Genomic DNA, 104,564 nt, shown 5'->3' with positions numbered 1-104,564 from the left:
GGCATTCCTCTCGGGGATCTTGAAGCTTGAACTCTGCCCATGCAGAGTGCGCAGCGGATGTTTCCGAGAGGGCTCGCGTGTGTTTCGCGTCTGTTACCGGTTGTTCCCTATCCGAGCAGGGCGTCGACGAAGGCTGGCGGCTCGAACGGGGCAAGATCGTCGGGCCCCTCCCCGAGGCCAACAAGCTTCACCGGCACGCCGAGTTCACGCTGCACGTGAAAAACGATGCCGCCCTTGGCTGTTCCGTCAAGTTTGGTGAGCACCACACCGGTGATGTCCACCACGTCAGCGAACACGCGTGCCTGCGCCAAACCGTTCTGCCCAATGGTGGAGTCGAGAACCAGCAGCACCTCGTCCACCTCGGCCCGGCGCTCCACGACACGTTTGATCTTGCCGAGCTCATCCATGAGACCGGTCTTGGTGTGCAGTCGTCCGGCGGTGTCGACCACGACGACATCCGCGCCGTCCCGGATCCCAGCGTCGACGGCATCGAACGCGACCGACGCGGGATCGGCGCCCTCGGCACCGCGCACCACCTGGGCACCCACACGCTGCCCCCAGGCCTGCAGCTGATCGGCCGCAGCGGCACGGAAGGTGTCGGCGGCCCCGAGCACGACCCGGCGGCCGTCGGCGACCAGCACGCGGGCCAACTTGCCGACGGTGGTGGTCTTACCCGTGCCGTTCACCCCGACGATGAGCAGCACCGAAGGCTTGTCGTTGTGTGGCAGCGCCTTGATCGACCGGTCAAGGTCTGGCCGCAACTCGTCGATGAGCACCTCGCGCAGCAGTGCCCGTGCCTGCGACTCGGTGCGCACGCTGCGTGCCGCCATCTCGCTGCGCAGCCTGTCCACGATCGAGGTGGTGACTGCGGTGCCGAGGTCGGCGATCAGCAGGGTGTCCTCGACCTCTTCCCACGATTCCTCGTCGAGGTCTCCGGCACCCAGCAGCCCAAGCAGGCCCCTGCCCACAGCGTTCTGCGAGCTGGCCAGCCGTCCCCGCAACCGATCGAGTCGTCCCGCCACCGGTGCGATCTCATCGAGTACCGCCGCGGGCTCCGGTTCTGGCTCAGGCGCGGGTTCGGGTTCGGGTTCGGGCTCAGTGACCGGTTCCGGTTCGGATGCCGCGACCGGTTCGGGCTCGGGTTCCGGAGCTGGCTCCGGTAGCTCGACATTGGAAATAGTGCGCCGGGGTGCGTCCCGCGGAACTTCGGCATCATCGCCCACGCTGGGCACGGGGGTCGCTTGCGCACCGCCCTCGCTGAAGGTGATGGTGGAGCCGGCGGTGTACCCGCCGGAACGGTCGGTCGGTGTGGCGCCCTCGGTGATCCCGGTGTTTTTGTCGGAACGTGTCAGGCTGATACGACGGGAGCGGTAACGCACCAGTCCGAAGACCAATGCAGCAAAAACCACGACGGCGACGATCGCTATGGCGATCCACACTTCAAGAGGCACCAGGGCATTGTTACAGGAACGCAAGAAGCGCCACATTGACGCCTGCCTGAGCGATCCAGTGCAGTACGTCACCCGAACCACCGGCCTGGAACGACTCGACCTGCCGTATATGGCGTTGCCGAACTCCAATCTCGCCCGGGTTGACCTGTCCACCGAGTTCCTGGGCAAGCGATTGGCCGCGCCGGTCCTCATCGGCGCGATGACGGGCGGCGCGAAGCTTTCGGCCACCATCAATCGCAACCTTGCGGCCGCCGCCCAGGAGCTCGGCATCGGCATGATGCTCGGTTCTCAACGGGTGATGTTGGTAGATCCCGAGAGCGCCGGCACCTTCGCGGTGCGCGACGTGGCACCCGACATCTTGCTCATTGGAAACATCGGGCTCGCGCAGCTCGGCAACATCGCCGCTGCCGCGCAGCTCACTGACCTGGTGCGGCGGGTCGGAGCGAACGCGCTGGCGGTGCACACCAATCCGCTGCAAGAAGCCGTGCAGCCCGACGGCGATACCGATTTCACCGGTCAGGTGTACCGGCTCGCAGAGCTGACTCACGCGGTCGATTTCCCCGTGCTGCTCAAGGAGGTCGGTCACGGAATCAGCGGGGCCGCCGCGCGCCGCCTCGGTGGATGCCGACTCGCGGCCATCGATGTCGCGGGTGCTGGCGGCACATCCTGGGCCCGGGTCGAGCAGTTCGTTCGGTTCGGCGCCATTACCTCGCCCGAGCTCGCCGAATGGGGCATCCCGACGGCTGAGGCCCTCGTCGAGGTGCATGCCGAGCTGCCGCATCTGCCCCTGATTGGCTCGGGCGGAATCCGCACCGGCATGGATGCCGCCAAGGCAATCGCGCTGGGAGCGAGCGTCGTGTCCGTCGCGCTCCCACTCCTGGCACCAGCGGTGCAATCGCCGCAGGCCGTAATCGCCTGGCTCGAACACTTCCTCGACGAGCTGCGCATCGCCATGCACTGCGCCGACGTCAACACGATCGCGGATCTGAGTCGAATTTCACTGCGTCCCCGTCCAAGCCTCCGCTAAACGCAAGACACCCGTCATACACTGCGGGAGTCACATCTCGTCCCAGGAGGTTCTTGGCATGAATATCCAATTCGGGGGACGTAACAAGTTTCGGGCCCAGAAAGTTCGAGCCCAGAGGGCTCGGACACTGACGAGGACCTTTACGGTCGCCGTCGCAGTGTTGTTGATATCGACCGGCATCGTCCGGGCGCCAACGGCGCGCGCCGATTCCCTCCTCGATTTCACCGGTACCACCGTCTCGGGGGCACCCTTTAACGGGGCCAGCCTCAAAGGCAAGCCGGTCGTGCTGTGGTTCTGGGCTGCGTATTGCCCGTTCTGCAATGGCGAGGGACCGCATGTGAGTGCGGTATCGGCGGCTAACCCCCGCGTCACCTTCGTCGGCATCTCCGGCCGCGGTTCCGTCGGAGATATGGAGGGATTCATCTCGCGCTACAACCTCCACTTCACCAATCTCAATGACGCCGACGGTTCGTTGTGGCGGCAGTTCGGAGTGCCCTGGCAGCCGGCGTACTTGTTCATCAATTCCAACGGCACCTCGGACTTTGTGAACAACCCGACGTCATCGATGTCCGAGCAGGAGCTCAGCGACCGGGTGAAGGCACTCACCTGACATCTCTGGCCTTTGCGGCCGGGCTCATCGCCGCGCTCAACCCGTGCGGTTTTGCGTTGCTCCCGGTCTATCTCGCGCTCGTCGTGCGCGGACCCGGTGCCGATATCGGGAAGACGCGGGCTCTCGGCCGCGCCGTCATCGCCACCGTGGTGATGGCAGCGGGGTTCGTCGCGGTCTTTACCGTCTTCGGCTTGTTGACGGTGTCGGTCGCGTCCGTAGTGCAGCGTTACTTGCCTTTTGTGACAGTCGTTTTCGGAATCGGTCTGGTGATTCTGGGGCTGTGGCTGCTCTCGGGCCGCGACATCATCGCGCTCATGCCCAAGGTGCTCGATGCGAACGCTCCCACCACCCGGCTGGGTTCCATGTTCGGCTATGGCGTGGGATACGCGGTGGCCTCGCTGTCCTGCACCATCGGCCCATTCCTCGCGGTGACCAGCACGACCTTCGAGAGCGGCTCCTTGTTCGACGGTGTCATGGTCTACCTGGCCTACGCCGCCGGTATCACCCTCGTGGTGGGCACGCTGGCCGTATCCACCGCACTGGCAAGCACGGTGCTGTTGAACGGCATGCGCCGCGCGCTGCCCTACTTGAACCGGATCAGCGGTGGCATTCTGCTTGTGGTCGGCGCCTACGTGGGCTATTACGGCAGCTACGAGGTCAGGTTGTTCCACGCCAATGGCAACCCGGATGACCCGATCATCAACGCGGCCGGGAGGATTCAGCGTGCGATCTCTGGCTGGGTGTACCTGCACGGCGCCTGGCCGTGGTTGTTCATCCTCGGCTTAGCGGCGGTCGGTGCGGCGATCTGGTGGCGCAATACCGCCAAGGAATAGCACCCCGGGCGTAGGATATATGCATGACTAGCAATGAGACCGTCGCACCCGAGAAGGCAGGGTCTTGCGACAACCCGAACTGCACCTGCGCCGACTGTCAGTGTGGATCCAGCTGCTCCTGCGGTTCCGACAAGTAGTCCTCAGGGAATACCGGCCGCGGGTGAGCGTGTTCGCCGTGAGGTGACCACACCGGAGTTCACCCCGTACGGATTCTTCACTCACTACGAAACGGTGGACGCAGATCTTTTGCGGGCCATCGAGGACCTCGGTTTCGATACCGCATGGCTGGGCGGTTCGCCTCCGGCGGCTCTGCCATGGGTTGAACCTCTCCTTGCCGCCACCGAGCGCATCCGGATCGTGACCGCGATCGTCAACATCTGGTCCGCGCCCGCGCGGGAAGCCGGTCAATCGTGGCAGCGCATCGAGACGGCTCACCCCGGGCGATTCATTCTCGGTATCGGTGCCGGCCATCCCGAAATCGACAGCGGCGTTCCCTACAAGCCGTACTCCGGGCTGGTCGAGTATCTCGACGTACTCGACGAGGTAGGAGTTCCCGTGGAAGGTCGGGGTCTGGCAGCGCTCGCGGAGAAGTCGCTCAAGCTTGCCGCCGAGCGCTCGGCGCTCGCGCACCCGTATCTCACTCCGCCATCGCATACTCGCTGGGCTCGTGAGCTCCTGGGACCCGATGCGATCATCGTCCCCGAGCAGAAGGTGGTACTCACCACCGATGCCGATGAGGCCCGTGCGATCGGGCGCCAGGCGCTGGACATGTATCTCGGCCTGACCAACTACCTGACCATGCTGGAGCGGTTCGCGGGCAGTACGGAAGATTTGGCCAGGCCCGGCAGCGACAAGCTGGTGGATTCCCTTGTCGCGTACGGCACTCCGGAACAGATCGCCGCCCGACTGCAGGAGCATCGGGATGCCGGCGCCACCCAGGTGGCAATCCAGGTACTCGGTGATCCTGCCAAACGCGCTGAGGGGCTAGGTATTTTGAGCCGCGAGCTGGGTCTCTAGCCCACGCATCCGCTGCGAGACAACCTGCGTGATGCCATCGTCGCGCATGCTCACGCCGTAGAGCGCGTCGGCGACCTCCATGGTCGGCTTCTGGTGGGTAATGACGATGAGCTGCGACTTCTCTCGCAGCTGCTCGAACAGGCCGATCAGGCGCTGCAGGTTGACATCATCGAGGGCGGCTTCCACCTCGTCCATCACGTAGAAGGGTGAGGGCCGCGCACGGAAGATCGCCACCAGCATGGCAACCGCGGTCAGCGACTTCTCTCCGCCGGAGAGCAGTGACAAGCGCTTGACCTTCTTGCCGGGCGGGCGCGCCTCCACCTCGATACCGGTGGTGAGCATGTCATTGGGGTCGGTGAGCACCAACCGGCCTTCGCCACCGGGGAACAGTGAGGAAAACACTCCCTTGAACTCGCGCTCCACATCCGCATAGGCCTCGGTGAACACCTGCAGAATGCGCTCGTCTACGTCGGCAACCACATCGAGCAGATCCTTACGGGCGGCCTTAACGTCCTCCAGCTGTGTAGACAGGAAGTTGTAGCGCTCCTCCAGCGCCGCGAACTCTTCCAGGGCAAGGGGATTCACCTTGCCCAGCTCGCGCAGATCCTTCTCGGCACGCTTGGCGCGGCGCTCCTGGGTGTCCCTGTCGAACGGCATCGGCTGTGGGGCGCTCACCTGCTCCCCACGCTCACGAGCCTGCTCGTATTCGTCCATCTCCTGCTGCGTGGGCGGCAGCTCGGCATGCGGGCCGTACTCGGCGATCAGGTCGTCGGCGGCCATACCGAACTGTTCAAGCACCTGTTCCGAAAGCTGCTCGATACGCAGCGCCGCTTGGGCTTTGGCGACTTCGTCGCGATGCAGCGCATCGGTGAGACGAGCCTGAGCGGCAGTCAGTTCGCGGGCCTGGTCGCGCACGGCGCCGAGCGCCGATGTGTGCTGCGCGCGGGTGGCACCGAGTCGGTCCCGACGCGCGGACGCTGCGGCCACCACATGTTCAAGACGGGCGGCAACCAGCCGTCCGGACTCTGCCACGGCGGCCGCGACCGCGGCCGCCCGCATCCGGGCGGCGGCTGCCCGCTCGGACCGCGCTCGCGCCTCGCGTTCGGCCGTCGCGGCGCGGCGCAACGAATCAGCTTTACCGCGAACCGAATTCACTCGCTCTTCGGAGGTGCGTACCGCCAGCCGCGCCTCGATCTCGACCGAACGCGCCTCTTCCAGCTCGATGGCCATGTCGTCGCGATCAATGGGCTCATCGTCGAAAAGGTTGGGCGCCTCTTCGGCATTGCGCAGCCGCGACTCGACCTCGGCCAGCTCCTCCATGGTCTTGGCACGGCCGAGCTCGAGCTGATCGCGTTGCAGGGTGAGTTTCCTCACCTCGTCAGCGGCGACACGCGCGTCTTGCCCGACGCGGCCCAACTGCTCATACACCGCCGAGATGGCCGCATCGGACTCGTTGAGGGCGGCCAAGGCCTGCTCGGCGGTGTCCTGACGCGCCGTCTGCTCGGCGAGCGCACCGGACAACGCGGCGGAGATCTCGCCCACCTGAATCTCGGTGGCCCGCAGCTCTTCTCCCGCAGCCTCGATGGCGGCCTGGATCTCCAGGGTGCTCTGCTTCTTGTCAGATCCGCCGGCAACCCATCCGGCACCCACCCGGTCACCGTCGATGGTCACGGCGCGCAGCAGCGGGTTGGCCAGCACCACCTCGATCGCGGCGCCGAGCTCATCGACCACCACCACCGAGGCCAGCATCGCCGACACCGCCGTGGCGAGCCGCTCGGGTGCCTCGACCAAGTCGGCAGCCCAGTGCGCACCGGGAGGCAGACTGATCGCGGGGCGCACATGCGTGTGCGCGGGCCACTCGCCGAACACGATTGCCGCCCGCCCGCCATCGGAGGCCTTCAACGCGGCCACGGCCGCTTGCGCGGCGGCCGGATTCTCCGCGGCCACCGCGTCGGCGGCCGGTCCCATCGCCGTCGCGATGGCACCCTGGTATCCGGGCCGCACCTTGACCAGCTGTGCAATCGATCCGAAAATCCCAGCACCACTGCGATTCTCGGAGAGCCACGCCGAACCATCCTTGCGTTCCAGACCGATGGCCAGTGCGTCGATTCGCGCCTTGAGCGAAGCGATCTGCCGTTCCGCCTGGCGCTCGGCCGACAGCAATTCAGCGACGCGTTCATTGGCGATCGACAGCGCCGAGACCGAACGCTCGTGATGTTCGTCCAGCCCGACCTCACCCTGATCCAGCTCGGCCACACGCGCCTTGACGGTGTCGAACTCGCCCTGCGCGGCCTCGCCGCGCAGGGTCGCCTCCCTGATCGTCTCGGTGAGTCGCTGCGCCTGGCCGTCGATCGATTCCAGTCTGGTGCGCATGGTATCGACCTGGCCAGTGAGCCGGGCCAGACCCTCGCGGCGATCCGCCTCGGCGGCCACGGCGGCCATATGTTGCCGCTGCGCCTGGGCGACCGCGGCCTCCTTGGCGGCGAGCTCAGCCTTCGCCAAGGTCAGCTGCTCGGTGACCGTTTCCAACTGTGCGATCAGCAGTCGCTCCTGCTCGGCGACGCGCTCCGCCTGTGCCTCGAGCTCCTCCGGGTCCGGTCCTGTCGGCGCGGCCACCACCTCATCGAGGTGGCTGGCACGCTCGCCGGCGATCCGGACCGTGGCGCTGACGCGTTCGGCGAGCGCCGAGAGCCGGAACCAAGTCTGCTGAGCCAGTTCGGCCTGCGGCATCAGCTCGTTGAGTGCCGCCTCATGCTCGGCCAGCAGCGCGGTTGCCACGTCCAGCTTCTCGGTGATCTCCGAGTGTTGCTTGCGCAGCGCGGTCTCGGCATCGTTGGTTCCGTCGAAATCCGCCCGGCGGGTAACCAGATCATCGGCGGCCAGGCGCAGTCGCGCATCTCGCAGATCGGCCTGCACGGTGGCTGCGCGACGCGCGACCTCCGCTTGGCGGCCAAGGGGTTTGAGCTGGCGGCGCAATTCGGTGGTGAGGTCGGTGAGCCTGGCCAGATTGGCGGCCATCGACTCGAGCTTGCGGACCGCCTTTTCTTTGCGCTTGCGATGCTTGAGCACACCAGCGGCCTCTTCGATGAAGGCGCGGCGATCCTCCGGCCGAGACTCCAGGATCTGCGAGAGCCGCCCCTGCCCCACGATGACGTGCATTTCCCGGCCGATGCCCGAGTCGGACAGCAGCTCCTGGACGTCCATCAGCCGACAGCTCTGGCCGTTGATCTCGTACTCGCCCGCGCCGTCCCGGAACATCCGGCGGGTGATCGAGACCTCGGAGTACTCGATCGGCAGCGCATGGTCGGAGTTGTCGATCGTCAACGTGACTTCAGCGCGGCCCAGCGGGGCGCGAGTCGATGTACCCGCGAAGATGACGTCTTCCATCTTGCCGCCGCGCAGGGCCTTGGCGCCCTGTTCGCCCATCACCCAGGACAGGGCGTCCACGACATTGGACTTACCCGATCCGTTAGGGCCGACCACACAGGTAATACCGGGTTCCAGGCGCAGAGTCGTCGGCGAAGCAAAGGACTTGAAGCCCTTCAGCGTCAGACTCTTGAGGTGCACAGCGGGCCAGAATACCGGTCTTAGCGCTAACGCTCGGTAAACCCGGAGATGGGCTCGCCGGACTGCTGCCAGCTATCCACCACAAGATCTACGCGACCTGGCGTTTCACCGCTGTTCAACTTCGCAAGCAGCTGTTCACACGCGGCCTTGTCCCCCTGCGCGACGACATGCACCCGCCCGTCACGTGTGTTGGCCGCATATCCGGTCAGGCCGAGTTCAAGGGCGCGGGATCGCACCCACCAACGGAACCCGACCCCTTGGACGTGGCCGTGCACCCACGCGGACAAGCGGATGTCCGGCATCTGCTACCCGTCTTCGTGCGAGCGGTCGTCCACCGCGAAGTTCACCTCGGCTCCCGCCTTCAAGGTGCGTCCGACCGTGCATACCTGGTCGACGGCGCGTTCCACGACGGTGAGCACCCGTGCGCGTTCCTCGGGAGTAAGCGCACTCAGGTCGATGACCATCTTCTCGTCGAGAACCGGGTAGCGCTCTTGCTCCCGATCGGCGGGGCCGCTGACGTCGATGCGCACCTGATAGTCCTCACCTAGGCGGCGGGCGAGAGGCTGATCGCTGGACATTCCGCTACAGGCCGCAAGGGCGATCTTGAGGAGCTCCCCCGGGGTGAACACCCCGTCGACGGTCTCCGACCCAATCAGCACGTGCGCACCTCGGGAGCTGTGCCCCGTGTAGCGGCGATTGCCCGTACGCTCTACCCATAATGACGTCACGCCCGCAATGTTATGTAATTGCCGCCGCCATCATGGCCGCGGCGATTAGCGGTGCTTCATTTTTCTCGGCGCCAACCGCTGCGGCGGAGCCCGTAGTGACGCTAGAGTCGCTTCTGCTGCGTCCGTACAGCGAGGTGCGGGCGCAGTTGTTGTCTGGTTCCTGGGCTCCTCGCATCGAGGAGCTGGTGTATATCCCGCCCGGTGAGCCCAAGATCGTGCCGACATCGGCGATGCGCCAGACCTTCACGGTGGTCGACACCTGCTTCACCAAACGGATCACTCCGATGGGTATCTACCTTCTGCTGGCCTCACCGGAAACCGTGGAGAAGGTCGGCGCCGACAATTTCCGGGCCACCTACGGGCAGTTGGTGCCCAAGTACCGTCCGGGCTGCGATCCCGACGTTCAACAGATCGATCTGGGCCGCCCGCCCTTCTGACCTATCACTCCTGGAAGCGGTATCCCATACCCGCCTCGGTGAGCAGGTGTTTCGGATGAGCCGGATCGATCTCCAGCTTGCGTCGTAGCTGCGCCAGATACACACGTAGATAGTGAGTTTCGGAGCTGTACGCCGGGCCCCAGACCTCATGGAGCAGTTCCTTTTGCCCGACAAGTTTTCCGCGGTTACGCACCAGCACTGCCAGCATCGACCATTCGGTAGGCGTCAGATGCACTTCCCTGCCGTCGCGAATCACCTTGTGCGAGGACAGGTCCACGTCGAATGTCTCGGTATGGACCACCGGTTCGGCGCTATCTGGAGTGCCACGGCGCACCGCGGCCCGCAGCCGGGCCAGGAACTCATCCATGCCAAAGGGTTTGGTCACGTAATCGTCGGCACCCGCATCGAGGGCTTCGACCTTGTCCGCCGAATCGGTGCGCGCCGACAGCACGATCACCGGAACCTCAGTCCATCCGCGCAGCCCGGCCAGCACCTCGGTGCCATCCATATCGGGCAGCCCGAGGTCCAAGATCACCACCTCGGGCTGAGTCTCGGCGGCCGCGCGCAGGGCGCCCGCTCCTGATGAAGCGGTCACCACCTCGTAACCGCGCGCCGACAAGTTGATCCGCAGAGCGCGCAGAATCTGCGGCTCATCGTCGACCACCAGCACCCGTGTCACCGGATCCCCCCGATAGGGGAGAAACCAGCACTGGGCAGATCGACGATCATGGTCAGACCGCCGCCGGCCGTGTCGGTCGCATTCACCGTGCCCTCCATCGCTTCCACAAAACCCCTCACCACCGAAAGACCAAGCCCCACACCGACTGTGTTATCACGATCGCCGAGACGTTGGAAGGCATCAAACGCCGCACCGCGTTTTGACGCTTCCAGGCCCTTCCCGTGGTCGGCGACGATCACCAGCGTGCGACCCTCTACTTCCTCGTAATTGACCCGCACGTCTGCTTGTGAGTATCGCAGCGCATTGTCGACAAGGTTGGCCAAAACGCGTTCCAGCAGGCCCGGATCTGCCCGAACCACCGCACCGTTCAAGTCCAGGTGCACCCGTTTGCGATCGTTCTCGGTGGTACCCAACAGGGCCCGGTGCGCGATTTCCTCGACGTACACCGGCACGGCGCGGGGTTTGACGACCCCCGCTGCCAGTCGCGACGAGTCCAGCAGATTGCCCACCAGAGCGGTGAGTTGATCGGTCGACTCCTCCACGGTGGCAAGCAGTTCGGCGGTGTCCTCGGGTGAAAATTCAATATCGGGACTGCGCAGGCTCGATACAGCGGCCTTGACCGCGGCGAGCGGTGTACGCAGGTCATGACTCACCGCCGATAACAGCGCCCGGCGCAACCGATCGGCCTCGGCGAGGGCCGTGGCCTGCGACGCCTCCTCGGCCAGGCGAGCCGAACGAACCAGACCCACCGCCGTTCCGGCGACCACCTGCAGCACCCGCGCATCGGCGGACGGCACCGGGGGCCCGATGAGCGCCAATGCGTACGCACCATCGTCGACCCGGAACACTGAGTCGGCCTCCGATTCCCGCGTGGGGGGCTGCTCCCCCACGCTCGCGACAGCTGGTCCCTCCGCGCACAGCAGACTCACCGCCGTCTGGTTGTAGGTGGTGCGCACCCGCTCCAGCAGGGCCGAGAGGTCCGAATTGACCAGGACACCACCGGCGAAGAGCGCGAGTAGTTCCGCTTCACGGGCCGCCCGCCGTGCCTGCCGTGCGCGGGTGGCGGCCGCATCGACCAAGGCCGCGACGGCGACGGCAGTCACCATGATCATCAAGATGGTCAGTGCGTTATCGGTCTCACCGATGGTGAAGCTGTACCGGGGTGAGACGAACAGATAGTTGAGCAACAGACCTGAGATGATTGCGGATACCAATGCGGTCGATACACCACCGAGTAATGAAACGCCCAGTACCGCAATGAGAAACAGTGCGCTCTTGCTGCCCACCCCGAGCGCGGCATCGAAGAAGTGAATGAACAATGCGGTGGCCGCGGGCACCAGGATCGCCGCGAGCCAGTTGATGACGAGCCGCTTTCGCCCCTCGGCCGGTACCGTCCAGCTGCGCAGCGGAGCCGACCGGGTCTGTCCGTGCGTCACCATGTGCACGTCGATGGCTCCGGAATCGCGAATGACGGCCGCGGCAACGCCTTCGTCGAAGATGCGAGCCCATCGTGAGCGCCGGGAGGTGCCCATGACCAACTGGGTGGCATTGACGCCGCGGGCGAAGTCCAGCAGCGTCTGCGGCACGTCGTCCCCGGTGACGGTTTGCACCGAGGCGCCAATGTCGTTGGCCAGCCGCCGCACCTTGCCCATCACGGCTGTCGAGGCGCCCACCAGGCCGTCACCACGCACTACGTGGACAACCAGTAGTTCGGCACTCGACTTCGCGGCAATCCGGCTTGCCCGGCGTACCAGGGTCTCCGACTCGGGACCACCGGTGACCGCGACCACCACACGCTCGCGCGCCTCCCAGGTCTTGGTGATTCTGTTGTCCGAGCGGTATTTGGCGAGTGCGGCATCCACCTGGTCGGCGAGCCACAGCAGCGCGAGTTCACGCAAGGCCGTGAGGTTACCGGTACGAAAGTAGTTGCTCAGTGCCGAACCGACCTTCTCCGGTGCGTAGACGTTGCCATGAACCATTCTGCGCCGCAACGCCTCCGGCGTGATGTCAACAAGCTCTACCTGCTCGGCACGGCGCACCACCGCATCAGGCACGGTCTCACGCTGCACAATCCCGGTGATCTGCTCAACGACATCGTTCAGACTCTCCAGGTGTTGCACGTTGATCGTGGTGAGCACATCGATCCCGGCATCGAGAATCTCATCGATATCCTGCCAGCGCTTGGGATTCCGACTGCCCGGCACATTGGTGTGCGCCATCTCGTCGATGAGCACCAAAGCCGGCTGGCGCTCGATCACCGCGTCGACGTCCAGCTCGTACATGGCGGTTCCGCGATACGTCATCTCCTTGGGCGGGATGAGCTCCAAACCATCGAGCAATTGGGCAGTCTTGCTGCGGCCGTGGGTCTCCACGACCGCGGCCACCACATCGGTGCCCCGGCTAGCCCGGCGGTGTGCCTCGTTGAGCATGGCGTAGGTCTTGCCTACTCCTGGCGCGGCCCCCAGATAGATCCGCAGTGTCCCGCGCGGCAATGTCTCTCCTTCATCGGCAGGGCGGGCCGGTGAGGCCCAGTGCCACGTTCAGCGTGGGCACGTTAACCCGCGGCCCTCCCAGAATGCCCCATTGCCGTGACGACGTGTGCGCATCCACGAGCTCTTTCACCCGGGCCTGGCTCAGCCCGGTCGCCGCCGCGACCCGTGGTATCTGCAGCGCGGCGTACTCCGGGCTGATATCGGGGTCCAGACTCGACCCCGATCCGGTCACCGCGTCGGCGGGAATCCGTGTGGGATCGACGCTCTCGCGTGAGGCGATGGTCGCGCGACGCCCCTCGATATCTGTCTTCAGCTTCTCACTGTTGGGGCCCTGGTTCGAGGGCAACCCCGCTGCGGGATCGCCGCTGGTACGGGTATGAAAATAGGGGTCAGTAGCGCCCGGTGCCGCTTGCGGATCCACTCCGATGAGCGAAGATCCCACGACACAGCCGTTACGGTCCTCCAGTGGCGAGCCTTCGGCGGCCGCCGAGTCGATGCGGCCGAACACCCATACCGTGGCCGGGTAGGCGATACCCAGGACCACAGTCAGGCCCAGCAGCACGACCAGGCCCGCCACACTCTGACGCAGCCACGCGATCACAATCTTGTTCACGAGATCACCCAATTCCCGGTAGGAAACGCACGACCAGATCGATCAGCCAGATCCCCACAAAGGGAACGATCACGCCACCGAGGCCGTAAATCAACAGGTTTCGCCGCAGCAGCTCCCCGGCGCCCACCGGTCGATAGCGGACACCTTTGAGTGCCAAAGGAACCAACGCGATGATCACCAGGGCGTTGAAGATGACCGCCGAGAGAATCGCCGATTGCGGAGTGGCCAGCCGCATGATGTTCAGCGAATTCAGTTGCGGGTAGATGCCACTGAACAGCGCGGGCAGGATCGCGAAGTACTTCGCGAGGTCGTTGGCCAGCGAGAAGGTGGTCAACGCGCCCCGGGTGATCAGCAGCTGCTTGCCGATGGCCACCACGTCGATGAGCTTGGTGGGGTCGGAATCGAGGTCCACCATGTTCCCGGCTTCCTTGGCCGCCGATGTGCCGGTGTTCATGGCCACGCCCACGTCCGCTTGTGCCAGCGCTGGAGCGTCGTTGGTACCGTCACCGGTCATCGCGACGAGGCGTCCGGCCCTCTGTTCCTTACGCAGCAGCTCCAGCTTGTCTTCCGGGGTGGCCTCGGCGACGAAGTCGTCGACACCGGCCTCGGCGGCGATCTGCTTGGCGGTCAAGGGGTTATCACCGGTCACCATGATGGTGCGGATACCCATGGCTCGCATCTGGGCGAACCGTTCGGCCATACCGGGCTTCACCACATCGGAGAGCCGAATCACGCCCAGCAGGCGGGTGCCCGTGCTGTCATGGTCGGCGACCACCAGCGGCGTGCCGCCCTCACCGGCCACGTGGTCGGCGGACTTTCGGACCGCGACCACCACTGGGTCGTCTTCCTGGACGCCGGAAAGGCTGGCCACCCAGGTGAACACCGCATCGGAGGCACCCTTGCGGATCTGCCTGCCCTCGACGGTATCTAACCCACTCATCCTGGTGGCCGCGGTGAAGGCCACGAAATCGCCCTCAATCGAACCCTCACCACTTCGTTCCCCCGCCGCATCGCTCGCCCCGGCGGCCAGTTCCACAATGCTGCGGCCCTCGGGGGTCTCGTCGGCGAGACTGGACGCCCGCGCCGCCTGAGCCAGGGTGTCATGCGAAATACCTGGTGCGACAATGAATTCGGTAGCCTGACGATTACCGAAGGTGATGGTGCCCGTCTTGTCCATCAGGAGGACGTCGATATCGCCGGCGGCTTCCACCGCGCGGCCCGACTTGGCCAGGACGTTGTGTTGCACCAGCCGGTCCATGCCGGCGATGCCGATCGCCGACATCAGGGCGCCGATGGTGGTGGGAATCAGGCAGACGAGCAATGCGATGAGCTTGATCGGATCTTGTTGTTCCCCACCGTAGTTGCCCATCGGACCCAATGCGACGACCGCCAGCAGGAAGATGATGGTGAGCGAGGCCAGCAGGATGTTGAGCGCGATCTCGTTCGGAGTCTTCTGGCGCGAGGCGCCTTCGACCAGTGCGATCATCCGGTCGACGAAGGACTCACCCGGCGCCGCGGTGATCTGCACGATAACCCGGTCCGACAGCACCGTAGTGCCGCCGGTGACGGCACATCGGTCGCCACCGGATTCCCGTACCACGGGCGCTGACTCACCGGTGATGGCCGACTCGTCGACGGTGGCGATGCCTTCCACCACGTCGCCGTCGCCGGGGATGACCTGCCCGGCCTCGACCACGACCCGGTCCCCCGGTCGCAGCGAGCTGCCCGACACCTCCTCCTCGATCTCGTTACCGTTGCCGTCTCCCACCAACTTGCGGGCCACGGTGTCGCGCTTGACCTCTCGCAGGCTCGCCGCCTGCGCTTTCCCGCGCCCCTCGGCAACGGCCTCGGCCAGGTTCGCGAACACCACCGTGAACCACAGCCAGGCGGTGATGGCCCAAGCGAAGATCGACGGATGGAGGACGGCGAGCACGGTGGTGGCCACCGACCCGACGGACACCACGAACATCACCGGATTGCGGGCCATGTGCCGGGGATCGAGCTTGCGTACGGCAAGCGGTAGCGCCTTGACCAACTGGGTGGGGTCGAAGACTCCGGTGCTGACTACGGTCTTACTCACAGGACTGCCTCGGCGATCGGTCCCAGCGCCAGCGCCGGGAAGAAGGTGAGAGCGGCCACCAAGAGAACTGTGCCGGTGTGCAATCCGGCGAACATGGGGCCGTGGGTGTGCAGGGTTCCGGCCGATACCGGCGTCCTCTGCTGAGTGGCAAGCGATCCGGCCAGCGCCAGTGTGAAGATGATGGGCAGGAATCGGCCCAACAACATCGCCACACCGAGCGAGGCCTGGAACCAGTGGCTGGTCACCGTGAGGCCACCGAAGGCGCTACCGTTGTTGTTGGCGGCCGAGGCATAGGCATACAACACCTCGGAAAAGCCGTGAATGGACTGCGGGGTGCCCGGATCACCGCTGTTGCCTTGATATCCGGGCGTCGTCGACAGGGCCACCGAGATACCCGTGCCGATGAGCACGAGCGCCGGCATGACGAGCACGGACAGTGCGGCCATGGTGATCTGGCGTCGACCGATCTTCTTGCCCAGGAATTCCGGTGTGCGGCCTACCAACAGGCCACCGACGAACACCGCGATGATGGCCAGCACCAGGATGCCGTACAGGCCGGTTCCGACACCGCCGGGCGCGATCTCGCCAAACAGCATGTTCAGGATGAGGGCGCCACCGCCGGCGGCGGTGAAACTGTCGTGTGCGGCATCGACTGCACCCGTGGAGGTTCCGGTGGTCGCCACCGCGAACAAACTGCTGGTGGGGATGCCGAATCTGACTTCCTTGCCCTCCATCATGGCGCCGGCCGCCTGCGCCGCGATACCACGCGGGCTGGACTCCGCCCAGGTGACGAAGGCCAGCATGCCGCCGAAGAGGGTGGCCATCACCGACAGGACGGTCAGACCCTGGCGCTTGTCACCCACCATCGTCGAGTAGGTGCGGGTCAGGCAGACCGGGACAAGGAGGATGGCGAGGATCTCGACGATATTGCTCAGCGGTGTCGGGTTCTCGAAGGGGTGCGCGGAGTTGGCTGCCAGAATACCGCCACCATTGGTGCCGACCTCCTTGATGGCCTCCTGCGAGGCGACCGGAGCCAGGGCGATGTGCTGCGCGGTACCGTCCAGCCCGGTGGCGGTGAAGTGTGTGTACAGGGATTGAATGGTGCCCTGCGACAATAAGATCAGCGCGACAACGAAGGAAATCGGTAGCAGGATCCGCAGGCTTGCCCGCACCAGATCGACCCAGAAGTTGCCGAGCTCTCCCCCGGCCGATGTCCGCACGATGCCACGGATCAATGCGACCGCGACCGCGAGCCCCACCGCGGCGGACACGAAGTTCTGCACGGCAAGCCCGACCATCTGCGTCAGGTTGGTCATGGTGCTCTCGGGTGTGTACGACTGCCAGTTGGTGTTCGTGACGAACGAGACGGCGGTATTGAAGGCCACCGCTGGGCTCACCGCGCCCAGGTCACCCGAGAGGGGCAAGACCCCCTGGATGCGTTGCAGCAGATAGAGGAAGATCACGCTCGCGAACGAGAAGCCCAGCAGTGACAGGGTATAGCCCACCCAGGTCTGCTCGGTGTCCGGATCAACCCGTCCCGTGCGGTAGATGAGACGCTCGACGAGCGAGTGCTTGACGGTCGATGATCCGCTTGCGCGAAGAGAATGAGGACCTGTGAAGACGCGCGCCATGTAGTCCCCCAACGGGACATAACCGATGGCGAGCACCAAGATGACGAAACCGATCTGAAGACCGGCCGCCAGAGCGGAATTCACCGTTAGAACCTTTCCGGGTCGAGCAGTGCGACCACCAGATACACGACGAGTGCGGCCGACAAGACAATCAGCACAATGTTGGTAATGACATCAACGGTCATCGCGCCTGCAATCCACGTACGACGGCTACGCACAACGCGAAGCCCACGACCGTCAGGACCAGGTACCAGAAATCAACCACGCAGGAATCATGGTCCCCGATAAGGGCACTACCTGCGTTCTTTACGCGTCCCTGACGGGCCCGTCGGGGCTCTTGACGCGCTATTTACGGGCTTCAACCAGCCGTTGACAACTCGGGCAGAAGAACGACGACCGGTTCATGAAAGCCTCCCGGCGCATGGCTCGACCACAGCGGCGGCACGGCTCACCTTCGCGCCCGTATGCCTCCAAAGAGCGTTCGAAGTAACCGGATTCACCGTTCACATTCACGTATAGATCGTCGAACGACGTGCCTCCCTGCGCGAGCGCCAAACGCATGACGCCCGCCGCACTGTCGAGTACCTCGGTGAGCTTGGCGCGGGTCATGCCGTCGGTGAGGCGGCGGCCATGTACGCGCGCCTGCCAGAGTGCCTCGTCGGCGTAGATGTTCCCGACACCGGACACCACGGTCTGGTCCAGCAGCGCACGCTTGATCTCGGTGTGCTTACCGCGTAGCCGGGTAACCACAGCAGATACGTCGAACCGTTCATCGAGTGGGTCGCGCGCGATATGCGCGACCGGCTCAGGGAGTTCGTTCCCGTCCACGGTGACGACATCGGTCACCATCCAGCCGCCGAAGGTGCGCTGATCGACGAAGCTCAGCACCGATCCGTCGTCGAGCATCGCGGCGATGCGCAAATGCTGTGGCCTGGAGATGGGTCCGATGAGCATTTGGCCGCTCATCCCCAGATGGACCACCAGTGCCTGTCCCTCACCCAGCGTGAGCCACAGATACTTGCCCCGGCGACCGGTACCGCTGATCTGCTGTCCGGCAAGCAGTCCGGTCAATTCGACGGCACCTCCAGGCTGTCGGCGCACGGCCCGATCGTGGTGCACAGACGCCGAAGCGATAGTCTTGCCGACAAGGTGATGGTGCAGCCCGCGGCGGACCACCTCCACCTCGGGAAGCTCAGGCACTCTCCGCGCCCTCTGCTCTTCCCCTAAGAGGCTCATCGGCGCCCTCGGCGCTTCCCTCGAGAGGCTCATCGCTATTGATGCCGTTCCACGCCTCCGAGGCGGCCCGTTGTTCGGCCTCCTTCTTAGACCGGCCGACACCCACACCGTGCGCGGTCTCGTTGACCATCACGGTCGCGGTGAATTCCTTGTCATGGTCGGGTCCGGTCGAGGTGACCACATACGACGGTGCGCCCCAACCCTTTTCCGCGGTTAGTTCCTGCAGGCTGGTCTTCCAGTCCAGGCCGGCGCCAAGCTTGGGCGCGGCCTCCAGGAGCTGGCCGAATAACTGCAGTACGACCTTGCGGGCGATCTCCAACCCGTACTCCACGTAGACCGCACCGAGAATCGACTCCATGCCGTCGGCAAGAATGCTGGACTTGTCGCGACCGCCGGTGTTCTCCTCACCCTTACCGAGAAACAAATGCGCGCCCAGGCCGTCGTCGGTCAGGCCACGCGCCACTCCGGCGAGCGCCTGGGTGTTGACGATGCTGGCACGCAGCTTCGCCAAATCGCCCTCCGGGCGGTCCGGGTGGCTGTGGTAGAGCGTCTCGGTAATCGTCAGTCCAAGAACGGCATCCCCGAGGAACTCCAGCCTTTCGTTGGTGGGCAGGCCACCGTTCTCGTAGGCATAGCTTCGGTGCGTGAGCGCCAGAGTGAGTAGATCGTCACCGACCCGCACACCAATCGCGGCACGCAGATCGTCGTATCGATCTGCTGGGGCAGCACTCACTGGTCGTCACCGAAGTTGGCGAGCTTCGCCCACCGCGGGTCAATCTTGTCGTGATGATGGTCGGGTTCGGCTGTGACCAAAGCGATTCCGCAATCCGGGCACAGCCCGGGACAATCGGGCCGACACACCGGCGTCAGCTCCAGGTCGGGCACGATGGCATCGACGATGGTCTGTTCGAGGTCGACGAGTCCGTCGACGACCCGGTGTATGTCTTCTTCGTCGGTGGTCGCCTCGGTCTTGCTGTCCGGGTATGCGAACAGTTCGGTGAGGTACGCATCTGCATGGCCGGTCACCGGCCCCAGGCAGCGTGCACATTCTCCAGCGAGATCGCCGGCGATCGTTCCGGTGACGAGAACGCCCTCCGAAACCGACTCCACCCGCAGATCCATATCCACGTCCGCGCCCTCGGGAATCGCGATCAGGTCGTTGCCGATGCGCACCGGGCTCGCAACGGTGCGCTCGATCTCCTGCATCGACCCAGGGCGCCGCCCCAGCCCGAGGGCCAGGACGTCAAGAACAAAAGGTCCCGGCATAAACCTAATATTAACGCTGCACGTAGTCGTGCGTGCCAGCGCCGGTACGCAGCTGGTGACGCCCACGGCCCACCGAGCGCAGCGTGCCGTTGAGGTAGTCCTCGAACTCCGCCAGTTTGTTGTCGACGTAGATATCGCATTCACCACGCAACCGGTCGGCTTCGGCATGGGCCGCGTCGATCAGGCGAGTGGACTCGGCGTTGGCCGCCTGCACGACCTCGGTCTGAGCCACCAGGCGCTGCTGCTCCTTGATGCCCTCCTGCACGGCCTTGTCGTACGACGCATTACCGGAATCGACCAGGCGATCCGCCTCCGCCTTGGCGCGGGCGACAGTGCTCTCCTGTTCGCGCTTGGCGTTGGCCATCGTGCGGGCTGCCTCTTCGCGCGCCTCACCGACGGTCTGCTCGGCGTGATTGCGCGCCTCGGCAACCATGCGATCAGCCTGTGCCTTGGCGTCGGCCAGCAGCCGGTCGGCCTCGTTGCGGGCGTGGCTGAGCGTCTGCTCGGCATCGGCGTTCGACTTGCCGATCACCGTCTCGTGATGCTCCTTGGCCTCGCGCAGCAACGAATCGCGCGCGTCGAGGACGTCCTGCGCGTCATCGAGCTCGCCGGGAATGGCGTCCTTGATGTCGTCAATGAGTTCCAGGACGTCGCCGCGGGGCACGACGCATCCGGCGGTCATCGGAACGCCGCGCGCTTCTTCCACAATGGCGCCCAGTTCGTCGAGCGCTTCAAATACTCGGTACACGGCTACACCCTTCACGCGAGTTTCCACTGTTACCAGTGTGCCTGGTGTGACTGCTGTGACCGTGCTAGCTGACCGGTGTGTCGGCTATTTCTGCGCGGCCTCTTTTCTATTGTGCCTGGCCATGCAGTTTCCCGAGAAGTCGTTGATGAACAGCAGGGGGTAGCAACGCCGAGACATCTCCCCCGTACGTCGCCACCTCCTTGGCAAGCGAGGACGAGACGAACGAATATGCGGGGGCGGTAGCGACAAAGAAGGTGTCCACCCCCGCGATGTGCTTGTTCATCTGGGCCATCTGGAGCTCGTACTCGAAGTCGGTGCCGGTGCGCAGCCCCTTGACGATCGCATTGAAACCGCGCTCCCTGACGAAGTCCACCAGCAGACCCTGCCCCGACTCGACGCGCAGATTGGGCAGGTCGGCAGCGGCCTCGCGGATCATCTCGATGCGCTCGTCGATGGTGAACATGCCCGCTTTGTTGGGGTTGACCAATACCGCGACGATGACCTCATCGAACTGCGCCGCGGCTCGTTCGAAGACATCCAGATGCCCGAGGGTTACCGGATCGAACGAGCCGGGGCAGACAGCTCCCGTCATGCGGACGATTTAGTGGCCGAGCGAATGCCGATGCCGCTTCCGATTTGCAGCACACCGATCACGATGAGCCAGATACCGACGACGAGGGTAAGGGTGACGATCGAGCTGATCGGATAGACGATGAGCACGATGCCCGCGATCGTCGAGATGATCCCGCTGAAGATCTGCCAGCCACGCCCGGGGAGGTCCTTGTCGCCGATGGCCGTGATGGTGCCCGCGATGCCCTGGGCGATCCAGCCGACGCCGATCCAGATGGCCAGCAACAGAATCGAATTCAGCTCATCTTTGAAGCACAGCACGCCGAGGACGAACGAAATCGCACCGGTGAGAAACAACAGCACCCGCATGCCGGCGGATGACACCGGCAGCGTGAAGGCGAAGACGACCTGAGCGATACCGGATATCAATAGATAGGCGCCGAAGGCGTATGCGGCGACGAGCACAGTGACTTGGGGCCATATCAACACCACGGCCCCAACGATTACCGCCAAAACTCCTGATACCACCGCTGTTTTCCAGAGGTGCTTGACGAGGTCCTGCCCGACACTTGTAGTCATGTCCCAAGGGTATTTCCTCGGGAACGGCCGCGGGTACTTATCGGCGGCGATTCGTGCAGTGCGTTACAGACTCACCATGATTCTGTTATCTCCTGACCGGGCAGGTGAACTCAAGCTCGAAGGTCGCGGGCGTGCTCAGGCCGGCCGTTGCGGTGCCGACAATCTTGTAGGACTGCCCGGACTTGGTCACCGTCGGCTCGGTCGCACCATGCCCCGAGTTGTACATCACCGGGTGGCCATCGATGACGCCCAGGGTCAGACTCTTCAGCGTTGGACTATCGCCCGCTGCCAGCGTCGCGGCAATCGCCTCACTATCGCTACCGATATTCACGAAGGTCATATCGGCCGCGGTAACACACTCGACCCGATTTTCAACCGATCTCAGGACACCGTCGACGACAACACGTGGTCCGGCCGCTTGGACGCTTCTTGCTGTGGTCGACACCGGCGAGTCGTGCCGCAAGCCTCCGCCCGACGAACAGCCGACAAGACCTACGACGGCCGACAAGGCGCCACCCACCATCACTATGCTGCCGTAACGCATGCGCGTCTCCCGTCCACCCCAGCCGATGATCCGATCCAGACTAATTCGGCCACTGCACTAATCCCACCAAAACTTCCAGGTTCGCGCACCACTGATCTGCCGGGCATAGGCGCTCAGGGTGCCCGCGCCCTGATCGATGTTGTCGGGGCAAAACCCGTAGTGCTCGTAGCCAACCGGCACCGAAAGATCGGCGCCCGGCGGACGCGTCACCTCCACGTCGATGGCGTCGAAGTCCACCGTCGTCAGCACCGCCCCAAACCGGTCTTCCCACGACCGAAGAACGGCGGACAGCTCCGCCTCGGAAATGTCGTAATTCACACCGTGAGTCCAGCCCAGGGCATTGAGCGCGTCGGCCGGACGTGTCGTAGGCACCAACATCAGCAGCGAGCCCCGCTCCAGGTGATCGGCGGTCACCGGCAGCGCACGCTGGGGCGGCTGAGTGCGCTGCTCCAGCGTGATAGGCGCGACCGGCACATCCACGGCCGCAGCCTCAGGGTCGGAGTTGTCCGATGAGACCTCTTTGGCAAGAAAGGATTTCGCGTCGACGGCACCGACATCGACGGGGTCGGTGAGGTGCCGGAGGTCATCGGGATCCGACCATGGTCGACTCAGGTTTCCACTCAAACCACGAGATGCCAAGGGCCACAGCCCCGTACGATCGAAGCGGCCCGCCAACCGCAACCAGAGCGACTGGATGTCGACCACCGCGACATTGCTCACCCAGGCGAGCGAACGGCCCGTCGGGCTGACGATCAGATGTCCTTCGGGCAGCTTGATACCGTCCACGCTCCACTTAGCGGCGCTCTCGGGACGAGGCAGCTGACCCGCACGCTCGGCATGCACCGGCACCAGAAATTCGGCGTAGGCGGGCAGATCATGTGCGGGTTCGGGATTTCCCTCAATCGCACGCGTACTCCAATACGCCTGACCGAACAGGTACGACAGCCCGAGCACGAGGACGGCAACGATTGCGCTCAGTGATATCCACCCTTTTGACCCCACGCACCCAGATTAGCTGAGCGATAAACCGGCCGGTCGATCTACGGCCAGGGCCAAACCGTCGGCCCAGCAACCTTGCTAGCCGGAAGCCACCACCCCGCTGGCCTCATCTATTGATGCGTTTTCTCGCGCGGCACGGCGGGTTCGACTTTCCCGGAGTGCTTGCTGTGCGGACTCCAGAGTGATGTTGCGTGGATCGATACCTTCCCGCTCAAAACCTCTCACCGCGATTGGCAAGTAGAAAAACTTCAGCGGGAGCAGACGCTCAAGAACCGCGTAGAACCGCCGATACATGCCCATAAAGCGGCGCAGCATCTCCTCGTCCTCGGAAGTCCACTCCAAATGGAACAGCTCCCGCACATGAGGCGGATAACTACTGACAACAACTTGCCGCCGCCCCACCAGCCAGGGCCACACAAACTTCTTCATGACCGAAGGCCACCACCGCGGCGCCAGACGGCGCTCCATGAATTGCTCGAGCATGAGCTGAGTCACCTGTGAGCTCACCAAGTGGTTACGCTCGATGTTTTCTAGGTACCGCTCGAAATCGTCATACGTATTGGGCTGAGGGCTATCGTCCACCCCCCAGATGCTGTACCACTCCTTCGATTCCTCAAAGATCTGCTCTTTCACCGCCCGTGGCATCGCCCCATCGAAATGCAGCCGCTCGACAACCACTATCAAATGGTGATAAAAGAAGGTCACATGCGCGAAATAGAAGGTTTCCGCATTCAAAGCATGGAACGTACCGTTCTGCAGTGTGCCTTTGACGGACTTGTGCATATTCCGAGTCTTCAGTCCGTATTTCTTGGCCTCTTCCGGTGCGTCGTATACCGAGCCATAAATGTACTCGCGGGATCTCTGGCGCCGTTTCTTATATATCTCGGCGCGTGCGCCAAAAGAACTGTCACCGTTGAAAAGAACAGAACCCGCCGTCGCTCTCCCCATCTGCGGCCAGGCCCCCGCAATGGGACCCAACACCCCGCTGCCGAAATACATCACGTCAAGAGCTCCCCAGTATTTCCATATCAGGGAACCAGCAGGAATCGGATGCTGAAGAAGATCTTTCCGCGACAAACTGTTATCGCCGGTAAATTCTGTCACTCTGACGTCTTCCGGGATCACCAGCTCTGGATCAAACGTAGTCTGCATGATTTTCTTAAATGCCTTGATGCCCCGGACTACCACGTCAACTCCTTGCGTTGCCGATACCCGTTACCTGGTTAACCTCAGCCCCATCACACGGCCACCGCTATTTTGACTGTGACTCATTTCACATCAGAAAGCTGATGATGCTCCCGGCGCCACCCAAAATCAAGGGAAGTACGGATGGTTTCGGCGCAGACCGAATCAAGCGCCTCGATGAGGAATCAGAATGGTCGGCAATGGCGCGGATCGCGCCCCTGTTGGGATTGGGGTGCAGATTAGCTGAGCGACTAACTTCCCGGTTGATCGGCGGCCTGGGCCTGATCGTCCGGCGGAACAGTCGCGGGGCACTTGTCAGTGCCGACGGGGTGCTGGTTTTGCATCGATGCGAGCGTGCTCTCGGGGATGACGCCCGAGAACCTATCGGTGACGGACTTGAGCAGCGAACCGGATCCGCATATCTCGTTGACCGGCGATACCGGGCTGGTCGGTGAGAGCACGGGACCGTCAGCCGCCAGCGGACCACCCGCCGCGGTCAAGGGTCCGTTGGCCGATAGCGGGCCACTGGGAGATAGCAACGGCCCTTCCGCTGAGAGCGGACCACCCGGCGCCCCCAGGCCGGCGACCGGTGCCGGCAGCCCTGCCGAGAGCGCATCGCTGGCCACCGAAGGACCCACCGCCGTCTTCGCACCTCCCGGCAAGAGATTCGCCACGGGTGACGACGGCGCGGGAGGCGCCGGGGCATCCCCATCATCGGCCAGCGCGAGACCGGCAGCAGCAACCGACATCGCGCCAGAGGCCACGGCCAGCACTACCGCTTTACACCACATGACCAGCAGCCTAAGCCCCATTTAGCCGAGGTGCTGACTGAACCATGCGGTGAGGCGCTGCCAGGCATCCGCCGCCGCACCGGGGTTGTAGCGCGGGCCGCTGTCGTTGAAGAAAGCGTGGTCGGCCCCCGGTTCGACGACGATTTCGTGAACCAGCCCGGCCCGCTGCAACGCCGCCGCGGCCTGGTCCTTCGATGAGGTGACCCGCTTGTCGAGCTCACCGTAGAAAGCGAGGACCGCCGCCTTCGACCGCGAGAAGTCCGGATCGTCAGGAAGCGGACCGTAGAAGGGGGCAGCTGCTGTAAGCCTGGGCTCCCCCGACGCCAAGAGCTGCCAAATCAGGCCGCCCCCGAAGCAGAACCCCACCGCGCCGGCGGGCTTGTCGGGGACGCGCCGCAGCATCTCGTCCACACTGGACTTCAGATCTGCGACGAAGCGTTCCGGCGAGACCTTGCCCAGCGCCCCTGTCGCCTCGGCCGGGTCCTTGAACGTCGACGTGCCGCCCTCCTCCGACAGCAGGTCAATGGCAAGCGACGAATATCCGACGCCCGCAAGCCGTCCCGCGACGGAACCAACCCAATCATTGAGGCCCTTGTTCTCATGGATAACCAACACCGAGCCGCGCGGCTGGGCTGCCGGCGCCCATGCCCCCTGGAGCGTGCCGCGGGGCCCACTCCAGGTAATCGGCTCCGTCGCGACCGTCTTGTCCTTACCCGGGGGCGGCGGAGTGGACGCCGATGTCGAAGCGGTGACGGGCTTGTTGTCAGGTTTGTTGTCGCTGCCACAAGCCGCGATGAGCGCGCCGGCGGCGGCGGTGCCGACGCCCAGGAGCGCCAGCCGACGCATGGCCTCGCGGCGCGTCAGCAGTCCCTCGACATGGTCAGTAGCGATCTCTTCGGCGATATACCGCTGCAGCGGGGTCATGGGCAGAAGTGTGCGCCCGATAGGTGAACGCGCGCTGTGGATTACCTGGACGGTTACAGAGATCCCAGTTCTAACCGCGTTCCCCCGTACTTGCGGGAGGTCACCTCCCAGCCATCCGGCCACACCGCCTCGGGCCCCGACGCGTCACGCTCCAGCACCACAAAAGCCTCGTCGTTGACCCAATGATCGGTCAGGCGGGACAACAGCGCCGAAACCTCCTCGGCAGAAACCGAATACGGCGGATCAGCAAGGACCAGGTCGTAAGCACGGTTGGGCGATGTCCACAGGAAGTTCGATACCGGGGACTGCCGCAGCTCGGTGCCGGGCAGCCCCACCGTCGCGATATTGGCCGAGATCACCTTTGACGCGGCGGCGTTCGACTCCACGAACGTCACGTGTTCCGCACCGCGTGACAGCGCCTCCAGGCCCAGCGCGCCGGAGCCTGCGAACAGATCGAGGACCGCGATCCCGTCGAAGTCCAGGCGCGCCTCCAGCATGCTGAACAGCGCTTCCCGCACCCGATCCGTGGTGGGCCGGGTTCCCTTCGGCGGCACCGCGATCCGGCGTCCGCCCGCGGAGCCGGCGATGATCCGGGTCAGCTGATCACCACCAGCAGATCCCCACCCTCGACCTGAGAGGTCTCGGTCAACGCCACCCGTGCGACGGTTCCCGCCTTGGGCGCGGTGATGGAGGCCTCCATCTTCATGGCCTCGATGGTGCCAATGGTCTCCCCCGCCGTAACCTCCTGGCCCGACACCACATTGAGCGTCACCACACCCGCGAAGGGCGCAGGCACATGATCGGCGTTGCCCCGATCGGCCTTCTCAGCACTGGCCACCGCGCTGTCGATGCTCCGGTCACGCACCTGCACGGGGCGCAGCTGACCGTTGAGGATGCACATGACGGTCCGCATACCGCGCTCGTCGGCATCGGAGATCGCCTCGATCCCGATAAGCAGCTCGACGCCCTTCTCCAGCTTGACGCGGTGTTCCTCCCCGTACCGCAGACCATAGAAGAACTGGTTGGCCGAAAGCCGTGACGTGTCACCGTACTGCTCGCGGTGGGCCAGGAACTCCTTGGTCGGTCCGGGGAACAACAGCCGGTTCAACGCTGCCCGCCGGGTCGCGCTGTCGCCATCAAGTTGAGCGTCGTCAGCGGCCGTGAGTTCAACCTCCGCACGGGCGGGACCGCGACCTTCGAGTGCGCGGGTTCGGAACGGCTCGGGCCAGCCGCCGGGCGGATCGCCCAGCTCCCCACGCAGGAATCCAATCACCGACTCCGGAATATCGAAACGTCCAGGATCCGAGGCAAATTCGTCGGCACTCACACCGGTACCCACCAATGCCAGGGCCAGGTCGCCGACCACCTTCGAGGACGGGGTCACCTTGACCAGACGTCCGAGCATCCGGTCCGCGGCGGCGTATCGTGCCTCGATCTCCTCGAACTGATCCCCCAGGCCTAATGCGATGGCCTGCTGGCGCAGGTTCGACAGCTGACCACCGGGAATTTCGTGCGTGTACACCCGGCCTGTCGGTGACGGGAGCCCTGATTCGAAGGGGGCGTACACCTTTCGCAGCGCCTCCCAGTACGGCTCCAAATCGCACACCGCGGTCAGGGACACTCCGGTGTCGTATTCGCTGTGCGCGGCCGCTGCCACGATCGCCGACAACGACGGCTGGCTGGTGGTTCCCGCCATGGGTGCCGCAGCGCCGTCCACCGCATCGGCCCCGGCCTGCCAGGCCGCCAGATAGGTCGCCAGCTGACCACCCGCGGTGTCATGGGTGTGCACGTGCACCGGTAAGTCGAATCGAGACCGCAGCGCCGTCACCAGTGTCGCTGCCGCGGGCGGACGCAACAGACCCGCCATGTCCTTGATCGCCAGCACGTGTGCACCCGCATCGACGATCTGCTCGGCAAGCTTGAGGTAGTAGTCCAGGGTGTACAGGTTTTCGCCGGGGTTGGACAGGTCGCCGGTGTAGCACATGGCGACCTCGGCGATCGAACCGCCGACCTCACGCACGGCGTCGATGGCCGGGCGCATCGCCTCTATGTTGTTGAGCGCATCGAAGATTCGGTAGATGTCTACCCCGGTGGCGGTCGCCTCGCGAATAAATGCCTTGGTCACCGTCTCCGGATACGGTGTGTAGCCCACCGTGTTTCGGCCACGCAGCAACATCTGCAGGCAGATGTTCGGGACGGCCTCACGCAGTTCGGCAAGCCGCTCCCACGGGTCTTCCTTCAAGAAACGAAGCGCCACATCGTAAGTCGCGCCGCCCCACGCCTCGATCGAGAGCAGCTCGGGAGTAAGCCGCGCCACGTATGGCGCGACCGCGAGCAGGCCGGTGGTACGCACTCGGGTGGCCAACAGCGACTGGTGCGCGTCGCGGAAGGTGGTGTCGGTCAGACCGACTGCCTTCTGCTCCCGCAGCGCCTTCGCGAATCCCTCGGGCCCCAGGGCCAACAGCCGCTGGCGTGACCCGTCCGGCGGTGGTGCCGACAGATCGACCGACGGCAATTTGTCATGCGGGTACACCTTCGAGGGCTTGGCCCCGTGCGGCTTGTTGACCGTGACATCGGCCAGGTAGTTCAGGATCTTCGTGCCGCGATCCGCCGAGGATCGAGCCGTCAGCAGCTGCGGGCGTTCCTCGATGAATGAGGTCGTGACATGCCCCGACCGAAAGTCCGGGTCATCCAGAACCGCCTGGAGGAACGGGATATTCGTGGCGACACCACGAATGCGGAACTCCGCGACTGCGCGGCGGGCTCGCGCCACCGCGGTCTGGAAATCCCGCCCGCGGCAGGTGAGCTTCACCAGCATCGAATCGAAGTGGGCGCCCACCTCGGCACCCAGCGTCGTCCCGCCGTCCAGGCGAATACCCGCGCCCCCCGGGCTGCGGTAGGCGGTGATGCGGCCGGTATCGGGGCGGAAACCGTTGGCCGGGTCCTCGGTGGTGATCCGGCATTGCAGGGCGAACCCCCGCGGCGGCGCCAACGTGTCCTGGCGCAGGCCAAGATCGTCCAGTGTCTCGCCGGAGGCGATGCGCAGTTGGCTCGCCACCAGGTCCACATCGGTGATCTCCTCGGTCACCGTGTGCTCCACCTGGATCCGGGGATTCATCTCGATGAAGACGTGATTACCGCGCTCATCGAGTAGGAACTCGACGGTGCCTGCGCAGCTGTACCCGATGTGACGCGCGAAAGCGACAGCGTCCGAACAGATCTGCTCACGCAGCTCGGCCGGAAGATTGGGCGCGGGAGCTAGCTCGATAACCTTCTGGTGGCGCCGCTGCACACTACAGTCGCGCTCGTAGAGGTGGATGACGTTGCCCGCGGTGTCCGCGAGGATCTGCACCTCGATATGCCGTGGGTTGATGACGGCCTGCTCCAAAAAGACCGTTGGGTCTCCGAATGCCGACTCCGCCTCCCGACTGGCCGCCTCGATCGCCTCACGCAGCTGCTCGCGCTCGGCGACCCGGCGCATGCCGCGGCCACCGCCACCGGCGACCGCCTTGACGAACACCGGAAACTCCATCGACTCGGACGCTGTCAGCAGCTCCTCGACCGAGGCCGACGGCTGCGAGGACGCCAGCACCGGCAGCCCCGCCTCACGCGCAGCCGCGATCGCGCGGGCCTTGTTACCCGTCAGCTCCAGGACGTCAGCGGGCGGTCCCACAAAGGTGATGCCCGCCCTCGCGCATGCCGCGGCCAGGTCGGGATTCTCCGACAGGAATCCGTAACCGGGATAGATCGCATCGGCGCCGGCGTTCTTGGCCGCATTGACCACCTCGGAGACCGACAGGTAGGCGCGGACCGGATGCCCCTTCTCGCCAATCTGGTACGCCTCATCGGCCTTCAGCCGATGACCCGAGTTGCGATCTTCATACGGGTAGACAGCGACGGTCGCGGCACCTAGTTCGTAGGCGGCACGAAATGCCCGGATCGCGATTTCACCGCGATTGGCGACAAGAACCTTCGAGAACATAGTCACAGACCGTACCGTGAGGATTCAGCGAACGCGCGTCCGCTGAACTTCACAATTCGGCTCAGACGAGTGTGATCCAGTAATCCCAGAATCGCTCGACAATCGCCAGAATCACCGCGGCGTACCAGAAAGCCACCAGCGACCATCGCCATTGGTAGAGAACCCTCGCCCAGCGATGAGATCCCAATGGCCGCAAGGCAATCGACGCACTGACTACCAGCAGCGGAATCGTGACCGTCCACACCACCATGCAGTACGGGCACAGCGCACCGATCCGGTACAGACTCTGGAACATCAACCAGTGGACGAAGACCGCCCCCAGCAGGCTCCCGATGGCCAGACCGCCCCAGTACCAGCGCGGCAGCTCCACTTTGGCGACCGCTAGCACCCCCGTCACCAGCACCACCGTGAACGCCACGATGCCGATGAGCGAGTTGGGGAACCCGAAGGCCGAGGCCTGCTCGGTCGTCATCACCGAACCGCAGGAAATGATCGGGTTCAGGCTGCAGGACGGAACGTATGTCGGGTCGAGCAGGATCTCGATCTTCTCGATGGTCAGGGCCAGCGCCGCGGCCAGCCCCGCCACCCCGGCGACGAGGACGTACCAGGCGGTCGCGGGGCGGATCGTCACTGCAGGCCCGGAACAGGCCCGGTGATGTCCGTGACGGCCTTGACCAGATCGGCCGGGGTGGTGTCCCGCCCGAGTTCCCAGTCCTTGCCGTTGATCCGGATGGTCGGTGTGGCCTGGATATTGAGCTTCGGACCGAGCTCCTTGACCATGTTGATGTACTTCTTGTCCTTGATGCACTTGGACACCGCGTCGGACGCGCCCACTGCCTTGGCCTGATCGATCAACCACTTGTCGTCGTGCCAGGTCTTGGCGTTGACCTCATCGGGCTGCTTGTTCGGGTCATAGAGCACGGAGTGGAACTTGAGGAACAACTCGTCGGACTGGTCGGCCACGCAGTAGGCCGCCGCCGAAGCCCGCGACGAATAGTCGCGTTTGAGCCGGGGCACATCCAGGATCCCGACCATGTTGTAGTCGGCACGTACCGCGCCGGTATCAATGAGCTTCTTGACGGTGGGCCCGAATTCCTGCTCGAACATGGCGCACGCCGGGCAGATCGGATCCTCGATCAGAGTCAGCACGACCTTGGGGTCGGTGGTTCCCTCTTTTGTGATGAGCTTGGCCGGCCCCGGCGTGACCACCTCAATCGCCTTGACCTCGCCCGCGGGCGGTGCGGGGGGCCCCGGGTCTTTCTTGTTCTTGACGACGATGAAACCCACCAGCCCGGCGGCGAACAACACGACGATCGCCGTGAGCGCGATTTGGATCAGCTGGCTTCGGCGCTGCTCCGACTTCTTGAGGTCGTAGCTAGGGGGTTGCTTCGGTTTGGCCACGCGCACAGCCTACCGGGCAGAAATTAGCGAGACAGGTGTGCGCGCAGTGCCGAGGTCAGCTCGTCCACGGCCGCCGCCGGTGCACCGCGCAGCCGGGCCATGTTGTAGAAGCCGTGAATCAGCGAACCCTGTACCCGCAGGTCCACCGGCACTCCGGCGGCCCGCAGCTTCTCCGCATACTCGTTGCCCTCATCGCGCAGCGGGTCGAAGCCGGCGGTCGTGATGAGCGCCGGAGGCAATCCGGACAGGTCCGCGGCCAGAATCGGTGACACTTGGGGGTCGGACTTGTCGACATCGGACCCGCCGAGATAGTGACCTTCGAACATGTCCATGGCCGCCTTGGTGAGGAAGAAGCCCTCGGCGAAGAGATCGCGGGACGGCCGCCGCACGGTGAAGTCGACGGCCGGATAGATCAGGAACTGCAGAAGCGGCAGCTGTGCACCGGTGTCACGCGCCTGCTGAGAGACGACGGCGGCGAGGTTGCCGCCGGCGCTGTCTCCACCCACCGCGACCCTGTCGGGCGTGGCGCCGAGTTCACCGGCGTGCTCAACAGCCCAGAGATAGGCAGCCAGACAGTCCTCGGCCGCCGCGGGTGCCGGATGTTCAGGGGCCAGTCGATAGTCCACGGACAGCACCGGCACACCCGCATCACGGCAGGTCTGGCGGCAGGCCTGATCATGCGTCTCCAGATCGCCGATCACCCACCCACCGCCGTGGAAGAACACCAGCACGGCACCGGTGTTCTCGACCACCGGCCGGTAATGCCGGACCGGGATGGGCCCGGCGGGGCCGGGAATGGAGAAGTTGCGCACCTGCCCGACGGGGGTGCTGAACGACAGCAGCGCCGACTGCTTGCGGATGTTGGCGCGACTCTCCTCGACGTCCTCGCCCTTGGTGATCTCACCCTCCCCCATCAGCTCCATTCCGCGCAGCAGCAGCTGAGTCGACGGGTCGAGGATGTTGCCGTCGATGATCACCTGACGACCGGCCATGGCTCGTCGAATCGCGAGGGGAATGTGCGGTGTCGCGGCGGTGCTGACACGCAGGGCGAGGTCGCGTAGAAGGCTCACGCCGTAACCGTAGCGAGTACTCCTAGGCTGCCGGTATGGATATCGGCATTGCCCTGCCCTTCATGTGCCGGGAGTACACCCGCGAGTCGACGATCACCTGGGCCCGCCTCGCCGAGGAGGGAGGGTTCTCCACGATCTCCTCCGGTGAGCGGATTTCGTATCACAACCAGGAGATGTGGGTGACGCTCGCGGCAGCGGCGGCCGTCACCGAACGCATCCGAATACTCGCGAATGTCTCTGTGCTGCCGGCGCATCCGGTGCCTTTGGTCGCGAAACAAGCCGCGACGCTGGATGTACTGTCCGAGGGCCGGTTCACCCTGGGTGTGGGTGTGGGCGGCCGAGAACACGACTACCGATCGTTGGACGCGTCCTTCGACCGACGCCACCAGCGTCTCGATGACCAGGTGGCCGAGCTGCGGCGGCTCTGGCGGGGCGAGGCTCCGTTCGAGGGCGCCGACCCAGTGGGTCCCCCGCCGGTGCAGGCCGGCGGACCCCCCATCGTCGCCGCCGCGATCGGCCCGAAATCGCTGGCCCGCGCGGCACAATGGGCCGACGGCATCACCGGTTTCAGCGTTTCCGGGGCGCCCGCCGAGCTTGCCTACTCAGCCGCGGCCGCGCGTGCGGCATGGCAAGAGGCCGGCCATAGCGAGCCGCCGCTGCTCTCGAGCGGGTGCTTCTACACGCTGGGGATTCCCGCCGCGGAGTCCGAACTCAAGCAGTTCACCAGCGACTACCTTGCGATCTTCGGACCTCAGATAGCCGAGAACGTCCCGAAGACGTTGACCAACTTCGATGCCGACGCGCTGCGCCGGACCCTCGATGGAGCTGAGGAGGCCGGGCTCGATGAATTCATCCTCGTACCAGGGGCGTCCGATATCGCGGTGATCGAGGCGACGATCGAACTCATCCGGACGCGCTAACCGATTCTCTGGTGAGTTGAGCTCCCGCGCTCCGGGCGATTCCCCCCGCCGCACAATGGGTGGCGAGCCGGGCCACAGAGGCGAAAGCGCCTCGAGCAGGCGGTGATTCAGATGCAGCCTGAGGAACGTGTCCGCGAGGCATAGGACTTTTTCTGCGAAGTGTGCGGTGCAGCGAGGAACCCTCGCCATTGAGACAATGATGTATCATTTGAGTCGACTATGGCGCATGCGTGGGCGGGTCACGCCCGTTTAAGGAGTGGTTGTGGTGTCCAGGAGTTTTGACCGGAGATGCGGCGCTGTTGCCGGAGTGGTGATCTTGGCCGGGGGGGCTTTGATCGGGTGCTCCTCGCCTCAATCATCACCGGAGCGCACGCACATGAATTTTCAGGTGACTACGGATTCTCAGGGCACTTACGACGTGCCCTCCCGCTTGCCGGACGGCAATCGTGGCGATTTGATTGCCTCGGCCGACCAGGGCGCGGACGTGGGTTTGGGAGCGTCGAGTCGGACAACCCTTCTGTATCGCTCAGTGAATTCACGGGGGCAGGATGTTGTTGTCAGTGGAGTTTTGCTGATTCCACACGGAGAGGTACCCGCCGGAGGCTGGCCACTGATTTCCTGGGCGCACGGAACAGTGGGTATTGCGGACCGCTGCGCCCCCTCCCACTCCCCGACAATGGGTGGCGAATTTAACGGGGAGTACGTGAAGTCACTATTGAATGCAGGCTACGCGGTCGCGGCCACCGACTATATCGGTTTAGGCACCCCGGGCGATCACACGTACATGGGTGCCATCGACCAGGGTAATGCGGTGGCCGATATCGTCCCGTCCGTCCGCCAAATTAACCCCCATTTATCCGAGAATTGGTTCGTCATCGGACATTCGCAAGGTGGGGCGGCAGCACTGTCTGCCACACGTGCAGGCGCCAAGGGCCAGCGGCCCAGCGGTCTTAAGGCCGTCATCGCGATTGGTCCAGGCAACTCGGCAGAGAGTGCACTTCAGGCGGTGATCGACGGGACTGACACTGACCCATTCGCTCCAGCCCTGGACCTCTTTGTGTTAATCGGCGCTGCCGCTGCGGATCAAAACATACATCTGCAAGAGATTTTGTCGCCACAAGGACAGAAAATCGTGGACGAGGTGCGAAACAATACGTGCCTGGCGGACCTGCTGAATAACACAAGAAGCCTGCCTGGAGCTGACATCTTTCTCCATGATTCTCGAACAATTGCAGAACTAAGCCAACGCCTGAGAATATATGGAAACCCGGACAACGGACCTACTAATGGCCCTGTATTAATCATTACCGGGGACGCCGACACTATCGTCCCTACGGCTGGCACGCTCAAACTTATCGACAGTCTCCGCCAACAAGGATCAGAAATTGAGGACCTCGTCTTACCCGGACAGGGCCACATACAACCCCTCTACGATTCTTTCTGTGAACAACAACGGTTTCTCGCAGCCCATGGCGGTCTGCCGGCACCGCAAACCTGCCCACAACGCTAAACAGGGCGGCACAGCCAGTAACGCCCGCTGACGCCTCAGGGAGTGTCCACCCCATGCAGCATCAGACTGGCGATCATGTGGGAAAAGTCTCGGCGGGCAACCCTTCCCGTCTGAATAGCCCAGGCCGCGCCGGTGACCAGGCTGAAGAAGGCTTCGGTAAGCCACACCGCCGTCAAATCGGTACGGAACTGGCCGCTTTTTTGCCCTCGCGCGAACAACGCGGTGATCTGCCCCTCAACACCTGAAAAGCCTTCAAGAGTCTGCGGAAGGTCCAGATTCTGATACTGGGTATATATGAGAACGAGTTGGTCTGCTATCGGCTCACACGCCCCAACCAGCCGCGCCAGGGCATCGGTCGCCGAGTCCTCGGTCAACCGCGCTCCGGCCAACGCCGACTCCATATTGCTCACCGCCAGCATGGTCAGTGCTTCTATCAATGCGGCTCGGCCCACAAAATGTCGATGAAGCGTCGCGCGACTCACTCCCACCGCCGCCGCGATCTCGTCCATCGTCGCCGCCGGCTGTCTACCCAAGAAGACAGCCGCCGCATGCAACAAGCTGTCACGACTCACAGCCATTGGCCCTCCCGGTTGCTCCGCGAATAGCGGTATCTCATATGCGACATAATCGTCTCATATTCGGCAGGGTCGATTTGGTGCGCTGACGCGGAACTCAGCCACGACCGAACGACGAGGGAGCCGAGCTAGTCCGGGCTCGATGGGTTAATCGATCCTCGTACCAGTGGTGTCCGATATCGCGGTGATCGAGGCGACGATCGAACTCATCGAGATGCGCTGACCGATTCCGTGGGTGAGTTGATTTCCCGCGCGGCGAAGTCGGCGGCCTGGTTGGTCATCCCGTTGTCTCCGTACGAGCCGTGCGCGGTGTTGTCGTTGCCATCCGGGGAGCAAATCGGATCCTCCGGGTTGCACATATCGACCGTCTTGTCCGCGTAGAGGTGCCCGATGTTGATCGGCGGGGCCGTGTTGTCGATGCGTTGCAGGAATCCGGTGGACGGCTTGCCGAACAGCGCCACCGCCGCGACGTGGTCTGCCACCTCAGGTGGCATCGGCCCGGTGATCCCCTCCGGCAGCTCGAAGCCCGGGGGCACCGCGTCCGCGGTGGTATAGGCCACCACTGCCGCACCCTGCGAGAAACCACCCAGCACGATCTTGGTGTTGGGGCATCGCGCCGCAACATCCTTAACCCGGTTGCTGGCGTCGATGACGCCGTCAGCCGCGGTCGCAAAGGCTAGGGATGCGGGATATTCGACGGGATAGACCTCCACCGACTTGCCCTTGGTACGCGCACGCAGCGCGCTGACGAATGCCTCTCCGGTGCCGCCGACACCCGGAGGCTCGAAAGTGCCTCGCGCGAACACGATCTCCACATCGGGACATGCGGCAGCAGCTGCTGACGGTATGCCGACGGGCGAACTAATCAGGGCGCACATGACCACAATGGCAAGTAACCAGCCCCACCGAACTCTCTTCATTAACGACCACCACCTGTTCGGGCTTCCGTTCCTGTCTACCACAGATTCAACGGTTGTGGACAGGTCTGCGCCGCCTCACGGATGGTTTTAGCCGATCGCTCATCGAGCGAAAGATGGTATCCACGAACCACTTCCGCGAACTGCATGGAGTATTGGCACCAGAACGCCTTATTCGGCGGCATCCAGCCCGAGGGCCCCGCATCACCTTTGTCTTTGTTCGCTTGACCTTGCACGGCGATGAGATTCGCGGGGTCATTGGCAAAGCGCCAGCGCATTGACGGTTGCCATTCACGCGCGCCCATGTCCCATGCGTACGCCAGCGGAACGATGTGATCGATCTGGACCGCTTCGCCGCTGTTGGGCCCGCGAGTAAAGGCCACCAGCGCTCCCGTGTAGGGATCGTGCAGCATGCCGGCACCCACCGCACTAGGACATCTGCGCGTGAACACGAAGCTCTTGTCGGTCAGGTCGCGGTTCAGGATGTCGTTGCGGGTGTCGCAACCATTGCGTCCACCGGGAGCGTCGGTGTCGTCGGACCAGGCATCACCGAACTCGGCACGCTCGTAGTCCTTGCCTCGAACCCGTTTGGGTATCACCGTCACTCCGGCCAGCGGATCTTGACCAGGGGCGAGGGTCGGAATATTCGATTGCCCGGCAACGGCATTAGCACGTTGTAGCCGGTACCGAGCCGTTACCTGATACGCCACCACCACCGCGATCGCCGCGGCGATGGCGACGATGAGCACGGTGCGATTCCTCACGATTTATCCAGGTACTCGATCTGATCGGCGATCAGGAAACGTCGCGCCATACCCGCCAGCGCCGGTTGTCTCGTCAGCTCGGGGTCCTCGGCACACGCCCGCACCGCCATGTCCCGCGCGGTCTCGATCATGTCGCGGTGATCCATCAGCGAAAGCAGCCGTAGATTCACCGCGCGGCCGGACTGGTCGCGCCCCAGGACATCGCCCTCGCGCCGCTCCTCCAGGTCCAGCTCGGCCAGGGTGAACCCGTCCAGGGTGTCCTGCACCGCACGCAACCGCCGTCCCGCCGAACCCGCAGGGCTGCTGGGACTTACCAAGAGGCATAGACCCTTGTTGCCGCCGCGGCCCACGCGACCGCGCAGCTGGTGCAGCTGGCTGATGCCGAACCGGTCGGCATCCATGATCAGCATCACAGTGGCATTGGGAACGTCCACGCCCACTTCGATCACGGTGGTACACACCAGAACATCGATCTCACCCGCGTTGAACGCCGTCATCACGGCATCCTTCTGTTCCGAAGGGAGCCGGCCGTGCAGCAGTCCAATGCGCAGCCCCGGTAGCAGTGAACCGCGGATGGTTTCGTACAAGTCGGTGACGGGCACCGGCGGCGGGCGCTTCTCTTCTGCATCCTCAGGCCCGGAATCTTTGTCGTCCGGGTCGATCCGCGAGGCCACCACGTAGGCCTGCCTGCCCGCGGCCACCTCCTCGGCGATCCGCTCCCAACCGCGCGCGAGCCAGCCCGGCTTCTCGCGGGTGAACACCGCAGTAGTGGTGATGGGCTGGCGCCCACGCGGCAACTCCCGCAGTGTCGAAGTCTCCAGATCGCCGAACACCGTGAGCGCCACCGTGCGCGGGATCGGAGTGGCCGTCATCACCAGCAAGTGCGGCACAATGCCTTCGGGGGCCTTGGCCCGCAACCGATCCCGCTGCTCAACGCCGAACCGGTGCTGTTCATCGACGACCACCAGGCCGAGATTGTGGAAATCCACCGAGTCCTGCAACAACGCATGAGTCCCGATGACGATGCCGGCAAGTCCGGTCGCGACATCGGCCTTGACCTGTTTCTTAAGCGCCGGCGACATCGATCCGGTGAGCAGCGCGATGCTGGTCGCGTCGTCGGGAGCTCCCAGTTCGCCTGCGGTGGCCAAAGATCCAAGCATCGCGCGCAGCGAACGAGCGTGCTGAACGGCCAACACCTCGGTGGGAGCCAACAGTGCGCACTGATACCCGGCATCGATGGCCTGCATCATCGCGAGCAGCGCGACGACGGTCTTACCGGAACCCACCTCTCCTTGCAGCAGCCGGTTCATCGGCTTGACCCCGGCCAGGTCGTCCCCGATCTCGGCGACAACCTGCTGCTGGCCCTCGGTGAGCTCGAAGGGAAGCTGGCGCTGCAGATCCTCGCGCAGCTTTCCCGTGGTGAGCGGCATCGACGGACCCGCCGACCCGATGTCACTGCCGCGCCGTATGGCCAGCGCCAGCTGCAGACCCAGTGCCTCATCGAACGCCAGGCGCCTGCGCGCCTGCTGTTGTTCTGAGGCGTCCTCCGACATGTGGATCTTGCGCAGGGCTTCATCCAGGGACATCAGATCGTGCTCTGCCAGCACGGCTTCCGGTAGCGCCTCGGGCACGGGATCCAGCTGGGCGAGCACCTGGTCGATACACCGGTAGATGTCCCAGCTTTCCAGGTTCTTGGTTGCGGGGTAGATCGGAAAAACATTCCGCTCGAACGCCGAGATGGCCGTAGACGCATCGCGCGCCGTTCCGGCGATACCGCGCAGCGCCGTACTCCCCCGCGTCCCGGTGCTCTCGCCGAGTGCGGTTTCCAGCACCAGATAGTCGGGGTGGGTCAGTTGAGGCTTGCCCCGAAATTCTCCGACCGCGCCGGAGAGCATCACCCGGTTGCCTACCTGCAGATCGCGTTTCACCTTGTGCGGATGGAAGAACGTGGCCTGCACCGCATGCGGGGCACTTCCCAGCATGACTGAGAGAAACTGCCCCTTGCGGTTGCGCATGCTCTTCAGTTCCGCCGACGTGATGAATCCCACCAGTGTGGTGTGCTCACCAGGTTTGGCGCGGTCGCCGTCCTGCTCGTCGCGCAGACTGAAATCGGTGCTGTATCGGCGGGGGTAATGATGGAGCAGGTCTTCGACGGTCAGCAGACCGAACTCGGCGTCGAGAACGTCGGATGCCTTATGCCCCAATACATGATCGAGACGATCGGAAAGTTGCGCCATCTATCCCCTGCTAAGACCTGTCACTCGACGCCGATATGAACGACGTCGGAGTGTTGCCCAGTGCGGTAGATCATCACCTCGACACCGCCGTGGTGCGATCGAGTGTGCTCGATCAACGCGTCGGCAAGGGACTCATCCGCCTTGTCCGACAGCAGCACCGTCACGAGCTCTCCACCGGAGGACAACATGATGCTCACCAAAGCCTTTGTGGCATTGGCGACATCATGGTTCAGCACCAGCACCTCATCACCGATGATGCCCATCGCATCTCCCGGCTCGCACGTTCCAGACCAGGTCAGAGCGCGCTCGGTGGCCACCCGCACCAATCCAAACCGGGTAGCGCCCGCTGCCCGCGCCATGGTGTAGCTGTCGTCGACTGCCATTCGCTCCGGATCATGCACGGCCAGCGCCGCCAGCCCCTGTGCCATGGATGCCGAGGGCAGCGGAATGACCGTGATGCCCCATCCGCGCGCCGCCGCACAGACCGCCACCAGTTCCTCGGGCGACATCAATCCATTGGGCAGCACCATGATCTGGTGCGCACCGCTGTCGACTACCGCATCCAGGAGACGTTTCGCACTCGCAGGAGGTTCATCGACGCGCAACACCTGGGCACCCTCGCTGGAGAACAGTGTGGCCGCGCCATCGCCCTCCGCCAGCGCCAGCACCCGGCGGTGCCGGTGACGCCCATCGTGATGTCCCCCACCCACATCACCGCGTAGCGAGGAAATCTGGATCGATTGCGGAATACCGAACTTCATCCCGGCCTCGATGGCCGCTCCGGCATCGTTCACGTGCGCGTGTACGGAGTACCCCATATCGCCGTCTCCGGCGATGGCGATGGAATCGCCCATCCCGTCGAGTTGCGCTCGCAGATCCGCGATCTGTAGCTCATCACACCCGCACAACAGGTACATCACCTCGAACTCCGGCGGCAGCTCCCGTGGCGGATCCAGGTTCAGGCCGCCCGAACCGCGCCCGGGCCCAGCCACCCACACCTGTGAGGGCGCGTTCTTGGGTGGCGACGGGCTGTACTCACGGCGTGTGGGCAGCTCCCCGGCCACCACCAACACCAGCGCGTCGAGGATGACGACGAGACCGCGAGCACCGGCATCGACCACACCGTTATCGGCGAGGATGTCGAGCTGCTTGGGAGTCTTCTCCAGCGCCGCGACGGCGGCATCGGCGGCGGTGATGACAAGGCTAGGTAGATCGTCGGCGTGCGCACCATCGGTGGCGGCCCGGTCGGCTGCCTCGGCGGCAGCGGCTAGCACCGACACGATGGTGCCCTCGACTGGAGTGCTCATCGAAGCGATCACAAACTGCGAAGCCTGTCGAAGCGCCCGGCGCACCACCTCGGCCCCGATGTCGTCCTGGTCGGCGGCGGCGTCGGCGATCCCACGCACGATCTGCGACAGGATGACCCCCGAGTTCCCGCGGGCGCCATGGACTGCGCCCCGGGCCAGCGCCGCGGCGACCTGGGCGACCGTGGCGCCTTCCCCCAGTGCCTCGGCGGCGTTCACCGCCGAACGCATGGTGAACAGCATGTTGGTACCGGTATCGGCATCGGCGACCGGGAACACATTCAACCGGTTGATCTCGTCGCTGCGAGCGATCAGCCCGTCGACCGAGGCTCGCGCCCAATGGAGCAGCGCAGCGCTGTCCAACACCGAGAGCTGCATGTGAGGAAGCCTATCTACCGGAGCTGACAGAGTTGAATGGTCTCGCTGAAGCTGGGGATCCCCCGCTGGCGGGGGCCTCATTGACGCCTATTTTGGTGTTCACAGGCCGGTCAGGCTATTCTTGCAGGGTTGTGGGCCGCCCCGGCTCTGGCTTCGTGATAAGCGTTTGCGCGAAGAGCTGAGAAGGCGGCCGTAATCGCGAACTTGAGGAGTTTCACTATGGCTGCCGTCTGCGACGTGTGCGGCAAGGGACCCGGCTTCGGCAAGTCGGTTTCGCACTCGCACCGGCGTACCAACCGTCGCTGGAACCCGAACATCCAGACGGTGCACGCCGTCACCTCCCCCGGTGGCAACAAGCAGCGCGTTAACGCCTGCACTTCCTGCATCAAGGCCGGCAAGGTAGTTCGCGGCGCCTGACGGGTCGTGACCGCCGTGTCTTCCACGCAGTCTGCTGACTACGTCGCCGTTCACAACGGCGTTCTGCACATCACCATCGCCACCGCGGCGGCCGGGACCTCGCTGGACTTCACGGGAGTCGCCGCTGCGGTTCCTGTGCTGCAGGACTTACCCGCCGAGGTCGGTGCGATCCTGCTGACCAGCAGCGGGGCCAATTTCTGCGCGGGTGGCAATGTGCGCGATTTCGCCGCCGCCGAGGACCGGGCTGCCAAGCTCAACGACCTCGCCGGGCGCTTGCATGAGTTCGTGCGCGCGGTGAACGCCGCAGATCGTCCGGTAGTGGCCTCGGTGCACGGGTGGGCCGCAGGCGGTGGTCTGAGTCTGGTGCTGCTGGCCGATATCGCGATCGGCGGCGAGTCGACCAAACTACGCGCCGCTTACCCGGGAATCGGGTACTCCTCTGACGGTGGCATGTCCTGGGCACTGCCCCGCGTGGTCGGCAAGGCGCGTGCCGCGGACATCCTGCTGACGGATCGCGTCGTCGAGGCACCCGAGGCGCTCTCCATGGGACTGCTGAGCCGCGTGGTGGCCGACGACGAGGTACAGGCAACCGCTGTGGCGGCCGCCGAGAAGCTCGCGGCCGGCCCGCGTGAGGCGCAGAACCGCATCCGTCGTCTGCTGCGCCTGAGCGCGAACAACACCCTGGACGCACAGCTGGACCTGGAGCAGGCCAGCATCGCCGAGGCCTCAGTCAGCCCTACGGGTATCGAGGGTGTCGACGCCTTCGTCGGCAAGCGCAAGCCTGACTGGCCGTAGAGATCTAGCCGAGTCCGGCTGTCTTCACCCAGGCGCTCATCCCTGCAGCTTCTTCCGAATCCAGTTCACGACCCACGGGATCGCGAGCATATCCGCGGTGATGTGTTCACCGGGCAGGGCCCAGTAGTCCACGTCGGCACCATTGGCGCGCCAGGTATCGCGCAGCGCCAGGGCGCCTTCTTCGGGAATGAAGAGATCGCCGACCGCCTTGCTGCGCGAGCCGTGATACAGCAGCACCGGCATCGTCGGCGTGAGGTCACCGGGCCGGTTGGCGCGGATAACGTGTTGCCCCAGCTCCGATTCGAACGGTGCCTCGATCGCCGAGAGCAGGTCCAGGTCAAATCGCAGCAGACCCGCCGCCGCCAGCGGGGGCTGTGGAAAGTCCTTGGCCCGGATCGCGCCGTAGAGCGCGAATTCGCCGAAAATCGTTGCCAATTCCGGGAACTCGCGAGCCTGACCAATGACCGCAGCGGAAAAGAGCCCCGCCCCGAGACCGCGATTCATGCTGCCGTGCAGCAGGGTGTAATCGGTGGGGGTGCCTCCCGCGGCCGCGCCCGCGATGCGTAGCTCCGGCGCGTATGTCGGTTGCAGCTGCGCTGCCCATACCGTGGCGATGGCGCCACCGCTGTATCCGTGCATCACAATCGGCGAATCAGCGAGGTCCGGCCGCTCCGAAATCATTCCGCGCACCGAGTCCAGTACCGCATGTCCCGCCATCTTGCCGGCGGCATACGACATCCGGGGTCCTTCATGATCCGGAAACAGCACGGCGTAATTCTGGGCAGACAGGAACGGAAACATCGGCGGGTTGTCCCGGTACCAAAGGTGCGCCAGACGGTAAGACGGCGTGAACTTGAGTCCCAGGGAGTTGATCGCCTGATTGCGTACCACCACCGGACGCGAGCCGGGGCCATGCCATGGACGATCCGGTTCGATCAACGCCGCTGTCACAGGGACGGCATTGCCCGCGGTATCGGTGGAACGCACCATGATCCGCTGCATGGTCGCCTTGCGTAAGGGAAGCCGCGGCGTCACTCGATCAGCACGAATGACCTCGCCCGGCGCCAGCAGGCTCAGATCACCGGGATCACTGTAGAAGTCGTCGCCGCTGATGGGCGTCGGAAGGATCGCCGAGTACGGGTCGGCTCGCTGTTCGTCCGTGAGCCGGCGGGCCGCCCAAGCGTTGAGCCGGTCGACCACAGCCGGGGTGCGCAGCGCGGAGCCGCCGGTTGCCAAGGCCACCGTCAGACCGCCCACGGCGGTCAATGCGCCGGTCGACCAACGCATTACGGCAGCCGCCAATCGATCGGCCGGGCACCTAATCCGCCCAGCAGTTCGTTGGCCCTGCTAAATGGCTTGGAGCCGAAGAATCCGCGCGATGCGGACAGCGGCGACGGATGCACCGATTCGACAGTGGGCACGCCAGGCCCCAGCATCGGCTTGAGTGTCGCCGCGTCACGTCCCCACAGAATGGCGACCAAGGGTGCATCCCGCGCAACCAACGCCCGGATCGCACATTCGGTCACCGCCTCCCAGCCTTTCCCTCGATGCGAGGCCGGGTTGCCCGGCTGTACCGTCAGCACCCTGTTCAGGAGCATCACTCCCTGTTGTGACCAGGGCGTCAGATCGCCGTTGGCAGGCTTGGGCAGGCCCAGGTCGCTCTGATACTCGTCGAAGATGTTGGCCAGGCTGCGCGGCACCGGCCGCACCTCGGCGGCCACCGAGAAGCTCAAACCCATGGCGTGCCCGGGCGTCGGGTATGGATCTTGTCCGACGATGAGCACCCGGACATCGGCCAACGGATAGGTGAAGGCGCGCAGCACATTTGCCCCAGCGGGCAGGTATCCGCGACCCGAGGAGTTCTCCTCGCGCAGAAACTCCCCCATCCTGGTCACCTGCTCGGCAACGGGCTCCAGCGCGTCAGCCCAGCCGGGATCAATCAGCTCGGTGAGGGGTCGGGCAGTCACGAAGAGTCAACTTAGCTCACGGATGAGCCGCTTGCGCGAAGACATCGGGTCACGGATGAGCCGCTTGCGCGAAGACATCAAGCGAACGAATCCCATCCCATCCGTTGTGTCCACGCGTTGCCGTCGACCGTTACCCCCGGGTCTCCCGCGCGCACCTCACCGATCGCGACCCAGCCCGCCGGGACTGTCCCGGGAAACGTCGCGACCAGCGCGTGCTCCTCGCCGCCGGTCAAGATCCATTCCCAGGGATCGGCCCCGAGCAGTCCCGAAGCGCCCGCCACCGGCACCAGATACGGCTCCAGGCTCGGTGAGCTCAGGTCGATGCGGACCGCACTCGATTCGGCGATGTGCCCCAGATCGGCCAGCAGCCCGTCGGAGATATCCGTCATCGCCGTCGCACCAGCCAACGCGGCGACGCGTCCTTGTCCGTACGGCGGCGACGGCACCAGGTGTACCTGACGCAGCTCGGAGAACTGGTCAATCCCGTCCTGCCACAAGCGGAGGCCCGCCGCTGAGGTACCGAGCGCACCGCAGACGGCGACGATGTCTCCCACGGTGGCGCCGTCGCGAGTTACTGGAGCGCGCCCCTGCAGATCACCGAGCGCCGTCACCGAGACCACCAGTTCACGCGCGGCCACCAGATCTCCGCCGGCGATGGACGCCTGGACCCGCGCCGCTTCGGCCCAGATTCCCTCGTTGAGCTGATCCAGGAATGCGATATCGGTTTCCGCGGGCGCGCCCACCGCGACGACAAACGCCGTGACCCGTCCACCCATGGCCTCAATATCTGCGGCGTTCTGCGCCACCGCTTTTCGGCCGATATCCGTCGGCGACGACCACTCAAGCCGAAAATGCCTGTCCTGCACCAACATATCCGTCGACACCAGAACTCGATTATCCGGCGCACGGACCACCGCGGCGTCGTCACCCGGGCCGAGTTCAATATCGGCGCCGGGCACACGACCCGCTGTGAGCCGGCTGATCACGCCGAACTCGCCGGTATCGCCCAGATTTGGCACTCGGTTAGTGTAGGCCTGTGCAATCCGAAGACGGCCCGCCACGCAAGCTCCTCATCGGTATCGCGGTTTTCGGTGCGGTCGCGGCCCTCGCCGTGCTCTTCGGTGTCCTGAAGTTCGCACAGTTCCAGGACGACAAGAAGCCCATAGCGGTCACAAATATTCCTGCACCACAGGCTAATTCGCCGCTCTGCATCGATATGACCAGGGCATACCCGGGCAACATGGCTGGCGATTGGAAGCGAGCACAGATCGTCGAACCCAAGCCACCCGCTACCGCCGCGTGGCGCCGGGGCAAGGATTCCGTTGTCGCACGCTGTGGTGTCGACCGGCCGGCCGAGTTCGCCGTCGGGACCTCGGTAGAGCAAATCAACTCAGTGCAGTGGTTCCGAGTCACTGACGCCGCGATCGCGACCACCACGTGGTTCGCCGTGGACCGCGGCGTCTACATCGCGCTGACCATGCCCGATGGTCTGGGTTCGGAGCCACTGATCGAGATGTCTGACGCCATCGCCAAGGCGCTGCCCGCCGTCAAACCCGACCCGGTGCCACTACCCCGCTAGACGATCTTCGCGCGAGCGCTCATCGAAGCCCGGTGCCCCGTGCCAGGGCGGTACGCACCATCGCATCCAGCAGTGCCGGGTAGTCCACGCCCGTGGCCGCCCACATCCGGGGATACATAGAAATCGTGGTGAACCCGGGCATGGTGTTGATCTCGTTGATCAGCGGGCCGTCATCGGTGAGAAAGAAGTCCACCCGCGCCAGACCCTGGCCATCGATCGCCCGGAACGCCGCCACCGCCAGCTCACGGATCTGATCGCTCACGTCATCGTCAACCTTGGCCGGTACGTCCAGTTCGGCGGTGTCGTCCAGGTATTTGGTCTCAAAGTCATAAAAGGCGCCCGCAGCCGTCTCATCCTGGTGCACACCCTCGACCCGAATCTCGCCGAGCACGCTGGCCTGGATGTCCCCGTCGGGGAATTCCAGTACACCGCACTCCAGTTCCCGCCCGATGATGGCGGCCTCGATGATCACCTTCGGGTCGAACTGGCGCGCATGTGCGATGGCAGCCGGCAGTTCCTCCCATGCGGTGACCCGGGAAACGCCGAAGGACGAGCCCGCCCGAGCGGGCTTGACGAACACCGGCAGCCCCAGTTCCTCCCGCTGATCCAGCGTCAGCGTGGTGTCACGCGGGCGGATCACGGCGTATTTGCCGATCGGAAGCCCCTCGGCGGCCAGCAGCTTCTTGGTGAACTCCTTGTCCATGCCCGCCGCACTCGCGAGTACCCCGGCGCCGACATAGGGCACCCCCGCCAGCTCCAGCAGCCCCTGGATGGTGCCGTCCTCGCCGTACGGCCCGTGCAGCACCGGGAACACCACATCCACGGAGGCCAGCACTTGGCCGGCGGCACTCGAATCAACGTTCACCAATTGGCCGGCACGGCGCGGGTCGGTGGCGAGCACCAGCTCGGTACCGGAAGCGTCCGTGACCTGCGGCAGCGTGCGGTCGCTGATCGCCAGCTGCGCGGGGTCGCCGTCGGTGAGTACCCAGCCACCCTCTGGGGTGACCCCGACTGCGACCACCTCGTATGCGTCCTGGTCGAGATTGCGCAGAATGCTGCCGGCCGACACGCAGGAGATCGCGTGCTCACTACTCCGTCCACCGAAGACGAGCGCGACCTTGATCCGGGAGTCATTCACAGTGTCAGACCGTACCGGCTGCGAGCGCCGCCTCGATGTCGGCCAGCAGATCATCGGTGTCCTCGATGCCCAGGGAGATGCGCGCGAACCCCTCCGGGACGGCATCCCCCCAGCGCGCCCGGCGGTCCACCGAGGTATGTACACCGCCGAAACTCGTCGAGGCCGCCAACAACGTGCTCTTGCTCACCAGCGCGTGCACGGCGTCGGCGTTGGCCAACTCGATCGACACCAGTGAACCGAACCGGCTCATCTGGGCGGATGCCACGGGATGGGACGGATCGCTCGCCAACCCTGGGTAACGCACGGAAGCCACCGCGGGATGCTCGCGCAGCATCGTCGCCAGCGCGATCGCGTTCTGACATTGGCGCTCGAAGCGCAATCCGGCGGTGGCCAGGCTGCGTGCCCCCAGCCAGGCTTCGAACGGACCCACGATGGCCCCGGCCCGCGACCGTTCCTGCGCAACGGCCGACATGAGGTCCTCACGCGACCCCGCGACGTATCCAGCGATCAGATCGCTGTGACCTGAGAGCGCCTTCGTCGCGCTGGCGACCACCAGATCGGCGCCCAGCTCCAGAGGCAGCTGCCCCATCGGGGTGGCCGTGGTGTTGTCCACCACCAGCACACCCCCGTGCGCATGCGTCGCACGGGCCAGCAGAGCCAGGTCCACAACGTCGAGCCGCGGATTCGAGGGAGTCTCCGCCACCACCACATCGGCCTGCGCGGCAGCGGCCACGATCTGATTCGATCTGGCCGCGATCACGTTGATACCCAGCGCCGCAAGGTTTTCCGTAGCGTAACGCCGCGTCTGGTAGTACCCGTCCTCCGGGACCACCAGAGTCTGCCCGGGTCGAACCAATGCACGTAACGCCGAAGTGATCGCGCCCATACCCGAGCCGAACACCAGCACATTGTCCGCACGCTCGAGTGTCGCCAAGCCCGATTCCCATTGTCTCCACGTGGGATTGGACGCACGCCCGTAGGTGTCCAGCGAGTCATCCTCGGGCACCGGCAGATGATAGGCGGAGGCAAACACCGGCCCCGCCAGAAAGGGTTGCCCGGCAACAGGTTCAGCGGTGGCGGCCACAACTGCCCGGGTCGATATCCCTGGCTCTGGCATGTGCTTACTCCGGTTTGGTACTGCGCCCTAACAACTGGGCGACGGCATCGGTGACGCTCAGTCCGCGATGACAGACGCCATGAACAGCCTCCGTGAGCGGCATCTCGACGTCGTAGCTTGATGCCAACGCCAGGATGGACTCACAGGAGGTGACTCCCTCAGCGACCCTACCGCCGGCGGCGTTACGCGCCTCCTGCAGCGTCTCGCCGCTGCCCAGCCGCATGCCAAAGGTCCGGTTCCGCGAATGTGTCGAGGTGCAGGTGGCCACCAGGTCACCCACGCCCGCTAAACCGGCAAGCGTGGTGTGGCTGGCACCCAGGGCCAGCCCCAGCCGGGTGATCTCGGCCAGGCCACGGGTAATGATGGTGGCGATCGTGTTCTCCCCCAACCCGACTCCGGCGGCCATGCCGCAACTCAGGGCGATCACGTTCTTACACGCACCCCCCACCTCGCAGCCCACCACGTCGGAGTTGGTGTACGGACGGAAGTAGCGCGTGGAGAACGCGCGCTGCAGGGCGACGGCCCTGGTCGAGTCGGTGCACCCGATGACGGTGGCGGCGGGCTGGCCCGCGGCGATCTCGCTGGCCAGATTCGGACCGGTCAGCACCGCGACCCGGCTGGGATCGGTACCCAGCACCTGAGTGACGACCTGGCTCATCCGCATGAGCGTGCCCACCTCGATGCCCTTGGCCAGGCTCACCACCGACGACCCAGGTTCGATGAGGTCGGCCCAGGGGGTCAGGTTGGTGCGCAGAGACTGTGATGGCACCGCCAACAGCACCAGCTCGGCGCCCTGCAGGGCCTCTTCGGCCACCCCCGTGGCGACTATCGAGGCGGGCAGGTCCACATCACTGAGGTACACCGAGTTCCGATGCGTCGCGTTGATCTCATCGGCCAATTCCGATCGGCGTGCCCACAACCTGACGTCGTGACCCGCGTCGGCAAGCACCTTGCCCAACGCGGTCCCCCAGGAACCAGCACCCATCACCGCAGCCGTGGCCATGGCAGACACCCTAGCCGGGGCTGGCACCATGGAGAACGTGGGCAGACAGGCTGACGCAGACTTCGGCGTGATCATCGCGGTCAAAAACTTGGCGACCGCCAAGAGCCGCCTGGCGCCCTCGCTTTCCGCACCCCAGCGGGAACGGCTGGTACTGGGCATGCTGACGCACGCCATCGCCGTGGCCTTCACCGCCGCCCGAACCGTCGCGGTGATCAGTCCCGATCCTGCGGCCAAGGCAGCGGCGGGACAGGCCGGGGCACGATTCATCTTTGATGACACTCCCGCAGACCACCCCGATCCGCTGAACAACGCGCTACGCAGCGCCGCCGCACAGCTGAGCGCATCGTCACCCAATCTCGTTGTGTTGCAGGCCGACCTTCCCGCGGTGACGGGCGAGGAATTCTCGGCTGCGATGCATGCTGCGCGAAATCACTCACGCAGTTTCGTCGCGGACCGGCACGGCACCGGCACCGCGGCGCTATTCAGCACCGACGGCGATCTGAACCCGTTGTTCGGAGTCGATTCGGCACGGCGGCACCGGGATTCAGCGGCGGTCGAGCTCACCGGGAACTGGCCCGGATTGCGCTGCGACGTGGATACGCTGGAAGATCTGGCCGCGGCCCGCGAGCTGGGGGCCTCACTACCACTCTGAGCCGGTCCGGTAACTCTATGATCACAAGGGTGACCACACCCAGCGTTCCCCCGGCCGCAACCACGATCGCGTCGGCTGAGGAGCTACCCGAAGACCGGTACCTCAACCGGGAGCTCTCGTGGCTGGATTTCAACACGCGCGTGCTGGCCCTGGCCGCTGACGAATCCCTGCCCATCTTGGAGCGCGCCAAGTTCCTGGCGATCTTCGCGTCCAACCTGGACGAGTTCTACATGGTCCGCGTCGCCGGTCTGAAGCGCCGCGACGAGACAGGATTGTCCGTGCGTTCGGCCGACGGCTTGTCGCCACGAGAGCAGTTGAAACTGATTGGTGAGCGCACACAGGAGATCTCGGTCCAGCACGCCCGGGTATTCAGCGACTCAGTGCGGCCCGAGCTCGCCAAGAACGGGATCTTCGTCGTCACCTGGGCCGACCTATCGGAGAACGAGCGGAGTTATCTCTCCTCATATTTCACCGACCAGGTCTTCCCGGTACTGACCCCGCTGGCTGTCGACCCGGCGCATCCGTTCCCCTATATATCCGGCCTGAGCCTGAACCTGGCGATCACCGTCCAGGTCCCTGAGACGGGTGGCCAACATTTCGCCCGAATCAAGGTGCCTGACAACGTCGATCGATTCGTGAGGCTGCGTAGCCCCGACGGTGCCGAGTCCGCGCAGGCCGCCCACACCTCGCGCTTCCTGCCTATGGAAGAACTCATCGCCGCACACCTGTCGGCGCTGTTCCCGGGTCTGGAAGTCGTCGAACATCATGCGTTCCGCATCACCCGGAACGCGGATTTCGAGGTCGAGGAAGATCGGGACGAGGATCTGCTGCAGGCACTCGAACGGGAATTGGCCCGGCGGCGGTTCGGTTCACCGGTGCGGCTCGAGGTCGCCGACGATATGACCGAGCACATGCTCGAACTGCTGTTGCGCGAGCTCGACGTCCATCCGGGTGATGTGGTGCAGGTGCCGGGGCTGCTCGACCTGTCCTGCCTCTGGCAGGTCTACGGCGTGGATCGTCCCGCGCTCAAGGACCCGACCTTCGTCCCGGCGACCCATCCCGCGTTCGGCCAGGGCGAGACACCGAAGAGCATCTTCTCCACCTTGCGCGATGGTGACGTACTTGTGCATCACCCTTACGACTCGTTTTCCACCAGCGTGCAACGGTTTATCGAGCAGGCGGCCGCCGACCCGCAGGTGTTGGCCATCAAACAGACGCTGTACCGCACCTCCGGCGACTCCCCCATCGTCAACTCACTCATCGACGCCGCGGAAGCCGGCAAGCAGGTCGTGGCGCTGGTGGAGATCAAGGCGCGCTTCGACGAGCAGGCCAACATCAAGTGGGCGCGCGCATTGGAAGATGCGGGTGTACACGTGGTCTACGGTTTGATCGGCCTGAAGACCCACTGCAAAACGGCGCTCGTGGTGCGCCGGGAGGGGTCTGCAATCCGCCGGTACTGCCACATCGGGACGGGAAACTACAACCCGAAGACCGCCCGGCTCTATGAGGATGTCGGCTTGCTGACCAGCGCGCCGGAGATCGGCGCGGACCTCACTGACCTGTTCAACTCCCTCACCGGATACTCGCGGAAGGTCTCCTACCGCAACCTGTTAGTAGCGCCGCACGGAATTCGCGCCGGGATCATCGACCGCATAGACCGCGAGATCTCCGCACATCGGGCAGGACAAGACGCGCGAATCCGGCTGAAGATGAACGCGTTGGTCGACGAGCAGGTCATCGATGCGCTGTACCGGGCCTCCCAAGCCGGAGTCCCCGTCGAGGTGGTGGTGCGCGGGATTTGCGCGCTCCGACCCGGGGTTCCCGAGTACTCCGGCACCGTGACGGTGCGATCCATTCTCGGCCGGTTCCTTGAACATTCGCGCATCATTCACTTCAACGCCATCGACGAATTCTGGATCGGCAGCGCGGACATGATGCATCGTAATCTGGACAGACGAGTCGAGGTCCTTGCACGCGTCACCGATCCGAAGCTCACCGCACAGCTCGACGACATGTTCACCTCCGCGTTGGACTCCCGGACCCGGTGCTGGGAACTGCAGTCCGATGGCCAGTGGCTGGCTTCACCTGCGGACGGCGAGGAGGTGCGCGATCATCAGGTCGAAATGATGAAACGGCACCGCTCGCAGACGTGAGCTAGCCCACGTTCTTCCGGCTGAACACCTCTCCCCCGAAGGAGCTTTCGTGCCCGATCCGACCACCCGGACCGGTGCGGCGGTCCTTGCCGCCGGAGCCGCGCTCTGGCGGTATCAGGAAGACCAGGACGACACTGCCGGCTCCATAGAGGTAGCACTGGTGCACCGGCCACGGTACGACGATTGGTCATTACCCAAAGGGAAGCTGGACCCTGGTGAGACGGCGGCAATCGCCGCGGTCCGTGAGATCGCCGAAGAGACCGGATTCACCGCGCGGCTCGGTAGGCGATTGCCTTCGGTGAGTTATCCGGTGGCGCAGGGAACCAAACGCGTCAGGTACTGGGCGGCACAAGCTTTGGACGGGAAATTCGAGGCCAACCATGAAGTCGATGAGATTCGATGGCTACCGATAACGCGGGCGATCAAGACGGTCAGCTACGCCGTCGACCGGAAAGTGCTGCGAAACTTCGCAAAGCATGAAATTGACACTCGGACATTGATCATTGTGCGCCACGGAAAGGCGGGGCGAAAGGAACGCTATTCCGGGGATGACACCCTCCGGCCGCTGGACAAGAAAGGCCGGGCGCAAGCCGAGGCACTCACCAGTCAATTACTCGCATTCGGCGCCAGCGCCATTCACGCCGCAGATCGATTACGGTGCCGTCAGACGGTGGAACCGCTTGCCGAGGAACTGAACACGGTGATCTACAGCGAGCCCGCACTCAGTGAAGAGGCCTACTGGGCCGACCGAAAGCGCGCACATCGCAGAATTCTCGAAATCGCGGGGTCCGACGGCGTCCGGGTGGTATGCACTCAGGGACGGGTCATCCCGGATCTCATCAGTTGGTGGGCGGATCGCGACGGTATCCGCCCCGATAAGTCACGTAACCGCAAGGGCAGCATGTGGGTGCTGTCGATGCACGGCCAGAAGCTGCTGGCCGCAGATCATCTGGACAGCCCGCTGCCCGCCGGGAGCTGACGCGCGCGCTCCCCCCTGATGTGCAACAGCTGACTGCCGCACTACCCCTGAAATGCAACATCGGGTCCCACCCTGAGGTGGGACCCGATGTCAGCTGAAACTACTTGCGGCCCTTCTTGGCGGGAGCCTTCTTGGCAGGAGCCTTCTTGGCGGGAGCCTTGGTCGCGGCCTTCTTGGCGGGAGCCTTGGTCACGGCCTTCTTCACGGGAGCGGCCTTCTTGACCACTGCCTTCTTCACGGGAGCCTTCTTGGCGGGAGCGGCCTTCTTGACCACTGCCTTCTTGACCGGCGCCTTCTTGGCAGGAGCGGCAACCTTCTTGACCACTGCCTTCTTGACCGGAGCGGCCTTCTTGGCAGGAGCCTTCTTGGCCGGGGCGGCCTTCTTGGCGGCGGCACGCTTGGCCGGGGCGGCGGTGGAGCCACGCTTCACAGCGGGACCGTCGGCCGGAAGCTTCTGCGAGCCAGAGACAACCGCCTTGAACTGTGCACCGGGACGGAACGTCGGGACCGACGTCGGCTTCACCTTGACGGTCTCACCGGTGCGCGGGTTACGGGCGACGCGCGCGGCACGGCGGCGCTGCTCGAAAACACCAAATCCGGTGATGGTCACGCTCTCACCCTTATGCACGGTGCGAACGATGGTGTCGACGACGTGCTCCACCGCGGCGGTGGCTTGCCGGCGATCCGAGCCCAATTTCTGTGTCAGAACGTCGATGAGCTCTGCTTTGTTCATGTAAAACCCTCCGAAGCCAGTGGTCCACTTTGAACCGACTTCGAACACGGTAAACCCAACTGCACCTGATTTCCAAGTGCCACGCGTAATTTCGGCAAAATTCTCTGAGCTTTTTGACGGGCCATATGCCGACCAAAAGCAATGCCCTTGCCCCCCAAGGGCGCCCAATCAGCTACTCAGAAGGCTCCAAAGTACGGGGTTTGAACTTCGGCCGCGACGCCTCAAAAGCCGCAATTTCGTCGACTTTTCGCAGCGTAAGGCCTATATCGTCCAATCCTTCGAGCAGCCGCCACTGGGTGTAGTCGTCAATCTCAAACGGCACCACCACCGTTCCGGCAGTCACTGTCCGATCCTCAAGATTCACAGTGAGTTCCAAACCTGGATTCTGCTCGATCAGTTTCCACAGCAGCTCGATGTTGGACTGATCCACCAGTCCCGCAACCAGACCGGCCTTACCGGCGTTGCCCCGGAAGATGTCTCCGAAACGGGACGACAGTACTACTCGAAATCCGTAGTCCATCAACGCCCACACGGCGTGCTCGCGGGATGATCCGGTGCCGAAATCGGGCCCGGCGACAAGCACACTGCCCCGATTGAACGGTTCCAGATTGAGGATGAACGAGGGATCATTACGCCAGCCGGCGAAGAGCCCGTCCTCGAAACCCGTTCGGGTGACACGCTTGAGGTACACCGCCGGGATGATCTGATCGGTATCGACGTTGGAACGACGCAGCGGCACACCAATTCCGGTGTGAGTGTCGAATGCCTCCACTATTTCCTCTCCCTGCTGGTCTAGAGCGCGGATTTTGCCAAATCAGCTGGCGATGAGAGCTTTCCCCGCACCGCGGTGGCCGCTGCGACGGCCGGTGACACCAAGTGAGTACGGCCGCCCTTGCCCTGGCGTCCCTCGAAGTTCCGGTTCGACGTCGAGGCGCACCGCTGCCCTGGGGACAGCTGATCGGGATTCATGCCCAGACACATCGAGCAGCCTGCCTGACGCCATTGAGCGCCCGCAGCGGTGAATACCTGGCCCAGCCCCTCGGATTCGGCCTGCGCGCGCACCCGCATCGAGCCGGGAACGATGAGCATGGTGACCCCCTCGGCCACCTTCCGGTCCCGCAACACCTCGGCCACCGCCCGCAGATCCTCGATCCGCCCGTTGGTGCAGGACCCGACGAACACGGTGTCCACCGGGATCTCACGCATCGGGGTACCCGGCGTGAGATCCATATAAGTCAGCGCCTTCTCGGCCGCCAGCCGCTCCTCCTCGTCGACCATCTGCTCTGGATCGGGGACGGCGGCGCTCAGCGGAACTCCCTGGCCCGGGTTGGTACCCCAGGTGACGAAGGGCGCCAAAGTACTGGCATCGATGTGCACTTCGGCATCGAACTGAGCCCCATCGTCGGTGCGCAGCGAGTCCCATTCGGCCACAGCGGCATCCCACAGCTCACCCTTGGGCGCGTGCGGACGGTCCTTGAGGTAGGCATATGTTGTCTCGTCGGGAGCTACCATTCCTGCCCGCGCGCCCGCCTCAATAGACATATTGCACATAGTCATTCGGGCCTCCATCGACATCTCCTCGACAGCTTGCCCGCGGTACTCCAGGACGTACCCCTGGCCGCCACCGGTGCCGATCTTGGCGATGACCGCCAAAATGACATCCTTGCTGGTAACGCCGGTCGGCAGGGGGCCATCGATGTTGATGGACATGGTCCGAAATGGCCTCAGCGGCAAGGTCTGCGTGGCCATCACGTGCTCGACCTCGGAAGTCCCGATGCCCATGGCCAGCGCCCCGAAGGCTCCATGGGTGGAGGTGTGGCTGTCGCCGCACACCACCGTGGTGCCCGGCTGGGTCAAACCCAGCTGCGGACCGACCACGTGCACGATGCCCTGTTCGGCGTCGCCCATCGGGTGCAGGCGGATGCCGAATTCTTCGCAGTTGCGTCGCAGCGTCTCCACCTGAGTGCGTGAGACCGGATCGGCGATCGGCTTGTCGATATCAATGGTCGGCACATTGTGGTCCTCGGTCGCGATCGTCAGATCCGGCCGGCGCACCGGGCGCCCGGCGAGCCGCAGACCGTCGAAGGCCTGAGGGCTCGTCACCTCATGGACCAAATGGAGGTCGATATAGATGAGGTCAGGTTCGCGCGCCTCACCCTCACCGGTTCCGCGTACCACTACGTGGGAGTCCCAGACCTTCTCTGCCAGGGTCCGGGGCTGTTGGACACTAGTCATCATTGGCTCCGTGCTCATTGCGTCTCATTATTTGGAACGCTAGTATCGTTCCGTGAGACAGCATAGCGGTATCGGCGTTCTCGACAAAGCGGTGCAGGTCCTGACCGCCATAGGCGACTCCCCCTGCGGACTCGCTGAATTGTGCGAGCGCACGGGACTCCCCCGTGCCACCGCGCATCGGTTGGCGGCGGGGCTGGAGGTGCACCGACTCCTGTCCCGGGACGGTGCCGGACAGTGGCAGCTCGGCGCAGGGCTGACCGAACTCGCCGCGCATGTCAACGATCCGCTGCTGAGCGCCAGCGCGCAGGTGCTGCCCAAGCTGCGTGAGATCACCGGCGAGAGCGTGCAGCTCTACCGCCGAGAAGGCACGGTACGCATATGCGTGGCGGCGCTCGAACCACCAGCGGGGCTACGCGATACCGTGCCGGTCGGTTCACGCCTGCCCATGTCCGCCGGATCGGGCGCCAAAGTTCTGCTTGCCCACAGCGATACGGCCATTCAGGCCGCGGTACTCCCCGGCGCCACGTTCACCGACCGCGCCCTGGCCGACGTGCGCAAGCGGGGCTGGGCGCAGAGCGCGGCCGAGCGCGAGGCCGGAGTCGCCAGCGTATCGGCGCCCGTTCGCGATCGGCATGGCAATGTCGTTGCGGCGATATCGGTTTCCGGCCCTATCGATCGGATGGGCCGCCGGCCGGGAGCACGCTGGGCCGCCGATCTCGTTGCCGCCTCCGAGGCCATAACCGCTCGGCTTTAAGCTCCGATTATGGGAAGCAATCAGCGCTCGCAGATCGTCATGTCCGACGAAGAAATCACCGAGTTCATCAATAATTCGCGCACTACGACCATGGCGACCATCGGCGCCGATGGCCAGCCGCACCTGGTGGCCATGTGGTACGCCGTGATCGAGGGCGAGCTGTGGTTCGAAACCAAGGCCAAGTCGCAGAAGGTAGTGAACCTCAAGCGTGATCCGCGGATCACCTGCCTCATCGAAGACGGACTCACCTATGACACGCTGCGCGGGGTATCGATCGAAGGACAGGCCGAGATAGTCGAGGACGCGGACCAGCTGTTCCAGGTCGGCATCAGCGTCTTCGAGCGCTACACCGCGCCGTACACCGAAGAGATGAAACCCTTCGTCGAGCAGATGCTCAACAAACGCATCGCGGTCCGGGTGCGGCCGGCCCGCATCCGGTCCTGGGATCACCGCAAGCTGGGCCTGCCCGCGATGCCCCTCGGCGGGTCGACGGCGCCACAGCAGTAGGTACGGCGGTGGGCCAGCTCGCGCGCGATGCGTTCGACTCCTTCCGTGAGGGTCTGCGGCATAAGAAGATCAAGCGGCCATTGAGCGACGCGCTGGTCCACCACCTCGATACCGGCGAGACGGCCGGAGAGCACGGCGATCGGATCCGTGAGCTATGCGCCGAAACCCTCGATATCGAGGTGAATGTCAAGAAGACCGGCGCCCATCAGGCGCGCAAATTTGTGATCTGGACCCTGCGGGAGCGCCATCCCGAACTCACCGAGGAGGCGTTGCGCATGTTGGGCGACTATCGCGCCGAGAGCTGGCTATAGATTTCGCATTGAGAGCTGGTACCCCCGATGGGATTCGAACCCACGCTACCGCCGTGAGAGGGCGGCGTCCTAGGCCGCTAGACGACGGGGGCTAGAACATTCCGTGCGACGCGCGAGGCGCGCAGACTTGACAGTCTAGCTCACCGGCGTGCATCACACCAAATCACTTGTTGTGCAAATGATTTGCGCTGGGGTACCAGGACTCGAACCTAGAATGGCGGTACCAGAAACCGCTGTGTTGCCAATTACACCATACCCCATTGGCCTCGCAGAACCGCAGGTCAGCGCGCTGACTGCGGACTTTGGAGCCGACGAGCAGACTACCAAACCAACCGCGATTAACCCGAATCGGTTTGGCTCTCCACCTCATTTTCCCAGGTCCGCGCGTTTCGCAGCCGCTGCAAGGTGCGCTCGGAGCCCAGTAGTTCCATTGATTCGAACAGTGGCGGGCTCACCGTCGCTCCGGTGACCGCGACGCGCAGTGGCCCGAATGCCTTCCGGGGTTTGAGTTCGAGCCCCTCAATGAGCGCGCCTTTGAGCGCCTCCTCGATGGCCGGTGTAGTCCATGCGTCGACGGACTCCAGCGCACCTATCGCCGCATCCAGCACCGGCAGCGCGGCCTCCCCCAATTCCTTGCGGGCCGATCCCGGGTCGATGGCGTACACATCGTCGTTGAGGAACTTCAGCAGGCCCCAGGCATCGCCCAGCACCACGACCCGCGTCTGCACCAGGTCCGCCGCCACCGCGAAGGCGCTGTCGTCGAGCCCGAGCTCGTACCCGTGCCCGGCGAAGAAAGTCCGCAGCCGCGCCACGAACTCCTCCGGGGCCAGCAGCCGGATCTGCTCGGCATTGATGGCGTCGGCCTTCTTCTGGTCGAACCGCGCCGGATTCGAGTTGACGTCGGCCACATCGAACGCGGCGACCATTTCCTGCAGGCTGAAGATGTCGTGATCGTCGGCGATCGACCATCCGAGCAGCGCAAGGTAATTCAGCAGCCCCTCGGGAATGAATCCCCGGTCGCGATGCAGGAACAGATTGGACTGCGGATCGCGCTTGGACAGCTTCTTGGTGCCCTCTCCGAGCACCGACGGCAGATGGGCGAACATGGGTATCGAATCGGCCACCCCCACCCGGATCATGGCTTCGTATAGGGCGATCTGGCGCGGCGTCGACGGCAAGAGATCCTCGCCGCGCAACACATGGGTGATCTTCATCAGCGCGTCGTCGACGGGGTTCACCAACGTGTACAACGGATCTCCGTTGGCGCGGGTCAGTGCGAAATCGGGTACGACTCCCGCCGCGAAGGTGGTCTCCCCCCGCACCAGGTCGTTCCAGGTGATGTCGTGATCGGGCATCCGCAGACGGACAACAGGGCTACGCCCCTCTGCACGAAATGCGGCGAGCTGCTCATCGGTGAGGTCGCGGTCGTAGTTGTCGTACCCCAGTTTGGGGTTGCGCCCCGCGGCGAGGTGACGCGCCTCCACCTCTTCCGGCGTGGAGAACGCTTCGTAGGCATCCCCCGACTCAAGCAGCTTGCGCACCACGTCAAGGTGCAGCTCCTTGCGCTGCGACTGCCGATAGGGCACATACGGCCCGCCAACCTCGGGCCCCTCGTCCCAATCCAGGCCCAGCCAGCGCAACGCGTCCAGCAGCGCCAGATAGCTCTCCTCGCTGTCGCGGCCGGCATCGGTGTCCTCGATGCGGAAGACGAAGTCGCCTCCGCAGTGTCGCGCGTACGCCCAGTTGAACAACGCGGTCCGAATCAACCCGACATGCGGAGTGCCCGTCGGCGACGGACAGAAACGAACCCGGACCTTGTCAGATCCAGTGGTGTCACTCATTGTTACTTCGCCTTCCGCACAACAGGATTGGACAACGTGCCGATTCCTTCGATGGTGACACTGACGGTATCGCCGTCGACGATGGGTCCGACACCCTCGGGTGTCCCGGTAAGAATCACGTCACCCGGCAGCAGGGTCATGACAGCGGACACCCATTCAACGATCGCTCCGACGTCGTGCAACAGCAACGCGGTACTGCTGCTCTGCCTGACTTCGCCATTGACCTCGGTGCGGATGGCCAGGTCCGAAGGATCCAGGTCGGTGACGATCCACGGCCCCAGTGGGCAGAACGTGTCGTGCCCCTTGGCGCGGGTCCACTGGCCGTCGGCACGCTGGTGATCACGCGCCGACACGTCGTTGCCAATCGTGTATCCCAGGATGACCTCGGCGGCGCGGGAGGCGGGGACGTCCTTGCACGGCCGGCCGATCACAATGGCCAACTCGCCCTCGTGGTGTACCTCGGATGCGCTGGGCGGCAACTGGATCGGGAGGCCCGGGCCGATGATCGAGGTGTTGGGCTTGATGAAGATCACCGGCGACTCCGGCGGGGCACCACCCATTTCCGCGGCGTGGGCTGCGTAGTTCTTGCCCATGGCCACAACCTTGCTCGCCAGGATCGGCGCCAGCAGCCTGACATCGGCGAGTGGCCACTGCCGCCCCGTGAAGGTGGGCGTCCCAAAGGGATGCTCGGCGATCTCACGGGCGGTCTCGGAGCCGTCTTCTCCCTCGATACTGACGAAGGCGACACCGTCTGGGCTGGCAATACGTCCTAGGCGCATTCACATGAGCCTAGTTGCCGGGCTTCGTGGCTTCCTCGGCGTCCTCGCGTTGGTCCTCCCGGATGTTGGCGCGAGTGACCAACGCCACCAGGAAATCCTCCAACCGGTTATGGGTGATGTCGAGCTCGCCGCGAAACCAGCTGGTGACCAAGTCCAGCCCGCCGGACACCAGCGTGAACGTGGCAAGGTCCAGATCGGGGTCCAGCGCATCATCGGCGGGGAGCAGCACGCGCCCCTGATCGGCCATCACCTGGGCCAGGGTCTTGACCAGATCGCGGCGGCGCGCGGCCAGCCCTTCGGTGGCCTGCGATTCGACCAGAAGCCTGCCCCGGCGTGGGTCGGCGGTCAGGAACCGCAAGCCACTGCCGACGGCCGCACGCGTGCGCACCACCGGATCGGTGGACGTCGAACTCTTCGCGATGGCCTCGATAATGGCGGCCGAGCCCGCGAGCATCTGTTCGTCCAGCATCGCGAGTACCAACTCGTCGGTGCTGCGGAAGCTCTCGTAGAAGTACCGATCGTTGAGCCGGGCCTCGGCGCATACGCCGCGCACCGTCAGCCCCTTCACGCCGCTACCCGCGACCAGGTCCAGTGCGGCATCCAGAAGCGCCGCGCGTCGTCGTGCGCGTCGTTCACCGGATGTTGCACCGCCATAGGTCCGGGATGGCATCTGCCGATTGTCGCACTTTGGTCCTTGACCTCACGGGATTTTCTGGTGATGATTCTCACCAGATGGTGAGTCGTGTCACCAGATGGCCCATTCAACGAGGAAAGGACCTCATCCATGGCTTCGAGCTGGCAGAAGCTCCCCAACCCGCCGCAGCTTCGCGAGTTCCCGTTCAACGTGTTCACTCGCTTCCTGGCCGGACGGGATATCCGCGCGACCGCCGAGCAGCGAGAAGCCTTCCGCCAATACGCGCATGTCGGCGACCCGCTCGCTGACGCAGTGGTCGCGATGTTCGCGCGGTTCCCAGCAGGTCAGGGTCGCCGGATGTTCGAGATGGCCCTGGAGTCCGGCATCGAATCGGTCGACAATCCCCCCGAGGAACTCGTTGCGTTCTTCGCACAGGTCGATGCCCGGCCATATTGGCTCGACGAGGCGAAGCTTGAGCTGGCCGCGCGGGTCAGCATGCGCACCGGAGTCGTCGGCCTGGGCCTGGCACTTCCCGGCCTTGCCCTTACCGGGGGCTACCTCTCATCCCGTGCCGATAAACCCCTGGTCGGTACCGGCAACCTGAATCTGCAAGCCGCGGCTCCCCGTCGGCTGCACGAGACGGCGCAATGGCTCATCGACGTCACCTCTCCCGGTGGACTCGAGCGATTCGCCACCGGTTTCAAGGGAGTTTCTCGCGTCCGTCTGATGCATGCGCTGGTTCGTGGCGCCATGAACCGGCGCGATGACTGGGACTACGAGAACTGGGACACCCCGATCAACCAGATTCAGTTGGCGGGAACGCTGATGCTCTTCTCACTGGCCAACCTGGCGGGATGTCAGGCCATGGGCATGAGCTTCTCCGACGCAGAGCGCGAGGCAGTTTTCCATTTCTGGCGATATGTGGGACAGCTCATGGGAATTCACCCCGAACTTGTACCCACCAGCGAGGAGGACACCTGGCGGTTGTTCTGGCTGGAGGCCGATACCGAGTTCTTGCCCGACGAGGATTCGTACTCCCTGACGCAGGCGCTACACGCGTCCACACAGGACGAGCCGGCGTTCATGCGGCTTTCCCGTGCGTACCTGTCGTCCTACAGCCGCCTCATCCTCGGGAAGACGCATGCCGATCACTTGGGGCTTATCGACAGCAAGTCCATGCAGGCTGCGGTCCTCGGGACCTCGGTGGTCAACTGGTTCTTCGAGCGCCGCAATGTGCTGCCCGGCATGACTCGTATCAGTGAGGAATTCGGTCACTTTGCGCGACGTCAGATCGTCTCGCGCGGCATGGCACAGACCGGTGGCGATCGCACGTACCGGCAGCACGACAAGCTCGCGACCGCCAGTTAGGCAATCTCATATATTGAGACAATAGTTCAACAATTTGAGATGGATGTGGAACCATGACAGTCATGGTTCGTGTCGATGAGGTTGGTACAACACGCCGTTGGGCGATGCTGGCCATTGCCCTGGGGTCCACGGCGGGTGCGAATGTCTTCATCAACGGCGTGGCATTCCTCATACCGGCCCTGCATACCGAGCGCGGTCTCGACCTCGCCAACGCGGGGCTGCTATCGGCGATGCCCAGTTTCGGGATGGTGCTGACCCTCATCGCGTGGGGTGCGCTCATCGACAGGTTCGGAGAACGGATCGCGTTGGTGAGCGGTCTGGCGCTCACGGCCCTGGCCGCATTCGCGGCGGCCGAGGCACCGTCGCTGGTGATCACCGGCGTCTTCCTGCTGTTGGGAGGAGCCGCTGCCGCGGCATGCAACTCGGCCAGCGGACGCGTGGTGGTGGGGTGGTTCCCGCCGAACCAGCGAGGCACGGTGATGGGCATCCGCCAGATGGCCCAACCACTGGGGGTTGCCCTGGGCGCCCTGGTCATTCCCCGTATCGCCGAAGGCCACGGCGTGGCAACGGCATTGATCTTCCCGGCGGTCGTATGCGCGGTGTCCTCGGCGGTGTGCCTGGTGGGCATCATCGACCCGCCCCGCCCTCCTCGCGCCGAGGCGCCCGAGGAGCACCTGGCCAACCCCTATCGCGGATCACGGGTGCTGTGGCTCATCCACGGCGTGTCGGTACTGCTGGTGGTGCCGCAGGTGGTGGTGTGGACATTCACGCTGGTGTGGCTGGTGACCGATAGAGGCTGGAGCATCGGAGCCGCCAGCATCATGGTCACCGTCGCACAGGTCGTCGGCGCGCTCGGCCGGGTCGCAGCCGGAATGTGGTCCGACCGTTGGGGTTCGCGCATGTGGCCGATCCGTCTCATTGCCCTTGCCGCGTCGGCGACCATGGCGTTACTGGCTGTCACCAATCAGCTGGACTGGTCGATCAGCGTCGTCGTCATGCTCGCGGCTTCGGTGATCACCGTGTCGGATAACGGCCTGGCCTACACGTCGATCGCGGAGATCGCCGGACCGTTCTGGAGTGGCCGGGCCCTAGGCGCGCAGAACACCGGTCAGCTGCTGGCCGCCGCGGTCTCACCGCCGGTGTTCGGGGCGATCGCCACAGCAGCGGGATTCTCTGCGGCGTTCGCCGTGTGCGCGCTGTTCCCGCTGGCCGCAGTCGGTTTGGTGCCGGTGAAGCTGGAGAAACCCGCCCAATAACGCCGAATGCGAGCCTGACGCGATTTTCCGGCCGGATTTCCGCGTGAGGCTCGCACTCGATCAGGACTACAGGAAGCTGGCGATCCGATCACCAGTGGCCGAGGTGGACAGCTTCTCCGCGCCCCGGGTGGCCAGGTGCTGTTCGACCGCCTTCTCCACGCGGGCCGCAGCCTCGGTCTCGCCGAGGTGATCCAGCAGCAGTGAGACCGACACGACCGCAGCCGTAGGATCGGCGATCCCCTGGCCGGCGATATCGGGCGCACTGCCGTGCACGGGCTCGAACATGGACGGGTTCTTACCCGAACCGTCGATGTTTCCGCTTGCGGCCAAGCCGATTCCGCCGGTGACCGCGGCCGTCAGATCGGTGATGATGTCACCGAACAGGTTGTCGGTGACGATGACGTCGAACCGGCCCGGGTCGGTCACCATGTGGATGGTGGCGGCGTCAATATGCTGGTAGTACACCTGCACGTCCGGATGCTCGGCGGCGACCTCGTTGACCGTCCGCGTCCACAGCGAGCCGGCGTACTTGAGCACATTGTTCTTGTGGACCAGCGTCAGGTTCTTGCTGCGGGCCTCGGCACGCTGGAACGCGTTGCGCACCACACGCTCCACCCCGAAGCGGGTGTTGAGGCTGACCTCGGTAGCCACCTCGTGCGGGGTCTCGACCCGAATGGCTCCGCCGTTGCCGGTGTACGGCCCTTCAGTTCCCTCGCGCACCACGACAAGGTCGATGGCCGGGTTACCGGCCAATGGTCCCGTCACGCCCGGGTACAGCTTGGCCGGACGCAGATTGATGTGGTGATCGAGCGCGAATCTGGTGTGCAGCAGCAGACCGCGCTCCAGCACGCCACTTTGAACAGATGGATCGCCAATGGCGCCCAGCAGAATGGCGTCATGGCCACGGAGCTCGTCGAGCACCGAATCGGGCATCAGCTCGCCAGTGGCCAGGTACCTGCGGGCACCCAGGTCGTATTCGGTCTTGTCGACGCCGGGCAGTACCGCATCGAGGATCTTGACGGCCTCGCCGATGACCTCGGGTCCGATGCCGTCGCCGGCGATGATCGCGAGTTTCGTCATGAAAGATCAACCAGCTCAAGGGTTGTCGCTCCGACGGCGGCACGGATCTCGTCCAGCACGGCATCCGGGGCACTGCGATCGATACGCAGGATGATGGTGGCCGCCTGTCCGGAGGCGTCCTGGCTCAGCTGCGCGGCCTGGATGTTGACGTCGGCAGAACCCAGCACGGTGCCGATCTTGCCGAGGGCACCGGGCACGTCGGCGTAATTGATGACGAGGTTCTCGCCTTCAGCACGCAGATCGAAGTTACGGCCGTTGATCTGAACGATCTTCTGCACCTGCTGCGGGCCGGACAGGGTTCCGGCCACGTTGATCACGGAACCGTCCGCGTATACGGCGCGCACGTCGACCACGCTGCGGTGGTTGGGGCTCTCGGTGGCCGTGGTGATCTCGGCGCTCACGCCGCGCTCCTCAGCGATCGACGGAGCATTCACGAAGGTCACCTGGTCCTCGATCACCGAGGAGAAGAGCCCACGTAGCGCCGAAAGCTTCAGCACCGCAACATCTTCGGAAGCCAGCTCGCCGCGAACGTCGACCGACAGCGAGGTGGGCAGCTGCTCGGACACGGCACCGATGAGCACGCCGAGCTTGCGCACGACCTCCAGCCACGGCGCGACCTCTTCGCTAACCACTCCCCCGCCGACGTTGACCGCGTCGGGGACGAACTCGCCCGCCAGGGCCAGCTGCACGCTCGCGGCCACATCGGTGCCGGCGCGGTCCTGGGCCTCGCTGGTCGAGGCGCCCAGGTGCGGGGTCACCACAACCTGGTCGAGCTCGAAAAGCGGGCTGTCGGTGCACGGCTCAGTGGAGAACACGTCAAGCCCGGCGCCGCGGACGTGACCGCTGCGGATCGCGTCAGCCAGTGCGGCCTCGTCGATAAGCCCACCGCGTGCAGCGTTGACGATGATGACGCCCGGCTTGGTCTTGGCGAGCGCCTCCTTGCCGATGAGACCCGCGGTTTCCGGCGTCTTGGGCAAGTGCACCGAGATGAAATCTGCCCGACCCAAAAGTTCGTCGAGGGTCAGCAGCTCGATGCCGAGTTGGGCGGCGCGAGCGGCCGAGACGTAGGGGTCATAGGCAACGATGTGCGTCCCGAACGCGGCGAGGCGCTGCGCGAACAGCTGGCCGATGCGGCCCAGGCCCACCACACCGACGGTCTTGCCGAAAATCTCTGTGCCGTTGAACGACGAGCGCTTCCAGGCGTGCGCCTTGAGCGAGGCGTCGGCGGCCGGGATCTGCCGCGCGGTGGACAGCAGCAGGGTGACGGCGTGCTCGGCAGCGCTGTGGATGTTCGAGGTGGGTGCGTTGACCACCAGGACACCGCGGGCGGTGGCCGCCTTGACGTCGACATTGTCGAGTCCGACGCCGGCGCGCGCGACGATCTTGAGCTTGGTTCCCGCGGCCAGTACCTCGGCATCCACCGTGGTGGCCGAGCGCACCAACAGCGCATCGGCGTCGGGTACCGCGGCCAGCAGCGCGGGGCGATCGGGGCCGTCGACCCAGCGCACCTCCACACCATCACCAAGTGCTTCGACGGTCGACTGGGCAAGTTTGTCGGCAATCAGCACGACTGGACGTTCGCTCACGTCGTCATAGCCTAGTGTGCCGCCCGAAGCGGCGGACATCACAGTCGCCGACAGTCGGGGTCCTGCCCCGCCACATCGAGTAGCGCACTACTCACGCCCCAGGACGCGCGCCCGGATGACGCTGTGCGCATGACTGAAACACATGTACTGCCTGTCAGTGGCCAATACACGGTCCGCAGTGGTGACACGCTGTGGAAACTGTCCGAAATGTTCTATGGCGACGGACGTCGCTACCGGGTGATCGCGGTGATCAACGGCTTGTCCGATCCGGACCTCATCGAGGTCGGGCAGGAACTTGAAATCCCCTATGTCACGTACCGCTACCAGGTCAAAGCCGGTGACACCAAGGGGAAGATCGCAGAACACTTCTATGGCAGCTTTTCGATGAGCGGAGTGTTCGAGAGCCCCAGTGGCGTGTCGCAGCGCGACCTCATCGTCGGCGAATGGCTGCTGATGCCCGATCTCGCCAACGTGGGACATCACACCGTGGTGTCGGGTGAGACGCTGCAAGTGCTCGCGGACCGGTGGTACGGCGACTGGACACTCTGGATAGTGATTGCGATCGCGAACCAGCTGAGCGGAGATGACCCGGAACCCGGCGCCGTGCTGATCCAGCCTCGGCTCAACCGCCGCCACACCGTTGTCGCCGGCGACACGCTCTGGAAGCTGGCGGGCCAGAACTATGGCGACTACGGCGACGAGCGGACGCTGTTGGCGGTCGAGATGGTGGCCGCGGCCAACCTGATCGAAGACCCCGACCGCATCACGGCGGGACAGGTCATCTACTTCCCGTCGATCGATCTGGGTGGCTGATCACACCTCAGCCAGGTCTATCCCACGCGTCTCACGAACGGCCAGCAGTGCCACAAATGTCAGTACACCGGCGACGGACAGGTACACGCCCACCCAGCCGACGCCGAAGTCGTGCACCAACCACGTCGCGATGAAGGGCGCCATGGCGGCGCCGATGATGGACGCGAAGTTGTAGGCGATCCCCGACCCTGTGTAGCGCACATTCGTCGGAAACAGCTCGGGCAGCAGGGCACTCATCGGCCCAAAAGAGAAGCCCATCAATACCATTCCCAGACTCAGGAACACCAGCATTGTGGTCTTGTCCACCGTCGCCGGGTCGAGGAACCAGCCGAACGAGAGCCCGAACGCGATGATTCCGGCAGTGAACGTCAGCAGCACCGGCCTGCGGCCATACTTGTCCGCCAGCCGGCCGGATATCGGCACACACGCGGCGAGGAACAACACCGAAATCAGCTGCATCTGAAGGAAGTCGACGTAGCTGATCGCGAGTTTGACCCCGGATTTGTCGACCACCTTCCCCGTTCCGTACGACGCCGCCCAAGTCGTGACGACGTAAAAGATGGTGTACGTGGCCAGCATGACGAAGGTGCCGATCACCAGCTGACGCCACGAGGTCCGGACCACCTCGGCCAGCGGCGCACGCACCTTCTTGCCCTCGGCAACCGCCTGGGTGAACACGGGTGTCTCGGTGAGCTTGAGCCGCACGTACAGGCCGACGACCACGATGACGGCGCTGGCCAAGAACGGAACCCGCCAACCCCACGCCAAGAACGCATGGTTGGCCGCGGCCGACTTAGCGTCGAAGCCCATGACGAGCATCAACAACAGGAAGGTGCCGTTGGCGAAGAAAAAGCCGATCGGGGCGCCGAGCTGTGGCCACATCGCCGCCCAGCCCCGCTTGCCCTCCTCGGCGGTTTCGGTCGCCAGCAGCGCCGCACCCGACCACTCGCCTCCCAGTCCCAACCCCTGACAAAAGCGCAGCAGCGACAGCATGGCCGGAGCCCAGTAGCCCACAGTTTCGAAGGTGGGTAGCAGCCCGATCGCGAAGGTCGCGACTCCCATGGTCATCAGCGATCCAACAAGCGTGGCCTTGCGTCCGATCCGATCGCCGAAGTGTCCAAACAGCATGGATCCGACCGGCCGGGCGACGAAGGCCAACCCGAATGTCGCGAACGAGGACAGCAGCGCGGCGGTGTCATCTCCTTTGGGAAAGAACAACGTTGGGAATACCAGCACCGCTGCGGTGGCGTAGATATAGAAGTCGAAGAATTCGATGCTCGTGCCCACCATGGAGGCAACGACGATTCTGCTGCGCGGGACCACGGGCGCAGCGGGCACGGTCTCCGGTGTCAGGGCCACCGGCGGAGACTAACGCAGCGACTCGATTCTCGTGGCCAGCATGGCCGTCCATTCCGCGATGTAGTCCTCGTCGGCAATATCGAGGCCAGGCCGGCGGAACACCGCGTTGGTCGCACGCTTGCCCAGGAGCGCATTGACGCCAAGCACCCCAATCGATTCCGCGTCCTGCTTACTGACGCCGGGCGCCCAGCCCTGTACCCAATCGGTCAGTTCTCCGTACAGGCTGTCGAACAGCGCCGCGTAGGCGTCATCGAGCCGCGCGGGGCGGCCCGACGGCACACTGGAGACGATCTGCAACAACTGCGATTCCTCGTCCAGGATCGCCAGGATGTAGCGCCCCATCATGGTCAGTTCATTACGCAGGTCTCCGAGACCGCCGAAGAGTGCGCGGATATCGCGCATAGCGCTGCGCCGATCGAGCTGACGGTCGATACCGGCCTCAAGCAGCGCCTCCTTCGACTTGAAGTGGTGGTACAGGCCGCCCGAGCCCGGCGTCAGACCAGCAGCCTTCTCAATCTGCGCCACGCTGGTGGCCTTGTACCCCTGCTCTCCGAACAACCGCATGGCCTCGGTGACCAGGCGCTCCTTGGTGGAAATCTCACCCATTGACGCCTCCAAAGTAATCACTTAGTCTCACTCAGTGAGCACTTTAACAGCTGGGATGGGTCACCGGTAGGAGGCAGCCATGGCCGAAGAGCTAGTGCCTAGAGGCAGGGTCCGGCGCACCATGCCGCTGGCGGGCTTCACCGCCCGCGCCGCAGGCGGACGACTCGTCGCAGGACTCCGTGAAAAGGCCGGAGACACCGGAGCAGTCGACCGCTTCCACGAGAAGACCGCCGAGCGCTACGCCGAGCTCCTTGGACACTCCAAGGGCGTGCTCATGAAGGCCGGCCAGATCTTCTCGAGTATCGACATGGGGGGTTCCGGCGACAGCCGAATTTCGCCATACGAGCTGGCATTGACTCGACTTCAGACCCAATCCCCGCCTATGGAACCCGCGCTGGCACGTAGCGTCCTCGAAACAGAGCTCGGCATGCCCGTGAGCGAGGCATACGCCACGTTCACAGACGAACCGATCTCCGCAGCATCAATCGGGCAGGTTCACCGCGCGACGCTACATGACGGCCGTGATGTCGTCGTCAAGATCCAGTATCCCGGTGTGGCACAAGCAATCCAGGACGATCTGGCCAATACCGAACTTGTCACTACATTCCTGCGCGTCACCTTCGCACTCATGGACCGTAGATACGCGATCGATCTCTCCGCAACCGCACGCGACATCTCAGATCAAATCAGGGAAGAGCTCGACTACAACCAGGAAGCGGCGAACATATCCGCGTTTCACCAACTATTCCGTGGGCATCCATTCATCCGAGTGCCCGAAGCCGTACCCGAGCTGTCCACGGGGCGCGCCATCACGATGACGTATATCGACGGAATCGACTGGGCCCAAGCTCAGCACGCCGACCAAGAACTTAGAAATACCTGGGCGGAGGCACTTTGGCGATTCAGTCTCGCACCACTGCAACACGCCTCTGCCTTCTACACGGATCTACATCCCGGGAACTACCGGTTCGGGATGGACGGCAGTCTCGGGATCGTCGACTTCGGTTCGGTTAAGACCCTTCCGGAGAAAAACCGTCTCGCCTGGATTCGGATGGTCGCCGCAAGCATCGAGCAGCGCCCGACCGATCTCCACGCCACGATGAAGGAAGCCGGTTTCCTATCCGCTAAATCCACCATGACCGCGGAGGAAGCTCTGCGGTGGATGAATGAGATCAACACTGACGCAACACTGCCGCAGCCGGTCAGCTACACACCTCAATTGATAGACCGCAATCTCACGGCGCTCGACAGCCCCTTATCGCGCCGGATTTCCCTTCCCCCGGACCTTATCTACCTTGTTCGGTTTCCCCTTGGAGTCCGCTCCGCGATGTCGAAGCTCCGCGCCACCGTCAGCTCGCGATCCGCTGCCGCAGACATGATCGGAATCGCGGAACCCGAAACCCCCCTGGGTGTTCGGCATGTGGCCTGGGTCCGTGAACGTGGACTGCCCTTCGGACTAGACCCGCGAGAACAACCAAAGGTCGGTGCCCAGCTATGAGCGACAACCCCGGAGCCGCGAAGCCGCCGACATCCAGCCCGATCCCCCACGGACGAATCCGGCGCACCATGCCCCTGGCCGGCTTCACCGCCCGCGCCGCAGGCGGACGACTCGTCGCAGGCCTCCGCGAAAAAGCCGGAGACACCGGAGCCATCGACCGCTTCCACGAACGCACCGCCGAGCGCTACACAGAACTGCTCGGACACTCCAAAGGCGTCCTCATGAAAGCCGGCCAAATCTTCTCGGTCGCCGATATCGCGTCGCACGGGTACAGCCAGCTCTCGCCGTATCAGAACGCGCTGACCCGGCTACAGGCCGACGCACCGCCCATGCATCCGTTGTTGGCGCGCCAGGCCCTCGAAGAGGATCTCGGGCGATCGATCGAGGAACTGTTCTCCGAATTCAGCGACGAACCGATGGCGGCGGCATCGATCGGCCAGGTGCATCGCGCGACCCTTCACGACGGCCGTCCGGTTGCGGTCAAGATCCAGTATCCGGGTGTGGCACATGCCATCAGACACGACCTATCGAACGCGGAACTGATGGCCACCTTTCTGCGCTTCGCGACGGGGATCGCCGGACCGCGGCCACAGCTAGACCATCGCCTAATGGCCGACGAGGTGGCCGCGCGTATTTCCGAGGAGTTGGACTATCGGCACGAGGCCACCAACATTCAGACCTTCGCGGAGCTATACCGGGACCATCCGTTCATCCGGATACCCGAGGTGATCCCGGAAGCTTCCGGCAATCGGATACTCACCATGACGTACCTGGACGGATTGGACTGGACGGCGGCCCAGCTGGCCGATCAGGACCTCAAAAATGTTTGGGTGGAGACGATCTGGCGCTTCAGCGCTGGGTCATTTCGGCATGCCAATCTGTTTCATGCCGATCCACATCCGGGCAACTATCGATTCGGCATGGACGGGTCGGTCGGTTTCGTCGATTTCGGCTGCATCAAGGTGGTGCCCGAGATCTTGCGCTATCGGCTCGTGCAGATGATTCGCGCGGCCGCCGAGGAACGTCGGGGAGATTTGCGTCAGCTCATGGTCGACGCCGGCTACTTCGCGATCGATTCGCCGCTGTCCGAACAGGACATCTTCGAATGGCTCGGGGCGACCGTGCAAGACATCCGCGCCGCTCAACCCGTGACATTCACGCGTGAAGTGTCCAACAGTGGCACCCGATCCCTGCTCAATTTCCAAACGCTGCATCAGATGTCGATCCCCAGCGACCTGATTTTCCTGGCCCGGATCAATCTGAACATCAGCGCCCTGTCGGCAACGCTGAACGGGACTGCGCACACCCGCGCGCTACTCGACGACCTCGACGGTGTCGCCGAACCCGTTTCCCCACTAGGTAAACAGCATGTCGCATGGGTCCGTGACCGCGGCCTGCCCTTCGGATTGGATCACCATGACCACTGCTAAGCCCATCGCGCCGCGGATCCCCTGGGATTCAAGGGATCCCTACCTCTACTACGAGAGTCTCCGGGCCCGTGGCGACGTGGTCTGGGACGAAAACGCCGGCACCTGGGTGGTTCTCGGCTATCACCCGGCCCGCGAGGTGCTGGGCGGCACCGACTGGTCGAGTGATCCACTCGCCAGCCCCCAGATGCGCGCGGCAGCCCCCGAGTACCTCGATCTGTCGAGCTTCGGCAGAAACATGCTCTTCGCCGATGAACCAGACCACACCGAGCTCCGGGGTGCGGTCCGCGACGTGTTTACCCCTGGATTCATTGCCGGCCTACGCGACGGCGTGGAGTCCATCACCGCTCATGTCATCGAGTACCACTTGGCAGGAGAATCTTTCGATTTCATGACCGATATCGCCTTGCCGCTGCCGATCGCCATCATCGGTGAATGGCTTGGCCTGGATGACTCATCGTCCGCCGTCCTTCGCGAGGAATCTCCGATCATCATTCAGATGCTGGGCGCCTTCGCCGACGTCGAGACCGTCATGGCCGGCACGGCGGCCGGGGCCACCCTCGCTACCGAGCTGCTACCCCTGGCCGCGGATCGGCGCGCACACCCCGGTGACGACCTACTCAGCCTGATCGCATCCGATACCGACCTGTCTTTGGAAGACGTCGTCACCATGACATTCATGATCGCGATTGCGGGTCATGAGACGACGGCTAATCTCTTGGGGGCAAGCATGCTTCGGCTGCTCACCGCGCGCGCCGACGGAACCCGGCTTGCCGATCACGTCGACCCCGATGACCCCGCAGTCATCACTGAACTACTGCGACTCGACGGCCCGGTACAGGGCACCGCGCGCGTAGCGATCCGGGACCATAGCCTCGCCGGGAACACGATCCTGGAGGGCCAGACCGTACTCATCGCGATCGCGGCCGCAAACCGCGATCCGCAGGTGTTCACCAATCCCGCCGAATTCCGGCTAGACCGCAAGAACACCCCACCGCTGGCCTTCGGATACGGGGCGCATCACTGCTTGGGCTCAGCGCTGGCCAGGCTGGAGGCCGCGGTGGCCATTCGCGAGATCCTGGCACGCCGGCCGGTGATCATCGGTCCTGTCAGCTGGCGAGATACACCCGCCATCCGCGGACCACTCAGCATTCCCATGCGGTTCCATATCTAAGCACCGCAGCGCGATATTTCGCGGGTGTACCGAAAGGTATGGGCATATTGTGGTGAAATGCTCGTCAAAGCGGTCCGCAGCGGGTTGTAGGCCAGCGTGCTGCAACTCATGTTCACCTCGAATGACCTTGCTTTGACGCGGTTTTTGCCGATGCCCGCCCCTTTGTTAGAGATGAAGTTCGCGGCACGAGCGCTGCGGCACGGTATTCGTACACCGTGGGGCGAGCGGTGGCGTTGTCACGCGCTGGCGGCATTCCCCATATCGGCGGCACCGGGACGGGCACTGGTGAGCCACTTTTCGTGGTCATTGTCCCCCACGGTGCTGGGCGACAATTTCGATGAGGGCATGCAGTCTGTCCAGGAATTGACTCGGCAACAAGCGCATGCGGAATTGGCTGTCTTCGGGCGAGGCCCCACCGAAGGCACCGGTGCGCCGCACTATCTCCGGCACGCCATCGCAGGCAATCGCGAGGCCAACGTGGCGTTGGGGCGCACGACAAGAAGCGCCTACAGGGCGGTGCTGGAACCCTACTGGCCCAATATCCAGGCGAATCATCAGATTGAACTAGTCAGGCAGGGGCGCATGATGGCGCGCCAGGGCGTGCGGGCCACGCTCAGCAAGGTCATCCCCGGCGCACGATGGAATGGCGATTGCCTCGAGATCGACAGTCCACAGCGCCACACCATCGCCCTACGCGGCCGTGGACTCGTGCTGACACCAAGCGTCTTCTGGGCGGGGCCGCCGCTAGTCGGTGAGCTTGGCGACCGCCCGGTGGTCCTGGCATACCCAGCACCAATCGATCTCACCATGGGTATCGGCACCGAATCTGACTCGCTCGCAACGATACTCGGGGCAACCCGCGCGGCAGTATTGCGCGTGCTGAGTCAGGAGCACACCACCGGTGACATCGCCCGCGATCTCGGTATCAGCCCGGCGTCAGCCTCCGAGCACACATCGGCATTGCGGCAGGCACGGTTGGTACACAGCCGCCGCGATGGCAAAGCGGTCATTCACTGGGCCACCGCTTTGGGCCTGGACCTGATCGGGGCGAACCGCCCGTAGCTGGCGCCACCGGCGGAGATTGCAATGCAGCAGCCACTTCCATAACAGTTGCGCCCAACACTGTTGACAACTGACGTTGTTAACGTCTCCAATAGGAGGAAGCGAACCGCTCCCTGGGAGGCAACGATGCCAAGCACAGCTACACACGCCACGACACCATCCTCGGCGGGTATGCCGCCTCGAGGTGATGCCAAAGCCCGGATTTGGCGGCGCGGTGACGGGCCAACGCCCGCCGGTCAACGCACCGGACCCGACGGACACCCGGACTACGGTTACTTCGGCCCCGGCTCAGTGACCTGGAAGGTCTTTCTGCATCCCTCCGTGGCACCGATGATCGTCCTGGTGACGGCGCTCCTGGAGGGCAGTCATGAGGGATTGCAGGCCGTCGAGATCAACCACGATCCGGTGTTCACCAAGAGCAAGCGCAACCAGGTCGACTTCGATGACACCGTCAAACGCATTCAGCGCACGGCCGGAGTGCCGATACCGATCATCTTCGGCGACACCGCAAGCGCCGATGCCCTGGCCGCGCACCTGCGTCACTACCACCGCAACATGAAGGGTGTCATTCCCGGCACCGACCGGCCCTACGACGCGCAGGGGCCGGCACTGGTGCTCTTCGCGCACGTGACGATCATGCATGCGGCGCTACGTATCTACGAGAACACACCCGCACCGGGGCGTCTTATCCCCCGGCGCCTCCCCAAAGCCGAACGCGACCAATTCTTTTCAGAGGTTAAGACGTTCGCCGAGCTCATGGGGGCCGACCCGGACACCGTGCCGGTTACCTCCGAGGAGGTGGAGGCCTACTACGACTCCATCGAATCCGAGTACCGGATGGTGAAAGGATTTGTGCCCGGTGGCATGCGATTCGCCCTGTCGGTGATCAGAAACGCGCGCGGCTTCGGCGGACTGACTGCGGCGGCGGTGGCCGCGATTACCCTCGTCACCGCCGTGCCTTCTGTTGCCGTGGTGCCGCCAAAGGTGCGGCGCCATTTGGGAATTCCCCGGATCGCGGACCCGGTACTGGCGATGCTCCTGCGACTTGCGCAGCCTGCCTTTGTGCCCTTCACACTCGAGCCGCTGGCGCGCGAGATCTCGAGACTCTTCATCGGTGATGACGGCATTACGTTGGGAGAGAACGCCCGCGAGCTTATGGAACAGTCCGCCTAGGGCGTCACACTCGCAGTGCGGTGAATGGTGCGATCGGAATCAGCCTGATGGCGAACCAGGCCACGAACACCACCACGACGATCGCCGGCACCCATCCGCGCAGCCATGGCGGATTCCAGCCGGAGTCTCCTCGCCAGCGGCTACGCGTCCATGCGACAAAGCACACCGTGAGGAATCCCAGGGCCACCAGCGCAACCGCGTTGTAGTGCAACGCACCGAGTACATCGCCGTGCATCACCGAATAGACCATCCGCAAACCGCCACACGCGGGACAGTCGAGACCGGTCAGTGCCTTGAAAGGGCACACCGGGAGCACTCCCCCCGGCGTTGTCGGGTCACCGAACCAGATTGCCGCGCATCCCGCCGCCGTCACGCCCGCCACTACGGCGGGGCGGCGAGACGGGAAGCGACGGTGGACGGACTGGAGGTGGTCATCGGGTTCCAGTATCCACCGAACCTCGGCATGACTACAGTCGCATAATCGGCCGTCGACTTCACAACCTCAGATCCCTACCGCCTCGGTTGCGGGTCGTCCGTTGCATCGAGAAATTGCCTCTCATCGAAAGAGTCAACGGTCGCAGACAGGGATTGCACCTCGCTCACAAGTTCCGCCCACGAGAACGACGGGCTTTCTCCATCTTGTCCAATGAATCTCCGCAGGGCAGCGTCCAGATCCAGCTGCCAGAGATTCGCAACGCTCTCCGTTGCAGCGAGAATGTACCGGGTAGCGAACATCACGTTTCTCATCAACATAATTCGAGCGACCACGGTCTGCTTCTGCTCCGAAATAACCGTGATGGCCAGCCAGGCGGCGTTGCCGTGTGTTGGTCTGCTCAGCTCTTCGTAGCTGATAGCTCCCTCGCCAGGGAAGTACTTCTCGATCAGTTGGGTTGCGTTCCCAAACTTCTGCTTCGGCACGTCCTTGAATTCTGAATGAAACTCGGAACCCATTCGGGTTCTCCAAACCTTCCATTGGTTGATCAAGCCAGTTACACGAGCCACCGGTGAGGACTTGTACTCGCGCAACGAATCAGTAATCAGAAGATTGATCCTGAGCATCCTGGCCTGATACGAGATGCTCGGATCGGAGAGATACATGGACCGCGACGCATGCTCAGCGGCTGATCTCGCCAGCGCTGCAGCGCCAACGAAGTTGGGGTGATCGGTCGACAACAACGTCGACATCGAGTGGACACAGTCGCCAGCTGAAATCAAGTAGAACTTGGCGCTCCTGTGGGCGGTCAACAACGGGTCGTCCACGTCCTCTTCCGACCCCAACCGATCGTCGATATCCGTAATCGATTGCCCAGGTTCGCGATAGAGGCCTCCTGGTGGGTAAGCGACAGAAACCGCGATAAGAGCGACAAGGTTCGACAATCCCCTAACGTTATCGATGTAACTTGCCACCTTAGCGTTTGCTGCATCTCGCATTATTGGAGGATAGCTTCGTTGTCGCGCCTGCAAAATCTGTTTTTGACTCCCACGGGGGTGTCGGGAGCTAGTTGCCGATCCCCGCGCATTACCAGTTGATCACCCCTTGGCGCTCCGCTCCATGTGGATACTCAAGCCCTTCTGCCCCACAGAGATATTGGCCAAGTCCAGGTCGAGCCACCTCACCACGACCCCCATCAGCACGCACAGCACACCGACCACGGCAACCAGTGCGATGCATCCGAGAAGTAGTGAAATGCCCATGTACTCATCAAAGGACTTGAGCTGGACACGTCTCTGACCTGCGAAAAGCGTTGAAAATTTCTCTGAACTGCGCTTACGGTGGAATGTTTATGTGAGTGAAGTCCACAGGCTCAGAGTTATCCACAAGCAGAGAGCACGACCTCCACCTGCAGCCTTGTTGGTGCAAGTGACGGCTACCAGGACAAACGCACTACTTCGTACGTTCTGCATAACTACGGTGTGGGCGGCGACGGCCAGACTCCCCTGGTATCGAATAAATGTTCGATACCAGGGATTCCACGGGTGTTGGTCACCAGCGAGAGAGCTAGTGAGAAGGTGGTTCTGGGAGGCCAGGCGTCAAGTCCTGACCACGAGTCGACGGAGGGTGGTCCGGGGTGCCTGGAACGAGGCCTGAATCGAACAGGGTGATATTCGGGTTAGCGCGGGGCGCTCTAACCCTGTCCGAATTTCGAACCGTGATGGACGGTATCAATAACGTTTACGAGTTCTCGGCGATCGACATACTGCCCGGATATGAGTTGTATCCGATTACCAATCGGGTTGCGCCGCGCGTTCATTCGCGGCTCATTCCGGACGATGAGCTACGAATCACCACCCTGAACTACGGCTCCCCGCTGGACCTGGTATTGGGCGGAGATCCTGTTGTAACTGCGGCAGTCGCGGGTTCGCTCGCATGGGTAGGCAAAGAACTTCTGAAAGATGGGGCTAAAAACGCGATTGAGTTTCTCAGCTTTCCTGCAAGGCTTCGAGCCAGGCAAGCGGCACTGCAGGCGGAAGCAAGTGGTGCCCATCTTCAAGACGAACGCAATAGGAAGTCACTAGAGTCGCTTCGTGATAGCGAGCGCTCTCGTGGTGAATCAGATCCGGCTACAACTGCACGAAAGCGTTATCCAAACATCCCATGGGAGATCGAGACCCGCTCAAGAGAATCGTTTGAAATAAGCAACGGCCTGATACGGAAGGAAATTCATAAGGTGGTCCGTGTTGTCGGTCCGCCCACGTTCGTGGATGTCCCTCGGGATGCCTCCGAGGGGGTCGCCTTCGAAACGGAGGACTAGTCGATTCTCACCATTCCCATTGAACGTCGACCGCGGAAAACGCAAAGGCCCCCGACACTCCGAAGAGCGCGGGGGCCTTGCGTGCAGATAAACAGAGACTAGGCGGTTTCGGTGATCGGCCGATCGACCCAGCTCATGAGGTCGCGCAGCTTCTTGCCGGTGACCTCGATCGGGTGCTCGGCGTTCTCCTTGCGCAGGCCCTCGAGTTCCTTGTTGCCGCCCTCGACGTTGGCGACGAGGCGCTTGACGAAGGTGCCGTCCTGGATGTCCTTGAGGATGTCCTTCATCCGCTGCTTGGTGCCCGCGTCGATAACGCGCGGACCCGACAGGTAGCCACCGAACTCCGCGGTGTCGGACACCGAGTAATTCATGCGCGCGATGCCGCCCTCGTACATGAGGTCGACGATCAGCTTGAGCTCGTGCAGCACCTCGAAGTACGCCATTTCGGGGGCGTATCCGGCCTCGACCATGACGTCAAATCCAGTCTTGACCAATTCCTCGGTGCCACCGCAGAGCACGGCCTGCTCACCGAACAGGTCGGTCTCGGTCTCTTCCTTGAAGTCGGTCTTGATGACGCCGGCGCGGGTGCCGCCGATGCCCTTGGCATACGACAGCGCGAGGGCCTGGCCCTCACCCTTGGGGTCCTGGTGCACGGCGATAAGCGCGGGAACACCCTTGCCATCGACGAACTGACGACGCACCAGGTGGCCGGGGCCCTTCGGGGCGACCATGGCAACGGTGACGTTGGCCGGGGGCTTGATCAGACCGAAGTGGATGTTCAGGCCGTGACCGAAGAACAGCGCGTCGCCGTCCTTGAGGTGCGGCTCAATCTCATTCGTGAAGATCTGGGCCTGCGCGGTGTCGGGCGCCAGGATCATGATGACGTCGGCCCACTTGGCGACGGCTTCGGGGGTATCGACCTCGAGGCCCTGCTCGGTGACCTTCTCGCGCGACTTGGAGTCCTCGCGCAGACCGACCTTCACCTGGACGCCGGAGTCGCGCAGGCTCAGCGAGTGCGCGTGTCCCTGGCTGCCGTACCCGATGACGCCGACCTTGCGGCCCTGAATCAGGGTGAGGTCCGCATCATCGTCGTAGAACATCTCAACTGCCACAGTGCTTTTCCCTTCTTACTTCTTCTTCTGACGTCTTTATGACTGCTACTTCGCGGCGGCGATGGACCGCGGGCCACGGGACAGCGCGACCACGCCGGATTGCACGATCTCCCGAATACCGTACGGGTCGAGCATCCGCAGCAGAGCATCCAGCTTGGACTGGGTGCCCGTCGCCTCGATGGTCACCGACTCCGGCGACACATCCACGACCTTGGCGCGGAACAGGTTCACCACCTCGATGACCTGCGCGCGCACCGTCGCATCGGCCCGCACCTTGACGAGCATCAGCTCGCGGGCGACCGAATTCTCCTCGTCCTGTTCGACGATCTTGATCACGTTGATGAGCTTGTTGAGCTGCTTGGTGACCTGCTCGAGCGGAAAATCGTCGACGGTGACGACGATTGTCATACGCGAAATACCTTTGAGTTCGGTCGGGCCCACCGCCAGCGACGCGATGTTGAATCCGCGCCGCGAGAACAACGCCGAAACACGGGCGAGCACACCGGGACGGTCCTCGACCAGAACGCTCAGGGTGTGGGTGCTGGTCATCGTGACCCTTCCTGCTCCGCAGTTTCATCATCATCGAACAGCGGCCGGATGCCCCGGGCCGCCTGGATCTCGTCATTACTGGTGCCGGCCGCGACCATCGGCCACACCTGGGCGTCGGCACCGACGATGAAGTCGATGACCACCGGGCGATCGTTGATGGCCCGCGCCTCTTCGATCACCTTGGCCACGTCCTCTTCACGCTCGCAACGCAATCCGACGCAACCGAGCGCCTCGGCCAGCTTCACGAAGTCGGGGATGCGACGCGAGTGTGTCGCCAGGTCGGTCTGCGAGTAGCGCTGGTCGTAGAACAGGGTCTGCCACTGACGCACCATGCCCAGGTTGCCGTTGTTGATGAGCGCCACCTTGATGGGCACACCCTCGATGGCACAGGTGGCCAACTCCTGGTTGGTCATCTGGAAGCAGCCGTCACCATCGATCGCCCACACCTCGGCCTCGGGCCGCGCCATCTTGGCGCCCATGGCCGCGGGCACGGCGAAGCCCATCGTGCCCAGGCCACCGGAGTTGAGCCAGGTGCGCGGGTTCTCGTACTTGATGAACTGTGCGGCCCACATCTGGTGCTGCCCAACGCCCGCCACGTAGACCGCGTCGGGTCCGGCGATCTTGCCCAGGGTTTCGATGACGAACTCCGGGCCCAGGCTGCCGTCGTGTTGTGCGTCGTAGCCCAGCGGGTAGGTCGCGCGGATACCCGACAGGTACTCCCACCACTCGGACAGATCGGTGGTCGCACCGGTCGCGTGATCATTCCGGATGGCCTCGGTCAGCTCGGCGATGACGTTCTTCACGTCCCCGACAATCGGCACATCGGCGTGGCGGTTCTTACCGATCTCGGCGGGGTCGATATCGGCGTGAATCACCTTGGCATCCGGAGCGAACGAGTCCAGCTGCCCGGTGACGCGGTCATCGAAACGCGCGCCCAGGGTGATCAGCAGATCACTGCGCTGCAGTGCTGCCACCGCGCCGACGGTGCCGTGCATCCCGGGCATACCCATGTGCAGCTCGTGGCTGTCGGGGAATGCACCGCGCGCCATAAGGGTGGTGACGACGGGGATGCCGGTCAGTTCGGCCAATTCCTTGAGTTCCGGTGCCGCGTCCGCGCGGATGACACCGCCACCGACGTACAGCACCGGACGCTTGGCGGCGGCGATGAGCCGGACCGCCTCACGGACCTGCTTGCCATGCGGCTTGGTGACGGGCTTGTAGCCGGGCAGGTAGATCTGCGGCGGCCAGCTGAAGGTCGTCTGCGCCTGCAGGACGTCCTTGGGGATATCCACCAGGACCGCACCGGGTCGACCGCTCTGGGCGATGTAGAAGGCCTCGGCGATGATCCGTGGGATGTCCTCGGCGTTGTTCACCAGGAAGTTGTGCTTGGTGATCGGCATGGTGATGCCGGAGATATCGGCTTCCTGGAAGGCGTCGGTGCCGATGAGGCCCCGTCCCACCTGCCCGGTGATCGCGACCACGGGGATCGAGTCCATCTGCGCATCGGCCAACGGGGTGACCAAGTTGGTGGCACCCGGGCCGGAGGTGGCCATCATGACGCCGACCTTGCCGCTGGCATGTGCGTACCCACTGGCGGCGTGCCCGCCACCCTGCTCGTGCCGCACCAGGACATGCCGGACCTTGACCGAGTCGTACAGCGGGTCGTACACGGGCAGCACCGCACCACCGGGAATGCCGAAGATGACCTCGACGCCAAGCTCCTCAAGCGACCGCACTACCGACTGCGCGCCGGTGACGCGCTGGGGTGCGACGGTGTTCGATTCCGGAGCCGGCCCCGGGGCCGAAGCCGGCTTGGGCTTTGCAGGTGCGCTCATGGTGGTCTGTCCTCTTGTTGTGTCCGTACTGAAAACCTATGGCAACAAAAAACCCCCGCCAGCTGTCTGCTGTACGAGGGTTGCGCGTCGAGTGTGCGCGAGTTGCCTTGGACTCGGGCTACGCGTCGACGCGCATACCGATTACTACGAGCAAGGCGGGGTTGTTCACACCGCGTACGGTAGTCGTTTCTGGAGGTCCGAGTCAAATCCCTGCTAGGAGCGGCTTCGCCGAGCGTGAAGCCACCGCGAGTTCGAGGCCCGAATTCTCGCCATGACGTAGCTGTCGGCGACAATGGGTAGATGACCGAGGAGAAACGCACAGTGATCAGGACGTCGCCGATGGCGCATTTCATGTCCGGGTTTCTGGCGCTCGGCATCCTGACATTCGTCCTATATCTCCCGGTCCTCGCGCCCCTGCTGGTCATCCCCGCCGCCTTCTCCTATGCGGTCTTTCGGTACCAGACCGCGGTCGACACCCAGTCGGTGCAGGTACGAACACTGACGGCTACTCGCAAGCTCCCCTGGACGCAGGTCAAGGGGATCGGATTCGACAAGCACGCCTGGGCACGGGCCGAGCTGGTCGACGGCACCGCCCTGCGCCTGCCGGCAGTCACCTTCTCGACGCTGCCCATCCTGTCCGCGGCCAGTAACGGCCGGGTGCCGAATCCCTACCAGGGGCTCGAGCGGGGCTAGGCGACCGCGCGCTCCTGCATGCCCCACGGCGCGCCGAAGGTATTGAGCCGATCCAGGAACGGCAGGCTGTCGAAGGCCTCCGGCCCCAGCACACCCGTGCCGCTCCACGCACCCTCGGCGAGCAGCTCCAGGGCCACGACCGGGTTCACGGCCGTCTGCCACACCACACATTGCGCGCCGTCGCGGGCCATCGTCCATTCGTTGTCGACGACGTGGTGCAGATAGACCTCGCGTGGCTTGCCGTCCTTGCCGGTACCGGTCACCCACAGCCCCGCACACGTGGCCCCACGCATCAGGTGCCCCAGCCCGGCCGGATCCGGTAGGCACGCCGCCACCACGTCGCGAGGGCTAACGGCAGCATCGCCGCCCTGCGCGTGCACGCTCACCGGGTCGGTGCTGTCCAGCCCGACCAGACGCAGCGTGCGCAGCACATTGATGAACTCGGCACCGAGGCCGTACTTGAACGTCACCCGCCGGGCATTTACCCAGCGCGGCATGAGCACCACTTCCTCGTGCTCGACGTTGACGCATTCGACGGGGCCGATGCCTCCCGGGAAGTCGAAGACCTCGGGTTCGCTGAAGGGCTCGGTAGTGAAGAACCCTCTATGGCGTTCCCAGATCAAGGGGGGATTGAGGCACTCCTCGATGGTCGTCCAGATGGAGAACGACGGAGCGAACCGGTGCCCCTGGACCTCCAGGTTGGAGCCGTCCCGGGTGCCCAGCTCGTCGATCTCGGAGAACAGATGGTCGGCGGCATACCGCGCGAACACATCACTGAGGCCCGGCTCCACGCCGATGCCCACCAGCGCCAACAGCCCCTCGGACTCCCACTTTTCGGACATGGCGAACTGTTCGTCACCGAGCATCACCCCGGGCAGCTCGTAGGGCTTGTCCGGATGGCGATGCGACAGGCTCATCGCCATATCGAGGTAGGTGACCCCCGCCGCGAAACATCCCCCGAAGACGCTCATGACGAATCGAGGATCAACCGCGTTGAGCGCATGGGTGATTCGATGCTCGCGGCACAGCGCCGCGACATCCTCGGCCGAGGAGGCATCGATGCGGGCCGCCGTGAACCGTGGATCGCCGAGACGGTCCACCACCGCCTGCGCCCGCGCCATGTCGTAGTCCGCGATCACCAGCGCCTCGAAGAACTCTCGACGGGCCGCGATGAACGCGGCCGCGCTGCCCACTCCCCCGGCACCCACGATGAGGACTCTCATACCTATAACCGGGCCCAGGCCTCGGTGAGCACACCGCGCAGAATGTCCTCGATCGCGTCGAACTCCGGTTTCCCGGAAATCAGCGGTGGCGCAAGCTGAATCACCGGGTCACCACGGTCGTCGGCGCGGCAGTACAGACCCGCGTCCCACAACGCCGTGGACAGGAAGCCGCGGAGCAGCCGCTCGCTCTCCTCGCCGCTGAACGTCTCCTTGGTCGCTTTGTCTTTGACCAACTCGATCCCGTAGAAGTACCCCTCGCCGCGCACATCACCGACGATCGGCAGGTCGTGCAGTTTCTCCAGGGTGGCCCGGAACACCGGCGCGTTCTCCCGCACCCTGTCGTTGAGTCCCTCACGTTCGAAGATGTCGAGATTAGCAAGTGCCACCGCCGCCGAGACAGGGTGTCCACCAAAGGTATATCCGTGCGGAAAGGTGGTCTTGCCGTCGTTGAACGGCTCGAACAGGCGATCCGTGGCGATCATCGCCCCGATCGGCGAATACCCGGATGTCATGCCCTTGGCACAGGTGATGATGTCCGGCTGATACCCGAAATCCTCGCAGGCGAACATCGATCCGATGCGACCGAAGGCGCAGATCACCTCATCGGACACCAGCAGCACGTCGTACTCGTCGCAGATTTCGCGTACCCGTTCGAAGTAGCCCGGCGGCGGAGGGAAACAACCGCCCGCGTTCTGGACGGGTTCGAGGAACACCGCCGCGACGGTGTCGGGTCCCTCGAACTCGATCGCCTCGGCAATCCGGTCGGCGCAGTAACGCCCGAATGTCTTGGGATCATGCGCGTATGGCTCCGGCGCCCGATAGAAGTTGGTGTTCGGTGCGCGGAACCCGCCCGGGGTCAGGGGTTCGAAGGGCGCCTTGAACGCGGGCAGCCCGGTGATGGCCAATGCGCCCTGCGGGGTTCCGTGATACGCGATGGCCCGCGAAACAACCTTGTGCTTACCGGGTTTCCCGGTCAGCTTGAAGAACTGCTTGGCCAGCTTCCACGCGCTCTCCACCGCTTCGCCCCCACCGGTGGTGAAGAAGACACGGTTCAGGTCGCCCGGGGCGTATCCGGCGATGCGATCGGCCAGCTCGATCGCAGTCGGGGTGGCGTACGACCACAGCGGGAAGAAGGCAAGTTTCTCAGCTTGCCGGGCCGCCGCTTGCGCCAACTCGGCGCGACCGTGCCCGGCCTGTACGACGAACAGTCCGGAGAGGCCGTCGAGGTAACTCTTACCGCGGTCATCCCAGATCCTTACCCCCTCACCGCGCGTGATGATGGGCACAGAGATGCCCTCACCGTGCCGGGCGAAGTGACCCCACAGATGACGGGAAGCCTTCTGCTGCAGGTCGCCGGAAATATCGTGTGCTACATCGACGGTTGTCACCGAGTACCCCAATTATATTGCTGTTTCACTAATTTCAGATAGACCAGGGTTTCGGTGGAGGTCACCCCTGGCACCGCACGAATCTGCTTGTTCAGCAGATCCAGCAGGTCGTCATCGTCCTCACAGACCACTTCGACGATCGCGTCGAAGGTTCCGGCGGTCAGTACCACGTAGTCGACTGCGTCCAGTTCCGCCAGACGATCGGCCACTTCGGTGGTGTCACCGGAGCATTTGATGCCGATCATGGCTTGGCGCGCGAACCCCAGCTGCATGGGGTCGGTCACCGCCACGATCTGCATGACACCGGCGTCGATCATGCGTTGCACACGCTGCCGAACTGCCGCCTCCGAGAGCCCGACCGACTTGCCGATGGTCGCGTACGGGCGCCGCCCGTCCTGCTGAAGCTCCTCGACGATCGCCTTGGACGCATCATCGAGCTGGAATGCCGCGGAGCCGTTACCCGGATCAGCGACCCGCAACAAACGTCGTTTCGTGTTGGCCACGAGCTCGATTGTGCACGGATTCCATCGGTTCTTGCAATGTTTTACGACGAATTACCGCGAAGAGTGGACTATTGACGATGGAATCCGTGGATACAGGCACCGATTTTCGATACCGTGGCCAGGTGATCGTTCCCAGCAGCTGGATCAATGGCCGCCCCGTCACGACCAACGGCGAAGCGCACCGCGTCATCAACCCGGCGACCGGTACGACCGTCGCAGAGTTGAGCCTCGCCACCCCTGCCGATGTGGATGCGGCAGTGTTGGCGGCCAAGGCCGCGGGGCCCGCCTGGGCGTCCGCGACACCCGTCGACCGCGCGAATGTCCTGGCCAAACTCGCGGCCGTGATGGCTGCCAATGCCGACACGCTGGTGGCCGAAGAGGTCGCCCAGACCGGTAAACCCGTGCGGCTGGCCTCCGAGTTCGATGTACCCGGCAGCATCGACAATGTCGAGTTTTTCGCCGGTGCTGCAAGACATCTGGAGGGCAAGGCGACGGCCGAATACTCGGCCGACCACACCTCCAGCATCCGCCGGCAGGCTGCCGGGGTGGTCGCCACCATCACTCCCTGGAACTACCCACTGCAGATGGCGGTGTGGAAAGTGTTGCCGGCGCTGGCGGCCGGATGCACGGTGGTGATCAAACCGAGCGAACTGACACCACTGACCACGCTCACCCTGGCACGCCTGGCCGTCGAGGCCGGACTGCCTCCTGGCGTGCTCAACGTCGTCACCGGGCGCGGCGATGCCGCCGGTGGTGCACTCGCCGGCCATCCGGACGTAGATTTGGTCACCTTCACCGGGTCCACCGCCATCGGCCGAAAGGTGATGGCGGCAGCGGCGGTTCATGGCCACCGAACACAATTGGAGCTCGGCGGCAAGGCCCCCTTTGTAGTGTTCGACGATGCCGACTTGGATGCGGCGATCCAGGGCGCGGTTGCCGGAGCGCTCATCAACTCCGGCCAAGACTGCACGGCCGCGACGCGGGCCATCGTCGCCCGCGATCTGTATGACGACTTCGTCGCCGGGGTCGGTGAGGTGATGAGCAGGGTCGTCGTCGGCGACCCGATGGACCCCACCACCGATATCGGACCGCTGATCTCGGCCGCGCACCGCGCCAAGGTATCGAGCATCGTGGACCGCTCCCCCGCCCAGGGCGGCCGAATCGTCACCGGCGCAAGCTCCCCCGACCTACCGGGATGCTTCTACCGGCCCACGCTGATCGCCGATGTCGCGGAGGCCTCCGAGGTCTACCGCGACGAGATCTTCGGCCCGGTGCTCACCGTGCGCTCATTCACCGATGACGACGACGCTCTGCGGCAGGCCAATGACACCGCCTACGGTCTCGCCGCCTCGGCGTGGACACGCGATGTCTATCGCGCGCAGCGGGCATCGCGGGAAATCAAGGCGGGTTGCGTATGGATCAACGATCACATCCCCATCGTCAGCGAGATGCCGCACGGCGGATTCGGCGCATCCGGATTCGGCAAGGATATGTCCGACTACTCCCTTGAGGAGTACCTGACCATCAAACACGTCATGAGCGACATTACCGGAACCGCCGAAAAAGACTGGCACCGAATTATTTTCGCGAAACGCTAGGCCCGCGCGTCCACATTGTCGTTGATGAGCGCCGCGAGCCGGGTGAGGCTGGCGGTCATGGTACGGCGATCGGCACTGGTCAGTTCCGCGAAGACCCCGTGCTGTCGCGCCCGAAAGGCCGCTTGTGCCTTAATGACCTGCGAGCGCCCGGTGGAGGTCAGGCCCACCAGGACCAGGCGGTCATCCGATGACGATCGAGCGCGCTCGATCACCCCTCGCTCCTCCAGCTGCTTGAGCGCCCGGGTGGCCGTCGGCACTGCCACTCCTGCCGTCCCGGCGAGCTGACTCACGGACATCGAATCCCGATCGAGCAGCGGCGCCATCAGCTCAAGCTGCGAGCGACTCATACCCGCCTGAGTACCCGAGGGCGACGTTCGCCCCCGGCGCATCGCGAAGTACAGCGCATCCGTGGCCGCGACAAGCTCTTCGATCTCGCGCGCACTGTTTCCACTCGGTTGTCCTGGCACCCCGACAGTCTAAGGGTTAGCATGGCAATAGTTAGCATGCTAACTTTATTGACGAGGGCCAAGGAAAGGACGAACTCATGCGGGTAGCGATCATCGGCGCCGGAATTGGCGGGCTGACGGCAGCAGCTGCATTGCGCGCCAACGATATCGACGTCGCCGTCTATGAGAAGGCACACGAGCTGCGCGAGGTGGGCGCGGGTGTGGTCGTCGCGAGCAACGGTCTGCGCGCACTCGACGCAGTAGGCCTGGGCGAGCGGGTACGCGCCGTGGGCACCCCGATCGAACGCACGCGCTGGCACACGTGGCAGGGAGAAAGCGTGCCGGTGCCCCCGGCCTGGCCATCGGTGAGCCCAGATCGCCCGGTGACCTCCCTCCCCACGCACCGCGGCGAACTGCAGCAAGCGTTGTTGAGTGCACTGCCCGTAGGAACCGTTCACCTCGAACGCCCCTGCCGCGACATCGTCGAGACGGCCGACGAGGTGCGCATCCTTTTCGCCGACGGCTCCGAGGAGCGCGCCGATATCGCGGTGGGAGCCGACGGTATCCACTCGGTGGTGCAGCGCGTAGTGACCAACCCGGCTGAGCTGTCCAGTGAGGGCATCATGGCCTATCGCGGCCTGATCCCGGTGGAACGCCTCGGTGGCGCGATCGATCTGGACAGCATGCAGATGTGGCTCGGCCCCGGGCGCAGCTTCCTGATCTACCCGGTCTCTCAACGCCGGCTGCTCAACGTGGTGGCCTTCACCCCGAGCAATCTCGACGCCGAGGAATCCTGGACCGCCCCCGGCGACGTCACGGAACTGGCCGCCGAGTTCGCGGGGTGGGATCGGCCGGTGCAGCGTGTGGTGGAAGCGATGACGGAGACCTTCCGCTGGGGCCTATACGACCGAAAGCCATTGAGCCGGTGGACCACCGATCGCATCGCACTGCTGGGTGACGCCGCGCATCCGATGACTCCGCACCTCGGCCAGGGCGCGAACATGTCGATCGAGGACGCCGTCGTGCTGGCCACCGTGTTGGCAGGCGCCTCGGCCGCTGACGTCCCCCGGCGGCTGGCCTTGTACGAGTCGCTGCGGCGTGATCGCACCACCCGAGTTCAACAGAATGCCCGCCAGTCAGGGCACGTCTATCGCTCTGTTGACCTGACTGCACAGCAGCAAGCGGCACAGCTCATCGAAATCCTCACCGGCAACTGGATTCCCGATTACGACGCTGCAACTGCGGCTGGCACGGCGCTTGCCTCGCTCTAATCCCTGCTGAATTCCTCACCCGTCTGCGGATTCACCGCGACCTCCCCTTCCGGAAGATTGGACAGATCGCCGGCGATCACGGTCTGCTGCGCCTCCACCGCATCGGGCAGTCCGAAATGCGCGGTGGCCCCGGCAGGAGCAAGCACCAGGTCGGCACTGCGCCGTGGCAGCGTCGCCCCCTGGAAGAACGGCGGCGCCGCCACCCGCCACAGCAGCATCAGCACGACGCCGAGCACCAGCGCGCCGATACCGACCACCGCCACCGCACCGAATCCGAAGACGGTGACGTTGTTACCGGCGTCATCGATGAGCCAGTTGGGTTTGGCGTACTGAATCAGCCCGTAAGCGAAGATGACCGTCAGCGCGACTCCGCCGAGCAAGGGGATCGCACCACGCATCATGAAATTGCGCAGGCTCTGCGTGAGTGTCCGGCGGTAAAACCACACACACGCGAAACCGGTGAGCCCGTAGTAGAAGGCGATCATCAGGCCGACCGATCCGATCAGCGCCGTCAGCAGGTTGGTGCTGATGATCGTAAAGAGCACGTAGCACGCGATCGAGACCGCACCCATCGCCACGGTGGAGGTGGTGGGCGTCAGATACGTGCGGTGGATCGACGCGAACGAATCCGGCAGCGCCTTGTAGACACCCATCGACAGCGTGGTGCGGGCCGTGGGCAGGATCGTGGTCTGGGTGCAGGCCGAGGCCGACGTGAGGATGGAGGCCGACAACAGCAGCATCCCCACATGCCCAAGGAAGCTATCGCCGAACAGTTCGGGACCGATGGCCGCGAACACGTCGGCGGCATTCTCCTGATTGCCCAGGCCTATCCCCTCGGTGCCGACGCCCGCGAACGCCACGGCTGCCACGCTGACCAGCGCATAGGTGGCCAGCAGCAGGAACGTGGACAGCACCGCGGCGCGTCCGGGCGTGCGTCCCGGGTCATCCGACTCCTCGTTACAGGCCACCGCGGTATCCCAACCCCAGTAGATGAAGATCGTCGTCAGCACGGCGGGCGCGATGACGGTGCCGAAATCCATACCTCCGGGCCAGAACCAGGACAACGAGGGCAGCAGGGAGTAGGCCTCGGCGTTATGGGTATAGACCTTGATCAACGCGATGATCGACACGGCGACCAGGACCACCATCTCGACCAGTAAGAGCCCGTACTGCAGGCGCACCGAGACTTCGATACCGCGGTAACAGATGTAGGTCATGATCACGATCCAAAGAACGCCCGCCACTGTCGACCACAGCGTGCTGTCGGCCAGACTCGCCGCCGCGGTCCACCCCAGATCACCGACGAAGGTGAACGAATAGGCGCCCGCGATCTGGGCCAGGTTGGCCATCACGATGACGTCGGCGGCGATGATCCCCCAGCCGCCGAGCCATCCGACAATCGGCCCGAAGGTACGGGACGCCCAGGTGAAGGTGGTGCCGCAGTCCGGCTCGGCCTTGTTCAGCTCCTGATAGGCCACCGCGATCAGATAAATCGGGATGAACGAGATCAGCACGATGGCGGGCGCCTTGACCCCGGCGAGCAGGGCACCGCCGCTGGCGACGATCAAACCCAGGGTGGCAGCCAGGCTGTAGGCCGGTGCCGTCGAGGCGAGCCCAACGACGACGCTGGACAGCAGCCCCATCGCGCCGCCCTTGAGCCCCTTGCTCTCCACTGCACTGTCTGCGCTCATCGGCATCTCCCTGCTCGGCGGAATGCGAGCAGAATACGGTTTCCGTTGAGATTTCGCCCAACATGAGCGGAATTCGTTGGAATAACACCCTCAGACCCCGGATTCAGCAACGAGGCCGCCGTCGTGTCGGTGTACCGAACCGGCAGCGAAACTACGGTTTACGACGCATTTCTCGAGTCGCCGACGCACAATGCGGCGTGTCGGCGCGGGAGAGGTGCGGACTAAGCCAGTGGATTTGTTCCGTTGAGGAACACCCAGATGGCGGCCGCGGCACCCAGACCCAGCAGCACTGCGGCGAAGGACCCCACAAACGGCCTGCGGGCCCAGCCCCGTCCGGCGTCGAACCCGTACCGGCCAGGGCCGACGAGGATCACGGCGATGATCGCGACGATCATCAACAGCTCGAACTCGTGCCCATCGGGCCAGAAGATCGCGTAGCGGTTCGCCTTGTCGGACACCATGTCGGACAGCAGCACATTGGCCATGAAGGCCAGCGCGGCCGCACCGGCCAGTGGCGTGAGCAGGCCGAGAACCAGCAGCACCCCGGCGCCGAGCTCCGCCGTCACGCCGATATACGTAAGGATGTCGGCGTATTTGAAGCCCCGGTCACTCAGGGTTGCTTCGAATCCGTTGAGTCCGGTCCCGCCCCACCAGCCGAAAACCTTGCGCAGCCCGTGCGCGATGAGCACCGCGCCCACCCCGACACGCAGCAACAACAGTCCGAGATCTTGAGTGCCACGACGATCGCCCGTCGGGTCCTGGGTACCCCACGGCGCGGCATGTCGCGCCTGCACCGCCTCGGAGGATATTTGCGTGGTGGCAGGCTCGGCATAGGGCAGCGGCGCTGGATCGTACAACGGTCCAACCTCTTTCACATCGTGGGAGCTCGTCAGCTTCTCCGCCTGGTAATGCGGGATTGCCGTGGTCTCGAAATCGCCGCCATAGGTGGCCGACGGCACATCGTCTTCAGGGTCGACCAGCTCGGGCGGCTTACGCCACGCCTGCGGATCGTCCGAATGACCGGTCACGGGCTCAGCGTAAGTCCATTGGAGCCCCGAATGTGGCGAGCAACGCCGTAAGGTCCGTAATCTTGCGGGCATGCTCATTCGCTCCAGCCCCTCGACGGGACCGATCAATGAGCCATCGGGGAAAAGACTGCTTGTCGGTTCGATGGCGGCGTTGGCCGGAACGGTGACGCTGTTATCGGGATGTGTGCGGTTCGATCCGACCCAGGATCAGCCGTTTACCGAGGTTCCCCGGCGCGGGGTTGCCCAGACCACGACCACCCCGCCGCCGCCATTGCCGGGTAAACCGTTCCCCAAGCAGTGCCCCGCCGACGGTGTGATGCAGGGATGCCTGGAGGCCACCAGCGGACTCATCATGGGCAGCGACGGAAAGACCGCATTGGTCGCCGAGCGCGCGACGGGTGTCATCAAAGAGATCGCGACGAGCGCCGAACCGAAGGTGAAGACGACCATCCCCGTCGACCCGTCCGGGGACGGCGGACTGTCCGATATCGTGCTCTCCCCCTCTTACCAGCAGGACCGGCTGATGTACGCCTACATCAGCACCCCTACCGACAACCGGGTGATACGTGTCGCCGACGGCGACGTACCCAAGGACATCCTCACCGGTATCCCCAAGGGACCCAATGGCAATGCGGGATCGCTGGCGTTCATCAGCCCCACCACACTGGTGGTACAGACCGGCACCGGTGGCAACGCGGCAGCAGCCAATGATCCGAACTCTCTGGCCGGCAAGGTGATCCGCATCGAGCAGCCCACCACCATCGACCAGGCCGCGCCGACGACCGCGATCAGCGGCCTCGGTGACGGCGGTGCCATGTGTGTGGATGCCGCCAACGGCGCGCTATATGTCACCGACCGCGCACCCGCGGGCGATCGGCTGCAGAAGCTCACCAAGGACGGCAAGATCTCAACGGTCTGGACGTGGCCGGACAAGCCCGGGGTGGCCGGTTGCGCCGCATTGGACAGCTCGGTGATGGTCAATTTGGTGTTCAACCAGACCACCGTGGTGGTGCGCCAGAACCCCGAAACCGGTGCGGTCACCGGCGATCCCGAGGTGCTCCGCCAGAAGGAGCAGCACGGTCATGTGCGGGCGCTGAAGCTCTCGGCCGACGGAAACGTCTGGGGCGGTTCCATCAACAAGGACTTCGGCACCGCCACTCCCACCGAGGACGTGGTGTTCCCACTGTTCCCGAAGGGCGGCGGGTTCCCCCGGGCCAACGACGACCTGGACTAACTAGCCCTGGCCGCAGGCCTTGAGCACCAGGTCCTTGACCTGCGCGGCGTCGGCCTGGCCCTTGGTCGCCTTCATCACCGCGCCCACGATGGCACCCGCGGCTGCCACCTTGCCGTCGCGGATCTTCTGCGCGACATCTGGATTGGCAGCCAGTGCCTCATCGACGGCGGCCTGGATCAGCGAATCGTCGCGCATCACCACCAACCCACGAGCGGTCATCACCTGCTCGGGTTCACCCTCACCGGCGAGCACCCCGTCGATCACCTGTCGGGCCAGCTTGTTGGACAGCTTGCCGTCGTTGATCAACGTGACAACGGCGGCCACCTGAGTCGGCGTGATCGGAAGCTCGGACAGCTCGACCTCCCGTGAATTGGCCTGCTGCACCAGGTAGTTCCCCCACCACGAGCGTGCTTCTTCGCTGCTGGCTCCCTCGGCGACGGTGGCTTGTACGAGTTCGACCGCACCGTTGTTCACCAGGTCGCGCATTACCTCATCGGAGACGCCCCACTCCTGCTGAATGCGCCCCAGCCGCAGCCAGGGCAGCTCGGGAAGGGTGCCGCGCAGCCCCTCGATCAGCTCGACGCTCGGCGCGACGGGCTCCAGGTCCGGCTCCGGGAAGTACCGATAGTCCTCGGCGGTCTCCTTACGGCGCCCCGCACTGGTGGAGCCGTCCTGCTCCAGGAAGTGCCGCGTCTCCTGAATAACTTCCTCGCCCGCATCCAGAACAGCTGCCTGACGGCGCATCTCATAGCGGACCGCTACCTCGACGCTCTTGAGTGAGTTGACGTTCTTGGTCTCGGTACGGGTGCCGAACTCGCCGGCACCGGTCGGCATCAGCGACACATTCGCATCGCAGCGCATAGACCCGTGATCCATGCGCACATCGGAAACATCCAAGGCGCGCAACAGATCCCGCAGCGCCGTCACGTAGGCACGAGCGATCTCCGGGGCCCGTTCCCCGGTGCCCTCGATGGGCTTGGTCACGATCTCGACCAGCGGCACGCCGGCACGGTTGTAATCGAGCAGGGATTCGGTTGCCCCGGAGATGCGACCGGTCTCGCCGCCGATATGCGTCAGCTTGCCGGTGTCCTCTTCCATGTGGGCGCGCTCGATCTGCACCCGCCAGGTGGTGCCGTCGTCCAATGGAACGTCGAGGTAACCGTTGAACGCGATCGGCTCGTCGTACTGGGAGATCTGGTAATTCTTCGGCTGGTCCGGGTAGAAGTAGTTCTTGCGGGCGAACCGGCCCCACGGGGCGATCTCACAGTTCAGCGCCAGTCCGATACGGATGGCCGATTCGACGGCCTTCTCATTGACAACCGGCAGCGAGCCTGGCAGGCCGAGGCAGACCGGGCAGATCTGCGTGTTTGGCTCCGCGCCGAACACCGTCGGGCAGCCGCAGAACATCTTGGTGGCCGTGGACAGTTCGACGTGGACTTCCATACCGAGCACCGGCTCGTATCGGGTCAGCACGTCGTCGTAGTCCAGCAGTTCTGTCATGCTGCGATCCTAATGGGTCGGCATTGCCGGCCAAGCAGACGCGTGTTGCGGAGAAAACGCAGGTAGCGCCTGCCCCAGGCTGAGCTGGCCGTGCCCAGCAGGCCAATCCTTCGAGCGCATACCGCACGCCGGTGCATCGCAAGAATCATCGACACCGGGTATGCGCTCGGCGACTACACGGGCGACGTTCCTCAGCCGAAGAAGGCGGCCGCGTCCTCGTAACGATTCTTCGGGACCAGCTTGAGATGGCGGGTCGCCTCTGACAACGGCACTCTCCCAATGTCCTGGCCCCGCAGCGACACCATCACCCCGTACTCGCCGGCATGGGCGGCGTCCGCGGCATTCACACCGAACCGGGTAGCGAGCACCCTGTCGAACGGTGTCGGGGTGCCGCCGCGCTGCACATGGCCCAGCACCGTGGTGCGGACCTCCTTGTTGATGCGCTTCTCGATTTCGACGCCCAGCTGCTGAGCCACACCGGTGAACCGCTGATGCCCGAACTCGTCAATTCCCCCGTCGCGTAACTCCATTGAGCCCTCCGCTGGCTTGGCACCCTCGGCCACCACGCAGATGAAATGCGAATCCCCGCGCTGGAAGCGGCCTTTGATCAGGCGGCACACCTCTTCCACGTCATACGGTACTTCGGGGATCAGTGTCATATGGGCGCCGGAGGCCAGCCCGGCGTGTAGCGCGATCCACCCCGCATGCCTGCCCATCACCTCCACCAGCATGACGCGCTGGTGCGATTCGGCCGTGCTGTGCAGCCGGTCGATGGCGTCGGTGGCGATGGTCAGCGCCGTATCGAACCCGAAAGTGACATCGGTGCAATCGATATCGTTATCGATTGTCTTGGGCACCCCCACCACGGGCACGTTCTCGTCGGCGAGCCAGCTGGCCGCCGTCAGCGTGCCCTCCCCACCGATCGGGATGAGTACATCGATCCCGTTGTCATCGAGGGTCTGCTTGATCTGGTCCAGCCCGGCACGCAGCTTGTCGGGGTTGGTGCGCGCGGTGCCGAGCACCGTGCCGCCCTTGGTCAGCAGCCGGTCGTTGCGATCGTCATTGGCCAGCTGAATGCGCCGATTCTCCAGCAGCCCGCGCCAGCCATCCTGAAATCCGACCACCTGGGAGTCGTAGCGGTTGGCGCAGGTTCGAACCACCGCGCGGATGACCGCGTTGAGCCCTGGGCAGTCTCCTCCACCGGTAAGCACTCCGATACGCATAGCCCCATCATGCCCGGCAGCGGGTGAGACGGCAGCGCTACGGAGCCTTCGGGAGGCGACTCGGAACGCTCAGCCTGAACCCGGCCCACACCTCACGACGGTCGGCGCCCAGGTTCTGCTCGACACGTGTCGCACTGTCGAAGACCATTACAGGCCATTCCGGACCGCGGTACAACGGCCAGTCCTCACTGGGAACACCGTTGCGCGCGAAAGCTACCCAGCGTTGTTGCATGTCGTCAACCACACGTGAGGCATCGCGATGCGTAAGGCTGCCGGCCAACAGCGGCCCGGCAGGACCGCGATAACTGCCGAAGACCGCCAGCAGCTCGGTAGCGTGCGACCCTTTCAAACCAGCCGCCCGCACAGTCCAGGGCGCATAGTCGAATCGGTAGACGTACACCGGCGCGAACTGTTGATGCGCTCCGGCAATCCGCCACACCGAGGACGTGAAGAACATGTCCCCCGCGAGCCGCAACCGCGCTTCCTTCGACGGATATCCCGGATAGGCCGCGAGGATTCGTTCCCGATAACCGGAGCCCCCGCCCGCGAGAATTTCCCGCTGCTCGGGCTCGGACAACGGCATCGCCTTGATCACCTTCGTGAAGAGCCTGGCCTCATCGGCGTTACTGCCAACGATCAGCGGAACACGTTGCGCTTCACCGTGTTCCATCGCTTCTACGGGAGGCTTCGGCAGATAGTCGCCGTCGACCGAAGGACCGAACGGGAAGCTGCCCTCCGCGATCAACGTGCGCTGTGCGCGCAGCAGCCGCCGTGGCGAGGCATTCATGACAGTCGCCGCGGCGTTATCGGGTGCGGCGCCGAGCAGTTCAGCGAAACGCCGGGCGTCATGCGCGATCGCGTCGGCGTTGGCGGCCAGGCCGCTGGCGGTGCTCTGGATAATCGCGCGATGGAACAGCCCCGCGGCGGCCGGGGTGGCCATCAGAGTCTCGACAGCACTGCCGCCCGCGCTCTCCCCGAAGATGGTCACATTGTCCGGATCGCCCCCGAAGGCGCGAATGTTGTCACGGACCCACTGCAGAGCCAGCACGAGATCACGCAGGTACACGTTGCTTTCGATGACATGCTCGTCGTCGGACAGCGCGGACAGATCGAAGGCGCCCAGTGCACCCACGCGATAGTTCGCCGACACGTAGACGCATCCACGGCGCGCCAATATCGACCCCTCATAAGGCGGCGAGGCGCTGGCGCCGAGAAAGTATCCGCCGCCGTAGATGTAGAACATGACCGGCAGCGGACCATCCGGTAACTCTTCCGGCGTCACCACATTGAGCGAGAGGCAGTCCTCGCTGCGCCGCTTCTGTGGCGTGAACACCTTGGGCTGGTACGGCACCGCGCCAAATCTTGTGCAGCGCCGGACGCCCTCCCAGGGCTGTACGGGACGCGGCGCCCGCAGTCGCAGCGGCCCCACCGGCGGTTCGGCGTAGGGAATCCCGCGGAAACGGCGCATTCCGCGCCGGACAAAGCCTTCGACGACGCCACTGTTGACTCTTACCCGCTTCGGCGCCGCTGCCACGGATGCCAACCTAGCCCCCGGGGCGCGTCGTCATCGCCCGGGGCGCACCGTCGTGGGGCCCGGCCTGGTCGTCACGATGGTGGCAGACGGTGGAGCATTCCCGGGGTCGGGCGTCGACGACAGGTGACGGTCACCGGCAGGAAGACAGTCACGGTCCACCGGTCCCCCGCAATCCACGGGTTTCACCTGGACTGCCGCCTCGGGAGCCTCGGTGTGGCTCGTCCACACCGCACCGGCGAAAACCATCGCACACACACTGACCGCGCCAAGCAGACCTCTCGACGCTCTATGGATGCGCGTCACGGTCGCGGCAAGACGGTACTGGGGCGTGTTTTTGTCTGCGGGACGGTCGCCCGCGGCACCATATTGCCCGGGTTCGGTCGCGCGGTCAGGTGTGGATCGCCGGAGTAATCGCAGGTGGTGTCCGTCTGTACTGAACATCGGACCGGCACCTGCTGCGTTGCCGGGACGGCCTGTGACACCGCCACAACACCCGGTATCGCCGCCACCACACCGGCGGCGATCACCGTACCGCCACACCGAACTCTCATATGCATATATGCAAATATGACAGCTCTTACGGCTAGCGCCCGTACAGAACGCTGATAGTTACCTGTGAATCTCTAAAGCGCCGAGGGCAGCGGGCCGCGGGCTGTTTCGTAGGCCGCCCCCACCCGATACAGCCGGTCGTCGGCAAGTGCGGGAGCCATGATCTGCAGACCCACCGGAAGCCCGTCATCGGCAGACAGTCCGGACGGCACCGACATTCCGCAGTGCCCGGCCAGATTCAGCGGCAGCGTGCACAAATCGAACTGGTACATGGCCAGCGGGTCATCGACCTTCTCCCCCAACCGGAATGCGGTGGTGGGCGTCGCCGGGGTCACCAACACGTCCACCTGCTCATAGGCCTGCTCCAGATCGCGTTTGATCAGGGTGCGCACCTTCTGCGCCCGGCCGTAGTAGGCGTCGTAGTACCCCGCCGATAACGCATACGTGCCGATCATGATGCGCCGCTTCACCTCTGGGCCAAAGCCCGCGGCCCGGGTGAGCGCCATGACCTCCTCGGCGCTGTGTGTTCCGTCGTCGCCCACGCGCATGCCGTACCGCATGGCATCGAACCGAGCCAGATTGGAGGACACCTCGGACGGCAGAATCAAGTAGTACGCCGGAAGTGCGTATTCGAAGTGGGGACAGGACACCTCAACCACATCGGCGCCCAGCGCGGTCAGCTGTTCGACGGCCGCGTCGAACGATGCCATCACGCCCGGCTGATACCCATCGCCACGCAACTGCGAGACCACCCCGACGCGAACGCCTTTGAGGTCGCCAGCGGCACCGGCACGAGCGGCGGCCACGACATCGGGCACCGGCTCATCGACGGAGGTGGAGTCGCGCGGATCATGCCCCGCGATCACCTGGTGCAACAGCGCGGTATCCAGCACCGTGCGCGCGCAGGGCCCGCCCTGGTCCAGGGATGACGCGCAGGCCACCAGGCCATAACGCGACACCGTTCCGTAGGTGGGCTTGACCCCGACGGTCGCGGTAAGTGCCGCGGGCTGACGGATCGAGCCGCCGGTGTCGGTGCCGATGGCCAGGGGCGCCTGGAACGCGGCCAGAGCGGCCGCGCTACCGCCGCCCGAACCGCCCGGCACCCGCTCGATGTCCCACGGGTTACGGGTGGGTCCGTACGCGGAGTTCTCGGTGGAGGAACCCATCGCGAACTCGTCCATGTTCGTCTTGCCCAAGATCGGGATCCCGGCCGCGCGCAGCCGCGCGGTGACCGTCGCGTCATAGGGCGGAACCCAGTTCTCCAGGATCTTGGACCCGCAGGTGGTCGGCATATCGCTGGTGGTGAAGACGTCCTTGAGCGCCAGCGGAACGCCGGCAAGCGGTGACGCTACCGATCCGGCCGATATCGCGTCGTCGGCGTCCTTGGCAGCGGCGAGTGCCTGCTCTCCCGCCACATGCAGGAAGGCTCGATAGGTCTCGTCGGTACTGGCGATCTGATCCAGATGCGCGCGCGTCACCTCGACGGATGACACCTCGCCCGCATGAATCAGCGCGGCCAGAGAGGCGGCGTCTTGCCTGATCAGATCGGTCACTCTTCTTCCCCCAGAATCTGCGGCACCGCGAAGCGCCCCTCCGCCACCCGCGGAGCCTGCGCCAGCGCCTGATCGGGGGTCAGGCAGTCGGCAATCACATCGGGCCGTGTGACATTGACCGCATCGAGCGGAGAGCTCGTCGCGTCCACCTCGTCGAGCTCATCGGTGGAAACAGCACTGATCTGGCTGACGTGGCCGAGGATCGCGTCGAGTTGCCCGGCGTATCCGTCCAGCTCAGCGTCCGTCAGCGCAAGCCTGGCCAGTCTGGCCAGGTGCGCGACCTCGTCACGGGATATGGCGCTCACGGCTAGATAGCCTAGAGGGCGGCAGTGCCTGACCTGTGCCACAGTGTTGGACGTGCCGTCTTATCTGCTGCGCCTGCAGCTCGCCGACCGTCCCGGCAGTCTCGGATCGGTCGCCGTCGCGCTCGGCACGGTGGGCGCAGACATCCTGTCCCTCGACGTCGTCGAGCGCGGCCCGGGCTATGCCATCGACGATCTGGTCATCGACCTGCCGCCGGGGGCCATGCCCGATTCGTTGCTCACTGCCGCGGAGGCGCTGAACGGGGTGCATGTGCATTCCATCCGCCCGCACACGGGCCTGTTGGAGGCGCATCGCGAGCTGGAACTCATCGACAGGGTGGCCGCCGCCGCGGCATCCGCCCGTCTGGAGGTACTCGCCCAGGAAGCCCCCCATGTGCTGCGCGCCAATTGGTGCACCGTGGTGCGGCAGGACGGCAGCGGCTTCATTCGAGTGGCCGGGAGTTCCGGCGCTCCGGAGACCCAGGCGACCTCAGCCCCGTGGTTACCGCTGGACGGAGCGCAGGTCCTCGACACCGCCGCCGACTGGGTGCCGCAGCTGTGGAAAGACATGGACACCACCTTGGCGGCCGCACCGCTGGGCTCGGGTGACACCGCCGTCGTGCTGGGTCGTCCCGGCGGCCCGGAGTTTCGGCCCTCGGAGGTCGCCCGTCTGGGCTACCTGGCGGGCATCGTCGCAACCTTGGTGCGGTAGCGGCCGCTTCACAGGAACGGTACAGCCGTCTCCCGGAATCGCCCGGCACACTCACTGGCGTGACTGATATCGACGCGTCCATGAGCAGGACTCGTGAACGACTCATCTTCGCCGCCATTCTGCTGACGATCACCGTGGTGTATCTCTGGGACATCAGCCATAACGGCTGGTCCAACGCCTTCTACGCGGCGGCCGTCCAATCGGGCAGCGAGAGCTGGAAGGCCTGGTTCTTCGGCAGCTTCGATCCGCAGAACTACGTGACGGTGGACAAGCCCGCCGGTGGTCTCTGGCTGATGGGGTTGTCCGCCAGAATCTTCGGCTTCTCCAGCGCCAGCATGCTGATTCCGCAGGCCGTACTGGCGATCGTCAGCGCCGCCCTGATTCGCGCCACGGTCCGGCGCCAGGCCGGTCCGAGCGCAGGCCTGCTCGCGGCGGCCCTGTTCGCGCTGATCCCCGTCGTCTCGGTGATGTTCCGGCACTCCAACCCCGACGCACCGATGGTGTTCGGCATGGTGGTGGCCGCGTACTTCACCACGCGCGCAATCGACTCCGAGCGCTCTCGCAACGCGGCCGGGTGGCTGGCGCTGGCCGGCGTGGGTATCGGTTTCGCATTCCTGTGCAAAACGCTGGAAGGGCTACTGGTGGCTCCCGCGCTGCTCCTCGCCTATCTGGTGTGCGCGAAATGGCCCTGGAAAACAACGCTCGTGCATCTGCTCGGCGCCGGCGCGGCGCTGCTGGTCTCGTCGGGATGGTGGATGGCCGCGGTCGCACTGACCCCGGCGGCCAGCCGTCCGTACGTCGACAACTCCACCGACAACAGCGAATGGACCCTGGCAGTCGGCTACAACGGACTGGACCGCCTGCTCGGCGACGATTCGAATGGAATGGGCGAAGGCGGCCGCGGCAGCGGACCCTCGTTCTCTGGTACCCCAGGCATCTTCCGCCTGTTCCAGGACACCCAGGCCGACCACATCGCGTGGCTGTTGCCCACCGCGCTCATCGCACTGATCCTCGGACTCGCCATCGTCAGCAGGACCCCGCAGACCGAGGGCTGGCTGGGCCGCCTGCGTGCGATCACCACCAATCCCGCTGGGGCAGGGCTCATTCTGTGGGGCACCTGGATGGTGTCCAATTACGTGATCCTGAGCTACATGGCCAAGCAGTTCCATCCCTACTACACCTCGGCCATGGCCCCCGCTATCGCCGGTTCCCTGGCCATCGGCACGGTCCTGTTATGGCGGCATCGATCCGAGCGAATCGGCAAGCTGGGGCTCAGTGCGCTCACGCTCAGCGCCACCATCATGGCGTTCGTCCTGCTCCGGCGCATACCGGCCTGGCTGCCGTGGCTGCGCTGGGTCCTGCTGATCGGCGGCATCGCCGCGGCCATTGCCCTGACACTTGGCGCGCTCGAGCGCAACGCCCGGCTGCGCTACGCCATTGCCACACTGGCCCTTGCGGTTTCGCTGGGCGGGTCGATCGCCTTCACCATCGCGAACGTCACCACGCCCAAGGTCGGTGGGCTGTCCACCTCCGGCCCGGTGATGCCCGACGACGACAAGTTCGGTGGGCGGGAGCCCAAGCCGCTCGATCCCGCACTGGCGGCGCTGATCAGGGATTCCGATGCCCGGTGGCCGGTGGCGACCACCAATACCCGCACGGCCGCTCCCATTCAGCTGGAGACCAACGCGCCCGTGATGGCGATCGGCGGGTTCTCCGGACGCGACAACCCCATCACCCTGCAGCAGTTCATCGACTACACGCAGGATGGCACCGTCGAGTTCTATGCCGAGTCCGTCAAGGACAAAGACAAGCAAGAGGAGCAGCCGCAGAAGGACGGCGACACCAAGCGGGTGACCGACGAGGTCCAGAAGTGGGTCGAAACCCACTTCTCCTCAAAGGATTACGGAGATCTTCGGGTGTTCGACCTGTCGGTGCCGCCGAAACCCTAGAAACGCCGAGTGTGAAGCTGTGGCGAGATTCCGGGCGATTTCTCGCCACAGCTTCACACTCGGCATCGGACTTGTCGGCGCTAGGCGGGCGGCCCGTCGGCCAGCAGTGCCCGGAAGCCGTCCTCGTCGAGGATCGTCACCCCCAGCTCAACGGCCTTGTCGTACTTGGACCCCGGCGCGTCGCCGACGACGACAAATGCCGTCTTCTTGGACACCGAGCTCGCAGACTTGCCACCCCGCGCGATGATGGCCTCCTTGGCCTCATCACGCGAAAACCCTGGGAGTGAACCGGTAACGACGATCGACAGGCCTTCCAGATTGCGCGGTATGGACTCGTCGCGCTCATCGGCCATCCGCACGCCCGCGGCGCGCCACTTGTCGACGATGGCGCGATGCCAGTCAACGCTGAACCAATCCACCACGGCCGCGGCGATCGTGGTTCCCACACCCTCGACGGCGGCCAGTTGTTCGACGGAGGCGCCCTCGATGGCTTCCAGTTCACCGAACTCGGTGGCCAGGGCGCGTGCCGCGGTCGGGCCCACGTGGCGGATCGACAGCGCCACCAATACACGCCACAGCTGCTGTTGTTTCGCCTTATCCAGGTTGTCCAGCAATCGGCTTCCGTTGGCGGACAACGATCCGTTCTTGGTCGTGAACAGATCGGTGCGCAGCAGATCATCGGCGGTGAGGCTGAACAGGTCGCCCTCGTCCTCGATGACCCCGGCCGAGAGCAGCGCGATCGCCGCCTCATAACCGAGCGCCTCGATATCGAAGGCGCCACGCCCCGCCACATGGAAAACCCGCTCACGCAGCTGCGCCGGGCAGCTGCGTGAGTTGGGGCAGCGAATATCGGCGTCGCCCTCCTTCTCGTGGGCCAACGTGGTCCCGCATTCCGGACATGTTGTAGGCATGACGAATTCGCGTTCGGATCCGTTGCGTAGATCGGCGACCGGCCCCAGCACCTCCGGGATGACGTCCCCGGCCTTGCGGATCACCACGGTGTCACCGATCAGCACTCCCTTGCGCGTGACCTCGGAGGCGTTGTGCAGGGTGGCCAGGGACACCGTGGACCCGGCCACCTTGACCGGGGTCATGTACGCGAAGGGCGTGACCCGGCCGGTACGGCCCACGCTCACCCGGATGTCGAGTAGTTCGGTCGTGGCTTCCTCGGGCGGATATTTGTACGCGATGGCCCAGCGCGGCGCCCGCGAGGTGCTACCGAGGCGACGCTGCAGCGATACCGTATCTACCTTCACGACAAGGCCGTCGATCTCGTGTTCCACATCGTGACGATGCTCGGCCCAGTAGTTGACGCGCTCCTGGACCTTCGCGATACCGCGCACCTTGGTGGTGTGAGTAGATACGGGTAACCCCCACTGCCCCAACGCCAAATAGGCGTCATGCAGGCTTTCGGGCGCGAAGCCCTCGGCACGGCCAAGTCCGTGACAGATCATCCGCAGCCGGCGTCTGGCGGTGATGGCCGGGTTCTTCTGCCGCAAGCTGCCCGCGGCGCTGTTGCGCGGATTGGCGAACGGCGGCTTGCCCTCCTCCACCAGCGAGGCATTGAGCACCTCGAAGTCCTCCAGCCGGAAAAACACCTCGCCACGCACCTCCAAGAGCGCGGGTATCGGGTATTCCTTTGACCCCGTGAGCCTTTCCGGCACATCCTCAATGGTCCGGGCATTCAGGGTGACGTCCTCACCGCTACGTCCGTCCCCGCGGGTGGCCCCGCGCACCAACACGCCGTTCTCGTAGACCAGCGCGAGTGCCACACCGTCGATCTTCAGCTCACACAGGTACTCGGGTTCTTCACCGATATCGCCGCGCACCCGCGCGTCCCAGGCCACCAGCTCCTCGGAGCTGAATGCGTTGTCCAGGCTCAGCATTCGCTCCACGTGATCGACCGATCTGAACTCGGTGACGAAACCGGCTCCACCTACCAGCTGCGTCGGCGAATCCGGAGTGCGCAGCTCCGGGTACTGCTCTTCCAGCGCCGTCAGCCTCGTCAGCAGCTCGTCGAACTGGCCATCGGAAATGACGGGGGCGTCCTTGACGTAGTAGCGGAACTGGTGACCGCGCACCTCTTCGGCCAGCTCACCCCATTGGCGCTGGATGTCGGGATCCATACCGGCAGGCTAACGGACCCGCCCGACAGCACCGGAACCCTACGATGTGCCCATGGGCACACACCCGATTATGTTCACCGAGGACGATCCGGGTCTGGCCGAACTACGCGAGCTGGCTCTCGCACTGCCCGAGGCCACCGAACAGATCTCCTGGGGCAGACCCGTCTTCAAGGCCGGAAAGATCTTCGCGATGTTCGGCGGGAACGCCAAGGGCACAACCCGGGGCGAGATGACCGCCTACCCCTACTCGGTGCTGGTCAAGGTGGACGATTCGGAGCGCCCCGCTCTCTTGCAGGACGAACGCTTCTATTACCCGGCCTACATGGGGCCCTTTGGCTGGCTCGGCCTGGATGTCAGCACCACCGACGTGGACTGGGACGAGGTTGCCGAGCTTCTCGATGCGTCCTATCGATTGATCGCCACCAAGAGGCTGATCAAGCTGCTCGATCAGCGCGACTGATCCCCGGACAATCCCTACACTCAGTTTCACGCTTTGCCTACCACTCAGAGAGACAGGCTGGGATGCAAATTGTCTGTTGCTAGCAGATTGTGCGGTGCTCTCGGCGCAGCCGCGCTGACCGCAGTCGCCATGGCGCCCCCGGCCCTGGCCGATGGGCCCCTCGTGTTTCCCGGGATGGAGATCATCCAGGGAACGCAGAGTTGCACGCTGGGCTTCGTCGATCCCGATGTACGTTTCGGCCTCACTGCGGGCCATTGCGCCATGGATACCG

Annotated in this window: 97 protein-coding genes, 2 tRNA genes and 2 pseudogenes; 33 read left to right on the top strand and 68 right to left on the bottom strand. The window is 64.4% G+C overall.

The genetic code is table 11. The features are described from left to right. Nucleotides 1-107: 107 nt before the first annotated feature. The gene (gene ftsY, locus B4394_RS11540; RefSeq protein ID WP_502688522.1) at nt 108-1,487 is read right to left on the bottom strand and encodes a signal recognition particle-docking protein FtsY; all 1,380 of its coding nucleotides are present in this window, start codon (nt 1,485-1,487) and stop codon (nt 108-110) included. A gap of 22 nt (nt 1,488-1,509) precedes the next feature. Here ftsY and fni point away from each other — a divergent pair, with 22 nt between their 5' ends. From fni to B4394_RS11520, 4 genes are all read left to right on the top strand, one after another. Continuing rightward, on the top strand, nt 1,510-2,478 hold the full coding sequence (fni, locus tag B4394_RS11535; protein ID WP_286142040.1) for a type 2 isopentenyl-diphosphate Delta-isomerase: 969 nt from the start codon (nt 1,510-1,512) through the stop codon (nt 2,476-2,478). A gap of 58 nt (nt 2,479-2,536) precedes the next feature. Continuing rightward, complete coding sequence (locus tag B4394_RS11530) at nt 2,537-3,088, top strand: protein disulfide oxidoreductase (RefSeq protein WP_078308970.1); 552 nt, start codon at nt 2,537-2,539, stop codon at nt 3,086-3,088. Beyond that, nucleotides 3,085-3,921 (top strand): cytochrome c biogenesis CcdA family protein, encoded by an 837-nt coding sequence (locus tag B4394_RS11525; RefSeq protein WP_212566632.1) that lies wholly within the window; start codon nt 3,085-3,087, stop codon nt 3,919-3,921. Before B4394_RS11530 ends, B4394_RS11525 begins: the two co-directional genes overlap by 4 nt. A gap of 180 nt (nt 3,922-4,101) precedes the next feature. Continuing rightward, nucleotides 4,102-4,938, top strand: coding sequence for a TIGR03620 family F420-dependent LLM class oxidoreductase (locus B4394_RS11520; RefSeq protein WP_078315097.1), 837 nt, complete (start codon nt 4,102-4,104; stop codon nt 4,936-4,938). Here the strand turns inward: B4394_RS11520 and smc are convergent. From smc to B4394_RS11505, 3 genes are read right to left on the bottom strand one after another with little or no spacing between them, the layout of a single operon-like run. Next, nucleotides 4,906-8,505 carry a chromosome segregation protein SMC gene (gene smc / locus B4394_RS11515; RefSeq protein WP_078315096.1) on the bottom strand — a complete coding sequence of 1,200 codons (3,600 nt, stop codon included), beginning with the start codon at nt 8,503-8,505 and terminating at the stop codon, nt 4,906-4,908. The genes B4394_RS11520 and smc overlap by 33 nt on opposite strands. A gap of 26 nt (nt 8,506-8,531) precedes the next feature. Beyond that, nucleotides 8,532-8,807: an acylphosphatase gene (locus B4394_RS11510; RefSeq protein ID WP_078308967.1), complete on the bottom strand. Its 276-nt coding sequence runs from the start codon at nt 8,805-8,807 to the stop codon at nt 8,532-8,534. Nucleotides 8,808-8,810: 3 nt separating this feature from the next. Continuing rightward, complete coding sequence (locus B4394_RS11505; protein ID WP_078308966.1) at nt 8,811-9,233, bottom strand: OsmC family protein; 423 nt, start codon at nt 9,231-9,233, stop codon at nt 8,811-8,813. Between B4394_RS11505 and B4394_RS11500 the strand changes: the two genes are divergently transcribed. Further along, nucleotides 9,224-9,670 carry a hypothetical protein gene (locus tag B4394_RS11500; protein WP_078308965.1) on the top strand — a complete coding sequence of 149 codons (447 nt, stop codon included), beginning with the start codon at nt 9,224-9,226 and terminating at the stop codon, nt 9,668-9,670. The two genes, B4394_RS11505 and B4394_RS11500, sit on opposite strands and share 10 nt — an antisense overlap. A gap of 4 nt (nt 9,671-9,674) precedes the next feature. Here B4394_RS11500 and B4394_RS11495 read toward each other — a convergent pair whose 3' ends face one another. The 22 genes from B4394_RS11495 to B4394_RS11390 all read right to left on the bottom strand — a co-directional run bounded on the left by B4394_RS11495 (nt 9,675) and on the right by B4394_RS11390 (nt 32,460). Beyond that, nucleotides 9,675-10,349, bottom strand: a complete 675-nt coding sequence (locus tag B4394_RS11495; RefSeq protein WP_078295869.1) for a response regulator — start codon at nt 10,347-10,349, stop codon at nt 9,675-9,677. Beyond that, the gene (locus tag B4394_RS11490; RefSeq protein WP_078315095.1) at nt 10,346-12,841 is read right to left on the bottom strand and encodes a DUF4118 domain-containing protein; all 2,496 of its coding nucleotides are present in this window, start codon (nt 12,839-12,841) and stop codon (nt 10,346-10,348) included. The genes B4394_RS11495 and B4394_RS11490 overlap by 4 nt, the downstream gene beginning before the upstream one ends. A 10-nt stretch (nt 12,842-12,851) precedes the next feature. Next, nucleotides 12,852-13,454, bottom strand: a complete 603-nt coding sequence (locus B4394_RS11485) for a potassium-transporting ATPase subunit C (protein WP_078315105.1) — start codon at nt 13,452-13,454, stop codon at nt 12,852-12,854. A 4-nt stretch (nt 13,455-13,458) separates the two neighbouring features. Beyond that, nucleotides 13,459-15,534 carry a potassium-transporting ATPase subunit KdpB gene (gene kdpB / locus B4394_RS11480; RefSeq protein WP_078315094.1) on the bottom strand — a complete coding sequence of 692 codons (2,076 nt, stop codon included), beginning with the start codon at nt 15,532-15,534 and terminating at the stop codon, nt 13,459-13,461. Beyond that, on the bottom strand, nt 15,531-17,249 hold the full coding sequence (gene kdpA / locus B4394_RS11475; protein ID WP_078315093.1) for a potassium-transporting ATPase subunit KdpA: 1,719 nt from the start codon (nt 17,247-17,249) through the stop codon (nt 15,531-15,533). Before kdpA ends, kdpB begins: the two co-directional genes overlap by 4 nt. 2 nt (nt 17,250-17,251) lie before the next feature. Continuing rightward, nucleotides 17,252-17,350, bottom strand: coding sequence for a K(+)-transporting ATPase subunit F (gene kdpF / locus B4394_RS11470; protein ID WP_078308960.1), 99 nt, complete (start codon nt 17,348-17,350; stop codon nt 17,252-17,254). Nucleotides 17,351-17,510: 160 nt separating this feature from the next. Continuing rightward, complete coding sequence (gene mutM / locus B4394_RS11465; RefSeq protein WP_078315092.1) at nt 17,511-18,365, bottom strand: bifunctional DNA-formamidopyrimidine glycosylase/DNA-(apurinic or apyrimidinic site) lyase; 855 nt, start codon at nt 18,363-18,365, stop codon at nt 17,511-17,513. Beyond that, on the bottom strand, nt 18,358-19,101 hold the full coding sequence (gene rnc, locus B4394_RS11460) for a ribonuclease III (RefSeq protein WP_217697768.1): 744 nt from the start codon (nt 19,099-19,101) through the stop codon (nt 18,358-18,360). Before rnc ends, mutM begins: the two co-directional genes overlap by 8 nt. A gap of 29 nt (nt 19,102-19,130) precedes the next feature. After that, nucleotides 19,131-19,667, bottom strand: a complete 537-nt coding sequence (locus B4394_RS11455) for a YceD family protein (RefSeq protein WP_139360123.1) — start codon at nt 19,665-19,667, stop codon at nt 19,131-19,133. A gap of 10 nt (nt 19,668-19,677) precedes the next feature. After that, on the bottom strand, nt 19,678-20,415 hold the full coding sequence (gene sepIVA, locus B4394_RS11450) for a cell division protein SepIVA (protein ID WP_078309031.1): 738 nt from the start codon (nt 20,413-20,415) through the stop codon (nt 19,678-19,680). Nucleotides 20,416-20,521: 106 nt separating this feature from the next. Then, nucleotides 20,522-21,007, bottom strand: a complete 486-nt coding sequence (coaD, locus tag B4394_RS11445) for a pantetheine-phosphate adenylyltransferase (RefSeq protein ID WP_078287506.1) — start codon at nt 21,005-21,007, stop codon at nt 20,522-20,524. Then, entirely contained in the window at nt 21,004-21,564 is a 561-nt protein-coding gene (locus B4394_RS11440; RefSeq protein WP_078308956.1) for an HdeD family acid-resistance protein, read from the bottom strand. Before B4394_RS11440 ends, coaD begins: the two co-directional genes overlap by 4 nt. An 85-nt stretch (nt 21,565-21,649) precedes the next feature. Continuing rightward, a complete protein-coding gene (locus tag B4394_RS11435; RefSeq protein ID WP_078315089.1) occupies nt 21,650-22,108 on the bottom strand; it encodes a lipoprotein LpqH in 459 nt (152 codons plus the stop codon). Between the two features lie 57 nt (nt 22,109-22,165). Continuing rightward, a complete protein-coding gene (locus tag B4394_RS11430) occupies nt 22,166-23,077 on the bottom strand; it encodes a DUF4253 domain-containing protein (protein WP_078315104.1) in 912 nt (303 codons plus the stop codon). A gap of 108 nt (nt 23,078-23,185) precedes the next feature. Further along, nucleotides 23,186-24,259, bottom strand: a complete 1,074-nt coding sequence (locus B4394_RS11425) for an oxygenase MpaB family protein (RefSeq protein WP_078315103.1) — start codon at nt 24,257-24,259, stop codon at nt 23,186-23,188. 284 nt (nt 24,260-24,543) lie between these two features. Further along, nucleotides 24,544-25,065 carry a hypothetical protein gene (locus B4394_RS11420; RefSeq protein ID WP_078308955.1) on the bottom strand — a complete coding sequence of 174 codons (522 nt, stop codon included), beginning with the start codon at nt 25,063-25,065 and terminating at the stop codon, nt 24,544-24,546. 39 nt (nt 25,066-25,104) lie between these two features. Beyond that, complete coding sequence (locus B4394_RS11415; RefSeq protein WP_078315088.1) at nt 25,105-26,007, bottom strand: dienelactone hydrolase family protein; 903 nt, start codon at nt 26,005-26,007, stop codon at nt 25,105-25,107. A 53-nt stretch (nt 26,008-26,060) separates the two neighbouring features. Further along, a complete protein-coding gene (gene rsmD, locus B4394_RS11410; protein ID WP_078315087.1) occupies nt 26,061-26,606 on the bottom strand; it encodes a 16S rRNA (guanine(966)-N(2))-methyltransferase RsmD in 546 nt (181 codons plus the stop codon). Continuing rightward, nucleotides 26,603-29,989: a pyruvate carboxylase gene (locus tag B4394_RS11405; RefSeq protein ID WP_078315086.1), complete on the bottom strand. Its 3,387-nt coding sequence runs from the start codon at nt 29,987-29,989 to the stop codon at nt 26,603-26,605. The genes rsmD and B4394_RS11405 overlap by 4 nt, the downstream gene beginning before the upstream one ends. Nucleotides 29,990-30,050: 61 nt before the next feature. Next, nucleotides 30,051-30,620 carry a vitamin K epoxide reductase family protein gene (locus B4394_RS11400; RefSeq protein WP_078308951.1) on the bottom strand — a complete coding sequence of 190 codons (570 nt, stop codon included), beginning with the start codon at nt 30,618-30,620 and terminating at the stop codon, nt 30,051-30,053. Further along, nucleotides 30,617-31,390 carry a DsbA family protein gene (locus B4394_RS11395; protein WP_078315085.1) on the bottom strand — a complete coding sequence of 258 codons (774 nt, stop codon included), beginning with the start codon at nt 31,388-31,390 and terminating at the stop codon, nt 30,617-30,619. Before B4394_RS11395 ends, B4394_RS11400 begins: the two co-directional genes overlap by 4 nt. A gap of 23 nt (nt 31,391-31,413) precedes the next feature. Continuing rightward, nucleotides 31,414-32,460: an alpha/beta hydrolase gene (locus B4394_RS11390; RefSeq protein ID WP_078315084.1), complete on the bottom strand. Its 1,047-nt coding sequence runs from the start codon at nt 32,458-32,460 to the stop codon at nt 31,414-31,416. A 35-nt stretch (nt 32,461-32,495) separates the two neighbouring features. Here B4394_RS11390 and B4394_RS11385 point away from each other — a divergent pair, with 35 nt between their 5' ends. Beyond that, nucleotides 32,496-33,380: an LLM class flavin-dependent oxidoreductase gene (locus B4394_RS11385; RefSeq protein ID WP_078315083.1), complete on the top strand. Its 885-nt coding sequence runs from the start codon at nt 32,496-32,498 to the stop codon at nt 33,378-33,380. Between the two features lie 376 nt (nt 33,381-33,756). Next, entirely contained in the window at nt 33,757-34,890 is a 1,134-nt protein-coding gene (locus tag B4394_RS11380; protein ID WP_078315082.1) for an alpha/beta hydrolase family protein, read from the top strand. Between the two features lie 35 nt (nt 34,891-34,925). Here the strand turns inward: B4394_RS11380 and B4394_RS11375 are convergent, their stop codons facing one another. The 5 genes from B4394_RS11375 to B4394_RS11355 form a co-directional block, all read right to left on the bottom strand. After that, complete coding sequence (locus tag B4394_RS11375; protein ID WP_078315081.1) at nt 34,926-35,468, bottom strand: TetR/AcrR family transcriptional regulator; 543 nt, start codon at nt 35,466-35,468, stop codon at nt 34,926-34,928. Nucleotides 35,469-35,671: 203 nt separating this feature from the next. Further along, a complete protein-coding gene (locus tag B4394_RS11370) occupies nt 35,672-36,385 on the bottom strand; it encodes a cutinase family protein (protein WP_078315080.1) in 714 nt (237 codons plus the stop codon). Nucleotides 36,386-36,420: 35 nt separating this feature from the next. After that, nucleotides 36,421-37,146 carry an HNH endonuclease family protein gene (locus B4394_RS11365; RefSeq protein WP_078315079.1) on the bottom strand — a complete coding sequence of 242 codons (726 nt, stop codon included), beginning with the start codon at nt 37,144-37,146 and terminating at the stop codon, nt 36,421-36,423. Next, nucleotides 37,143-39,383: an ATP-dependent DNA helicase RecG gene (gene recG / locus B4394_RS11360; protein WP_078315078.1), complete on the bottom strand. Its 2,241-nt coding sequence runs from the start codon at nt 39,381-39,383 to the stop codon at nt 37,143-37,145. Before recG ends, B4394_RS11365 begins: the two co-directional genes overlap by 4 nt. 20 nt (nt 39,384-39,403) lie before the next feature. Next, nucleotides 39,404-41,065 carry a DAK2 domain-containing protein gene (locus tag B4394_RS11355; RefSeq protein WP_078315077.1) on the bottom strand — a complete coding sequence of 554 codons (1,662 nt, stop codon included), beginning with the start codon at nt 41,063-41,065 and terminating at the stop codon, nt 39,404-39,406. 219 nt (nt 41,066-41,284) lie between these two features. On the opposite strand from B4394_RS11355, the gene rpmB reads away from it, so the two are divergent. Further along, the gene (rpmB, locus tag B4394_RS11350; protein ID WP_005056915.1) at nt 41,285-41,482 is read left to right on the top strand and encodes a 50S ribosomal protein L28; all 198 of its coding nucleotides are present in this window, start codon (nt 41,285-41,287) and stop codon (nt 41,480-41,482) included. Nucleotides 41,483-41,497: 15 nt separating this feature from the next. Then, complete coding sequence (locus B4394_RS11345; protein ID WP_078315102.1) at nt 41,498-42,277, top strand: enoyl-CoA hydratase/isomerase family protein; 780 nt, start codon at nt 41,498-41,500, stop codon at nt 42,275-42,277. A gap of 36 nt (nt 42,278-42,313) precedes the next feature. On the opposite strand, the gene B4394_RS11340 is transcribed toward B4394_RS11345, so the two are convergent. The 3 genes from B4394_RS11340 to B4394_RS11330 all read right to left on the bottom strand — a co-directional run bounded on the left by B4394_RS11340 (nt 42,314) and on the right by B4394_RS11330 (nt 45,263). Then, nucleotides 42,314-43,564: a lipase family protein gene (locus B4394_RS11340; protein ID WP_078315076.1), complete on the bottom strand. Its 1,251-nt coding sequence runs from the start codon at nt 43,562-43,564 to the stop codon at nt 42,314-42,316. Then, a complete protein-coding gene (locus B4394_RS11335) occupies nt 43,564-44,244 on the bottom strand; it encodes a uracil-DNA glycosylase (protein WP_078308940.1) in 681 nt (226 codons plus the stop codon). The genes B4394_RS11340 and B4394_RS11335 overlap by 1 nt, the downstream gene beginning before the upstream one ends. 77 nt (nt 44,245-44,321) lie before the next feature. Further along, nucleotides 44,322-45,263 (bottom strand): thiamine-phosphate kinase, encoded by a 942-nt coding sequence (locus tag B4394_RS11330; RefSeq protein WP_078315075.1) that lies wholly within the window; start codon nt 45,261-45,263, stop codon nt 44,322-44,324. A 17-nt stretch (nt 45,264-45,280) separates the two neighbouring features. Between B4394_RS11330 and B4394_RS11325 the strand changes: the two genes are divergently transcribed. Continuing rightward, the gene (locus tag B4394_RS11325; RefSeq protein WP_078315074.1) at nt 45,281-45,823 is read left to right on the top strand and encodes a DUF3515 domain-containing protein; all 543 of its coding nucleotides are present in this window, start codon (nt 45,281-45,283) and stop codon (nt 45,821-45,823) included. Between the two features lie 19 nt (nt 45,824-45,842). Here the strand turns inward: B4394_RS11325 and B4394_RS11320 are convergent, their stop codons facing one another. The 3 genes from B4394_RS11320 to B4394_RS11310 are packed head-to-tail and all read right to left on the bottom strand — an operon-like array spanning nt 45,843 to nt 49,063. Further along, entirely contained in the window at nt 45,843-47,015 is a 1,173-nt protein-coding gene (locus B4394_RS11320; RefSeq protein WP_286142037.1) for a D-alanine--D-alanine ligase family protein, read from the bottom strand. Next, nucleotides 46,966-48,078: a cystathionine gamma-lyase gene (locus B4394_RS11315; protein ID WP_078315073.1), complete on the bottom strand. Its 1,113-nt coding sequence runs from the start codon at nt 48,076-48,078 to the stop codon at nt 46,966-46,968. The genes B4394_RS11320 and B4394_RS11315 overlap by 50 nt, the downstream gene beginning before the upstream one ends. A 4-nt stretch (nt 48,079-48,082) precedes the next feature. Then, nucleotides 48,083-49,063: an NAD(P)H-dependent glycerol-3-phosphate dehydrogenase gene (locus B4394_RS11310; protein WP_286142038.1), complete on the bottom strand. Its 981-nt coding sequence runs from the start codon at nt 49,061-49,063 to the stop codon at nt 48,083-48,085. Between the two features lie 46 nt (nt 49,064-49,109). On the opposite strand from B4394_RS11310, the gene cofC reads away from it, so the two are divergent. The 3 genes from cofC to mutT1 are packed head-to-tail and all read left to right on the top strand — an operon-like array spanning nt 49,110 to nt 52,865. Further along, complete coding sequence (gene cofC / locus B4394_RS11305; RefSeq protein WP_078315101.1) at nt 49,110-49,733, top strand: 2-phospho-L-lactate guanylyltransferase; 624 nt, start codon at nt 49,110-49,112, stop codon at nt 49,731-49,733. Between the two features lie 17 nt (nt 49,734-49,750). After that, nucleotides 49,751-51,886 (top strand): RNA degradosome polyphosphate kinase, encoded by a 2,136-nt coding sequence (locus B4394_RS11300; RefSeq protein ID WP_078308935.1) that lies wholly within the window; start codon nt 49,751-49,753, stop codon nt 51,884-51,886. 49 nt (nt 51,887-51,935) lie between these two features. Then, nucleotides 51,936-52,865: an 8-oxo-(d)GTP phosphatase MutT1 gene (gene mutT1 / locus B4394_RS11295; RefSeq protein WP_078315072.1), complete on the top strand. Its 930-nt coding sequence runs from the start codon at nt 51,936-51,938 to the stop codon at nt 52,863-52,865. Nucleotides 52,866-52,965: 100 nt separating this feature from the next. Here mutT1 and B4394_RS11290 read toward each other — a convergent pair whose 3' ends face one another. The 3 genes from B4394_RS11290 to leuC all read right to left on the bottom strand — a co-directional run bounded on the left by B4394_RS11290 (nt 52,966) and on the right by leuC (nt 55,836). Next, entirely contained in the window at nt 52,966-53,598 is a 633-nt protein-coding gene (locus tag B4394_RS11290; RefSeq protein ID WP_078309025.1) for an HU family DNA-binding protein, read from the bottom strand. Nucleotides 53,599-53,770: 172 nt separating this feature from the next. Beyond that, complete coding sequence (gene leuD, locus B4394_RS11285) at nt 53,771-54,370, bottom strand: 3-isopropylmalate dehydratase small subunit (RefSeq protein WP_078315071.1); 600 nt, start codon at nt 54,368-54,370, stop codon at nt 53,771-53,773. A 20-nt stretch (nt 54,371-54,390) separates the two neighbouring features. Continuing rightward, nucleotides 54,391-55,836, bottom strand: coding sequence for a 3-isopropylmalate dehydratase large subunit (leuC, locus tag B4394_RS11280; protein WP_078309024.1), 1,446 nt, complete (start codon nt 55,834-55,836; stop codon nt 54,391-54,393). Nucleotides 55,837-55,885: 49 nt separating this feature from the next. Here leuC and B4394_RS11275 point away from each other — a divergent pair, with 49 nt between their 5' ends. From B4394_RS11275 to B4394_RS11265, 3 genes are read left to right on the top strand one after another with little or no spacing between them, the layout of a single operon-like run. Further along, nucleotides 55,886-56,587, top strand: a complete 702-nt coding sequence (locus B4394_RS11275) for an IclR family transcriptional regulator (protein ID WP_078315070.1) — start codon at nt 55,886-55,888, stop codon at nt 56,585-56,587. Between the two features lie 9 nt (nt 56,588-56,596). Next, nucleotides 56,597-57,094: a pyridoxamine 5'-phosphate oxidase family protein gene (locus B4394_RS11270; RefSeq protein WP_078308932.1), complete on the top strand. Its 498-nt coding sequence runs from the start codon at nt 56,597-56,599 to the stop codon at nt 57,092-57,094. 8 nt (nt 57,095-57,102) lie between these two features. After that, nucleotides 57,103-57,405, top strand: a complete 303-nt coding sequence (locus B4394_RS11265) for a hypothetical protein (protein ID WP_078315069.1) — start codon at nt 57,103-57,105, stop codon at nt 57,403-57,405. A 16-nt stretch (nt 57,406-57,421) separates the two neighbouring features. Here the strand turns inward: B4394_RS11265 and B4394_RS11260 are convergent. The 5 genes from B4394_RS11260 to B4394_RS11240 all read right to left on the bottom strand — a co-directional run bounded on the left by B4394_RS11260 (nt 57,422) and on the right by B4394_RS11240 (nt 60,695). After that, nucleotides 57,422-57,497, bottom strand: a tRNA-Glu gene (locus B4394_RS11260). A gap of 96 nt (nt 57,498-57,593) precedes the next feature. Continuing rightward, nucleotides 57,594-57,665, bottom strand: a tRNA-Gln gene (locus B4394_RS11255). Nucleotides 57,666-57,743: 78 nt separating this feature from the next. Continuing rightward, nucleotides 57,744-59,246 (bottom strand): glutamate--tRNA ligase, encoded by a 1,503-nt coding sequence (gene gltX / locus B4394_RS11250; RefSeq protein WP_078308930.1) that lies wholly within the window; start codon nt 59,244-59,246, stop codon nt 57,744-57,746. Between the two features lie 2 nt (nt 59,247-59,248). After that, nucleotides 59,249-60,025 (bottom strand): fumarylacetoacetate hydrolase family protein, encoded by a 777-nt coding sequence (locus B4394_RS11245; protein WP_078308929.1) that lies wholly within the window; start codon nt 60,023-60,025, stop codon nt 59,249-59,251. 10 nt (nt 60,026-60,035) lie between these two features. Continuing rightward, the gene (locus B4394_RS11240) at nt 60,036-60,695 is read right to left on the bottom strand and encodes a TetR/AcrR family transcriptional regulator (RefSeq protein WP_078308928.1); all 660 of its coding nucleotides are present in this window, start codon (nt 60,693-60,695) and stop codon (nt 60,036-60,038) included. A gap of 114 nt (nt 60,696-60,809) precedes the next feature. Between B4394_RS11240 and B4394_RS11235 the strand changes: the two genes are divergently transcribed. Together B4394_RS11235 and B4394_RS11230 are read left to right on the top strand one after the other, a co-directional pair. Next, nucleotides 60,810-62,027, top strand: coding sequence for an oxygenase MpaB family protein (locus tag B4394_RS11235; RefSeq protein WP_078308927.1), 1,218 nt, complete (start codon nt 60,810-60,812; stop codon nt 62,025-62,027). Between the two features lie 53 nt (nt 62,028-62,080). Further along, the gene (locus B4394_RS11230; protein WP_078315068.1) at nt 62,081-63,283 is read left to right on the top strand and encodes an MFS transporter; all 1,203 of its coding nucleotides are present in this window, start codon (nt 62,081-62,083) and stop codon (nt 63,281-63,283) included. Between the two features lie 66 nt (nt 63,284-63,349). Here the strand turns inward: B4394_RS11230 and B4394_RS11225 are convergent, their stop codons facing one another. After that, nucleotides 63,350-64,363 (bottom strand): 3-isopropylmalate dehydrogenase, encoded by a 1,014-nt coding sequence (locus B4394_RS11225; RefSeq protein WP_078315067.1) that lies wholly within the window; start codon nt 64,361-64,363, stop codon nt 63,350-63,352. Then, nucleotides 64,360-65,988 carry a phosphoglycerate dehydrogenase gene (gene serA, locus B4394_RS11220; protein ID WP_078315066.1) on the bottom strand — a complete coding sequence of 543 codons (1,629 nt, stop codon included), beginning with the start codon at nt 65,986-65,988 and terminating at the stop codon, nt 64,360-64,362. Before serA ends, B4394_RS11225 begins: the two co-directional genes overlap by 4 nt. A 90-nt stretch (nt 65,989-66,078) precedes the next feature. On the opposite strand from serA, the gene B4394_RS11215 reads away from it, so the two are divergent. Further along, complete coding sequence (locus B4394_RS11215) at nt 66,079-66,762, top strand: LysM peptidoglycan-binding domain-containing protein (protein ID WP_286142036.1); 684 nt, start codon at nt 66,079-66,081, stop codon at nt 66,760-66,762. Here B4394_RS11215 and B4394_RS11210 read toward each other — a convergent pair whose 3' ends face one another. Beyond that, complete coding sequence (locus tag B4394_RS11210) at nt 66,763-68,115, bottom strand: MFS transporter (RefSeq protein WP_078315100.1); 1,353 nt, start codon at nt 68,113-68,115, stop codon at nt 66,763-66,765. It abuts the gene before it with no gap. A 15-nt stretch (nt 68,116-68,130) separates the two neighbouring features. Further along, nucleotides 68,131-68,727: a TetR/AcrR family transcriptional regulator gene (locus B4394_RS11205; RefSeq protein ID WP_078315064.1), complete on the bottom strand. Its 597-nt coding sequence runs from the start codon at nt 68,725-68,727 to the stop codon at nt 68,131-68,133. A gap of 79 nt (nt 68,728-68,806) precedes the next feature. Here B4394_RS11205 and B4394_RS11200 point away from each other — a divergent pair, with 79 nt between their 5' ends. The 5 genes from B4394_RS11200 (at nt 68,807) to B4394_RS11180 (ending at nt 75,061) form a co-directional block, all read left to right on the top strand. Next, nucleotides 68,807-70,225 carry an ABC1 kinase family protein gene (locus tag B4394_RS11200; protein WP_078315063.1) on the top strand — a complete coding sequence of 473 codons (1,419 nt, stop codon included), beginning with the start codon at nt 68,807-68,809 and terminating at the stop codon, nt 70,223-70,225. Next, nucleotides 70,222-71,655 (top strand): ABC1 kinase family protein, encoded by a 1,434-nt coding sequence (locus B4394_RS11195; RefSeq protein WP_078315062.1) that lies wholly within the window; start codon nt 70,222-70,224, stop codon nt 71,653-71,655. Before B4394_RS11200 ends, B4394_RS11195 begins: the two co-directional genes overlap by 4 nt. Beyond that, a complete protein-coding gene (locus B4394_RS11190) occupies nt 71,642-72,826 on the top strand; it encodes a cytochrome P450 (RefSeq protein WP_078315061.1) in 1,185 nt (394 codons plus the stop codon). Before B4394_RS11195 ends, B4394_RS11190 begins: the two co-directional genes overlap by 14 nt. 96 nt (nt 72,827-72,922) lie before the next feature. Next, nucleotides 72,923-73,888 (top strand): ArsR/SmtB family transcription factor, encoded by a 966-nt coding sequence (locus B4394_RS11185; RefSeq protein ID WP_078315060.1) that lies wholly within the window; start codon nt 72,923-72,925, stop codon nt 73,886-73,888. 126 nt (nt 73,889-74,014) lie between these two features. Next, nucleotides 74,015-75,061, top strand: a complete 1,047-nt coding sequence (locus B4394_RS11180; RefSeq protein WP_078315059.1) for an oxygenase MpaB family protein — start codon at nt 74,015-74,017, stop codon at nt 75,059-75,061. A gap of 4 nt (nt 75,062-75,065) precedes the next feature. On the opposite strand, the pseudogene B4394_RS11175 reads toward B4394_RS11180, so the two are convergent. The 3 genes and pseudogenes from B4394_RS11175 to B4394_RS25375 form a co-directional block, all read right to left on the bottom strand. Beyond that, nucleotides 75,066-75,496 (bottom strand): annotated as a pseudogene (locus tag B4394_RS11175) (DUF2752 domain-containing protein). Nucleotides 75,497-75,571: 75 nt separating this feature from the next. Continuing rightward, nucleotides 75,572-76,492: a hypothetical protein gene (locus tag B4394_RS11170; protein WP_286142035.1), complete on the bottom strand. Its 921-nt coding sequence runs from the start codon at nt 76,490-76,492 to the stop codon at nt 75,572-75,574. Nucleotides 76,493-76,591: 99 nt separating this feature from the next. Continuing rightward, nucleotides 76,592-76,756 (bottom strand): hypothetical protein, encoded by a 165-nt coding sequence (locus B4394_RS25375; RefSeq protein WP_176138302.1) that lies wholly within the window; start codon nt 76,754-76,756, stop codon nt 76,592-76,594. Between the two features lie 455 nt (nt 76,757-77,211). Here B4394_RS25375 and B4394_RS11165 point away from each other — a divergent pair, with 455 nt between their 5' ends. After that, nucleotides 77,212-77,814, top strand: coding sequence for a hypothetical protein (locus tag B4394_RS11165; RefSeq protein ID WP_139360119.1), 603 nt, complete (start codon nt 77,212-77,214; stop codon nt 77,812-77,814). Between the two features lie 98 nt (nt 77,815-77,912). Here B4394_RS11165 and ilvC read toward each other — a convergent pair whose 3' ends face one another. The 3 genes from ilvC to B4394_RS11150 are packed head-to-tail and all read right to left on the bottom strand — an operon-like array spanning nt 77,913 to nt 81,310. Then, nucleotides 77,913-78,914, bottom strand: a complete 1,002-nt coding sequence (ilvC, locus tag B4394_RS11160; protein ID WP_170914906.1) for a ketol-acid reductoisomerase — start codon at nt 78,912-78,914, stop codon at nt 77,913-77,915. 57 nt (nt 78,915-78,971) lie between these two features. Next, complete coding sequence (gene ilvN / locus B4394_RS11155) at nt 78,972-79,475, bottom strand: acetolactate synthase small subunit (RefSeq protein ID WP_078287463.1); 504 nt, start codon at nt 79,473-79,475, stop codon at nt 78,972-78,974. Then, nucleotides 79,472-81,310 (bottom strand): acetolactate synthase large subunit, encoded by a 1,839-nt coding sequence (locus B4394_RS11150; RefSeq protein ID WP_078315056.1) that lies wholly within the window; start codon nt 81,308-81,310, stop codon nt 79,472-79,474. The genes ilvN and B4394_RS11150 overlap by 4 nt, the downstream gene beginning before the upstream one ends. 300 nt (nt 81,311-81,610) lie before the next feature. Here B4394_RS11150 and B4394_RS11145 point away from each other — a divergent pair, with 300 nt between their 5' ends. Next, entirely contained in the window at nt 81,611-82,003 is a 393-nt protein-coding gene (locus tag B4394_RS11145) for a PH domain-containing protein (RefSeq protein WP_078315055.1), read from the top strand. On the opposite strand, the gene B4394_RS11140 is transcribed toward B4394_RS11145, so the two are convergent. From B4394_RS11140 to B4394_RS11130, 3 genes are read right to left on the bottom strand one after another with little or no spacing between them, the layout of a single operon-like run. Continuing rightward, the gene (locus tag B4394_RS11140; protein ID WP_078308910.1) at nt 82,000-83,226 is read right to left on the bottom strand and encodes a saccharopine dehydrogenase family protein; all 1,227 of its coding nucleotides are present in this window, start codon (nt 83,224-83,226) and stop codon (nt 82,000-82,002) included. The genes B4394_RS11145 and B4394_RS11140 overlap by 4 nt on opposite strands. 2 nt (nt 83,227-83,228) lie before the next feature. Beyond that, on the bottom strand, nt 83,229-84,614 hold the full coding sequence (locus tag B4394_RS11135) for an aspartate aminotransferase family protein (RefSeq protein WP_078315054.1): 1,386 nt from the start codon (nt 84,612-84,614) through the stop codon (nt 83,229-83,231). Next, nucleotides 84,611-85,117: an Lrp/AsnC family transcriptional regulator gene (locus B4394_RS11130; RefSeq protein ID WP_078308908.1), complete on the bottom strand. Its 507-nt coding sequence runs from the start codon at nt 85,115-85,117 to the stop codon at nt 84,611-84,613. The genes B4394_RS11135 and B4394_RS11130 overlap by 4 nt, the downstream gene beginning before the upstream one ends. 122 nt (nt 85,118-85,239) lie before the next feature. Here B4394_RS11130 and B4394_RS11125 point away from each other — a divergent pair, with 122 nt between their 5' ends. Then, complete coding sequence (locus B4394_RS11125; RefSeq protein ID WP_139360118.1) at nt 85,240-86,715, top strand: gamma-aminobutyraldehyde dehydrogenase; 1,476 nt, start codon at nt 85,240-85,242, stop codon at nt 86,713-86,715. Here B4394_RS11125 and B4394_RS11120 read toward each other — a convergent pair. Continuing rightward, nucleotides 86,712-87,182 carry a MarR family winged helix-turn-helix transcriptional regulator gene (locus B4394_RS11120; protein ID WP_078315052.1) on the bottom strand — a complete coding sequence of 157 codons (471 nt, stop codon included), beginning with the start codon at nt 87,180-87,182 and terminating at the stop codon, nt 86,712-86,714. The genes B4394_RS11125 and B4394_RS11120 overlap by 4 nt on opposite strands. A 77-nt stretch (nt 87,183-87,259) precedes the next feature. Between B4394_RS11120 and B4394_RS11115 the strand changes: the two genes are divergently transcribed. Further along, the gene (locus tag B4394_RS11115) at nt 87,260-88,432 is read left to right on the top strand and encodes an FAD-dependent monooxygenase (protein WP_078315051.1); all 1,173 of its coding nucleotides are present in this window, start codon (nt 87,260-87,262) and stop codon (nt 88,430-88,432) included. Here B4394_RS11115 and B4394_RS11110 read toward each other — a convergent pair. Beyond that, nucleotides 88,429-90,123: an APC family permease gene (locus tag B4394_RS11110; protein ID WP_078309022.1), complete on the bottom strand. Its 1,695-nt coding sequence runs from the start codon at nt 90,121-90,123 to the stop codon at nt 88,429-88,431. The two genes, B4394_RS11115 and B4394_RS11110, sit on opposite strands and share 4 nt — an antisense overlap. Before the next feature lie 221 nt (nt 90,124-90,344). Then, the gene (locus B4394_RS11105; protein ID WP_078315050.1) at nt 90,345-91,151 is read right to left on the bottom strand and encodes a DoxX family membrane protein; all 807 of its coding nucleotides are present in this window, start codon (nt 91,149-91,151) and stop codon (nt 90,345-90,347) included. Between the two features lie 70 nt (nt 91,152-91,221). Between B4394_RS11105 and B4394_RS11100 the strand changes: the two genes are divergently transcribed. Next, nucleotides 91,222-92,385 (top strand): PQQ-dependent sugar dehydrogenase, encoded by a 1,164-nt coding sequence (locus tag B4394_RS11100; protein ID WP_078287453.1) that lies wholly within the window; start codon nt 91,222-91,224, stop codon nt 92,383-92,385. On the opposite strand, the gene gatB is transcribed toward B4394_RS11100, so the two are convergent. From gatB to gatC, 6 genes are all read right to left on the bottom strand, one after another. Further along, a complete protein-coding gene (gatB, locus tag B4394_RS11095) occupies nt 92,386-93,885 on the bottom strand; it encodes an Asp-tRNA(Asn)/Glu-tRNA(Gln) amidotransferase subunit GatB (RefSeq protein WP_078315049.1) in 1,500 nt (499 codons plus the stop codon). Between the two features lie 191 nt (nt 93,886-94,076). Then, a complete protein-coding gene (locus B4394_RS11090) occupies nt 94,077-95,108 on the bottom strand; it encodes an ATP-dependent 6-phosphofructokinase (protein ID WP_078308903.1) in 1,032 nt (343 codons plus the stop codon). A gap of 37 nt (nt 95,109-95,145) precedes the next feature. Then, a complete protein-coding gene (locus tag B4394_RS11085) occupies nt 95,146-96,642 on the bottom strand; it encodes a carboxylesterase/lipase family protein (protein ID WP_078315048.1) in 1,497 nt (498 codons plus the stop codon). A gap of 30 nt (nt 96,643-96,672) precedes the next feature. Continuing rightward, nucleotides 96,673-96,888, bottom strand: coding sequence for a hypothetical protein (locus B4394_RS25170; RefSeq protein ID WP_139360117.1), 216 nt, complete (start codon nt 96,886-96,888; stop codon nt 96,673-96,675). A gap of 377 nt (nt 96,889-97,265) precedes the next feature. Beyond that, nucleotides 97,266-98,744, bottom strand: coding sequence for an Asp-tRNA(Asn)/Glu-tRNA(Gln) amidotransferase subunit GatA (gatA, locus tag B4394_RS11075; protein ID WP_078308901.1), 1,479 nt, complete (start codon nt 98,742-98,744; stop codon nt 97,266-97,268). Beyond that, nucleotides 98,741-99,049, bottom strand: a complete 309-nt coding sequence (gene gatC, locus B4394_RS11070; protein ID WP_078287447.1) for an Asp-tRNA(Asn)/Glu-tRNA(Gln) amidotransferase subunit GatC — start codon at nt 99,047-99,049, stop codon at nt 98,741-98,743. Before gatC ends, gatA begins: the two co-directional genes overlap by 4 nt. Nucleotides 99,050-99,101: 52 nt before the next feature. Here gatC and B4394_RS11065 point away from each other — a divergent pair, with 52 nt between their 5' ends. Next, nucleotides 99,102-99,758, top strand: coding sequence for an ACT domain-containing protein (locus B4394_RS11065; RefSeq protein WP_139360116.1), 657 nt, complete (start codon nt 99,102-99,104; stop codon nt 99,756-99,758). An 80-nt stretch (nt 99,759-99,838) separates the two neighbouring features. Then, a complete protein-coding gene (locus tag B4394_RS11060) occupies nt 99,839-101,707 on the top strand; it encodes a glycosyltransferase family 39 protein (RefSeq protein ID WP_078308899.1) in 1,869 nt (622 codons plus the stop codon). A gap of 80 nt (nt 101,708-101,787) precedes the next feature. Here B4394_RS11060 and ligA read toward each other — a convergent pair whose 3' ends face one another. After that, nucleotides 101,788-103,833, bottom strand: a complete 2,046-nt coding sequence (ligA, locus tag B4394_RS11055) for an NAD-dependent DNA ligase LigA (RefSeq protein WP_078308898.1) — start codon at nt 103,831-103,833, stop codon at nt 101,788-101,790. Between the two features lie 52 nt (nt 103,834-103,885). Between ligA and B4394_RS11050 the strand changes: the two genes are divergently transcribed. Together B4394_RS11050 and B4394_RS11045 are read left to right on the top strand one after the other, a co-directional pair. Then, the gene (locus B4394_RS11050; RefSeq protein WP_078315046.1) at nt 103,886-104,293 is read left to right on the top strand and encodes an MmcQ/YjbR family DNA-binding protein; all 408 of its coding nucleotides are present in this window, start codon (nt 103,886-103,888) and stop codon (nt 104,291-104,293) included. Between the two features lie 69 nt (nt 104,294-104,362). Continuing rightward, nucleotides 104,363-104,564 (top strand): annotated as a pseudogene (locus B4394_RS11045) (hypothetical protein); the annotation flags it as partial.

It is taken from the genome of Mycobacterium sp. D16Q16 (genome assembly GCF_002013745.1).
Classification (GTDB): Bacteria; Actinomycetota; Actinomycetes; order Mycobacteriales; family Mycobacteriaceae; genus Mycobacterium.
The sequence above is the reverse complement of the archived record's forward strand: the minus strand, read 5'-3'. Positions and strand labels throughout refer to the sequence as shown.

Bases quoted from the DNA above. Each gene is read 5' to 3' on its own strand.
- B4394_RS11455 (WP_139360123.1), bottom strand. From the start codon at position 19,667: ATGCCGGGACCTTTTGTTCTTGACGTCCTGGCCCTCGGGCTGGGGCGG.
- B4394_RS11310 (WP_286142038.1), bottom strand. From the start codon at position 49,063: ATGGGTGCTGGTTCCTGGGGGACCGCGTTGGGCAAGGTGCTTGCCGAC.
- ilvN (WP_078287463.1), bottom strand. From the start codon at position 79,475: ATGACCAGCACCCACACCCTGAGCGTTCTGGTCGAGGACCGTCCCGGT.
- coaD (WP_078287506.1), bottom strand. From the start codon at position 21,007: ATGACGGGAGCTGTCTGCCCCGGCTCGTTCGATCCGGTAACCCTCGGG.
- B4394_RS11320 (WP_286142037.1), bottom strand. From the start codon at position 47,015: ATGATCTGCTGGCCGACATCGAGGCGGCGCTCGCAGCCGGTACGGTCT.
- B4394_RS11190 (WP_078315061.1), top strand. From the start codon at position 71,642: ATGACCACTGCTAAGCCCATCGCGCCGCGGATCCCCTGGGATTCAAGG.
- B4394_RS11315 (WP_078315073.1), bottom strand. From the start codon at position 48,078: ATGCCAGAGCCAGGGATATCGACCCGGGCAGTTGTGGCCGCCACCGCT.
- gltX (WP_078308930.1), bottom strand. From the start codon at position 59,246: ATGAGTGACACCACTGGATCTGACAAGGTCCGGGTTCGTTTCTGTCCG.
- B4394_RS11240 (WP_078308928.1), bottom strand. From the start codon at position 60,695: ATGCCATCCCGGACCTATGGCGGTGCAACATCCGGTGAACGACGCGCA.
- B4394_RS11290 (WP_078309025.1), bottom strand. From the start codon at position 53,598: ATGAACAAAGCAGAGCTCATCGACGTTCTGACACAGAAATTGGGCTCG.
- leuC (WP_078309024.1), bottom strand. From the start codon at position 55,836: ATGATGACTAGTGTCCAACAGCCCCGGACCCTGGCAGAGAAGGTCTGG.
- B4394_RS11530 (WP_078308970.1), top strand. From the start codon at position 2,537: ATGAATATCCAATTCGGGGGACGTAACAAGTTTCGGGCCCAGAAAGTT.
- B4394_RS25170 (WP_139360117.1), bottom strand. From the start codon at position 96,888: ATGGTTTTCGCCGGTGCGGTGTGGACGAGCCACACCGAGGCTCCCGAG.
- B4394_RS11340 (WP_078315076.1), bottom strand. From the start codon at position 43,564: ATGCGTTGGTCGACCGGCGCATTGACCGCCGTGGGCGGTCTGACGGTG.
- B4394_RS11145 (WP_078315055.1), top strand. From the start codon at position 81,611: ATGACCGAGGAGAAACGCACAGTGATCAGGACGTCGCCGATGGCGCAT.
- B4394_RS11415 (WP_078315088.1), bottom strand. From the start codon at position 26,007: ATGACCCCGCTGCAGCGGTATATCGCCGAAGAGATCGCTACTGACCAT.
- B4394_RS11205 (WP_078315064.1), bottom strand. From the start codon at position 68,727: ATGGGTGAGATTTCCACCAAGGAGCGCCTGGTCACCGAGGCCATGCGG.
- B4394_RS11140 (WP_078308910.1), bottom strand. From the start codon at position 83,226: ATGAGAGTCCTCATCGTGGGTGCCGGGGGAGTGGGCAGCGCGGCCGCG.
- kdpF (WP_078308960.1), bottom strand. From the start codon at position 17,350: ATGACCGTTGATGTCATTACCAACATTGTGCTGATTGTCTTGTCGGCC.
- B4394_RS11235 (WP_078308927.1), top strand. From the start codon at position 60,810: ATGGCTTCGAGCTGGCAGAAGCTCCCCAACCCGCCGCAGCTTCGCGAG.
- B4394_RS25375 (WP_176138302.1), bottom strand. From the start codon at position 76,756: ATGGGCATTTCACTACTTCTCGGATGCATCGCACTGGTTGCCGTGGTC.
- B4394_RS11440 (WP_078308956.1), bottom strand. From the start codon at position 21,564: ATGACTACAAGTGTCGGGCAGGACCTCGTCAAGCACCTCTGGAAAACA.
- B4394_RS11090 (WP_078308903.1), bottom strand. From the start codon at position 95,108: ATGCGTATCGGAGTGCTTACCGGTGGAGGAGACTGCCCAGGGCTCAAC.
- B4394_RS11385 (WP_078315083.1), top strand. From the start codon at position 32,496: ATGGATATCGGCATTGCCCTGCCCTTCATGTGCCGGGAGTACACCCGC.
- B4394_RS11200 (WP_078315063.1), top strand. From the start codon at position 68,807: ATGGCCGAAGAGCTAGTGCCTAGAGGCAGGGTCCGGCGCACCATGCCG.
- rpmB (WP_005056915.1), top strand. From the start codon at position 41,285: ATGGCTGCCGTCTGCGACGTGTGCGGCAAGGGACCCGGCTTCGGCAAG.
- B4394_RS11225 (WP_078315067.1), bottom strand. From the start codon at position 64,363: ATGACGAAACTCGCGATCATCGCCGGCGACGGCATCGGACCCGAGGTC.
- B4394_RS11180 (WP_078315059.1), top strand. From the start codon at position 74,015: ATGCCAAGCACAGCTACACACGCCACGACACCATCCTCGGCGGGTATG.
- B4394_RS11150 (WP_078315056.1), bottom strand. From the start codon at position 81,310: ATGAGCGCACCTGCAAAGCCCAAGCCGGCTTCGGCCCCGGGGCCGGCT.
- cofC (WP_078315101.1), top strand. From the start codon at position 49,110: ATGGAGAACGTGGGCAGACAGGCTGACGCAGACTTCGGCGTGATCATC.
- B4394_RS11370 (WP_078315080.1), bottom strand. From the start codon at position 36,385: ATGAAGAGAGTTCGGTGGGGCTGGTTACTTGCCATTGTGGTCATGTGC.
- B4394_RS11245 (WP_078308929.1), bottom strand. From the start codon at position 60,025: ATGCGCCTAGGACGTATTGCCAGCCCAGACGGTGTCGCCTTCGTCAGT.
- B4394_RS11405 (WP_078315086.1), bottom strand. From the start codon at position 29,989: ATGTTCTCGAAGGTTCTTGTCGCCAATCGCGGTGAAATCGCGATCCGG.
- ilvC (WP_170914906.1), bottom strand. From the start codon at position 78,914: ATGTTCTACGACGATGATGCGGACCTCACCCTGATTCAGGGCCGCAAG.
- B4394_RS11375 (WP_078315081.1), bottom strand. From the start codon at position 35,468: ATGGCTGTGAGTCGTGACAGCTTGTTGCATGCGGCGGCTGTCTTCTTG.
- B4394_RS11050 (WP_078315046.1), top strand. From the start codon at position 103,886: ATGGGCACACACCCGATTATGTTCACCGAGGACGATCCGGGTCTGGCC.
- B4394_RS11060 (WP_078308899.1), top strand. From the start codon at position 99,839: ATGAGCAGGACTCGTGAACGACTCATCTTCGCCGCCATTCTGCTGACG.
- B4394_RS11215 (WP_286142036.1), top strand. From the start codon at position 66,079: ATGACTGAAACACATGTACTGCCTGTCAGTGGCCAATACACGGTCCGC.
- B4394_RS11425 (WP_078315103.1), bottom strand. From the start codon at position 24,259: ATGCAGACTACGTTTGATCCAGAGCTGGTGATCCCGGAAGACGTCAGA.
- B4394_RS11300 (WP_078308935.1), top strand. From the start codon at position 49,751: ATGATCACAAGGGTGACCACACCCAGCGTTCCCCCGGCCGCAACCACG.
- B4394_RS11510 (WP_078308967.1), bottom strand. From the start codon at position 8,807: ATGCCGGACATCCGCTTGTCCGCGTGGGTGCACGGCCACGTCCAAGGG.
- gatB (WP_078315049.1), bottom strand. From the start codon at position 93,885: ATGACAGAACTGCTGGACTACGACGACGTGCTGACCCGATACGAGCCG.
- B4394_RS11380 (WP_078315082.1), top strand. From the start codon at position 33,757: ATGAATTTTCAGGTGACTACGGATTCTCAGGGCACTTACGACGTGCCC.
- B4394_RS11100 (WP_078287453.1), top strand. From the start codon at position 91,222: ATGCTCATTCGCTCCAGCCCCTCGACGGGACCGATCAATGAGCCATCG.
- recG (WP_078315078.1), bottom strand. From the start codon at position 39,383: ATGGCGCAACTTTCCGATCGTCTCGATCATGTATTGGGGCATAAGGCA.
- serA (WP_078315066.1), bottom strand. From the start codon at position 65,988: ATGTCCGCCGCTTCGGGCGGCACACTAGGCTATGACGACGTGAGCGAA.
- ligA (WP_078308898.1), bottom strand. From the start codon at position 103,833: ATGGATCCCGACATCCAGCGCCAATGGGGTGAGCTGGCCGAAGAGGTG.
- B4394_RS11500 (WP_078308965.1), top strand. From the start codon at position 9,224: ATGACGTCACGCCCGCAATGTTATGTAATTGCCGCCGCCATCATGGCC.
- B4394_RS11270 (WP_078308932.1), top strand. From the start codon at position 56,597: ATGGGAAGCAATCAGCGCTCGCAGATCGTCATGTCCGACGAAGAAATC.
- B4394_RS11435 (WP_078315089.1), bottom strand. From the start codon at position 22,108: ATGCGTTACGGCAGCATAGTGATGGTGGGTGGCGCCTTGTCGGCCGTC.
- B4394_RS11355 (WP_078315077.1), bottom strand. From the start codon at position 41,065: ATGCAGCTCTCGGTGTTGGACAGCGCTGCGCTGCTCCATTGGGCGCGA.
- B4394_RS11195 (WP_078315062.1), top strand. From the start codon at position 70,222: ATGAGCGACAACCCCGGAGCCGCGAAGCCGCCGACATCCAGCCCGATC.
- B4394_RS11115 (WP_078315051.1), top strand. From the start codon at position 87,260: ATGCGGGTAGCGATCATCGGCGCCGGAATTGGCGGGCTGACGGCAGCA.
- B4394_RS11110 (WP_078309022.1), bottom strand. From the start codon at position 90,123: ATGAGCGCAGACAGTGCAGTGGAGAGCAAGGGGCTCAAGGGCGGCGCG.
- ftsY (WP_502688522.1), bottom strand. From the start codon at position 1,487: ATGTGGCGCTTCTTGCGTTCCTGTAACAATGCCCTGGTGCCTCTTGAA.
- B4394_RS11230 (WP_078315068.1), top strand. From the start codon at position 62,081: ATGACAGTCATGGTTCGTGTCGATGAGGTTGGTACAACACGCCGTTGG.
- B4394_RS11170 (WP_286142035.1), bottom strand. From the start codon at position 76,492: ATGCGAGATGCAGCAAACGCTAAGGTGGCAAGTTACATCGATAACGTT.